This window comes from Vibrio superstes, assembly GCF_003569005.1.
GTDB classification, from domain to species: Bacteria; Pseudomonadota; Gammaproteobacteria; order Enterobacterales; family Vibrionaceae; genus Vibrio; species Vibrio superstes.
Map to the genome: position 1 here is coordinate 1 of NZ_BCUR01000004.1, position 115,343 is coordinate 115,343.

At 45.6% G+C, this 115,343-nt stretch carries 107 protein-coding genes, 4 tRNA genes and 3 rRNA genes (1 of these 114 running past the window's edge); 71 read left to right on the forward strand and 43 right to left on the reverse strand.

What is annotated here, in order from left to right; genetic code table 11:
- Positions 1-266: 266 nt before the first annotated feature.
- Genes hemG through D5I41_RS07940 form a run of 3 tightly spaced genes read right to left on the reverse strand, consistent with a single transcriptional unit; the run spans position 267 to position 2,897 of the window.
- The gene (gene hemG / locus D5I41_RS07930; RefSeq protein ID WP_119009367.1) at positions 267-803 is read right to left on the reverse strand and encodes a menaquinone-dependent protoporphyrinogen IX dehydrogenase; all 537 of its coding nucleotides are present in this window, start codon (positions 801-803) and stop codon (positions 267-269) included.
- Positions 804-814: 11 nt separating this feature from the next.
- Positions 815-2,272 (reverse strand): TrkH family potassium uptake protein, encoded by a 1,458-nt coding sequence (locus D5I41_RS07935; protein WP_119009368.1) that lies wholly within the window; start codon positions 2,270-2,272, stop codon positions 815-817.
- A 7-nt stretch (positions 2,273-2,279) separates the two neighbouring features.
- Positions 2,280-2,897 (reverse strand): YigZ family protein, encoded by a 618-nt coding sequence (locus tag D5I41_RS07940; RefSeq protein WP_119009369.1) that lies wholly within the window; start codon positions 2,895-2,897, stop codon positions 2,280-2,282.
- A 197-nt stretch (positions 2,898-3,094) separates the two neighbouring features.
- Between D5I41_RS07940 and fadB the strand changes: the two genes are divergently transcribed.
- The 3 genes from fadB (at position 3,095) to acuI (ending at position 7,611) form a co-directional block, all read left to right on the forward strand.
- The gene (fadB, locus tag D5I41_RS07945; protein ID WP_119009370.1) at positions 3,095-5,266 is read left to right on the forward strand and encodes a fatty acid oxidation complex subunit alpha FadB; all 2,172 of its coding nucleotides are present in this window, start codon (positions 3,095-3,097) and stop codon (positions 5,264-5,266) included.
- Positions 5,267-5,286: 20 nt separating this feature from the next.
- The gene (gene fadA / locus D5I41_RS07950; protein WP_119009371.1) at positions 5,287-6,450 is read left to right on the forward strand and encodes an acetyl-CoA C-acyltransferase FadA; all 1,164 of its coding nucleotides are present in this window, start codon (positions 5,287-5,289) and stop codon (positions 6,448-6,450) included.
- A 177-nt stretch (positions 6,451-6,627) separates the two neighbouring features.
- The gene (gene acuI / locus D5I41_RS07955; protein ID WP_119009372.1) at positions 6,628-7,611 is read left to right on the forward strand and encodes an acrylyl-CoA reductase (NADPH); all 984 of its coding nucleotides are present in this window, start codon (positions 6,628-6,630) and stop codon (positions 7,609-7,611) included.
- Positions 7,612-7,657: 46 nt separating this feature from the next.
- On the opposite strand, the gene D5I41_RS07960 is transcribed toward acuI, so the two are convergent.
- Positions 7,658-8,599, reverse strand: a complete 942-nt coding sequence (locus tag D5I41_RS07960) for a LysR family transcriptional regulator (RefSeq protein ID WP_119009373.1) — start codon at positions 8,597-8,599, stop codon at positions 7,658-7,660.
- A 297-nt stretch (positions 8,600-8,896) separates the two neighbouring features.
- Here D5I41_RS07960 and tusA point away from each other — a divergent pair, with 297 nt between their 5' ends.
- The gene (gene tusA, locus D5I41_RS07965; RefSeq protein ID WP_017029819.1) at positions 8,897-9,145 is read left to right on the forward strand and encodes a sulfurtransferase TusA; all 249 of its coding nucleotides are present in this window, start codon (positions 8,897-8,899) and stop codon (positions 9,143-9,145) included.
- Between the two features lie 10 nt (positions 9,146-9,155).
- Here the strand turns inward: tusA and D5I41_RS07970 are convergent, their stop codons facing one another.
- Positions 9,156-9,710 (reverse strand): TMEM165/GDT1 family protein, encoded by a 555-nt coding sequence (locus tag D5I41_RS07970; protein ID WP_119011481.1) that lies wholly within the window; start codon positions 9,708-9,710, stop codon positions 9,156-9,158.
- Positions 9,711-10,103: 393 nt separating this feature from the next.
- Between D5I41_RS07970 and D5I41_RS07975 the strand changes: the two genes are divergently transcribed.
- The 4 genes from D5I41_RS07975 to D5I41_RS07990 all read left to right on the forward strand — a co-directional run bounded on the left by D5I41_RS07975 (position 10,104) and on the right by D5I41_RS07990 (position 16,239).
- Positions 10,104-11,591, forward strand: coding sequence for a hypothetical protein (locus D5I41_RS07975; RefSeq protein WP_147094858.1), 1,488 nt, complete (start codon positions 10,104-10,106; stop codon positions 11,589-11,591).
- Positions 11,592-11,831: 240 nt separating this feature from the next.
- Entirely contained in the window at positions 11,832-12,746 is a 915-nt protein-coding gene (gene glyQ / locus D5I41_RS07980; protein ID WP_017632669.1) for a glycine--tRNA ligase subunit alpha, read from the forward strand.
- Positions 12,747-12,748: 2 nt separating this feature from the next.
- Positions 12,749-14,815 carry a glycine--tRNA ligase subunit beta gene (glyS, locus tag D5I41_RS07985; RefSeq protein ID WP_119009375.1) on the forward strand — a complete coding sequence of 689 codons (2,067 nt, stop codon included), beginning with the start codon at positions 12,749-12,751 and terminating at the stop codon, positions 14,813-14,815.
- A 173-nt stretch (positions 14,816-14,988) separates the two neighbouring features.
- Positions 14,989-16,239 (forward strand): valine--pyruvate transaminase, encoded by a 1,251-nt coding sequence (locus tag D5I41_RS07990; protein ID WP_119009376.1) that lies wholly within the window; start codon positions 14,989-14,991, stop codon positions 16,237-16,239.
- 53 nt (positions 16,240-16,292) lie between these two features.
- Here D5I41_RS07990 and D5I41_RS07995 read toward each other — a convergent pair whose 3' ends face one another.
- Together D5I41_RS07995 and D5I41_RS08000 are read right to left on the reverse strand one after the other, a co-directional pair.
- On the reverse strand, positions 16,293-16,649 hold the full coding sequence (locus D5I41_RS07995; protein ID WP_119009377.1) for a group I truncated hemoglobin: 357 nt from the start codon (positions 16,647-16,649) through the stop codon (positions 16,293-16,295).
- 15 nt (positions 16,650-16,664) lie between these two features.
- Positions 16,665-17,186 (reverse strand): hypothetical protein, encoded by a 522-nt coding sequence (locus tag D5I41_RS08000; protein WP_119009378.1) that lies wholly within the window; start codon positions 17,184-17,186, stop codon positions 16,665-16,667.
- A 138-nt stretch (positions 17,187-17,324) separates the two neighbouring features.
- Between D5I41_RS08000 and D5I41_RS08005 the strand changes: the two genes are divergently transcribed.
- A complete protein-coding gene (locus D5I41_RS08005; RefSeq protein ID WP_119009379.1) occupies positions 17,325-19,271 on the forward strand; it encodes a winged helix-turn-helix domain-containing protein in 1,947 nt (648 codons plus the stop codon).
- A gap of 53 nt (positions 19,272-19,324) precedes the next feature.
- Here D5I41_RS08005 and D5I41_RS08010 read toward each other — a convergent pair whose 3' ends face one another.
- The 5 genes from D5I41_RS08010 to dnaA all read right to left on the reverse strand — a co-directional run bounded on the left by D5I41_RS08010 (position 19,325) and on the right by dnaA (position 26,416).
- Positions 19,325-19,777 carry an Hsp20 family protein gene (locus D5I41_RS08010; RefSeq protein WP_102547093.1) on the reverse strand — a complete coding sequence of 151 codons (453 nt, stop codon included), beginning with the start codon at positions 19,775-19,777 and terminating at the stop codon, positions 19,325-19,327.
- 341 nt (positions 19,778-20,118) lie between these two features.
- A complete protein-coding gene (gyrB, locus tag D5I41_RS08015; RefSeq protein WP_119009380.1) occupies positions 20,119-22,536 on the reverse strand; it encodes a DNA topoisomerase (ATP-hydrolyzing) subunit B in 2,418 nt (805 codons plus the stop codon).
- A 273-nt stretch (positions 22,537-22,809) separates the two neighbouring features.
- A complete protein-coding gene (gene recF / locus D5I41_RS08020; protein WP_119009381.1) occupies positions 22,810-23,892 on the reverse strand; it encodes a DNA replication/repair protein RecF in 1,083 nt (360 codons plus the stop codon).
- A gap of 4 nt (positions 23,893-23,896) precedes the next feature.
- The gene (gene dnaN / locus D5I41_RS08025) at positions 23,897-24,997 is read right to left on the reverse strand and encodes a DNA polymerase III subunit beta (RefSeq protein WP_119009382.1); all 1,101 of its coding nucleotides are present in this window, start codon (positions 24,995-24,997) and stop codon (positions 23,897-23,899) included.
- Between the two features lie 15 nt (positions 24,998-25,012).
- Positions 25,013-26,416: a chromosomal replication initiator protein DnaA gene (dnaA, locus tag D5I41_RS08030; RefSeq protein ID WP_119009383.1), complete on the reverse strand. Its 1,404-nt coding sequence runs from the start codon at positions 26,414-26,416 to the stop codon at positions 25,013-25,015.
- 338 nt (positions 26,417-26,754) lie between these two features.
- Here dnaA and D5I41_RS08035 point away from each other — a divergent pair, with 338 nt between their 5' ends.
- The 23 genes from D5I41_RS08035 to glmU all read left to right on the forward strand — a co-directional run bounded on the left by D5I41_RS08035 (position 26,755) and on the right by glmU (position 46,935).
- On the forward strand, positions 26,755-27,513 hold the full coding sequence (locus D5I41_RS08035) for an amino acid ABC transporter substrate-binding protein (protein WP_017029806.1): 759 nt from the start codon (positions 26,755-26,757) through the stop codon (positions 27,511-27,513).
- 96 nt (positions 27,514-27,609) lie between these two features.
- Positions 27,610-28,281, forward strand: coding sequence for an amino acid ABC transporter permease (locus tag D5I41_RS08040; RefSeq protein WP_017029805.1), 672 nt, complete (start codon positions 27,610-27,612; stop codon positions 28,279-28,281).
- Entirely contained in the window at positions 28,278-29,012 is a 735-nt protein-coding gene (locus tag D5I41_RS08045) for an amino acid ABC transporter ATP-binding protein (protein ID WP_119009384.1), read from the forward strand. Before D5I41_RS08040 ends, D5I41_RS08045 begins: the two co-directional genes overlap by 4 nt.
- A gap of 270 nt (positions 29,013-29,282) precedes the next feature.
- A complete protein-coding gene (rpmH, locus tag D5I41_RS08050) occupies positions 29,283-29,420 on the forward strand; it encodes a 50S ribosomal protein L34 (protein WP_004400210.1) in 138 nt (45 codons plus the stop codon).
- A gap of 45 nt (positions 29,421-29,465) precedes the next feature.
- The gene (gene rnpA, locus D5I41_RS08055; protein WP_235868958.1) at positions 29,466-29,789 is read left to right on the forward strand and encodes a ribonuclease P protein component; all 324 of its coding nucleotides are present in this window, start codon (positions 29,466-29,468) and stop codon (positions 29,787-29,789) included.
- The gene (gene yidD, locus D5I41_RS08060; RefSeq protein ID WP_082961323.1) at positions 29,756-30,013 is read left to right on the forward strand and encodes a membrane protein insertion efficiency factor YidD; all 258 of its coding nucleotides are present in this window, start codon (positions 29,756-29,758) and stop codon (positions 30,011-30,013) included. The genes rnpA and yidD overlap by 34 nt, the downstream gene beginning before the upstream one ends.
- Before the next feature lie 2 nt (positions 30,014-30,015).
- The gene (gene yidC, locus D5I41_RS08065; RefSeq protein ID WP_119009386.1) at positions 30,016-31,638 is read left to right on the forward strand and encodes a membrane protein insertase YidC; all 1,623 of its coding nucleotides are present in this window, start codon (positions 30,016-30,018) and stop codon (positions 31,636-31,638) included.
- Between the two features lie 125 nt (positions 31,639-31,763).
- Positions 31,764-33,125, forward strand: a complete 1,362-nt coding sequence (gene mnmE, locus D5I41_RS08070; protein WP_119009387.1) for a tRNA uridine-5-carboxymethylaminomethyl(34) synthesis GTPase MnmE — start codon at positions 31,764-31,766, stop codon at positions 33,123-33,125.
- Positions 33,126-33,133: 8 nt separating this feature from the next.
- A complete protein-coding gene (gene mioC / locus D5I41_RS08075; RefSeq protein WP_162892874.1) occupies positions 33,134-33,568 on the forward strand; it encodes an FMN-binding protein MioC in 435 nt (144 codons plus the stop codon).
- Positions 33,569-34,044: 476 nt separating this feature from the next.
- Positions 34,045-35,943, forward strand: a complete 1,899-nt coding sequence (gene mnmG, locus D5I41_RS08080) for a tRNA uridine-5-carboxymethylaminomethyl(34) synthesis enzyme MnmG (RefSeq protein ID WP_119009389.1) — start codon at positions 34,045-34,047, stop codon at positions 35,941-35,943.
- Positions 35,944-36,573: a 16S rRNA (guanine(527)-N(7))-methyltransferase RsmG gene (rsmG, locus tag D5I41_RS08085; RefSeq protein ID WP_102367658.1), complete on the forward strand. Its 630-nt coding sequence runs from the start codon at positions 35,944-35,946 to the stop codon at positions 36,571-36,573. It abuts the gene before it with no gap.
- Between the two features lie 14 nt (positions 36,574-36,587).
- A complete protein-coding gene (locus D5I41_RS08090; RefSeq protein ID WP_017033069.1) occupies positions 36,588-37,361 on the forward strand; it encodes a ParA family protein in 774 nt (257 codons plus the stop codon).
- A gap of 25 nt (positions 37,362-37,386) precedes the next feature.
- Complete coding sequence (locus tag D5I41_RS08095; protein ID WP_119009390.1) at positions 37,387-38,283, forward strand: ParB/RepB/Spo0J family partition protein; 897 nt, start codon at positions 37,387-37,389, stop codon at positions 38,281-38,283.
- A 149-nt stretch (positions 38,284-38,432) separates the two neighbouring features.
- Positions 38,433-38,822 carry a F0F1 ATP synthase subunit I gene (locus tag D5I41_RS08100; protein ID WP_017029795.1) on the forward strand — a complete coding sequence of 130 codons (390 nt, stop codon included), beginning with the start codon at positions 38,433-38,435 and terminating at the stop codon, positions 38,820-38,822.
- 8 nt (positions 38,823-38,830) lie between these two features.
- Complete coding sequence (atpB, locus tag D5I41_RS08105; protein ID WP_119009391.1) at positions 38,831-39,637, forward strand: F0F1 ATP synthase subunit A; 807 nt, start codon at positions 38,831-38,833, stop codon at positions 39,635-39,637.
- A 43-nt stretch (positions 39,638-39,680) separates the two neighbouring features.
- Positions 39,681-39,938 carry a F0F1 ATP synthase subunit C gene (atpE, locus tag D5I41_RS08110; protein ID WP_017029793.1) on the forward strand — a complete coding sequence of 86 codons (258 nt, stop codon included), beginning with the start codon at positions 39,681-39,683 and terminating at the stop codon, positions 39,936-39,938.
- Between the two features lie 66 nt (positions 39,939-40,004).
- Entirely contained in the window at positions 40,005-40,475 is a 471-nt protein-coding gene (gene atpF, locus D5I41_RS08115) for a F0F1 ATP synthase subunit B (RefSeq protein WP_119009392.1), read from the forward strand.
- A gap of 14 nt (positions 40,476-40,489) precedes the next feature.
- Complete coding sequence (gene atpH / locus D5I41_RS08120) at positions 40,490-41,023, forward strand: F0F1 ATP synthase subunit delta (RefSeq protein WP_119009393.1); 534 nt, start codon at positions 40,490-40,492, stop codon at positions 41,021-41,023.
- Positions 41,024-41,036: 13 nt separating this feature from the next.
- A complete protein-coding gene (atpA, locus tag D5I41_RS08125; RefSeq protein WP_065209332.1) occupies positions 41,037-42,578 on the forward strand; it encodes a F0F1 ATP synthase subunit alpha in 1,542 nt (513 codons plus the stop codon).
- A gap of 44 nt (positions 42,579-42,622) precedes the next feature.
- Positions 42,623-43,489 (forward strand): F0F1 ATP synthase subunit gamma, encoded by an 867-nt coding sequence (atpG, locus tag D5I41_RS08130; protein WP_119009394.1) that lies wholly within the window; start codon positions 42,623-42,625, stop codon positions 43,487-43,489.
- A gap of 34 nt (positions 43,490-43,523) precedes the next feature.
- Positions 43,524-44,927, forward strand: a complete 1,404-nt coding sequence (gene atpD, locus D5I41_RS08135) for a F0F1 ATP synthase subunit beta (RefSeq protein ID WP_119009395.1) — start codon at positions 43,524-43,526, stop codon at positions 44,925-44,927.
- An 18-nt stretch (positions 44,928-44,945) separates the two neighbouring features.
- On the forward strand, positions 44,946-45,368 hold the full coding sequence (locus D5I41_RS08140) for a F0F1 ATP synthase subunit epsilon (RefSeq protein WP_017029787.1): 423 nt from the start codon (positions 44,946-44,948) through the stop codon (positions 45,366-45,368).
- 202 nt (positions 45,369-45,570) lie between these two features.
- Positions 45,571-46,935, forward strand: coding sequence for a bifunctional UDP-N-acetylglucosamine diphosphorylase/glucosamine-1-phosphate N-acetyltransferase GlmU (gene glmU, locus D5I41_RS08145; RefSeq protein ID WP_119009396.1), 1,365 nt, complete (start codon positions 45,571-45,573; stop codon positions 46,933-46,935).
- 77 nt (positions 46,936-47,012) lie between these two features.
- Here glmU and D5I41_RS08150 read toward each other — a convergent pair whose 3' ends face one another.
- Complete coding sequence (locus D5I41_RS08150; protein ID WP_170875148.1) at positions 47,013-47,717, reverse strand: amino acid ABC transporter permease; 705 nt, start codon at positions 47,715-47,717, stop codon at positions 47,013-47,015.
- Between the two features lie 130 nt (positions 47,718-47,847).
- Here D5I41_RS08150 and D5I41_RS08155 point away from each other — a divergent pair, with 130 nt between their 5' ends.
- Positions 47,848-48,624: a transporter substrate-binding domain-containing protein gene (locus D5I41_RS08155; protein ID WP_119009397.1), complete on the forward strand. Its 777-nt coding sequence runs from the start codon at positions 47,848-47,850 to the stop codon at positions 48,622-48,624.
- A gap of 53 nt (positions 48,625-48,677) precedes the next feature.
- On the opposite strand, the gene punC is transcribed toward D5I41_RS08155, so the two are convergent.
- Positions 48,678-49,856, reverse strand: coding sequence for a purine nucleoside transporter PunC (punC, locus tag D5I41_RS08160; RefSeq protein WP_119009398.1), 1,179 nt, complete (start codon positions 49,854-49,856; stop codon positions 48,678-48,680).
- A gap of 106 nt (positions 49,857-49,962) precedes the next feature.
- Between punC and punR the strand changes: the two genes are divergently transcribed.
- The gene (gene punR / locus D5I41_RS08165; protein ID WP_119009399.1) at positions 49,963-50,868 is read left to right on the forward strand and encodes a DNA-binding transcriptional activator PunR; all 906 of its coding nucleotides are present in this window, start codon (positions 49,963-49,965) and stop codon (positions 50,866-50,868) included.
- Between the two features lie 56 nt (positions 50,869-50,924).
- On the opposite strand, the gene ilvA is transcribed toward punR, so the two are convergent.
- From ilvA to ilvG, 5 genes are read right to left on the reverse strand one after another with little or no spacing between them, the layout of a single operon-like run.
- The gene (gene ilvA / locus D5I41_RS08170) at positions 50,925-52,457 is read right to left on the reverse strand and encodes a threonine ammonia-lyase, biosynthetic (protein WP_102359802.1); all 1,533 of its coding nucleotides are present in this window, start codon (positions 52,455-52,457) and stop codon (positions 50,925-50,927) included.
- A 4-nt stretch (positions 52,458-52,461) separates the two neighbouring features.
- Complete coding sequence (gene ilvD, locus D5I41_RS08175; RefSeq protein ID WP_119009400.1) at positions 52,462-54,303, reverse strand: dihydroxy-acid dehydratase; 1,842 nt, start codon at positions 54,301-54,303, stop codon at positions 52,462-52,464.
- Between the two features lie 9 nt (positions 54,304-54,312).
- Entirely contained in the window at positions 54,313-55,257 is a 945-nt protein-coding gene (gene ilvE, locus D5I41_RS08180; protein ID WP_017029779.1) for a branched-chain-amino-acid transaminase, read from the reverse strand.
- Between the two features lie 11 nt (positions 55,258-55,268).
- Positions 55,269-55,553 carry an acetolactate synthase 2 small subunit gene (gene ilvM / locus D5I41_RS08185; protein WP_017029778.1) on the reverse strand — a complete coding sequence of 95 codons (285 nt, stop codon included), beginning with the start codon at positions 55,551-55,553 and terminating at the stop codon, positions 55,269-55,271.
- Positions 55,554-55,565: 12 nt separating this feature from the next.
- Positions 55,566-57,212: an acetolactate synthase 2 catalytic subunit gene (gene ilvG / locus D5I41_RS08190; RefSeq protein WP_017029777.1), complete on the reverse strand. Its 1,647-nt coding sequence runs from the start codon at positions 57,210-57,212 to the stop codon at positions 55,566-55,568.
- Between the two features lie 398 nt (positions 57,213-57,610).
- On the opposite strand from ilvG, the gene D5I41_RS08195 reads away from it, so the two are divergent.
- Complete coding sequence (locus D5I41_RS08195; protein ID WP_119009401.1) at positions 57,611-59,137, forward strand: YifB family Mg chelatase-like AAA ATPase; 1,527 nt, start codon at positions 57,611-57,613, stop codon at positions 59,135-59,137.
- A gap of 162 nt (positions 59,138-59,299) precedes the next feature.
- Positions 59,300-60,175 carry a 1-acylglycerol-3-phosphate O-acyltransferase, YihG family gene (yihG, locus tag D5I41_RS08200; RefSeq protein ID WP_119009402.1) on the forward strand — a complete coding sequence of 292 codons (876 nt, stop codon included), beginning with the start codon at positions 59,300-59,302 and terminating at the stop codon, positions 60,173-60,175.
- Positions 60,176-60,206: 31 nt separating this feature from the next.
- Here yihG and D5I41_RS08205 read toward each other — a convergent pair whose 3' ends face one another.
- The 4 genes from D5I41_RS08205 to D5I41_RS08220 all read right to left on the reverse strand — a co-directional run bounded on the left by D5I41_RS08205 (position 60,207) and on the right by D5I41_RS08220 (position 63,767).
- Positions 60,207-60,809 (reverse strand): thiol:disulfide interchange protein DsbA/DsbL, encoded by a 603-nt coding sequence (locus D5I41_RS08205; RefSeq protein ID WP_017029774.1) that lies wholly within the window; start codon positions 60,807-60,809, stop codon positions 60,207-60,209.
- Between the two features lie 34 nt (positions 60,810-60,843).
- Entirely contained in the window at positions 60,844-61,830 is a 987-nt protein-coding gene (locus D5I41_RS08210) for a serine/threonine protein kinase (protein WP_119009403.1), read from the reverse strand.
- Between the two features lie 72 nt (positions 61,831-61,902).
- Positions 61,903-63,321 (reverse strand): cytochrome c oxidase accessory protein CcoG, encoded by a 1,419-nt coding sequence (ccoG, locus tag D5I41_RS08215; RefSeq protein ID WP_119009404.1) that lies wholly within the window; start codon positions 63,319-63,321, stop codon positions 61,903-61,905.
- A 179-nt stretch (positions 63,322-63,500) separates the two neighbouring features.
- On the reverse strand, positions 63,501-63,767 hold the full coding sequence (locus D5I41_RS08220) for a YihD family protein (protein ID WP_017029771.1): 267 nt from the start codon (positions 63,765-63,767) through the stop codon (positions 63,501-63,503).
- Positions 63,768-64,263: 496 nt separating this feature from the next.
- Between D5I41_RS08220 and D5I41_RS08225 the strand changes: the two genes are divergently transcribed.
- Complete coding sequence (locus D5I41_RS08225) at positions 64,264-65,070, forward strand: sporulation protein (protein WP_017029770.1); 807 nt, start codon at positions 64,264-64,266, stop codon at positions 65,068-65,070.
- Here D5I41_RS08225 and D5I41_RS08230 read toward each other — a convergent pair.
- From D5I41_RS08230 to def, 5 genes are read right to left on the reverse strand one after another with little or no spacing between them, the layout of a single operon-like run.
- A complete protein-coding gene (locus D5I41_RS08230) occupies positions 65,067-66,512 on the reverse strand; it encodes a TrkH family potassium uptake protein (protein WP_119009405.1) in 1,446 nt (481 codons plus the stop codon). The two genes, D5I41_RS08225 and D5I41_RS08230, sit on opposite strands and share 4 nt — an antisense overlap.
- Positions 66,513-66,524: 12 nt before the next feature.
- On the reverse strand, positions 66,525-67,901 hold the full coding sequence (gene trkA / locus D5I41_RS08235) for a Trk system potassium transporter TrkA (protein ID WP_017029768.1): 1,377 nt from the start codon (positions 67,899-67,901) through the stop codon (positions 66,525-66,527).
- A gap of 27 nt (positions 67,902-67,928) precedes the next feature.
- Complete coding sequence (gene rsmB, locus D5I41_RS08240) at positions 67,929-69,218, reverse strand: 16S rRNA (cytosine(967)-C(5))-methyltransferase RsmB (RefSeq protein ID WP_119009406.1); 1,290 nt, start codon at positions 69,216-69,218, stop codon at positions 67,929-67,931.
- 55 nt (positions 69,219-69,273) lie between these two features.
- The gene (gene fmt / locus D5I41_RS08245) at positions 69,274-70,221 is read right to left on the reverse strand and encodes a methionyl-tRNA formyltransferase (RefSeq protein WP_119009407.1); all 948 of its coding nucleotides are present in this window, start codon (positions 70,219-70,221) and stop codon (positions 69,274-69,276) included.
- 16 nt (positions 70,222-70,237) lie between these two features.
- A complete protein-coding gene (gene def, locus D5I41_RS08250; protein WP_119009408.1) occupies positions 70,238-70,747 on the reverse strand; it encodes a peptide deformylase in 510 nt (169 codons plus the stop codon).
- Between the two features lie 109 nt (positions 70,748-70,856).
- On the opposite strand from def, the gene dprA reads away from it, so the two are divergent.
- From dprA to D5I41_RS08265, 3 genes are read left to right on the forward strand one after another with little or no spacing between them, the layout of a single operon-like run.
- The gene (dprA, locus tag D5I41_RS08255; protein ID WP_119009409.1) at positions 70,857-71,987 is read left to right on the forward strand and encodes a DNA-processing protein DprA; all 1,131 of its coding nucleotides are present in this window, start codon (positions 70,857-70,859) and stop codon (positions 71,985-71,987) included.
- A gap of 2 nt (positions 71,988-71,989) precedes the next feature.
- Entirely contained in the window at positions 71,990-72,463 is a 474-nt protein-coding gene (locus D5I41_RS08260) for a DUF494 family protein (RefSeq protein WP_017029763.1), read from the forward strand.
- Positions 72,464-72,470: 7 nt separating this feature from the next.
- Positions 72,471-73,025, forward strand: a complete 555-nt coding sequence (locus tag D5I41_RS08265; protein ID WP_119009410.1) for a DNA topoisomerase family protein — start codon at positions 72,471-72,473, stop codon at positions 73,023-73,025.
- A 65-nt stretch (positions 73,026-73,090) separates the two neighbouring features.
- Here the strand turns inward: D5I41_RS08265 and D5I41_RS08270 are convergent, their stop codons facing one another.
- Together D5I41_RS08270 and purE are read right to left on the reverse strand one after the other, a co-directional pair.
- The gene (locus D5I41_RS08270) at positions 73,091-74,206 is read right to left on the reverse strand and encodes a 5-(carboxyamino)imidazole ribonucleotide synthase (RefSeq protein ID WP_119009411.1); all 1,116 of its coding nucleotides are present in this window, start codon (positions 74,204-74,206) and stop codon (positions 73,091-73,093) included.
- A gap of 4 nt (positions 74,207-74,210) precedes the next feature.
- Positions 74,211-74,696, reverse strand: coding sequence for a 5-(carboxyamino)imidazole ribonucleotide mutase (gene purE / locus D5I41_RS08275; RefSeq protein WP_017029760.1), 486 nt, complete (start codon positions 74,694-74,696; stop codon positions 74,211-74,213).
- 184 nt (positions 74,697-74,880) lie between these two features.
- Between purE and tsaC the strand changes: the two genes are divergently transcribed.
- From tsaC to D5I41_RS08295, 4 genes are all read left to right on the forward strand, one after another.
- Complete coding sequence (tsaC, locus tag D5I41_RS08280; protein WP_162892815.1) at positions 74,881-75,438, forward strand: L-threonylcarbamoyladenylate synthase type 1 TsaC; 558 nt, start codon at positions 74,881-74,883, stop codon at positions 75,436-75,438.
- 3 nt (positions 75,439-75,441) lie between these two features.
- The gene (gene hemF, locus D5I41_RS08285) at positions 75,442-76,347 is read left to right on the forward strand and encodes an oxygen-dependent coproporphyrinogen oxidase (RefSeq protein ID WP_119009412.1); all 906 of its coding nucleotides are present in this window, start codon (positions 75,442-75,444) and stop codon (positions 76,345-76,347) included.
- 77 nt (positions 76,348-76,424) lie between these two features.
- Positions 76,425-77,258, forward strand: a complete 834-nt coding sequence (gene aroE / locus D5I41_RS08290) for a shikimate dehydrogenase (RefSeq protein WP_119009413.1) — start codon at positions 76,425-76,427, stop codon at positions 77,256-77,258.
- Positions 77,259-77,522 (forward strand): DUF1488 family protein, encoded by a 264-nt coding sequence (locus tag D5I41_RS08295; RefSeq protein ID WP_162892816.1) that lies wholly within the window; start codon positions 77,259-77,261, stop codon positions 77,520-77,522.
- On the opposite strand, the gene D5I41_RS08300 is transcribed toward D5I41_RS08295, so the two are convergent.
- Positions 77,515-78,063, reverse strand: coding sequence for a gamma carbonic anhydrase family protein (locus D5I41_RS08300; protein WP_119009414.1), 549 nt, complete (start codon positions 78,061-78,063; stop codon positions 77,515-77,517). The two genes, D5I41_RS08295 and D5I41_RS08300, sit on opposite strands and share 8 nt — an antisense overlap.
- Before the next feature lie 542 nt (positions 78,064-78,605).
- On the opposite strand from D5I41_RS08300, the gene D5I41_RS08310 reads away from it, so the two are divergent.
- The 7 genes from D5I41_RS08310 (at position 78,606) to D5I41_RS08340 (ending at position 84,144) form a co-directional block, all read left to right on the forward strand.
- Positions 78,606-80,158: ribosomal RNA gene (locus tag D5I41_RS08310) — 16S ribosomal RNA — on the forward strand.
- Between the two features lie 69 nt (positions 80,159-80,227).
- A tRNA-Ile gene (locus D5I41_RS08315) sits at positions 80,228-80,304 on the forward strand.
- Between the two features lie 40 nt (positions 80,305-80,344).
- Positions 80,345-80,420, forward strand: a tRNA-Ala gene (locus D5I41_RS08320).
- Positions 80,421-80,754: 334 nt separating this feature from the next.
- Positions 80,755-83,644 (forward strand): 23S ribosomal RNA (locus D5I41_RS08325).
- 93 nt (positions 83,645-83,737) lie between these two features.
- Positions 83,738-83,853 (forward strand): 5S ribosomal RNA (rrf, locus tag D5I41_RS08330).
- Together the 16S, 23S and 5S rRNA genes with 4 tRNA genes alongside form the textbook arrangement of a ribosomal RNA operon.
- Positions 83,854-83,912: 59 nt before the next feature.
- A tRNA-Asp gene (locus tag D5I41_RS08335) sits at positions 83,913-83,989 on the forward strand.
- A gap of 78 nt (positions 83,990-84,067) precedes the next feature.
- Positions 84,068-84,144, forward strand: a tRNA-Trp gene (locus D5I41_RS08340).
- A 540-nt stretch (positions 84,145-84,684) separates the two neighbouring features.
- Here the strand turns inward: D5I41_RS08340 and D5I41_RS08345 are convergent.
- Genes D5I41_RS08345 through hemC form a run of 4 tightly spaced genes read right to left on the reverse strand, consistent with a single transcriptional unit; the run spans position 84,685 to position 88,715 of the window.
- Positions 84,685-85,863, reverse strand: a complete 1,179-nt coding sequence (locus tag D5I41_RS08345) for a heme biosynthesis HemY N-terminal domain-containing protein (protein ID WP_119009416.1) — start codon at positions 85,861-85,863, stop codon at positions 84,685-84,687.
- Positions 85,860-87,029, reverse strand: coding sequence for a uroporphyrinogen-III C-methyltransferase (locus D5I41_RS08350; protein ID WP_119009417.1), 1,170 nt, complete (start codon positions 87,027-87,029; stop codon positions 85,860-85,862). Before D5I41_RS08350 ends, D5I41_RS08345 begins: the two co-directional genes overlap by 4 nt.
- A 1-nt stretch (position 87,030) precedes the next feature.
- Positions 87,031-87,774 carry a uroporphyrinogen-III synthase gene (locus D5I41_RS08355; protein ID WP_186811128.1) on the reverse strand — a complete coding sequence of 248 codons (744 nt, stop codon included), beginning with the start codon at positions 87,772-87,774 and terminating at the stop codon, positions 87,031-87,033.
- A gap of 5 nt (positions 87,775-87,779) precedes the next feature.
- Complete coding sequence (gene hemC / locus D5I41_RS08360; RefSeq protein ID WP_119009418.1) at positions 87,780-88,715, reverse strand: hydroxymethylbilane synthase; 936 nt, start codon at positions 88,713-88,715, stop codon at positions 87,780-87,782.
- Positions 88,716-89,047: 332 nt separating this feature from the next.
- Between hemC and D5I41_RS08365 the strand changes: the two genes are divergently transcribed.
- Positions 89,048-91,570, forward strand: coding sequence for a class I adenylate cyclase (locus D5I41_RS08365; RefSeq protein WP_119009419.1), 2,523 nt, complete (start codon positions 89,048-89,050; stop codon positions 91,568-91,570).
- Between the two features lie 18 nt (positions 91,571-91,588).
- Here the strand turns inward: D5I41_RS08365 and cyaY are convergent, their stop codons facing one another.
- Positions 91,589-91,903 carry an iron donor protein CyaY gene (cyaY, locus tag D5I41_RS08370; protein ID WP_119009420.1) on the reverse strand — a complete coding sequence of 105 codons (315 nt, stop codon included), beginning with the start codon at positions 91,901-91,903 and terminating at the stop codon, positions 91,589-91,591.
- Positions 91,904-91,976: 73 nt separating this feature from the next.
- Between cyaY and lptM the strand changes: the two genes are divergently transcribed.
- The 6 genes from lptM to D5I41_RS08400 are packed head-to-tail and all read left to right on the forward strand — an operon-like array spanning position 91,977 to position 96,561.
- Positions 91,977-92,102, forward strand: a complete 126-nt coding sequence (lptM, locus tag D5I41_RS08375; RefSeq protein ID WP_017033040.1) for an LPS translocon maturation chaperone LptM — start codon at positions 91,977-91,979, stop codon at positions 92,100-92,102.
- Between the two features lie 22 nt (positions 92,103-92,124).
- On the forward strand, positions 92,125-93,378 hold the full coding sequence (gene lysA / locus D5I41_RS08380) for a diaminopimelate decarboxylase (protein WP_119009421.1): 1,254 nt from the start codon (positions 92,125-92,127) through the stop codon (positions 93,376-93,378).
- A gap of 9 nt (positions 93,379-93,387) precedes the next feature.
- Positions 93,388-94,218 (forward strand): diaminopimelate epimerase, encoded by an 831-nt coding sequence (gene dapF / locus D5I41_RS08385; RefSeq protein ID WP_119009422.1) that lies wholly within the window; start codon positions 93,388-93,390, stop codon positions 94,216-94,218.
- Between the two features lie 24 nt (positions 94,219-94,242).
- Positions 94,243-94,944: a DUF484 family protein gene (locus tag D5I41_RS08390; protein ID WP_119009423.1), complete on the forward strand. Its 702-nt coding sequence runs from the start codon at positions 94,243-94,245 to the stop codon at positions 94,942-94,944.
- Positions 94,925-95,845, forward strand: coding sequence for a tyrosine recombinase XerC (gene xerC / locus D5I41_RS08395; RefSeq protein WP_162892817.1), 921 nt, complete (start codon positions 94,925-94,927; stop codon positions 95,843-95,845). The genes D5I41_RS08390 and xerC overlap by 20 nt, the downstream gene beginning before the upstream one ends.
- Positions 95,845-96,561 carry an HAD-IA family hydrolase gene (locus tag D5I41_RS08400; protein ID WP_119009424.1) on the forward strand — a complete coding sequence of 239 codons (717 nt, stop codon included), beginning with the start codon at positions 95,845-95,847 and terminating at the stop codon, positions 96,559-96,561. Before xerC ends, D5I41_RS08400 begins: the two co-directional genes overlap by 1 nt.
- Here D5I41_RS08400 and D5I41_RS08405 read toward each other — a convergent pair.
- From D5I41_RS08405 to D5I41_RS08420, 4 genes are all read right to left on the reverse strand, one after another.
- Positions 96,544-97,134 (reverse strand): tRNA-uridine aminocarboxypropyltransferase, encoded by a 591-nt coding sequence (locus D5I41_RS08405; protein WP_119009425.1) that lies wholly within the window; start codon positions 97,132-97,134, stop codon positions 96,544-96,546. The two genes, D5I41_RS08400 and D5I41_RS08405, sit on opposite strands and share 18 nt — an antisense overlap.
- The gene (locus D5I41_RS08410) at positions 97,131-98,141 is read right to left on the reverse strand and encodes a COG3650 family protein (protein WP_119009426.1); all 1,011 of its coding nucleotides are present in this window, start codon (positions 98,139-98,141) and stop codon (positions 97,131-97,133) included. Before D5I41_RS08410 ends, D5I41_RS08405 begins: the two co-directional genes overlap by 4 nt.
- 34 nt (positions 98,142-98,175) lie before the next feature.
- On the reverse strand, positions 98,176-99,003 hold the full coding sequence (locus D5I41_RS08415) for a Cof-type HAD-IIB family hydrolase (protein WP_119009427.1): 828 nt from the start codon (positions 99,001-99,003) through the stop codon (positions 98,176-98,178).
- Positions 99,004-99,092: 89 nt separating this feature from the next.
- Positions 99,093-100,070, reverse strand: a complete 978-nt coding sequence (locus D5I41_RS08420; protein ID WP_119009428.1) for an alpha/beta fold hydrolase — start codon at positions 100,068-100,070, stop codon at positions 99,093-99,095.
- Between the two features lie 69 nt (positions 100,071-100,139).
- Here D5I41_RS08420 and rhtB point away from each other — a divergent pair, with 69 nt between their 5' ends.
- From rhtB to D5I41_RS08450, 6 genes are all read left to right on the forward strand, one after another.
- Positions 100,140-100,757, forward strand: coding sequence for a homoserine/homoserine lactone efflux protein (gene rhtB, locus D5I41_RS08425; RefSeq protein ID WP_119009429.1), 618 nt, complete (start codon positions 100,140-100,142; stop codon positions 100,755-100,757).
- A gap of 165 nt (positions 100,758-100,922) precedes the next feature.
- Positions 100,923-101,258 (forward strand): metalloregulator ArsR/SmtB family transcription factor, encoded by a 336-nt coding sequence (locus D5I41_RS08430; protein ID WP_017029298.1) that lies wholly within the window; start codon positions 100,923-100,925, stop codon positions 101,256-101,258.
- A gap of 48 nt (positions 101,259-101,306) precedes the next feature.
- Positions 101,307-102,314, forward strand: coding sequence for an ArsJ-associated glyceraldehyde-3-phosphate dehydrogenase (locus D5I41_RS08435; RefSeq protein ID WP_119009430.1), 1,008 nt, complete (start codon positions 101,307-101,309; stop codon positions 102,312-102,314).
- Positions 102,315-102,367: 53 nt separating this feature from the next.
- Positions 102,368-102,865, forward strand: coding sequence for a phosphatase domain-containing putative toxin (locus D5I41_RS08440; protein WP_119009431.1), 498 nt, complete (start codon positions 102,368-102,370; stop codon positions 102,863-102,865).
- A 74-nt stretch (positions 102,866-102,939) separates the two neighbouring features.
- The gene (gene arsJ / locus D5I41_RS08445) at positions 102,940-104,145 is read left to right on the forward strand and encodes an organoarsenical effux MFS transporter ArsJ (protein WP_102380629.1); all 1,206 of its coding nucleotides are present in this window, start codon (positions 102,940-102,942) and stop codon (positions 104,143-104,145) included.
- A gap of 95 nt (positions 104,146-104,240) precedes the next feature.
- Positions 104,241-105,254 (forward strand): acyltransferase, encoded by a 1,014-nt coding sequence (locus D5I41_RS08450; RefSeq protein ID WP_119009432.1) that lies wholly within the window; start codon positions 104,241-104,243, stop codon positions 105,252-105,254.
- A gap of 50 nt (positions 105,255-105,304) precedes the next feature.
- Here D5I41_RS08450 and D5I41_RS08455 read toward each other — a convergent pair whose 3' ends face one another.
- Positions 105,305-105,634: a DUF2500 domain-containing protein gene (locus D5I41_RS08455; RefSeq protein WP_119009433.1), complete on the reverse strand. Its 330-nt coding sequence runs from the start codon at positions 105,632-105,634 to the stop codon at positions 105,305-105,307.
- Between the two features lie 318 nt (positions 105,635-105,952).
- Between D5I41_RS08455 and D5I41_RS08460 the strand changes: the two genes are divergently transcribed.
- From D5I41_RS08460 to D5I41_RS08490, 7 genes are all read left to right on the forward strand, one after another.
- Positions 105,953-106,318 (forward strand): DUF4145 domain-containing protein, encoded by a 366-nt coding sequence (locus tag D5I41_RS08460; protein ID WP_162892818.1) that lies wholly within the window; start codon positions 105,953-105,955, stop codon positions 106,316-106,318.
- An 82-nt stretch (positions 106,319-106,400) separates the two neighbouring features.
- Positions 106,401-106,634 (forward strand): YecH family metal-binding protein, encoded by a 234-nt coding sequence (locus D5I41_RS08465; protein ID WP_017029305.1) that lies wholly within the window; start codon positions 106,401-106,403, stop codon positions 106,632-106,634.
- 594 nt (positions 106,635-107,228) lie between these two features.
- Entirely contained in the window at positions 107,229-108,956 is a 1,728-nt protein-coding gene (locus D5I41_RS08470; protein WP_119009435.1) for a dipeptide ABC transporter ATP-binding protein, read from the forward strand.
- Between the two features lie 79 nt (positions 108,957-109,035).
- Positions 109,036-110,589, forward strand: coding sequence for an ABC transporter substrate-binding protein (locus D5I41_RS08475; protein WP_119009436.1), 1,554 nt, complete (start codon positions 109,036-109,038; stop codon positions 110,587-110,589).
- A 177-nt stretch (positions 110,590-110,766) separates the two neighbouring features.
- A complete protein-coding gene (locus D5I41_RS08480; protein WP_102499022.1) occupies positions 110,767-111,744 on the forward strand; it encodes an ABC transporter permease in 978 nt (325 codons plus the stop codon).
- A gap of 2 nt (positions 111,745-111,746) precedes the next feature.
- A complete protein-coding gene (locus D5I41_RS08485) occupies positions 111,747-112,685 on the forward strand; it encodes an ABC transporter permease (RefSeq protein WP_119009437.1) in 939 nt (312 codons plus the stop codon).
- 172 nt (positions 112,686-112,857) lie between these two features.
- Positions 112,858-113,271, forward strand: coding sequence for a hypothetical protein (locus tag D5I41_RS08490; RefSeq protein WP_119009438.1), 414 nt, complete (start codon positions 112,858-112,860; stop codon positions 113,269-113,271).
- A gap of 48 nt (positions 113,272-113,319) precedes the next feature.
- On the opposite strand, the gene gorA is transcribed toward D5I41_RS08490, so the two are convergent.
- Together gorA and D5I41_RS08500 are read right to left on the reverse strand one after the other, a co-directional pair.
- Positions 113,320-114,675 (reverse strand): glutathione-disulfide reductase, encoded by a 1,356-nt coding sequence (gene gorA / locus D5I41_RS08495; RefSeq protein WP_119009439.1) that lies wholly within the window; start codon positions 114,673-114,675, stop codon positions 113,320-113,322.
- A 47-nt stretch (positions 114,676-114,722) separates the two neighbouring features.
- Positions 114,723-115,343: the 3' portion of a 23S rRNA (adenine(2030)-N(6))-methyltransferase RlmJ gene (locus D5I41_RS08500; protein ID WP_119009440.1), read on the reverse strand. The gene runs 219 nt beyond the window's last position; the window shows 621 of its 840 coding nt (coding positions 220-840); its start codon lies beyond the right edge, outside the window; its stop codon occupies positions 114,723-114,725.

Here is a 115,343-nt window from a genome sequence, read left to right on the forward strand (position 1 = left end):
TTTTCGAGGCTTACCTCTCAAGCGGACGGCCATTCTAGCGATTTGAATCTCAGTGTCAAACACTTTTTTGAATTTATTTTCGAAGAGAAGTTAAACTCAAATGATTCAGCTACTTAGCCTACTGAAACACTGCGAAGCGTTGTCGCCATTGCCGTGTCAGTGGGGCGCATTATAGAGAGCTGAGTCACATTGGCAAGCCTTTTTTAGCGTTTTTTTTTAATTTATTGTTCTTCGGCTATTTTTGCACCACTAGAGGCTAAAAGTGACTATTTTCTATCCATTTCTACCACTTTTTTCGTGAATAAAGAGACCTTTTCCCAGTTGGTATACTCGACCTCTTTACTTGTATCCGTTTCTCCACCCGTCATAGACATAATGAAGCGAATCATAAATTTGTCGAAGAAGTTATAGCGAGGATAACGTAGAGCTCCGGCAAAGACCCCAATTAACGTCGGCTCCCACGGTGATTTCTTTAGAAAGGTTTTAATGTAGGCACTCCCCTCAGGGGTATCTTTACCTTGGTCTTCTTTTCTCGCAGTAAGGTTCACACAGAAGAAAGCCGCATTGACTTGCTCAAGTTGTACTAGGTGCTTTTGAATGAATTGGTACAGTTTCTTGTTCAAGTGCCCATAACGTATTGAAGCACCAATCACTACGCGGTCAAATTTGAGTAAATCCAGCGTATCTATAGAGGCTAGATCAAAAGACTCACATTCAAATCCTTCTAGTTCGCTCTCTATATGAGCTGATATCTTACGAGTCTGTCCATCGCAAGTGGAATACAATAATGCTGCCTTTTTCAATGGTTCTTCCTTTAGCTTTTCCAAAATGCAGGAGTAAATAGGATCAATAGTGTGAAGACCTCTAGTCGACCAAACAACATAGAGACCACTAAGACCCATTTCGCAGAGTCACTTATATCACCGTAATGCAGTGACACCTCACCTAGACCTGGGCCTAGGTTATTTAATGTTGATGCTACCGCTGAGAATGCGGTGAGTTCGTCCATACCTGTTGCAATCAGAGCCAGCATACAGATAACAAAAACCAACGCATATGCAGAGAAGAAACCCCAAACCGCATCAATAACCCTTGATGACAGCGCTTTATTACCCAGCTTGATAGTAAATACGGCTCTAGGGTGAACAAGACGCTTGAGTTCACGAAACCCTTGTAATGTTAATAGCAGTACTCGTATTACCTTCATACCACCACCCGTTGAGCCAGCACAGCCTCCTATAAAAGAAGAGAAGAGCAAAAGCACAGGTAAGAACAATGGCCACTCAGCAAAACCCGTAGTCGTAAATCCAGCAGTTGTGGAGATAGACACACTTTGGAACAAGGCTTGGTCAAAGGCTTCATAGTAAGTGTCGTAGCTATGATGGTTGAGTAGCACTAAGAAGCAAATCGCGAACAATATGATCTGAACTCCAATAAAGGCTCTAAACTCAGGGTCTTTTAAATAGTACTTAGGATGGACACCACCGGAGGCAAACGCAGCAAAGTGCAAAGAGTAGTTACACGCAGAGATAAGCAAGAAGACTACAGTGATCATATTCACCGCGTAGCTATCAAAGTAAGCCATGCTCGCATCGTGGGTAGAGAAGCCACCAATAGCGATGGTTGAAAAACTGTGTCCAACCGCATCAAAGAAAGTCATGCCAGCCATCCAAAAGGCAATGGCACAGGCTACCGTTAAGCTTAAATAGATATACCAAAGTGCCTTAGCCGTTTCAGCAATCCTCGGAGTCATTTTGCTGTCTTTAACAGGTCCCGGTATTTCTGCGCGATAGAGCTGCATGCCACCGATACCTAAGACCGGCAATATAGCCACCGCTAACACGATGATCCCCATACCGCCAAACCACTGTAGGAACTGCCGATAAAAAAGCATTGCTTTGGGCAATTCATCTAACCCAACAAGCACGGTGGCACCGGTAGTGGTTAATGCAGAGAAGGACTCAAAGAAAGCATCGGCAACACTTACGGCTGCATTGTCGATAACAAGAAAAGGAAGGGAGCCTGCGCTGCCGATAACCGTCCAAAACAAAACAACGATAAGAAAGCCATCACGTGCTTTTAAATCTCGCTTGTGATGCCGATTAGGGAACCAGCAGGCAAAGCCACATATCAACAAAATGACAAAGGTCACCACGAAGGGGACACCTGCACCATCACGATAAATTAGAGCGACCCCTGCAGGTGCCAACATAGATACGCTAAACAGCGCAAGTAGCAGGCCTACTATTCGAATAATGGAACGAAACTGCATACTTGGGTTAGCTCATCCTTGAAACTAAGGCTTTCGCCCCTGTTTTATTAGTCATGGTTTGGATAAAGTCACTTTCGTTGAGGACTTCAATCTCCACAATCAGTTTAGCCTTGATATCGTAGGAGGCTGAGATTTCCACTGCCTCATACTGCGCCATAATAGACTGAGTTAATGATATGAGAGAGTAATCAACCTCTACTATTAACTGAGTTGTGATTTTCTTTTCGATTGTCTCTAGTCGTTTGAGGGCTTGTTGAACCCCTCCACCGTAGGCTTTAACCAGCCCACCAGTGCCTAACCGAATACCACCATAGTATCGAGTCACTACTGCAGTAAGCTCGCCCACCCCTGAACCCGTCAACTGAGCCAATATCGGCTTACCTGCAGTACCAGAGGGTTCGCCATCATCGCTGAACCCCCATTTCATTGAATCCTCAGGACGACCAGCAACAAATGCCCAGCAATTGTGTCTCGCGTCATTATGTTTCGCCTTTATTTCGTCTACAAATGCTTTGGCTTGTTCAATAGACGGAGTGTGAGCCAAGTAGGTAATAAACTGACTCTTCTTGATCTCTTCTTCAAAAATCGTCGATTTTGCGGGTACTAGATAAGGAGAGGCATTCATTAGATCTATGTTTTATTTAGGTAATCCTATTAGTTTATCACGAGAACGCATTTCGATTAATAGTGACCGAAGCAACACTTGTTAACAACTTGTTGAACAAATGTATTGAATTTTACTTGGTAACTCGTCAAACTTAACTGGTCTTACCACGATCTTTAGCTCGCCTATAAGGCTGACCCGACTCATGGAGAACACGGATGATCTATCAAGCAGAGACCCTCACGGTCAAACAACATCAAGATGGCATAGCCGAAATATGCTTTAGTGGGGCGAACTCCGTCAATAAGCTCGACCTTAAAACACTAGAATCCCTTGATATTGGCATTAAGTCATTACAACAACTTAAAGACCTCAAGGGTGTGGTTGTTACAAGTGATAAAGAAGCCTTTATTGTTGGAGCTGACATTACCGAGTTTCTTGGGCTTTTTGCCAAGCCAAAAGAAGAGCTAAGTCAGTGGCTACAATTCGCCAACTCCATCTTTAATAACCTTGAAGACTTACCTGTTCCCACCATTTCAGTCATTAAAGGACATGCTCTTGGTGGAGGGTGTGAGGCCATTCTAGCGACAGATTTCCGCTTAGCCGATAAGACAGCCAACATTGGATTACCGGAAACCAAACTAGGGATAATGCCCGGATTTGGTGGAACCGTTCGACTACCGCGCCTGATTGGTGCTGACAGTGCAATGGAAATCATTACCGCTGGCAGTTCAAAGCGAGCGGAGCAATTACTAAAAATAGGCTTAATCGATGCCATTGTAGATACAGACAAACTGTTTGATTCTGCTGTATCGCTTATTCATGACGCCAATCGCGGTGCTATTGACTGGCAGGCTCGTCGCAAACAAAAAACCTCACCACTAGGTCTAGGCAAGCTAGAAGCCATGATGAGCTTTACTACCGCCAAAGGTCTTGTTGCTCAAAAGGCTGGTCCTCACTACCCCGCACCCATGATGGCCGTTAAAACCATTGAAAGTGCCGCGAGGTTTGGTCGCGATGAAGCACTCACTATAGAAAGAGAAAACTTCATAACTCTAACTCAAACAGAGGTCGCAACTTCACTAGTAGGGCTATTCCTAAACGACCAATATATAAAAGGTCTAGCCAAGAAAGCAGCCAAAGCATCGAACACACCTACCGAGCGAGCAGGCGTGCTTGGTGCAGGTATTATGGGTGGCGGTATCGCCTACCAATCCGCACTCAAGGGCGTTCCTGTACTAATGAAGGACATTGCACAGCCCTCTTTAGACCTAGGTTTAGATGAAGCCTCTAAGTTGCTGAATAGTCGTCTACAACGAGGACGTATTAAGGCAGATAAAGTAGCTAAGGTTCTCACCTCTATTACACCTAGCCTTCACTACGCAGGTATTGAACAAGCTGATGTGATTATTGAAGCTGTAGTAGAAAACCCTAAAGTCAAAGCAAGTGTTCTAGCTGAGGTAGAGCAATACGCAGATACTGACGCCGTAATTACCTCTAACACCAGCACCATTCCTATCAACCTCTTGGCCAAATCATTAGAACGCCCAGAAAACTTCTGCGGTATGCACTTCTTTAACCCTGTGCATCGAATGCCTCTAGTGGAAATCATTCGTGGAGAGAAAACCTCTGATGAGACCATTAATCGCGTTGTGGCTTATGCCGCCAAAATGGGTAAATCACCTATCGTGGTCAATGACTGTCCAGGGTTCTTTGTAAACCGTGTCCTATTCCCGTATTTCAATGGGTTTAGTCAGCTAGTCAACGATGGTGCTGACTTTCAGCACGTCGATAAAGTGATGGAACGTCAATTTGGTTGGCCAATGGGACCTGCCTATTTGCTAGACGTAGTTGGACTGGATACCGCGCATCACGCTCAGCAAGTGATGGCCAGTGGATTCCCTGAGCGAATGGCAAAGCAAGGTAATGACGCCATTGATGTTCTATTTGAGCAACAACGTTATGGCCAAAAAAATGGAGCGGGTTTCTACGAATATCAACCTGATAGAAAAGGTAAGCCTAAGAAGTCCTTTAACCCAGACGTTAGTGAGTACTTAGCTACTCTAAACGCACCAAACAAACAGTTCAGTGATGAAGAGGTACTTCATCGTATGATGATTCCTATGATCAACGAGGTGGTGTTGTGTCTTGAGGAGAACATTATTGCCTCGCCGCAAGAAGCGGATATGGCTCTGGTATACGGCTTAGGTTTCCCACCATTTAGAGGGGGTGTATTCCGTTACCTAGACAGCTTAGGAATCAAAAATTACCTGGCGTTATGTGAACAGTATCAATCACTAGGCCCACTGTATAAAGCACCACAACTGCTTTACTCAATGGCCGATTCTGGCGATAGCTTTTACGCAAACCAACAAGCCACCAGCGTGTAATCAATAAGAGGGATTAGAAAATGAAAAATGTCGTAATTGTTGATTGCATTCGTACTCCAATGGGACGCTCTAAAGGTGGCGCATTCCGTCATGTTCGAGCTGAAGATCTGTCTGCTCATCTCATGAAGGGGCTGTTGAAAAGAAACCCAGCGGTTAACCCTGGCGAAATTGAAGATATCTATTGGGGTTGTGTGCAACAAACTCTTGAACAAGGCTTCAATATTGCCAGAAATGCCTCTCTACTTGCGGGTCTTCCTATTGAAATCGGCGCGGTGACAGTAAATAGATTATGTGGTTCTTCCATGCAGGCATTGCACGATGCGAGTCGCTCTATAATGGTGGGTGACGCTGATATTTGCATCATTGGTGGTGTGGAGCATATGGGCCACGTTCCAATGAATCATGGCGTCGATTTCCATGATGGTTTGGGTAAGAGTGTCGCCAAAGCTTCGGGCATGATGGGACTGACCGCTGAAATGCTAGGTAAGCTACACGGTATACCAAGAGAGCAACAGGACGAGTTTGCCGCACGCTCACATGCGCGCGCTCATCAAGCCACCTTAAGCGGTGCATTTAAGTCAGAGATCTATGCCACTGAAGCACACGCGGCGGATGGTTCGCTTATTTCTCTCGACTACGATGAAGTTATTCGTCCCGAAACAACGGTAGAAGGATTATCGCAACTAAGGCCTGTTTTTGACCCTGCACACGGCTCTGTGACTGCAGGATCATCATCAGCCTTGTCTGACGGTGCCTCAGCAATGCTGATAATGAGTGAGGAAAAAGCTAACGAGCTTGGCCTGACTATTCGAGCCAAGGTTAAATCAATGGCCATTGCTGGCTGCGATCCTGCCACAATGGGCTACGGTCCTGTTCCGGCAACCAAGAAAGCCCTAAAGCGTGCGGGGCTTACCATTGACGATATGGATCTAGTGGAACTTAACGAAGCCTTCGCCGCACAGGCTCTTCCGGTAGCCAAAGACCTTGGGCTGCTCGAAGTAATGGACGAAAAGGTGAATCTCAATGGTGGCGCCATTGCCCTTGGGCACCCACTGGGTTGTTCAGGTGCTCGAATATCCACAACATTGATTAATTTAATGGAGAGTAAGGATGCGAAATATGGTTTAGCAACCATGTGTATTGGTTTAGGCCAAGGTATCGCAACTGTATTTGAACGACCATAGCCCTCCCTCTACATGCGGCTCTAACATTGGTTAGAGTCGCACCTCCACTCAGATCATAAATTAACCACAATTAATGCGCAAAATGCATACTTAAAATGATAACAAATCATTTTTTTTATTGGTAAATAGTCTCTAAACTTATCAGCAATCAAGCACGTTAACCCTTTGGAGTTACTAATGTTTAAAGCACTTGTTCTAAACCAAGAAGACAAAAAAACCCTTGCTGCTATCGAGCAGGTTGATGAATCACTATTACCAGAAGGTGATGTAGAAATCGCAGTAGATTACTCATCTCTAAACTACAAAGATGGTCTAGCGATTACGGGTAAGGGCAAAATCATTCGTAACTTCCCTATGGTTCCAGGTATCGATCTCGTCGGTACAGTGACAACTTCTGACGATGCTCGCTACCAAACTGGTGACAAAGTCGTACTCACTGGTTGGGGCGTAGGTGAAAACCATTGGGGTGGCATGTCAGAAAAAGCACGCCTTAAAGGGGATTGGCTGGTACCGCTAGTAGACGGTTTATCTGGTCAGCAAGCAATGAGTATTGGTACTGCGGGTTTCACCGCAATGCTTTGTGTACAAGCTATCGTTGATGGTGGTGTAAAGCCTGAAGACGGTGAAATTTTAGTAACCGGCGCTAGCGGTGGTGTAGGCAGCGTAGCCGTAACCCTACTAAACCAACTTGGGTATTCAGTGGCAGCAGTAACTGGCCGTGCATCTCAAAATGGTGACCTGCTGAAAAGCCTAGGTGCTTCTCGCATCGTTGAGCGCTCTGAATTTGCAGAACCTGCGAAACCACTAGAACGTCAAGTATGGGCTGCAGCGGTAGATACTGTAGGTAGCAATATGCTGGCTAAAGTACTAGCACAGACTAACTACAACGGCGTTGTAGCAGCATGTGGTCTTGCAGGAGGATTCGACCTTCCGACCTCAGTGATGCCATTTATCTTGCGTAACGTGCGCTTGCAAGGTGTTGACTCTGTAATGTGCCCAAGAGAAAAACGCATTCAAGCTTGGGAGCGTTTAGTGGAACTGCTTCCTGCATCATACTTTGAGCAAGCCACTAAGCTCATTAATCTTGAAGATGCTATTCAAGCAGCCAATGACATCACCAATGGCCAAATCACTGGTCGTGTTGTGATTAAAGTAAGTTAGATTGCTGGGGGCAGCATTCTATAAGCCAGCGAAGAGATTCGCTGGCTTACTCCAACCCTAAATCCATAACCCTCTTTTCAATTAACCTTCCACATTCATTCTTTAGTATCCCTCGCAACCACCTTTGCGCCGGAGATGTATCGCATCTCGAATGCCAGATAAGAGAATAATCAAAGGGAGTAAATTCAAATGGTAGGGGCTTTATCACTAAGTTATGTCTTTCTGATACCAGATAAGCCAAATCGGCAGGAACGGTAATCACCAAAGGTAAGCGATCAACAATCGCTAGTGCTGCTTCTAAATGATATGCGCGCATGATCAAATTCATTGAGCCATGAGGCTGCAAACTGTCATCAATCAGAGATTTAACACCATCACTAATCGCTATCATGGCGTGAGGCAATGTCAAAAAGTCATCGATACTCAAAGGCTTATCCACTAACGGATGATGCGTTGATAGTAAACAAGTAACGCCCACTTTACCGAGTACTTCTCTACGCAAAGGCACCATTTCTGAAACGGCTCGGCAGATAGCCATGTCCGCTCTTTCTGCAGTTAATTGATGATAGATGTTGTCATGCTGTAGTGGCTGAAAGTCCAAGGAGATATTTGGCGCTTCTTCATAGATCTTAGGTAGCGCAAACGGCAGTATGGTTTGCATTGCATAGTCAGTGGTAGCGACCACAAAGCGTTGCGTGCACTGTGAGGGATCAAAGTCTGTGGGAGTGAGTAGATCCCTTATAGCTTCTAGCGGAAACTGAATCTGTTCGTTTACTAATAATGCTTTTTCTGTGGCTATGAGGTTTTGTCCATTGCGAGTAAACAGTGGATCATTTAACAGCTCTCTTAGTCGTCCCAACACACGACTCATTGCCGACTGGCTGAGATTAAGCCGAAGGGCTGCTCGACTCACACTTCCCTCTTCTACCAAAACCCTTAACGCGATCAATAGATTAAGATCTCTGCGATAAATATCTTCTAGTTCCATGTAACCTCAAACACCAACAAAGCTTATTGTTTTATAGTATCAGTTAAGTGAATTCGTGTTTACAAATAACCAACTTGGGTAGGATACTGAATTTTAGACAAAAAAATCCCGCATCGGAGTGCGGGGAAGCCCAAGAAAAAGGGATAGTGTCGGAATATCTGTTCAACTCAACTGTTATCAAGTTGTTAAATCTAAGTTAAATTAACAATACACCCTAAGCTGAAGATTGCCAAGTTGATATTGAATATTTTTTATACTCGAGTATGATCGCGGTCTCATTTTTTGGGAGAGGAAGCTATGTCGTTTAATCCAGAAGTTGCAAATCACATCCTAGAGGCAGAGGGTTTACGCTGCCCAGAGCCCGTTATGATGGTTAGAAAGACCATTCGTAATATGCAAGATGGCGAAGTATTGCTAGTTAAAGCGGACGACCCTTCTACAGTGCGCGATATTCCAAGCTTCTGTCGCTTCATGGATCATCAGTTAATCGCTGAAAAGACCGACGCAGCCCCATTTGAATATCTAATAAAAAAAGGGCTGGCTTAATCTTGCCTCTTTAGTAAATGGCTGCGCTTACCGCAAGTATTGCAAACAGTGCAGCAGTTACCTTTCTGATCATTGCCAGTGGCAAGCGCTCTGCCGACAACTTACCAATAAGTACCACAGGTACATTTGCCAACAACATACCTAGTGTGGTTCCCAGCACCACCAGCATTAATGCATCCGCATATTGTGCACCAAGAATAGAGGTGGCGATTTGCGTTTTATCACCTATTTCTGCGATGAAAAATGCAATAAAACTAGCCACAAAGGGGCCTCTTCCTGATATCGACTCATCTTCATCTAACTTATCTGGAATCAACACCCACAAAGCCATTGCGATAAAACTAATCACCACAGCCCATCTCAATACTTGTGGACTGAGTAGATCTGAAACTAAGACGCCTAACCAAGCAGCAACGGCATGATTGGCAATCGTTGCCAAGAATATGGCGGCAATTATAGGAACTGGCTTTCGATAGCGACTGGCCAACAATAGCGACAAAAGTTGAGTTTTATCACCAATTTCCGCCAAGGCAACGGTAGTGATAGAGATAGCTAAAACGCTCAAAGGATTCTCGATAGGCGGGGGAAATACAAACCAATAGACAAGCTTCACTCCCCCACCATGGTTCATGAATCTTGTCTAAGGTCTTGCTAAACACTAGGTCTCGAACGCCATGATGATTTTGCATCAATTATGTTGACGGACGAACCGGACAAAAGAGTTGTCGCGGTAAGCTACTCCCCAAAGACGGCGCGATTTTAATAATCCAATATAAAAAAAGCAACCCTAAACTACGCTCAATGAGTGTGGCTTGAACACCCTATTTCTGCGCAAACCGCCCCTCCCTTCATCAGCATTGTGATTTAATACCTTGGAGGAGTTTTTAGTTATTTCTCTTCATGACAACCAAAACTCTTCTACCCTTGATAATACGCTCAACAGATTTCAAGGATGATTATGAGTTGCAAGCCGTTATTACCCCTGTTCATGATGCTCTCATTGAGTGCTTGTGATGATGACAATACGATAGATGATCTCGTCGAGGATTCATCTTTGGATGTATTCACGCCTGATAGCATTAATGTTGAACCCCAATCTATATCCGTACTAACCAACCGAGCTCGACAAGCCTCTGCTGCTTACAATTCAAAAGATCATCACTTCGTTATTGTTTGGAATGAGGTGCACTATGAAACAACACCAGAGTCTGAAACGATAGAATTACGTAGAGTAAATTACGATGGCAGTATCGGTGAAAGTATTGTCTTAGATAACGTCGATGATGGTACTGACCTTGCTGATGCAGCCATCAGTTATAACTCAAACGACAACACTTTCTTGGTGGCATGGGAAAAACCCATGCCCAATGGAAATGACGAATACTCTGACAAACTACAGCTTGCCCTACTTGATGGGCAAGGGAGTATTATCAACAAATCCCTGCTGGATATTGGGTGTCGACATGGTGACGCCAGCATTGCTTACAACTCCGCGGAGAACAAATGGTTGATGGCATGGAAACATAGAGGGGATGGCATAGAGTTTTGCTCTCCAGATCCATCACCTGAGGGTATCTATGTACAATATATAAAATCAGATGGCTCCTTGGAGAACTCAGCAACCTTGATCAGGGGAGAGTTCGATGCACAAGCCCTAGGTGAGCCTGAAACGGATAATTTGACAGGCTCTCAGCTAGAGTACAATTCAGAGGATAATCAATTTTTAGTGGCTTGGCAGCATACCTACCAGACCGCAGAGTCCGATTCTCCCACTTTGATGAGTTTTTTCTACGGCCTAGAAGCTCAAATAATTAATGCTGATCTTAGTTCTGTTGACGACATCATCATCATCGATAGTGACGGTGGTGAAAATATAAACATAGAGGAAAATGAAGGGCGAACCTTTGATACACCAGAAGAGCTATCATTAGCCTATAACCCCGAAGTAAACGTATATGGTATCAGTTACAGAACTAACGATATGACCACGTTTGACATTGATGGGAAAAGCATTAGCCAAATTAATGCCCGTATTTTATCTGCCAACGGCGAACTGAGTGAAAGAATTGTCTTAGCCCAAACAGTTGAAAATAGTATTGTCTATGACGACACAGCTGTCGATGAGCCCAGCATAGCCTACAACCCCTCTACTACAGACTTCTTCCTCACCTGGCAGCAATCTCTCGCATCAGAAATACTCTCAAGTTATGACTACGATATTTACTCTAGCCATCTAGAAAGTGATGGCACTTTCACTCCTCCAGTAGCTCTATCTAACCAGGCTGGTATAAACGAAATGAAAGCAGATGACATCCATGAAGACATTGTATGTAACATCTATGTTTGTTTGGTGCTTTGGCAAGAAATAGGGAATCTTGAAGTAACACGAGGTGATGACGACTACACCCGATCCATTAACTTTAAGTTTCTTGATAATCTAAACTAGAGAACAACATATACTGTCATTAAGAGCCTAGTATGAGACTCTTAATGGCAGGTATTGCATAGAGACTTTGCTTTTATTACCCACTCCCAACACATTTAATTATTCTGTAATCCCCTTTTTTACCCTCCAGCCCTGCTTCCTTAGGGGTACTGTGCATTTTTTCGCTACTACCAACCCTAATAACTGGGTATAATTCAAAGTTATTTCCTTTTCAGACAAAAGAATCGCGCGAACCTGACTATGCAAAAATACGATATCAAAACCTTCCAGGGAATGATCCTCGCGCTGCAGGATTATTGGGCTCAAAACGGTTGTACCATTGTTCAACCTTTGGATATGGAAGTAGGTGCTGGCACCTCTCACCCAATGACGTGTCTACGTGCACTTGGCCCAGAGCCAATGTCTACGGCATACGTTCAACCTTCACGCCGACCAACTGATGGTCGTTACGGTGAAAACCCGAACCGCCTGCAGCACTACTATCAATTCCAAGTAGCTCTTAAACCTTCTCCAGATAATATTCAGGAGTTGTACTTAGGCTCTCTTGAAGTGCTTGGTGTCGACCCACTAGTTCACGATATTCGCTTCGTAGAAGATAACTGGGAAAACCCAACTTTGGGTGCCTGGGGTCTTGGTTGGGAAGTATGGCTAAACGGCATGGAAGTCACTCAGTTTACTTACTTCCAACAAGTAGGTGGCCTTGAGTGTAAGCCTGTTACTGGTGAAATCACTTACGGTATCGAGCGCCTAGCAATGTACATCCAAGAAGTAGACTCTGTTTACGACCTAGTATGGAACGTTGCCCCAGATGGTTCGAACGTGACTTACGGTGATATCTTCCACCAAAACGAGGTTGAGCAATCAACATACAACTTCGAGCACGCAGACGTAGATTTCCTATTCACCTTCTTCGACCAGTGCGAAAAAGAGTGTAAAGAACTACTTGAGCTTGAGAAGCCTCTTCCGCTTCCAGCTTACGAGCGTATTCTAAAAGCAGGTCACGCATTCAACATCCTTGATGCACGCAAGGCTATCTCTGTAACAGAGCGTCAACGTTACATCCTTCGTATCCGCAACCTGACTAAATCAGTTGCAGAGGCGTACTACGCGTCACGTGAAGCGCTTGGCTTCCCTATGTGTAAGAAGGATAAATAATCATGGCGAAGAATTTTCTAATTGAACTAGGTACGGAAGAGCTTCCACCAACGGCACTTCGTTCTCTAGCAGAAGCATTTGCTTCTAACTTTGAAGCAGGTCTTAAAACTGCAGAGCTTTCTCACGAAGACATCAAGTGGTACGCGGCACCTCGCCGTCTAGCACTTAAAGTAACAGCACTGGCTGAAGGCCAAGCAGACAAAGTCGTTGAAAAACGTGGTCCTGCTGTTTCTGTAGCATTCGACGCTGAAGGCAACGCGACTAAAGCTGCACAAGGTTGGGCTCGTGGTAACGGTATTACCGTTGAGCAAGCTGACCGCCTGAAAACAGATAAAGGTGAATGGCTTCTTTTCAAACAAGAAGTGGCTGGCAAACCAGTTCAAGACTTGGTGATCGACATTGCAGCTAAAGCACTTGCTGGCCTGCCAATTCCTAAAGCGATGCGCTGGGGTAACTCAGACATTCAATTTATCCGTCCAGTGAAAACACTGACAGTACTGCTAGGTGATGAGCTAATTGAAGGCGAAATCCTAGGCGTAGCCTCTGCTCGTACTATCCGTGGCCACCGCTTTATGGGCGAACAAGAATTTACTATCGATTCTGCTGATCAATACCCTGCACTTCTTGAAGAGCGCGGTAAGGTCATGGCCGATTACGAAGCACGTAAGGCTATCATCCTTGCAGATGCTCAAAAGGCAGCAGAAGCCGTTGGCGGTATTGCAGACCTAGAAGATGACCTGGTTGAAGAAGTGACCTCTTTGGTTGAATGGCCAGTTGTCCTAACGGCTAAGTTTGAGCAAGAATTCCTAAAAGTACCCTCTGAAGCCTTGGTTTACACCATGAAAGGCGACCAGAAGTATTTCCCTGTCTATGATGCAGATAAGAATCTTCTACCAAACTTCATCTTCGTTTCGAATATCGAATCTAAAGAACCTCGCCACGTTATCGAAGGTAACGAGAAAGTTGTACGTCCACGTCTTGCTGATGCTGAGTTCTTCTTCAACACAGACCGTAAGCGTCCGCTGATCGACCGTTTGCCTGAATTAGACCAAGCTATCTTCCAGAAACAACTTGGTACTATCAAAGACAAAACAGACCGCATCACTGAGCTTGCTGGCTACATCGCTGAGCAAATCGATGCTGACGTTGAAAAATCTAAGCGTGCTGGCCTGCTGGCTAAGTGTGACCTAATGACATCTATGGTATTCGAGTTTACCGATACTCAAGGTGTTATGGGCATGCACTACGCGACCCATGACGGTGAAGACGAGCAAGTAGCATTAGCCCTTTACGAACAGTACATGCCTCGTTTTGCTGGCGATGATCTACCAAGCACTGGTATCTCATCTGCTGTTGCAATGGCAGACAAGCTAGACACTATCGTTGGTATCTTCGGCATTGGTCAGGCTCCAAAGGGTTCTGATCCATTTGCCCTACGTCGCGCATCATTAGGTGTGTTGCGTATTCTTGTTGAAAACGGCTACAACCTGGATCTAGTCGACCTAATCGCAAAAGCGAAAGAGCTACTGGGCGACAAGCTAACCAATGAAAATGTTGAGAAGGACGTTATCGACTTTATGTTGGGTCGCTTCCGTGCTTGGTATCAAGACGCTGGCTTCAGCATCGATATCATCCAAGCAGTACTAGCGCGCCGTCCAACTAAACCTGCTGATTTTGACCGCCGTGTTAAGGCTGTTTCTCACTTCCGTGAATTAGAAGCAGCAGAAGCCTTGGCCGCAGCGAACAAACGCGTGGGTAATATCCTGGCCAAGTTTGATGGTGAATTAGCTGCCGAGATCGATCTCGCACTGCTCACCGAAGACGCAGAGAAAGTACTGGCTGAAAACGTTGAAGTCATGACAGAAGCTCTTGAGCCTGCTTTTGCTACAGGTAACTACCAAGACGCATTGAGTAAGCTGGCTGACCTTCGCGAGCCTGTAGATACCTTCTTTGACAACGTCATGGTTATGGCAGATGACGAGGCTCTGAAAAAGAACCGTCTAACTCTACTGAACAACCTACGTAACTTGTTCCTAGAAATTGCAGATATCTCCCTTCTGCAAAAATAATCACTTCATAATGAAGTGATTGAATAAAGAATAGAAACCCAGCTTTTTTGAGCTGGGTTTTTCTTTTTGTGCCTCTAATTTTTGCTTTGTCTCTTGAGCACTATCGGGTATGTTCAAGGCATGGCAAATCGCTCTATCTATCATTGCCCATTTAAATTCAGGTACAGAACACAATGCAATTTTCTAAGTTTGGTGAAAAATTCAATCGATACTCTGGTATTACTCGTTTAATGGATGACTTAAACGACGGCTTAAGAACACCGGGAGCCATAATGCTTGGCGGCGGGAACCCTGCTGCAATTCCAGAAATGCTCGATTACTTTTCACAAACAAGCTCAGAAATGCTCGCCAATGGTGAATTAGTTGCTGCAATGGCAAACTATGATGGACCACAAGGGAAAGATGCATTCATAAAGTCCTTAGCTAAACTGCTTCGACAGACTTATGGATGGGATATTAGCGAAAAAAACATTAGCCTAAGTAACGGAAGTCAAAGTGGCTTTTTCTACCTATTCAACCTTTTTGCAGGTAAACAGCCCGATAACAGTCATAAAAAAATACTGCTACCACTGGCACCAGAATATATAGGTTATGGTGATGCCGGTATTGATGACGATATCTTCATTTCTTATCACCCTGAGATAGAGTTGCTCGATAATGGCTTATTTAAGTACCATGTCGATTTTGAGCAGTTAACGGTGGATGAATCGGTTGCTGCAATCTGTGCGTCACGACCAACCAATCCAACCGGTAATGTACTGACCGATGAAGAGATCCATAAACTGGATCAACTAGCACGAGCTAATAACATTCCGTTGATTATCGATAATGCGTATGGTTTCCCATTCCCAAATATCATCTTTGAAGAGATCACGCCATTCTGGAATGAAAACACCATCCTATGTATGAGTTTATCGAAACTGGGCTTGCCTGGTGTTCGTTGTGGCATTGTTATAGCTAACGAAGAGACAACGCAAGCACTTACTAACATGAACGGGATTATAGGGTTAGCCCCTGGCAGCATTGGCCCTAGTATTGCCAATCACATGATAGAAAAAGGCGATTTATTACATTTAAGCTCAAATGTTATTAAGCCCTTTTATGCACAAAAATCGCAAAGAGCAATAGAGCTACTGCAACAAGCGATCACCGATACCCGATTTAGAATTCATAAACCTGAGGGCGCTATTTTCTTGTGGCTGTGGTTTGATGAATTGCCGATCACGACCATGGAATTATACAATCGCCTCAAAGCTCGTGGCGTTCTGATTGTTCCTGGAGAATACTTCTTTATCGGACAAGATGATGAATGGACTCATGCCCACCAATGCCTAAGAATGAATTATGTGCAGAATGACGACGATATGAAAAAGGGTATTCAAATCATTGCTGAGGAAGTCAAAAAGGCTTATCAAGGCGCATAATACGCCATATAAAAGCGACGATGACCGATAAGCGCCATCGTCGTTTACTATCCTCAAACCAATATGACATCAGAGCGCATGCTATAAAGAACAAAGAGCACTTCTTCTTGCTCTCTCTGCCCCACATTATTTTTATTCATGGCCTCAAGAGCGTCATCTAACACGGCAATAAATTCAACAGCAGAAATATTCATGCCTTTATGTACAGCGAGCATGTCTTTTCCCTTATACAGGTTAGGACCTCCAGTACCCGTAATAAAGAACTCCGCCACCGACGTCTTTAATCGCGATAAGTCAGAATCAGCAAATCGAGTGCTGATCGCCTTATTGGCAAGATGAAGGTCTACAATATCACTGGAGATTTGAGTAATAGACTCTGAGCCTCCCAATCTTTCATACAATGTCGACATAACACTATTCCTTCATTATTTATTCTTGATGGGCACCATAATGTGAGCATAAGGCGTGTCCTTCCACATTACATAAGGCCCTCCATTAAAGGGGTCATCACTCACCCCTTTCAGAAGCTCTTTTGGCACAACAATCATTAAATGTGGCCCCTCTTTCACCCATACATCACCATTGTCAGGATCCGTAGCTGCTGGGTTGGAGTTACTCACATACGCATCACCTTGCATCATGTATGAAATGCCTATTCGGTCGGTTTCAAAGGGCTGACCGGTAGCTGCGGCCTCAAGTAATTTGGACCATACCGCATCGTTACACATCGGGTGTATATCACCGGGCACAACAGGGATGCCTGGAACACAATGCCAATGAGGGCTCCCCTCACGCAAAACTGAGCCATCGGTATCAAGGATAGTCGCTTTTGAGCTAAGGTCGCTATGTGCGGCACTTTCTGCACGCTGAACCTTTTCATCTGCAGCACTGCTAGTAAAGCCAATCAAATAACTTCCTAGCACTATGCCTATTAGCAATTTACTCATAAAAAATCCTTACGTTTCATCTATGTAAGACACTTACAAGGATAAAACGTGATAGCGACTATAATTATGAGGATTTAATGAGATTTGCATGAAGTCGCGTGAATAAGAAACCCTACAACCTTCACCTAGGCATTTACTATGGATACAGCTGTCATTGAAAAAACTCGAGCCAGAGAGCTAGAGTTTTTGGCTCAAAGTATGCAGTTCTATGGCCCTGATGTGATTGGCTTATATGGCATTGCTGGTGTGGGAAAAAGCACACTTCTTAACCAATTCGCGACGCTCTATCCTAGTCGCTGTTTTAAAATCAACTGCCAACAAATAGAGCCAACCCCAAGAGCCTTTTTGCAATGTCTTCAGCAGATAACTGTGAGTGATGAAGCAAGTTTAAGCTCTATCTCTTCGGCTCTCGATGCGGCAACAACGTCAACTCCGCCCGTGTTGTTACTCGATCAATTTGAGTCTATAAACTTGATCGAATCTTGGTTAAGACAAGAATGCATGCCAGCTCTTTTAGGAAGGATAAGGCTTATATTTTGTGGTCGATTACTGCCTGCTAACCAGTGGATCATCAACCCAAGCCCAGAGCTAAACTACCTCAGCTTAAAACTTGAGTGCTTATCCTTTAACGATTCTATTCGCTTCCTACAAGCTCAGGGACATTCAGTCAGTGCCGCATTGGGAATCAACCAATTTGCTAATGGTCATCCCCTTGCGCTGAGGTTGGCCAGTAACGCGGTATTGGAACGACCCCAACGCCAATTGAGCGAACAACCTCCCAATAATATTATTCATTCATTGGTGCGTTTTTTTATTGAAGACATTCACGATCCTGAGTTACAGCAGGCATTACTTGCCTGCTCGGTGATCAGGCGAATGACTGAGCCTTTACTCAAGGCCATGCTGCTTTGTACTCATTCACAAGCCAATAAGCTGTATGAGGATTTAGCACAGATCGATTTTGTAGAGGTCAATGAAGATGGCTTGAGTTTGCATGAGGTATTGAAAAAGACATTAAGCTCGGATCTGAAGTCCCGCTCGCCACAACAATTTAGTGTTTTTCGCCAAAGAGCGAGCCAGCAGATTCGTACCGAGCTAGAGAGTGCGAGCCTGGGCCAGATGTGGCGCTATACGGCCGATATTATCTATCTGGTAGAAAACAGTGTCATTCGTAACGCCTTCTTTCCTCCCAACGATCAGCGCAAATATAGTATTGAGCCCGCTTGCGAAGCCGATAAGCAGTCTGTGATGGCTATCATTACAAATCATGAGCCACAACAGGCAATATCCATCTACGAATATTGGTGGCAAAAACATATCAATGCCTTTCATTGTGTTAAGGATACACAAGGAAAAATAGCTGGATTCTACTGCTTACTGAAAACGACGGAAATCCTGACCCACCAGCTAGATGAAGATCCTATAACCAAGGCCTGGGTTACCCACTTAAACGAGACTGAAGCGCCAGACGGCAACAATACAGAGCACATTTTTATTCGTCGTTGGTTATCCCTAGATAAAGGAGAATCATTAAGTGGCGTACAAGCCGCATGCTGGCTCGACATAAAACGAATCTATCTGGAAATGAGGCCTCAACTTAAACGCGTCTATCTCACTCTGCAAGATCTGCAGCCCTATGCTCCAGCGGCACTTGAGCTAGGTTTTCAAGTTCTTGATATAGAAGTCGATATTGACGGTATCCCCTATTACTCAGCCATGCTAGATATGGGAGAAGAATCCGTTATTGGCTGGGTATCTAAGCGGCTTCTTCATGAGCTCAGCGGTCAGGAGCCCATCATCACCCGCCCATCATGGTTTGATGTTGATGCAAGGCAGATCCGAACAAGCCACTCGCAAATCGATCTAACACCACTGGAGTTTAATACGTTGTCTCTATTAATCTCACATCAGGAAGAGGTGGTATCGCGTAAGTTGTTGCTAAAAGAGGTTTGGGGAATTGAGCATAATGGTTCAAGTAATGTGGTGGATACCATTATACGCTCTTTAAGAAGGAAGCTAGGCAGCAACTCAACGCACATTCAATCTGTAAGAGGTACTGGATACCGGTTTAATGTTGATGCATGAGCAATAAAAAAGAGCGCCTTAGGCGCTCTTTCACTACTTTATTATGTTGCTCACTACTCTGCCGAGTCAGTGTTGCTCTCGATAAGTTTGCTACCGTTAATAGCTATCTTACGAGGCTTCATTGCTTCTGGAATTTCTCTTTGCAGATCAATATGTAGCAAACCATTTTCCATTGTCGCACCAACCACTTTGACGTAGTCAGCCAATTGGAACTTACGCTCAAAATCACGTTCAGCAATACCTTGGTAAATGTACTTTTTACCTTCTTCAGCTTGACGCTCGCCACGCACGATTAGTACGTTTTCTTTTTGAGTAATATCCAATTGATCGTCAGCAAAGCCAGCCACTGCCATAGTAATACGATAGTTGTTTTCATCTTGCTGTTCGATATTGTATGGAGGGTATCCCGCAGAAGCGTTCTTAGTTGATGACGCTTCCATCATGTTAAACAGACGGTCAAAGCCAATCGCATTGCGGTACAAAGGAGTGAAATCTACAGTTCTCATAATACTATCCTATTCATTAGCAATAGCCTTAACTCAGAGTGGCGAGTTAAGGGTGTTGTCTCCATTCCATCTAGGACATGGGTTCAACAGGTTTAAGTTGTGTGCTTTTCTCTGTCCTTCCTCTCATGAGCGAAGCGAGTTAAGCGGTTCAGAAGACCCATCAGGCATCCTCTTCACAACTAGATATAGGGATGAGCAAAATCTGTTTCAAGGGATTATTTTGAATAAAATTTAAATCAATTTATTTTTCAAAAGCTTACAGAAACAAAAAAGCACCACAATCTCTTGTAGTGCTTTTCTAATACTTTCAAACTTTAGCGTTTTGAAACAGTGCCTGTTTTCTAAACGTCTAGGTTTGCTACTTTAAGGGCATTGTCTTCGATGAAGCGACGACGAGGCTCTACGTGATCACCCATTAGAGTAGTGAACAACTGGTCTGCACCCACTGCATCTTCGATAGTCACCTGCATCATGCGACGAGTATCAGGGTCCATTGTGGTTTCCCAAAGCTGATCTGGGTTCATCTCACCTAGACCTTTGTAACGCTGTAGTGAAAGACCACGACGAGACTCTTTAGATAGCCACTCTAGTACTTCTAGGAAGGTGGTTACTTGCGCTGTACGCTCACCACGTTTCACATAAGCACCCTCTTCAAGCAGGCCTTCTAGCGCTTCAGAAAGTGTAGCCAGCTTGTTGTATTCTTTCGTCGCAAGTAGCTCTAGGCTAACCACATACTCGTAGTGAACACCGTGAGTACGAACCACAACCTTAGGCAAAGAAATATTCAGCTCTTGGTGTTTTTCAACTTCTAAGCTGTATTGGCTAGCACCCACTTCTTTTGCATTAAGTTGAGCTACTAAACGCTCACCCCAAGCAGTGACTGTCGCTTCATTTTGACACTCTTCAGCAGTAAGACGAGGGACATAGATAAACTCTTCCACCAGCGATTTTGGCAATTGACGAGCCATACGTTCAACGAGCTTGGTTGCTTGGTTAAACTGAATCACTAGAGCCTCTAGAGGCTCACCCGAAAGAGCAGGAGCTTCAGGGTTCACGTACACAGCTGCGTTATCAAGAGCCAGCGCCGTTTGGTACTGAGTCATTGCGTCTTCATCTTTAATGTACTGCTCTTGCTTACCCTTCTTCACTTTGTAAAGTGGTGGCTGAGCGATGTAGATGTAACCACGCTCAATTAGCTCAGGCATTTGACGGTAGAAAAATGTCAGCAGTAGAGTACGGATGTGAGAACCATCCACATCGGCATCGGTCATGATAATGATGTTGTGGTAACGCAGTTTATCTGGGTTATATTCATCACGGCCAATACCACAACCAAGAGCGGTAATCAGAGTCGCTACTTCTTGAGAAGAAAGCATCTTATCAAAACGTGCCTTCTCAACGTTTAGGATCTTACCTTTAAGTGGCAAGATAGCTTGGTTCTTACGGTTACGTCCCTGCTTGGCTGAACCGCCAGCAGAGTCCCCTTCCACTATGTATAGTTCAGAAAGCGCAGGGTCTTTCTCTTGGCAATCAGCAAGCTTACCAGGCAGACCCGCTAGATCTAGAGCACCTTTGCGACGAGTCATTTCTCTAGCTTTACGAGCAGCATCACGAGCACGAGCAGCATCAATGATCTTGCTACATACTATTTTTGCTTCATTTGGGTTTTCAACAAGGAACTCTGAAAGCTTCTCACCCATAGCGGATTCAACAGCCGACTTCACTTCAGAAGAAACCAACTTATCTTTAGTCTGGCTAGAGAACTTAGGATCCGGCACTTTCACCGAAATAACCGCAGTTAAACCTTCACGAGCATCATCACCAGAAGTGGATGTCTTCTCTTTCTTCGAGAAGCCTTCTTTATCCATGAAAGAGTTTAATGTACGTGTTAATGCTGAGCGGAAGCCCGCTAGGTGAGTACCACCATCGCGCTGTGGAATGTTATTGGTAAAACAGTAAATGTTTTCTTGATAACCATCATTCCATTGCATTGCGACTTCAACCGTAATGCCATCTTCACGTTCAAAATCAAAATGGAAAATCTTTTGAATGATCGGTGTTTTGTTGGTATTCAGGTGATTTACAAACGCTTGAATACCACCTTCAAACATGAAGTGATCTGATTTATCTTCTTCACGCTCATCAACCAATCGTATAGAAACGCCTGAGTTCAAGAACGAAAGCTCACGCAGTCGCTTAGCTAGGATGTCGTAGTGGAACTCAATATTATTGAATGTACCTTCACTTGGCCAAAAACGGATTTCTGTACCCGTTTGATCAGTGTCGCCCACTACCGCTAGTGGCGCTTCTGGCTCACCATGGTGATAGGTTTGGCTGTGAACATGACCGCCACGCTGAATAGTCAGAGTAACTTGCTTAGACAATGCGTTTACAACTGAAACACCTACACCGTGAAGACCGCCTGATACCTTGTAAGAGTTATCGTCAAACTTACCACCAGCGTGCAGAACGGTCATGATCACCTCTGCTGCAGACACTTGTTCTTCTTCGTGTAGTTCAGTCGGAATACCACGACCATCGTCTCGAACAGAAACAGAGTCGTCGTCATGGATGGTAACTATGATGTCGTTACAGTGACCTGCCAACGCTTCATCAATAGAGTTATCCACTACCTCGAATACCATGTGGTGAAGACCTGTTCCGTCGTCTGTGTCACCTATGTACATACCTGGACGCTTACGAACCGCATCTAGGCCTTTTAGTACTTTAATACTCGATGAATCGTAATTTTCTGCCATGAGTTACTCTCTATTTGGGTCTATGTATCATCCATGTTACGGCCAAACCAAAGTGACGCTTTGGTGAGCTCGCAAATACCGATAATAGCCATCTATATTGAATATGTTCTACTACGCTAGGAATCTAAAATCTCTAGCCGTTAAAGTAGCATTGTAAGACCTAAACCTATTATTTGAGGGGCTTTCATCCCTCATTGGCTTAAATCTCGATTTTTCGTCAAATTTGTTTAATTTGCTCAGCTACAACAAAGGGGTCGACGCATAATCTAACCCTTATTCTACTAGCTCTATTTTGCCACGTTCCACATGAAACATCTTGCTATTTTCGCTGTTCATTTCAGCAATTTGGCTTTTTGTAATAGAGCTTACAAATACTTGTGCTCCAGTTTCCTTTAAGCACTCCGCTAAGCGTGCTCTTCGTTGACTATCAAGCTCTGATGCAAAGTCATCGATGAGGTATATGCACTGTTTTTCAGTCAACTTTGTTAGGTGCTGGCCTTGGGCTACTCGCAATGCACATACCAGTAGTTTTAGTTGCCCTCGAGACAGGATATCTTCTACTGGTGTACCGTTGACCCTAATTTTTAGGTCAGCCTTATTTGGTCCACTAAAAGTATAGCCAAGGTGCTGATCTCTCTCGAAATTTCTTTCCAATAATTCGGCATAATCCGCTCCTTTCTCCCAACCTTGGTAAAAAGAGATAGAAACATCAAACTCTGAGAGAAAATCCTTACACAGTGGCTCAGCCACTTCTTTCAGTTGCGTCACATACTGGGCACGCCAAGTGGAGATCATTTCCGCCAGCTTTGCCAGTTCCTGATCCCAATAACTCAACTCTCGATAACTGCGGGCAGTTTTGAGTAAGGCATTGCGCTGCTTGTTGAGGCGCTTTATTCGCCCCCATACTTCATAAAACTGAGGCTCACAGTGAAAGACTCCCCAGTCAATAAAAGCGCGGCGGTGCTTAGGTCCATCGGTAAGTAAATCAAAGCCTTCTGGATGAATCAGCTGCAAAGGTAACACCTTGGCAAGCTCAGCCAGCTTTTGGCCTGTTTCACCAGAGATCTTCACCTCTGTACTGCCATCACGACGCTTGTTGATACCAATAGGGAGTTCAAATTTCTGTGGGTTCTGTAATCTGCCATGAACAAACAAGTCACTGCAGTCGTGCTGAATAATACGACCGGTAATCGAGCTCTTAAATGAACGACCGTGTCCAAGTAGATAGATGGCTTCTAGCAAGCTGGTTTTACCGCTGCCGTTAGCCCCTATAAGAAAATTAAAGCCTGGCGATGGGCTAACATCGCAGGCTTCAATATTTCGGAACTGTTTAATAACAAGACGAGTAAGAGGCATACCGTTATAGACGGATCGGCATTACCACGTATTGAGCGCTTGAGTCTTCAGCGTTCTCAATCAAGGCACTCGCATTCGCATCAGACATAGAAAGGGAAACCTTCTCACAGCGTACTGCGTTTAATACATCCAATACATAGCTAACGTTGAAGCCAATCTCTAGGTCATCACCTTGATAATCAACATCAACCACCTCTTGCGCTTCTTCTTGCTCAGGGTTGTTGGCCGTGATCTGCATAGTGCCACTAGAAAGATTTACTCGTACACCACGGAATTTCTCATTGGAAAGAATAGCGGCGCGAGAGAATGCCTGACGTAAGTCTTCGCAATCCGCAATCACAGTCTTGGTGGTGTTTTGTGGCATTACTCGACGGTAGTCAGGAAAACGTCCATCGACCAGCTTAGAGGTGAACACAAAGTTAGCGACACTTGCCCGAATGTTTGAAGAACCAATCAACAAGGTGACAAGCTCATCCGGCTGATCAAGGATCTTCATCAGCTCAAGAACACCCTTACGAGGAATAATCACTTGCTGCTGAGGGTGACTGTCAGAGAGTGTTGTTTCAGACACCGCCATACGGTGACCATCGGTGGCCACAGAGCGCAACGTACTGCCATCGATATCAAACAACATACCATTGAGGTAGTAGCGCACATCTTGGTTAGCCATAGAAAATTGTGTCTTCTCTATTAGCGCCCTTAGGTTGCCTTGAGTCAGAGTCAGCTCTGTATCAGACTGCCAATCTTCAATGTTTGGAAAATCTATCGCAGGTAGCGTCGCTAAAGAAAAGCGGCTTCGACCTGAGCGAACGACCACGCGCTCTGCATCAAGTGAAAGGGTAATATCCGCATTATCAGGAAGACCACGACAAATATCAAAGAACTTACGTGAAGGAACAGTAATGCTTCCTGGCTCAAAGTCATTCTCTAACTGAACCTGACTGATCAGCTCAACCTCAAGGTCTGTTGCCGTCATAGATAAGAAGCCGTTTTCAACCTTGAGTAATACATTGCCCAAAATAGGTAAAGCAGGACGACCTGCTAGCGCACCAGAAACCTGTTGCAAGGGCTTGATCAGAAGCTGACGATTAATAGTGAATTTCATTCTATTAATTACCTATTACGATGAAAGTGTACGAATTAAATTAGAGTAGTCTTCTTTGATGTCATGACTCTCTTCACGAAGCTGTTCAATCTTACGGCATGCATGCAGTACCGTAGTATGGTCACGACCACCAAACGCATCACCAATTTCAGGTAAGCTGTGGTTGGTCAACTCTTTTGCTAGTGCCATCGCTAATTGGCGCGGACGAGCAACAGAACGAGAGCGACGCTTGGACAAGAGGTCTGCAACCTTAATCTTGTAGTATTCCGCGACGGTCTTTTGAATATTATCGATGGTGACGAGTTTCTCTTGAAGTGCCAGCAAATCACGCAACGCTTCACGAACAAAATCGATAGTGATAGGACGACCAGTGAAATTCGCATTCGCGATCACACGGTTCAATGCCCCTTCAAGCTCACGAACATTTGAACGCAGGCGTTTAGCAATAAAGAATGCCACTTCATCCGCTAAATGAATCTGATGGTCTTCAGCCTTCTTCATCAAGATAGCGACTCGAGTTTCAAGCTCCGGTGGTTCAATCGCAACCGTCAAGCCCCAGCCAAAACGAGACTTAAGACGGTCTTCTACCCCGTTAATCTCTTTAGGATAACGATCCGAGGTAAGGATAATTTGTTGGTTGCCTTCTAACAGCGCATTAAAGGTATGGAAGAACTCTTCTTGTGAACGCTCTTTGTTCGCAAAGAACTGAATGTCATCGATAAGCAAGGCATCGACACTTCGGTAATAACGCTTAAATTCTTCTATCGCATTGTTTTGCAGAGCTTTAACCATATCTTGCACAAAACGCTCAGAGTGCATGTACACCACTTTTGCATTCGGCTTGTTATCAACAATGGCATTACCTACAGCATGCAAAAGATGAGTCTTACCCAAACCCGTTCCACCGTACAGGAACAAGGGGTTGTAGGCAGCGCCTGGGTTATCAGACACTTGGCGTGCAGCCGCTAGACCCAATTGGTTCGATTTACCCTCAACGAAGTTATTGAAGCGATGCTTCACATTTACGTTTGAACGGTAGGTAATGTCAGAAACATCACTATCGTTATCCCAAGTTTTATGCACAGGCTTACGACGTGCCAATTGTGCAGGAGCAGAAAACTCAGCAGCGACGTCAGCGGCCGACTTTCTGGCGGCCGGTCGCGGCGCTGATACCGGTTTACTGCCCACCTCAAATCTGAGGCTAGGGATATCGTTATCGCAGAATTCTTGCAGGTGGCGATTAATGCTATTGATGTACTTATCGCGAACCCAATCCAAAACGAATCGATTTGGGGCAAATAAGGTCAGTGTATTACCACTTAGCTCAGCTTGAAGTGGTCGTACCCACATACTGAATTCGGTTGCAGGAAGCTCTTCCTGAAGTTGCTGCAAACATTGAGTCCAAAGCGAAGATGACACATCGACCCCACAATACGGATTGAAAAAAATAGAAGGACCGTAATTTTACCCCCAGATTATCAAGATCGCTAGCAAATGATCGAAGATCCAGTGCATAAGATCGAAGTTATTCACAATTAATCTGAAAATATTGCAAAGATCTACATGATTACCCACAGAGCTATACCAAAAGCGCACGATCCTCAACCTGAGTTCTAAGTTATCCCCACACTTTTTCACATTTTTATACCCGTAAAAAAGCCCTAATAACCATTATGTTATTATTAATAACTTTTCGTTATTAGCCTAAGCTGAGCTTAGCTGTAATATTTCGCAGCATAAACACAAGGAGTAGTAGTATGAAAAACTGGTTAAAAGGCTTGGTATGCGCAACCGCACTAATTGCGAGTTTAGGACAAGCAGCTTATGCTGCAACAGAAGTAAAAGTGGGCATGTCAGGACGCTACTTCCCGTTTACTTTTGTTGAGAAAGACAAGCTTCAAGGCTTTGAAGTTGATATTTGGGACGAAATCGCTCGTCGTAATGACTACGATGTGAAATACGTTACCTCAAACTTCTCAGGTCTATTTGGCATGCTAGAAACAGGTCGCATTGACACTATTTCAAACCAAATTACCGCAACTGAAGCGCGTAAAGCGAAATACCTATTTTCAGATGCGTATGTAGTAGATGGCGCACAAATTACCGTGCGTAAAGGCAACGATGAAATCCAAGGCGTTGAAGACCTAGAAGGTAAAACCGTTGCTGTTAACCTAGGTTCTAACTTTGAGCAATTGCTGCGTAACTACGACAAAGACAACAAGATCAACATCAAGACCTATGATACTGGTATTGAACATGATGTAGCGCTAGGTCGTGCTGATGCATTTGTAATGGATCGCCTATCGGCTCTAGAGCTGATCAAAAAAACGGGTTTACCACTACAATTAGCGGGTGAACCATTTGAAACTATTGAAAATGCTATGCCATTCGTTAACAACGAGAATGGTCAAAAGCTACAGAAAGAAGTGAACGGTGCTCTAGACGCTATGCGTGAAGACGGCACTCTAGCTGAGATTTCAAATAAATGGTTTGGCGCTGATATCACTCAAAAATAGTGTAACCATATATTTAGCTCAGCCTGATAAGGCTTGGAGCCCACTATTTCTGCGGAGATAGTGGGCTTTGCTTTTTAAACGAAGAGATGTAACAAGATGGGATTTGATTTTAACTACATGCTGGAACTGCTACCGATACTGTTTAAGTATCTAGGCACGACTATGGAGATGGCAATTTGGGGCGGTATCTTTGCCTTGATTTTAGCCCTCATCCTAGCCAACATTCGAGTATTTAAGGTCCCAGTGCTGGACCAGCTCAGCCAGCTGTACATCAGCTTCTTTCGCGGTACGCCACTGTTAGTACAGCTATTCCTACTTTATTACGGACTGCCACAGGTATTCCCGATAATGGTGGGCATAGATGCCTTTAGCGCTGCCGTTATTGGCCTTACATTGCACTTTGCAGCCTACATGGCAGAGAGTATTCGAGCGGCCATCATTGGTATTGATCGCAGCCAAATGGAAGCTAGTCTCTCTATCGGCATGACCACACGTCAGGCAATGCAAAGAGTCATTCTTCCACAGGCGACACGCGTCGCCCTGCCCTCTTTAATGAACTATTTCATTGATATGATCAAATCCACCTCTCTAGCATTTACTTTAGGCGTGGCTGAAATCATGGCCAAAGCGCAAATGGAGGCATCATCTAGCTTCCGGTTCTTTGAAGCTTTTCTGGCAGTGGCACTTATCTATTGGGGTGTGGTTATCATCCTAACGCGCGTACAAATCTGGGCAGAGAATCGATTGAATAAGGCGTACCAAAGATGATTCAACTTAAAAATATTCATAAGCGCTTTGGTGATAGTGAGATCCTCAAAGGTATCGACATCGATATCAATAAAGGGGAAATCATCGTGATTATTGGCTCTAGTGGCACAGGTAAATCTACCCTATTGCGCTGCGTTAACTTCCTTGAGCAAGCAGAGCAAGGCGAGATCAGTATCGATGATACCTACGTTAACTGTGAAAAATACAGTAAAGCAGAAGAACTAGCTTTAAGACGTAAAACAGGCTTTGTATTTCAAAACTACGCACTGTTTGCGCACATGACAGCTCGCCAGAACATTGCCGAGGGCCTAATTACGGTTCATGGCTGGAAAAAAGATAAGGCATTAGAGCGCGCGCAGCAGATATTGGATGACATCGGCTTACAAGATAAAGGCGATAGCTACCCAGCGGCTCTATCCGGTGGTCAGCAGCAGCGAGTAGGTATTGGTCGAGCAATGGCACTGCAACCAGAACTGCTGTTATTCGATGAACCAACCTCGGCACTTGATCCTGAATGGGTCGGTGAGGTATTGAATTTAATGAAAAAATTGGCAAATCAGCATCAAACCATGCTGGTGGTCACCCACGAAATGCAATTTGCTCGTGAAGTCGCTGACCGAGTGATCTTCATGGCTGAAGGCAACATTGTAGAGCAGGGAAAACCTGAGGATATCTTTGGTAACCCACAGGATCCTCGCTTGAAAAAGTTCCTAAATCAAGTTGGGATCTAATAAGATCCTTGTGATTTGGATTTTTACACGTATAATCCGTCGACCGGAATTTCAGGCACGAGAATCTTAATCTGGTTTCAATAGAAGCTGAGATATTATAGATAACTTGTTTTTGAGCTAAACCAATCATTGACTATTTTAAAGACAGTGATTACAATTCCGCCTCTTTGTTGAGAGACGTCGGTATCCCTCTTATATATGAGAGAGAAATACAGCCCACGTCGGGTTTAACAAGAACCTAAAAACTACTGATCAGTAAAGGTAATAACCATGTCTAAACGCACTTTTCAACCTTCAGTTCTAAAGCGTAAACGTACTCACGGCTTCCGTGCTCGTATGGCTACTAAGAACGGTCGTAAAGTAATTAATGCACGTCGTGCTAAAGGCCGTGCGCGCCTTTCAAAATAATTCGCGATTATTTTGACTAAGTACGCGTTCAATCGGGAGTTACGTCTGTTAACTCCCGAGCATTATCAAAATGTCTTCGAAAAGGCTCATAGAGCTGGCTCCCCTCATTTCACAATCATCGCTCGTAAAAACTCTCTTACTCATCCAAGACTTGGATTAGCAGTACCTAAAAAGCAAATTAAAACTGCCCCTGCCCGTAATAGGTTCAAGAGAATCGCACGAGAAAGCTTCCGTCTTAATCAGCACAAACTTGCTAACAAAGATTTCGTTGTTATTGCAAAGAAAAGTGCCCAAGATTTAAGCAATGATGATATGTTTAAACTCTTCGATAAACTATGGCAAAGACTTTCTCGCCCTTCGCGTGGATAGCGATAGGTATAGTTTACCTATATAGAGTTGGTATTAGTCCGTTCATCGGACCACGTTGTCGTTTCACCCCAACCTGCTCCGAGTACGCAATCTTGGCATTAAAAAGCCACGGATTTGTAAAAGGGTGTTGGTTATCGGGCAAACGTCTATTAAAATGCCACCCTTTGAATGATGGCGGATACGACCCTGTACCACCTAAAAACACAACAAACAGAGATAAATAACGATGGGTTCTCAACGTAATATCCTGTTTATCGCATTGGCTATGGTTTCATTTTTGCTATTTCAACAATGGCAAGAATACAAAAACCCAACAGCTCCTGCGACTAACCAGGCACAATCTAGTAGCAGCTCTTTGCCAGCGCCTTCAATGGCTGACGACATGGATCCTGCTCCAGAAGCAAACCATACGGCAAGTATTGTTTCCGTAGCAACAGACGTTCTCACTCTATCTATCGATGCTGTCGGTGGTGATGTGGTGTCTGCTTCATTAAATGAATACGCTGAAGAATTTGAGTCTAAAGAGCGTTTCGTTCTTCTAGATAAAAAAGGCAACGAGCAATACATTGCTCAAAGTGGCCTGATCGGCCCGCAGGGTATCGATCTAAGCAGCACTTCTCGTCCTAACTACAAAGTAAGCGCAGACAGCTTCACTTTAGCAGAAGGTCAAGATGAGTTGCGTGTACCAATGACTTACACAGCGAATGGCATTGATTACACTAAAACCTTCATCCTTAAGCGCGGTAGCTATGCAGTTGATGTGGTTTACGATGTAGCGAACAACTCTGGTGCAAATGCAACCGTTGGTATGTACGCTCACCTTCGTCAAAACCTGCAAGATGCTGGTGGTAGCCTAACAATGCCTACTTACCGTGGCGGTGCATACTCTACTGAGTCTACACGCTACAAAAAGTACAGCTTTAGCGACATGCAAGATCGTAACCTTCAACAAAACCTGCCTAACGGCGAGGGTTGGGTTGCAATGCTTGAGCACTATTTCGCTTCAGCTTGGGTTCCACGTGATGCTCAGGGCGCAAGCCTTTACACTCGCGTAGTGGGTAACCTAGGTGACATCGGTGTTCGTCTTCCTAACAAGACAATCGCAAACGGTGAAACTGGTGAAATGAAGGCAACTCTGTGGGTTGGTCCTAAACTTCAAAATGAAATGGCTGCAGTTGCACCTAACCTAGAGCTAGTAGTTGACTACGGCTGGTTATGGTTCATTGCTAAACCACTTCACTGGTTGTTGTCTATGATCCAAAGTGTTGTTATCAACTGGGGTCTAGCGATTATCGTACTTACCTTCATCGTTCGTGGTGCTATGTACCCACTAACGAGAGCTCAGTACACCTCTATGGCTAAAATGCGTATGCTGCAACCAAAACTAACAGCAATGCGTGAGCGTATCGGCGATGACCGTCAACGCATGAGCCAAGAGATGATGGAGCTATATAAGAAAGAGAAAGTTAACCCACTGGGTGGCTGTCTACCTCTTATCCTACAGATGCCTATCTTCATCTCTCTATACTGGGCATTGATGGAATCTGTTGAACTGCGTCACTCACCGTTCTTCGGTTGGATCACTGACCTTTCAGCACAAGACCCGTACTACATCCTTCCTCTATTGATGGGTGCAAGTATGTTCATGATTCAGAAGATGAGCCCGACAACGGTAACGGATCCAATGCAGCAGAAGATCATGACCTTTATGCCGGTTATGTTTACCTTCTTCTTCCTATGGTTCCCATCAGGTCTAGTTCTATACTGGTTGGTATCGAACATCGTTACGCTGATTCAGCAAACGTTGATCTATAAAGGTCTAGAGAAAAAAGGCTTACACTCTAAATAGAGCTTAAGTTAGCCAATGTTTATAAGAGAAGGCGACCTTAGGGTCGCCTTTTTATTTTCTATGAATTGAGCAACTTACTGTAGTTTAAGTATACAATTTACCTAATTATTCCAATTGAGACGAACATGACTAACGATACTATTGTGGCTCAAGCCACAGCGCCAGGACGTGGCGGAGTAGGCATAATTCGAGTTTCAGGCCCACAGGCCAACCAAGTCGCACAATTAGTCGTAGGGCGAGAGCTTCAGCCTAGACGAGCTGAATACCTACCTTTTGTGGATGATGCCGGAGTGCAGCTGGACCAAGGCATCGCACTGTACTTCCCAAACCCTAACTCCTTCACTGGCGAAGATGTATTAGAGCTTCAGGGCCACGGTGGCCCAGTTGTAATGGATATGCTGATTAAGCGCATCCTATCGATCTCAGGCATTCGTCCTGCGCGTCCAGGCGAGTTCTCTGAGCGTGCATTTCTCAATGACAAGATGGATTTAACCCAGGCAGAAGCCATTGCTGATCTGATTGATGCCAGCTCAGAAGAAGCAGCCAAATCCGCGCTACAATCACTTCAAGGTGAGTTCTCAAAGCGCATCACCACTTTAGTTGAGTCGTTGATTCATCTACGTATCTATGTGGAAGCGGCCATTGACTTTCCTGAAGAGGAAATCGACTTTCTAGCCGATGGTAAAGTGAGCACTGACTTACAAGCTATCATCAACAACTTAGAAGCCGTGCGCGCAGAAGCCAATCAAGGTGCAATCATACGCGAAGGCATGAAAGTGGTCATTGCTGGTCGCCCAAATGCAGGCAAATCAAGCTTGCTCAATGCCCTTTCTGGCAAAGAGTCTGCCATTGTTACTGATATCGCAGGCACCACACGTGACGTACTCAGAGAGCACATTCATATTGACGGTATGCCACTGCATATCATAGATACTGCAGGCCTTCGTGAGGCCTCTGACGAAGTTGAGAAGATAGGTATTGAGCGTGCTTGGGAAGAGATACAACAAGCCGACCGTGTATTGTTTATGGTTGATGGCACCACTACGGATGCTACGAACCCTCAAGAAATCTGGCCTGAGTTTGTAGATAAATTGCCGAACAATATGGGAATGACCGTCATTCGCAATAAGGTTGACCAAACCCAAGAGACACTGGGTATTTGTCATGTGAACGACCCTACCCTTATTCGTTTAAGCGCAAAGACAGGCCAAGGTATCGATGCCCTACGTAACCATCTAAAAGAGTGCATGGGATTCTCAGGAAACACCGAAGGTGGCTTTATGGCGCGCCGCAGACACCTTGACGCCCTAGATAAGGCAGCAGAGCATCTGTCTATTGGCCAGCAGCAATTAGAGGGCTTTATGGCAGGTGAAATCCTGGCGGAAGAGCTCAGGATCACTCAACAATATCTCAATGAGATCACTGGAGAGTTCAGTTCCGACGATCTTCTCGGTCGCATCTTCTCATCATTCTGTATAGGAAAATAAACATGTCCATGATTCATTTGATCACAGGTAGCACCTTAGGTGGGGCAGAATACGTTGCCGATCATCTTAATGATTTACTGCAAGAGATGGGTAAAGATACCGAGATACACAACCAGCCAAATCTCGATGAAATTCCCGCTAAAGGGATTTGGTTAATCGTCACCTCGACCCACGGTGCAGGTGATTATCCAGAAAATATTCAGCCGTTTATTGAGCAACTTCAGCAAACGCCACCCAACACTCAGGATCTCAACTATGCGATTATCGCTATTGGTGATTCAAGCTATGACACCTTCTGCGGTGCAGGATTGCATTGCCAAGAGCTACTTGAGGATATTGGTGCTACCCCATTATCGGAGTGCCTAACCATCGATGTACTGCGCCATCCCGTTCCAGAAGAGGCCGCTGAAGAGTGGTTCGAAGACCACAAACACCTGTTTTAAGCCTGATTTACTCGCTTGAAGATAACTAGGCCGATGCGCATTTTTGCTCATCGGCTTTTTTTTACTGGTTTGTTTGCTCACAAAATGACCGCTATTTAACCCCCAGCTCTGTGGATAACTACATAGGTATTCAGTGATCAACCTATAGTTATCCCAATAACAACTTGTAGTGATCCACCCACCTGTGCATAACCCCCTATTTTGATCCCAGCTAATACAGAACTAGATCCGGTAGAGATCACAACAAGTGATCCTACCAAAGCTGTTGATCTTGTTGATCAAATAGTAGTTATCCACAATAGATCTGTTGCTTAATAATAGATCTAATAAAAGATCTATATAAAGATCTTATATATATTTAGCAGAGCGTAAATTGTGTAAAACATTAAAAGCAATTTTCTAATGATCAGAAAGAAGGTAGAATACGCCTCCTTTTTGTTCACTCATTTCACGATAGCGATATCCGAGGCCAACTCATGCTTTATCACGAAAAATTTGATGTCATCATCGTTGGTGGTGGTCATGCTGGTACTGAAGCTGCATTGTCTGCAGCAAGAACGGGCCAAAAGACACTTTTGTTGACCCATAATATTGATACTTTGGGGCAGATGTCTTGCAACCCAGCCATTGGCGGTATTGGTAAGGGCCATCTCGTGAAAGAGGTTGATGCTATGGGTGGATTAATGGCCAGGGCCATTGATCACGCAGGCATTCAATTTAGAACACTGAACGCTTCAAAGGGTCCTGCTGTGCGCGCTACTCGCGCTCAAGCCGATCGCGCCCTGTACAAAGCGTTTGTACGATCAGAATTAGAAAACACCCCTAATCTAACGTTGTTTCAACAATCAGTGGATGACTTGATCGTTGAAAACGATCAAGTTAAGGGTGTTATTACTCAGATGGGCCTCAAATTCGAAGCCAAAGCTGTTGTGCTAACGGTTGGTACCTTTTTAGGTGGCAAGATCCATATTGGAATGGAAAGCGCCTCAGGAGGCCGTACAGGCGATCCTTCTTCGATCGCTCTCGCGCAGCGTTTACGTGATCTTCCGTTTAGAGTTGATCGACTAAAAACAGGTACTCCACCGAGGATCGATGCTCGTAGTGTTGATTTTAGCCAGCTTGAAGTGCAGCACGGAGACAATCCGACCCCTGTATTTTCGTTCATGGGTAACCGCAGCCAGCAGCCACCTCAGGTACCGTGTTACATTACGCATACCAACGAAGCTACTCATGAAGTGATTCGCAACAACCTAGATCGCAGCCCAATGTATGCCGGCGTGATCGAAGGTATTGGACCAAGATACTGCCCATCTATTGAAGATAAAGTGATGAGATTTGCTGACAAAAATAGTCACCAAATATTCATCGAGCCAGAAGGTTTAACCACGCACGAACTCTATCCAAACGGCATCTCAACAAGTTTGCCATTTGATGTACAAGTTCAGATCGTTCGTTCAATGAAGGGTTTTGAAAATGCTCATATTGTTCGTCCTGGTTACGCTATCGAATACGACTTCTTTGACCCTAGAGACCTAAAACACACCTATGAAACCAAGTTTATTCAAGGTTTGTTCTTAGCGGGCCAAATTAACGGTACTACAGGCTACGAAGAAGCGGCAGCACAAGGCTTGATGGCGGGTCTTAATGCGAGTCTGTACTCTCAAGAAAAAGAAGGTTGGTCGCCTCGACGTGATCAAGCATACATGGGTGTGCTTATCGATGACTTGTCTACCATGGGCACTAAGGAACCGTATCGTATGTTTACGTCAAGAGCGGAATACCGTTTGTTGCTTCGAGAAGACAATGCCGATATTCGCTTAACCGAAAAAGCACACGAGCTTGGATTGGTTTCTGAAGAACGTTGGGCTCGATTCAATCAGAAAATGGAAAACATGCAGCTTGAACGTCAACGTCTTGCCAGCACGTGGATCAATCCTAAGTCTGAGGGCGTAGATCAACTGAATGCTGTATTAAAAACTCCACTGACACGAGAAGCGAGTGGAGAGGATCTTTTGCGTAGACCTGAGCTGACTTATCAACAGCTTACTGAGTTAGAAGGCTTTGGCCCTGCCCTTGAAGATCAACAAGCTTCTGAGCAAGTTGAGATCCAAGTGAAATACGAGGGCTACATTCAGCGCCAGCAAGACGAGATCGCCAAGTCGATGCGTCATGAGAACACTCAATTGCCAACAGATATCGATTTCTCTTTGGTCTCTGGCTTGTCCAATGAAGTGGTAGCAAAACTGACGGATACCAGACCAGAAACGATAGGCATCGCCTCTCGAATCTCAGGAATCACACCAGCAGCTATTTCTATCCTGTTGGTTTATCTAAAGAAGCAAGGCCTGCTTAAGAAAGGTGAGGAAGTCGCATAAATGAGCTTACATCAACAACTTCAGCAACTGATCGCTAAAACCGATCTGACCGTTTCTGATAAGCAACTGGATCAATTGGTTGGCTACGTCGAGCTCCTCAACAAATGGAACAAGGCCTATAACCTAACCTCAGTTCGTAACCCTAGCGACATGCTAGTGAAGCACATTATGGACAGCATAGTGGTATCACCGCACCTTGATGGGAAGCGGTTTATCGATGTGGGTACGGGGCCTGGATTACCGGGCATTCCGTTGTCAATTATGAACCCGGACTGTGAATTTTTCTTGCTTGATAGCTTAGGCAAGCGTATACGTTTTATTAAACAAGTTGTGCATGAGCTAAAGATTGAGAATGTGACTCCAGTTTTAAGCCGTGTAGAGGAATTTCAACCAGAGGTTAAGTTTGATGCGGTGTTGAGCCGAGCATTTGCTTCTATGACCGATATGGTAAATTGGTGCCGTCACTTGCCAAAAGAAGGCTCCGGCGTCTTTTACGCCCTCAAAGGACAAGCTTCACAGGAAGAGATAGAGCAACTTCCTGAATGGTGTAGCGTGATCCAGGTCAAACCTTTGATAGTGCCTGAGCTTGAAGGTGAACGACATCTTGTAATCTTAACAGACCGAGTTTAGGGAAGAGAGCCAACGTGGGAAGAATTATATCAATTGCCAATCAGAAAGGTGGCGTAGGTAAAACAACGACCTGCGTGAATCTAGCTGCTTCTATGGCCGCGACCAAGCGCAGCGTTTTGGTTATCGATCTCGATCCCCAGGGCAACGCGACGATGGCGAGTGGCGTCGACAAATATCAAGTTGAAACAACCGCTTATGATCTGTTGGTTGAAGAAACCCCTTTCGCTGAGGTTGTGACTCGTTCAACGACGGGTGGCTATGACCTCATTGCGGCGAACGGTGACGTGACCGCCGCTGAGATTAAACTAATGGAAGTGTTTGCTCGTGAAGTAAGGCTAAAGAATGCCTTGTCGGGTGTGCGCGATCAGTATGATTTTATCTTCATCGACTGCCCTCCTTCGCTCAACCTTCTGACGATTAACGCTATGGCCGCCTCTGATTCGGTTTTGGTTCCAATGCAATGTGAATACTTTGCTTTGGAAGGACTGACGGCGCTAATGGATACCATCAGCAAGCTAGCTGCAGTCGTTAACGAGAATTTGAAGATTGAAGGCCTATTACGCACCATGTTTGATCCACGAAACCGTTTATCAAACGAGGTTTCGGATCAGCTGAAGCAGCACTTTGGCACCAAAGTGTACCGTACTGTCATTCCAAGAAACGTACGCTTAGCTGAGGCACCAAGTCATGGTAAACCAGCAATGTATTACGATAAGCAGTCTGCAGGTGCTAAAGCCTACCTTGCGTTGGCGGGTGAGATGCTTCGTCGTGAAGAAGTTGCTGTATAAAAAATATTTCTAAGGAAAAATGTCAATGTCCAAGCGTGGCTTAGGTAAAGGATTAGATGCACTGTTATCTACCAGTGCAATGGCAAGGGAAAAAAACACGCCATCGGCAGCGCAACAATCGGTTTCTCACTCTGACAGCGGTGATATGCAAGATATCGCTGTTGAGCGTTTACAGCCAGGTGTCTATCAGCCAAGAACAGAGATGGATGAGGAAGCTCTTGCTGAGCTAAGCGCCTCTATTCGCTCTCAAGGCATTATTCAGCCTATTGTTGTCCGTCAAGTAGACACTGACAAATATGAAATTATCGCGGGTGAGCGTCGCTGGCGTGCTGCCAAGCTTGCTGGACTGACCCTGGTTCCTTGTGTGGTCAAGCGAGTGCAAGATAAAGCTGCTATCGCTATGGCCCTTATCGAGAACATCCAGCGTGAAAACCTCAATGCGGTCGAAGAAGCTCATGCTTTGGAAAGCCTGCGTACTAAATTTGAACTTTCACACCAACAAATAGCCGAAGTCATCGGTAAATCTAGAGCGGCAGTAAGCAACCTATTACGTCTTAATCAGCTAGAAAGTGAAGTAAAGAGCCTAGTTTCAAATGGTCTACTCGACATGGGGCATGCTAGAGCCCTGTTAGCCGTTGACGGTGAGCAACAAGTTGAACTGGCACAGCATGCAGTAAAAAAGCAACTTACGGTTCGCCAAACAGAGCAATTAGTAAAAAAATCGCTTCAGCCACCGGCCAAGGTTGACGAAAAAAGCATCGATCAGGACGCTGTTTTGTTGTCAGAAAAATTGTCACAAAAATTAGGAAACGACGTTTCTTTGATCCGGGGCAAAAATGGTAAGGCTAAATTGACGATTAGTATTGATGCACCTCACAAATTAGAGCAGTTAATCGCCAAGCTAGAGCGCATCGTGGGATAATTGATCCTGTTCAATTTACGTGCAATTAGGTTCACAATTACTTGTGTTTTTCGTGAATATTTGCGCATAATGCGTGACGTTGAATACAAAATTCGAAATTTTCGCTTGATTTTAACAAAAGCGGGAATTGTTTTTCGAGGAAAGAATACATGGTAACTGCGCTTACTAAACCTGGGCGAGAGCTTGCAAAGCGATTGCTGCTGATTGAGTTTAGCGTAGTTATGTTAGTGGCAACTGGGGTCAGCATTACTGTAAATCCTAGTTGGGGGCTATCGGCACTGATTGGTGGTGGCATATTTGTCATTGCGAATGCAGTGTTTTCTTTATTCGCGTTTCTGTATGCGGGCGCAAGGGCGACAAAACTCGTTACCTTTTCGTTCTATACAGGTGAAGCGCTTAAGATACTCCTGACTATAGTTTTGTTTTCCGTTGCCTACGTGTATATGGAGTTGGAACTTGTTCCTCTCAAGCTAACCTATTTGCTGGTCTTACTTATTAATATGTTTGCTCCAGTGTTTTTTATTAACAAAAGAAAATAGGAAAAGTTATGGCTACGCCTGGTGAAGCGTTGACATCTTCCAGTTATATTGCCCATCACTTACAAAATCTATCTTTAGTAAAGTTAGGTCTTGTGGAGGAAGGCAGTTTTTGGAATGTGCATATCGATAGCCTGTTCTTTTCTGTGTTAACTGGTGTGTTATTCCTTTGGGTATTTCGTTCAGTAGCTAAGAAAGCAACAACTGGTGTACCAAGCCGATTACAATGTGCTGTTGAAATGGTAGTGGAATTCGTTGGTGAGAACGTAAAAGACACTTTCCATGGACGCAATCCATTGATTGCACCATTGGCCTTAACAATATTCGTGTGGATTATTTTAATGAACTTGATGGACCTTGTGCCTATCGATTTCTTACCATATCCAGCCGAGCTAATGGGTATCCCTTATCTTAAGGTGGTTCCTACAGCTGACGTGAGTATTACTATGGCTATGGCACTTGGCGTATTTGCTCTGATGATTTACTACAGCATCAAAGTTAAAGGCGTCGGTGGCTTTGCTAAAGAATTAGCTCTGCATCCTTTTAACCATCCAATCATGATTCCATTCAACTTGTTGTTGGAAGTGGTATCACTACTGGCAAAGCCTGTCTCTTTAGGCATGCGTTTGTTCGGTAACATGTTTGCTGGTGAGGTTGTATTCATTCTTTGTGCTGCAATGCTCCCTTGGTACTTACAATGGGTAGGTTCTCTACCTTGGGCTATCTTCCATATTTTGGTTATTTTGATCCAAGCCTTTGTATTTATGATGTTAACCATCGTATATCTATCAATGGCTCATGAAGATAGTGATCACTAAATTTATAAACGTAAACTCTAAAATTAATATTGGAGAATTTTAAATGGAAACTGTTCTAAGTTTTTCTGCTGTTGCTGTAGCGATCATCGTCGGTCTGTGTTCAGTGGGTACTGCTATTGGCTTCGCAATTCTAGGTGGTAAATTCCTAGAAGGTGCAGCACGTCAACCTGAAATGGCGCCAATGCTTCAAGTTAAGATGTTCATCATCGCGGGTCTTCTAGATGCGATCCCAATGATTGGTATCGTAATCGCACTACTATTCACATTTGCTAACCCATTTGTTGGTCAACTAGCTGGTTAAGCCATAATTTGAGACAGATTCGTTTGTCACAAGTTAATTGTTAGTCAACTTATAGGAGTAGCTGTTGTGGAAATGAACGCAACAATGCTGGGTCAAGCTATCTCGTTTGCTATGTTTGTCTGGTTCTGCATGAAATATGTATGGCCACCAATCATTGAAGCAATCGAAGAACGTCAGAAGAAAATTGCTGACGGTCTTTCTGCTGCTGAACGCGCAGAAAAGAATTTGAACCTAGCACAAGCCAACGCTTCTGAGCAATTGAAAGAAGCGAAGCGCACAGCAACTGAGATCATTGATTCAGCGAATAAACGTAAAGCTCAAATTATTGATGAAGCACGTGAAGATGCACAGGCAGAACGCCAAAAAATCCTCACGCAAGCTGAAGCAGAAGTTGAAGCTGATCGTAGCCGCGCTCGAGATGAACTGCGCAAACAAGTTGCTACTCTGGCTATTGCTGGTGCCGAGAAAATTTTGGAGCGCTCAATCGATAAAGATGCGCAAAAAGATATTCTTGAAAACATTACTGCAAAACTTTAACAGAAGGGGCGCATATGTCTGATTTGGTAACAATCGCACGCCCCTATGCTAAAGCAGCATTCGAATTTGCGGTGGATAAAGACGCATTAGACCAATGGGGTCAAATGTTGGCTTTTGCCGCCGAAGTGACAAAGCACCATGAAGTTTCTGATTTACTGGATGGCTCATTAACAGCCAGCAAACTATCTGAACTTTTCATTGCGATTTGTGGCGAACAGCTTGATGAACATGGCCAAAACCTAATTAAGGTAATGGCAGGTAATGGTCGATTAAAGGCTCTACCTTATGTTCTTGCTGAGTTCTTAGCTCTTCGAAGAGAGCACGACAAGTTTATTGAAGTAGACGTTATTTCTGCTTCAGACCTGTCGAAGCAACAGCAAGACGACATGATAAGCAAGTTAGAGCAACGCTTTGACCGCAAAGTGAAGCTGAATTGCAGTATAGATGAGACCCTACTTGGTGGGGTTATTATTCGAGCCGGAGACCTAGTCATTGATAACTCAGCGCGAGGTCGTTTGAACCGCCTGAGCGATGCATTGCAGTCTTAATGGGGATTGGAGCATGCAACTTAATTCCACGGAAATAAGCGATCTAATTAAACAACGTATCGAGTCTTTCGAAGTTGTTAATGAAGCTCGCAACGAAGGCACTATCGTTTCGGTAAGCGATGGTATCATTCGTATCCACGGCCTTGCAGAAGTAATGCAAGGCGAAATGATTGAATTACCGGGTGGCCGTTACGCGCTAGCACTTAACCTCGAGCGTGACTCGGTTGGTGCGGTAGTAATGGGCCCATTTGCTGACCTACAGGAAGGCATGAAAGTAACAGGTACTGGTCGTATCCTTGAAGTACCAGTAGGCCCAGAACTACTAGGTCGTGTTGTAAACACGCTTGGTGAGCCTATTGATGGTAAAGGTCCGATCGATGCGAAACTAACTTCTCCTGTAGAAGTAATCGCACCGGGCGTTATCGACCGTAAGTCGGTAGACCAACCTGTACAAACTGGTTATAAGTCAGTTGACTCAATGATCCCTATCGGTCGTGGTCAGCGTGAACTTATCATCGGTGACCGTCAGACTGGTAAAACAGCGATGGCAATCGATGCCATCATTAACCAGAAAGATTCTGGTATTTTCTCCATTTATGTAGCAATCGGTCAGAAAGCTTCAACTATCGCGAACGTTGTTCGTAAGCTTGAAGAATCTGGTGCACTAGCAAACACTATTGTTGTTGTTGCTTCTGCGTCTGAGTCTGCTGCACTGCAATACCTAGCGCCTTACGCTGGTTGTGCAATGGGTGAATACTTCCGCGATCGCGGCGAAGACGCACTAATCATCTACGATGATTTGTCTAAGCAAGCGGTAGCGTACCGTCAAATCTCTCTACTACTGAAACGTCCACCGGGTCGTGAAGCATTCCCTGGTGACGTATTCTACCTCCACTCCCGTCTACTAGAGCGTGCTGCTCGCGTAAACGAAGAGTATGTAGAGCGTTTCACTAAGGGTGAAGTAAAAGGTAAGACCGGTTCTTTGACTGCTCTTCCTATTATCGAAACCCAAGCAGGTGACGTATCAGCATTCGTACCTACTAACGTAATCTCGATTACTGATGGCCAGATCTTCCTTCAAACTGAACTATTCAACGCAGGCGTACGTCCAGCTGTTGACCCAGGTATCTCGGTATCTCGTGTAGGTGGTTCAGCGCAGACTAAGATCATCAAGAAACTGTCTGGTGGTATTCGTACCGCATTGGCTCAATACCGCGAACTAGCAGCATTTGCTCAGTTCTCTTCAGACCTTGATGAAACGACTAAGAAGCAACTTGATCACGGTGCAAAAGTGACAGAACTGATGAAACAGAAGCAATACGCTCCTATGTCAGTTTTCGACCAAGCACTAGTTATCTTTTCTGCTGAGCGCGGCTTCCTAAACGATGTAGAACTTAACAAAGTTCTAGATTTTGAAGCTGCTCTACTGTCGTACGCTCATGGTCAATACGCTGATCTAGCGGAAGAGATCAACCAAACGGGTGCTTACAGTGACGAGATTGAAGCTCAGCTTCAGAAGATCGTAACTGACTTTAAAGCAACCCAAACCTGGTAATTGGTTGGTGACTTGAAAGAGTCACCTACTAACGGAGAGTAACGATGGCCGGCGCAAAAGAAATACGTAATAAAATCGGTAGTGTTAAAAGCACACAGAAGATTACGAAAGCTATGCAAATGGTGGCAGCTTCAAAAATGCGTCGCTCGCAAGATGCGATGGGAGCTTCCCGACCATATGCAGAAACAATGCGTAAGGTGATCGGTCATTTGGCTAGCGGTAGCCTAGAGTACAAACATCCGTACTTAGAGGAACGCGAAGCCAAGCGTGTTGGTTACATCATAGTTTCTACCGACCGTGGTTTGTGTGGCGGCTTGAACATTAACTTGTTCAAAAGAGCTGTTCTAGATATGCAAACCTGGAAGGAAAGTGGTGCTGACGTTGACGTTGCCGTTATCGGCACGAAAGCAACAGCATTCTTTAACAACAGTGGCGCACAAGTGTCTGCTCAAGTTTCTGGTCTAGGCGATGAGCCAAGCCTTGAAGACTTGATCGGTTCTGTAGGCGTAATGTTGAAGAAATATGATGAAGGTGAGTTGGATCGCCTTTTCATAGTGTTCAACAAGTTTGTAAACACTATGATTCAAGAACCAACGATCGATCAATTACTGCCTTTACCTAAATCAGACAGCGAAGAGATGCAACGCGAGCATCAGTGGGACTACATTTACGAGCCAGAGCCAAAACCTCTACTTGATGCACTTCTGATTCGTTATATCGAATCAAGCGTGTACCAAGGCGTGGTTGAGAACCTAGCTTGTGAACAGGCCGCTCGAATGATGGCGATGCAAGCAGCTACGGATAACGCAACTAACCTGATTGAAGATCTAGAGCTTGTGTATAACAAAGCTCGTCAGGCTGCGATTACCCAAGAGCTATCAGAAATTTGTTCTGGTGCCGCTGCGGTTTAGTTTTAGGACAACGAATTAGTTTAGAGGATTAACAATGGCTACAGGTAAGATCGTAGAGATCATCGGTGCAGTAGTCGACGTAGAGTTCCCACAAGGCGAAGTACCACGTGTATACGACGCACTAAACGTAGTTGACGCTCCAGAACGTCTAGTTCTTGAAGTTCAGCAACAGTTAGGCGGTGGCGTAGTTCGTACTATCGTAATGGGTAGCTCAGACGGTTTACGTCGTGGACTAGATGTTACAAATACTGGTGCTCCAATTACAGTTCCAGTAGGTACTAAAACTCTTGGTCGTATCATGAACGTTCTTGGTGACGCGATTGATGAATGTGGTGATATCGGTGCTGAAGAGCATTACGAAATTCACCGACCAGCACCTAGCTACGAAGATCAGTCGAACGCGACAGAACTTCTAGAGACTGGTGTAAAAGTAATCGACTTGGTTTGCCCATTCGCTAAGGGTGGTAAAATCGGTCTATTCGGTGGTGCAGGTGTAGGTAAGACCGTTAACATGATGGAACTTATCAACAACATCGCACTTCAGCACTCAGGCCTATCTGTATTTGCGGGTGTAGGTGAGCGTACTCGTGAGGGTAACGACTTCTACTACGAAATGCAGGAAGCGGGTGTTGTAAACATCGAAAACCCTGAAGAATCTAAAGTAGCAATGGTTTACGGTCAGATGAACGAGCCACCGGGAAACCGTCTGCGCGTTGCACTGACAGGTCTAACTATGGCGGAGCGTTTCCGTGATGAAGGCCGTGACGTACTATTCTTCGTAGATAACATCTATCGTTATACCCTAGCGGGTACAGAGGTATCGGCACTTCTAGGTCGTATGCCATCTGCGGTAGGTTACCAGCCAACTCTTGCAGAAGAGATGGGTGTTCTACAGGAGCGTATCACGTCAACGAAGACTGGTTCTATCACATCTGTTCAGGCGGTATACGTACCTGCGGATGACTTGACGGATCCATCTCCAGCAACAACGTTTGCTCACTTGGATGCAACGGTTGTACTTAGCCGTAACATCGCCGCTATGGGTCTATACCCTGCGATTGACCCACTGGATTCTACATCTCGTATGCTTGATCCATTGGTTGTTGGTCAAGAGCACTACGATGTGGCTTCTGGTGTTCAGACTACGCTACAGCGCTATAAAGAGCTAAAAGATATCATCGCAATCCTAGGTATGGATGAGCTTTCTGAAGAAGATAAGCAAGTGGTATCTCGCGCACGTAAGATTGAGAAGTTCCTTACTCAGCCTTACCACGTAGCGGAAGTATTTACTGGTGACCCAGGCGTTTACGTACCTCTTAAAGAGACTCTACGTGGATTTAAAGGCCTACTAGCTGGTGACTACGATGACATTCCAGAGCAAGCATTCATGTACTGCGGTAGCATTGATCAAGCTCTAGAGAACGCTAAGAAGCTATAAGTCTGATTAGGAGGCAATATGGCAGCAATAACCTTTCACCTTGACGTGGTAAGCGCAGAGAAAAAACTTTTTTCTGGTCGCGTAGAGACGTTCCAGGTGTCCGGTAGCGAAGGTGAGCTTGGTATTTTCCATGGCCACACCCCGCTGTTGACCGCTATTACTCCTGGTATGGTTCGCATCGTTAAGCAACACGGCCACGAAGAGTTCATTTATGTCTCTGGTGGTATCGTTGAAGTTCAGCCTGGTACAGCTACTGTACTGGCTGATACGGCAATCCGTGGTGAAGATATCGATGCTTCCAAAGCAGAAGAAGCCAAACGCAAAGCTGAGGAGACTATTCATAATCAGCACGGCGATATGGACTTTGCTCAGGCAGCCAGTGAATTGGCTAAAGCGATTGCTCAGGTACGAGTTGCAGAACTCACCAGAAAGCGTCGCTAATAACATTAGCCATAGCGTAACGACAAAGGTGACCTTAGGGTCACCTTTTTGTTTAAGTGCTTAAACAAAAATCATGGGTTAATATATAGCTCAGTGACTTCTGGATGTTGCGCGAAAGGCGCGTGTCATCCTGAGGTCACTTATTTATATAATAATGAGTTAAACCAATAAAAAATTAACGATCAGTTTCAAGGAATAAGTGATGAACAATTTCAGTGCCGTTATTCTGGCTGCGGGTAAAGGTACTCGCATGTACTCAAAGAAGCCAAAAGTGCTGCATACACTGGCAGGAAAACCAATGGCTAAGCATGTTATCGATACATGTGTGGGTTTGGGCGCAAACAACATTCATTTGGTGTTTGGCCATGGCAGTGACCAGATGAAGGCAACTCTTGCTAACGAACCTGTAAATTGGGTTGAGCAAAAAGAGCAATTGGGTACAGGACACGCTGTTGATCAAGCATCACCACACTTTTCTGATGATGAGAAAGTCATGGTGTTGTACGGCGATGTACCACTTATCACTAGTGAAACTGTAGAAGCACTGCTTGATGGACAACCAGAAGGCGGTGTAGGTCTGTTAACTGTAGTTTTAGATAATCCTATGGGATACGGTCGTATCGTCCGTGAGAATGGCTCTGTGGTTGCTATCGTTGAACAAAAAGATGCAACCGAAGATCAGAAAGCCATTTGTGAGATTAACACCGGTGTTTTAGTTGCTGATGGCAAAGACTTGAAGCGTTGGTTGTCGAATCTTAGCAATGATAATGCTCAGGGTGAATACTATCTGACAGACATCATTGCTGCTGCGCACAGTGACGGTAAGCAGATTCAAGCGGTTCATCCTGCAAGTGCGATTGAAGTTGAAGGCGTTAATGATCGCCGTCAACTGGCTCGTCTTGAGCGCGCATTCCAACAGATGCAAGCGGATAAACTGCTAGAGCAAGGCGTTATGCTTCGTGATCCTAGTCGTTTTGACCTACGTGGTACTCTGCAGTGCGGTATGGATGTAGAGATCGATGCCAATGTAATTATCGAAGGCAGTGTGACCATTGGTGACAATGTTGTGATCGGTGCAGGTTGTGTGCTGAAGGACTGTGAAATCGACGATAACACCCTAATTCGCCCTTACTCTGTCATCGAAGGTGCAACAGTAGGTGAAGAGTGTACCGTTGGTCCATTTACGCGTCTTCGTCCTGGTGCTGAGATGCGCAATGACTCGCACGTAGGTAACTTCGTAGAAGTGAAAAATGCGCGTCTTGGTGAAGGATCTAAGGCGAACCATCTGACGTACTTGGGTGATGCAGAAATTGGCCAGCGCACCAACATTGGCGCAGGTACCATTACCTGTAACTACGATGGCGCAAATAAGTTCAAAACCATTATAGGCGATGACGTGTTTGTTGGCTCTGACAGCCAGCTGATTGCTCCTGTGGCTATTGCTGACGGTGCAACCGTAGGTGCTGGCTCAACAGTGACCAAAGATGTTGGCGAGAATGAGCTTATTATCTCTCGTGCTAAAGAGCGTCGCATTGCTAACTGGCAACGCCCAACGAAGAAGAAATAATCCGTTTATTCTTTTTTCTGGATGAAGAAAACCCCGCTCATGGCGGGGTTTATTGTTTCTAGAGGAGCTGGTGGCTGTTAGTGACTAGGGATAGCGTAGCGTTTTTCTAGCCAGCGAACGCCTTGTGATACCGCCAGAATCAAGATCAAATACTCCAGCACCAGGAAGGTATAGATCTCCAAAGGTAAGTACTCATTAACCACCAGTTCATTGGCGCGCCTAGTAAGATCGCTTAAACCAATAACACTCACTAGTGATGACATCTTGAGTATGTAAACAAACTGATTGCCTAGCGGTGGCAGAATTTGACGCAACGCTTGAGGGAAGATAACCAGTCGCATGGTCTTCCAATAGCTCAGACCTAGCGCATGAGCCGCTTCATGTTGACCACGATGAATCGCCTGAATCCCACCTCTAAATACCTCTGCCATAAAGGCACTTTCCGCTATCGACAACGCAATAACGCCGGCCCAATAGTGATCAAGAGAAATATCCATCAGGGTAGGGAGGCCGTAGTAAACCCACAGCAGTAACACCAATACCGGAATAGAGCGGATTGACTCCACATATACCCGGTTAATGCCTCTCACATAAGGGCTTTTCGAGAGCGCTGGCATAGCGACAAGAAAACCAATCAGCATGGCAAAAAACATACTGATTAACGAGATGCTGATAGTGGCACTAAAACCGTCGGTCAGAAACTTGAGGTTTGTCATTCCTTGTTCGGTGGAGGGGTTAAGCACATACCAGCCCCACTCATAATCTGAACAACCTGTGAGCATCAAACAGCAGAGCACCACAGTCAGAGTATTAAATTTCAAAATATGCCCATCCTTAAGCACACAATCGCGTATAACCTGTTATGGTAACAATAACATCAAACAAACGTTACTGCTTTTAAAAGGATTTATGATGAAGAAGTTACTTTTGGCGTTGGGCCTTTCTATTTTGTCGCTGTCACCAGCAATGGCCGAAACCAGCCGATTACAAGAGATCTTAAACAAGGGAGTGTTGAGGGTAGGCACAACCGGTGATTGGAACCCAATGACCATGAAAAACCCAGCAGACAACAGCTACCGTGGCTTTGATATTGATGTGACCACGGAGCTGGCAAAAGATTTGGGTGTCAAGGTTGAGTATGTAGCCACTGACTGGAAAACACTGGTCAACGGCATAACAGCCAACAAGTATGATATTACCGGTAGCGCATCATTGAATATGTCTCGCGCCAAAGTGGCGGGTTACAGCCAGCCATATTTCTACTTGGCATTCGTACCTGTGGTTCCGAAAAAAGACTTAGATAAGTATTCTGATTGGACTGATTTCAACAAGCCTGACATCAAGGTTGCGGCAACGCTGGGTACAGTACAAGAAAAGATGGTGAAAGAATTCTTCCCTGAAGCGCAACACATCGTTATTGAAGCGCCAGCTCGTGATTTTCAAGAGTTATTGGCACGAAGAGCAAATGTATCCGTGACCTCAAATGTTGAAGCCGCAACGCTGGTGGAGAAGTTTAAACAATTGGCTGTAGTTCCGGTGGCAGAGCCAAAGAACCCAACACCTATCTCTATGCTACTACCACAAAACGACCAGGTATGGATTAACTATGTTAACCATTGGGTTGAATTGAAAACGACCCAAGGATTTTTTGACAAAACCGCTAAGAAGTGGGGCTTAACCAGCCTGTAGTGGATTGATTTTTAATAAACAATGGGAGCGATGATTCGCTCCCTTTTTTGATCTTATTGAGCTGTTGCTTCAACTAAATCATTCTTTTGACGTGTCAGCAGGATTCCGGCAGCCAAGCCTACAAGACAGAAGATCATAGTCCAGCCAGTCGCAACGAGTGCTTGCTGTGCAAAGAACGCCACCAGCATGCTTGCCATACTACTAACACAGATCTGTATGCTGTTTTGCAGTCCAGCCGCCGTTGCTGGGCTGTTTTGCGCACTCGATAGCGCACGGTTAACCACGATTGGGTAAAGCGCTCCATTGGCCACGGCTACAAAACAAAATGGCAAAAGAACCGGCCAGATAGAGGTCAAGGTGCTTTGGCTCGCAACGAATACTGCGACAACAGCCACCATAAACAACATTAGAAGTACAGGTAATACCTTGCTGTCACCATAGCGCTCTACAGATTTCTTCCCGGCATAGCCACCCACCATAAAGGCGATCGTTTGAGGTATAAAGCTCATACCAATGTCTTTTGCCGAATAACCCAGCTGAGTCATGATCTCTGGCATACCGGTTAAGTAGGCAAAGAATACCGCAGAGGTCATTGAGAATATGATGACATTGCCGATAAAGGTGCGGTTTTTGGTAAGTGAAACCAGATCAGATTTAAAAGAAACGCTCTTAACTGGTTTAGCTTCTTTTGGCTGTCTCGCGGTAACGAATAGCAATACTGCACCAATCATTGCTAACACAACGAAGATACTTTCCCAGCCTAATGTGGTGTTTAGCAACACACCTAGCTGAGGAGCGAGTGCCGGTGATAAAGCCACCAGAGGCATAATAGAAGCGAAGATTCGCTGGCGGTCGTCGGCACTGTAGCGCTGAATCACCATGGCTTGCCAAATAACCGTTGGTGCACACACACCAATCGCCTGGATAAATCTAAATACCAACAGCTGAGAAACGGTGAAGCTTAAGCTGATACCGATAGAGGCAACGGTAAAGATCGCTAGGCCTAACGCAAGAGTGCTTCGTAGGCCAAATCGGTCAGAGAGAATACCCCATGCCAATTGGCCAACTGCTAGACCAACCAAAAAGATACTCAAAGACAGGGCAATAGGCTCAGGGCCTGTTGCAAAGTCGGCTTGCAGAGTTTGGAATGCAGGCAGGTACATATCGGTAGCGATAAAACCAAGCATAGAGAGTAGGGCTAGGTAACCCATTTGTAGTTTGCTGACGGACATTAGAAACCATTTCAGAGAATTAATTTGTTGTCGGGCATTCTAAATTGGCTTAAACAACAAATTAAGCGCTAAAATATGTAGTTATCTATCAAAAAATTTGAAAGCTATGTTATCTCAGAAGAACTTCGAACTATTAGATGTAGTCGCTCGTCTTGGCAGTTTTTCCGCGGCGGCTGAGTATCTGCATAAGGTGCCATCAGCGGTGAGCTATTCGGTGAGGCAAATAGAGCTTGAGCTTGATGTGCTGTTGTTTCGGCGCTTGCCTCGCAGAGTTGAGTTAACACCAGCAGGGGAGACTTTCCTAGAACAAGTACGATCTATGTTGCGTCAAATTGAAGAGGCTAAAGCGCAGGCCAAGCGCACTGCGCAAGGCTGGCAGCAAACCCTGAAGATCACGCTTGATAACATAGTGAAACTGGATAACCTGCAACACCTTATCGATGATTTTTATAAGCAGTTTGATTTTGCTGAACTGCAGATCAACATGGAGGTATTTAATGGTTCGTGGGAAGCCATAGCTCAACAGCGTGCGGATATTGTTCTTGGAGCAACCTCAGCCATTCCAGTGAGTGGCGATTTCGGTATCAAGGATATGGGGAAAATGAATTGGGTATTCGTGTGCTCTCCACTGCATCCCCTGACCCAGAAAACCAGTCTTAAAGTTGAAGATGTGGCAGCTTTTCCTAGTGTAAGCCTTGATGATACGTCTAGGGTGCTCCCTAAGCGGCACCAGACGCTGTTTACTAATCAAAGGCGGCTTCTTACGCCTAATTGGCATACCGCCATAAGATGCGTTAAAGAGGGCGTTGGTGTTGGGTTTATGCCTGAGCACATTGCCAAGGCCTTAGTCAGTAACAAGGAGCTCGTTACGCTTAGTATTGATTTTCAGGCTCCGCCGAGTGAGTGCTGCATGGTGTGGCGAAAAGACAGCAGTAATAAGCTGATTGAGTGGATGCTTAATTATCTGGGTGATGAGGATAAACTTCATCAAGACTGGATAAAGAGCGAATAAAAAAGCAGCCTGTAGGCTGCTTTGGTCATCGAGTTGCTGCAGGCCTTAGTTAACTGTTAGCTAAGAAAGAAGCGGTAGGATGGATTATCCGACTCGTCTTTATAGCCATAGCCTAGCTCTTCTAAGTGACTTGAGAAGCGTTCAATATCATCTTCTGTCAGCTCAAATCCACACAGTACACGGCCGTAATCGGCACCGTGGTTACGGTAGTTGAATAGGCTGATATTCCAATGAGTACCTAACGTACTTAAGAACTTAACTAGTGCGCCTGGGTACTCCGGGAACTCAAAGCTGTATAAGCGCTCTTGCAGTGGTTTTTTCGGCTTACCACCGACCATATAACGCACGTGCAATTTCGCCATCTCATCATCGGACAAATCAACAACCGGGTATCCACCCTCTTGCAGATCGGCGATGATGCTATCAAGTTCAGCCTGCCCTTCAAGTAAGCGAACACCGACAAAGATATTCGCTTGCTCGTCATCGTTATAGCGGTAGTTAAACTCAGTCACCGCGCGACCACCGATCAAGTTACAAAACTCAAAGAAAGCACCTTGACGCTCAGGGATAGTCACCGCCAGTAAGCCCTCACGCTTTTCGCCCAATTCACAGCGCTCTGAAACATAACGCAAACCATGGAAGTTGGTGTTTGCACCAGACAAAACCGTGGCAAGCTTGTTGTTCTTCAGCTCATTTTTCTCTGCGAATTTCTTCAACCCAGCCAGTGCTAACGCACCTGAAGGCTCGGCAATAGCGCGAGTATCCTCGAAGATATCTTTAACTGCGGCACAGATTTCATCACTAGACACCGTAATGTGCCCGTCGATATTCTCGTTACAAAGACGGAAGGTTTCGCTACCGATCTGCTTAACAGCCACACCATCGGCGAACATGCTTACTTGATCTAGGGTAACGGGTTGTCCAGCGTCTAATGCCGCTTTCAAACACGCAGAATCTTCCGGCTCAACCGCAATGACCTTGATGTTTGGCATTAGTTGCTTAACCAATACCGATACACCCGCTGCTAAACCGCCTCCACCAACAGGAACAAAGATGTAATCCAAGTGGCCGTTTTGCTGGATCATCTCCATGCCAATCGTGCCCTGTCCTGCAATCACTAGTGGGTGATCAAAGGGAGGCACAAAGGTATAGCCGTGCAGCTCAGAAAGACGCACAGCCTCAGCCTTAGCCTCATCAAAGTTACTGCCATGCAGTACAACCGTGCCGCCGAAAGCTCGAACGGCGTCGACCTTGATATCGGGCGTCGTTTTTGGCATTACGATAGTGGTATTGATGCCAAGCTTAGTGCCAGAGTACGCCATACCTTGAGCATGGTTTCCTGCCGATGCCGCGATGACGCCTGCCTGCTTTTGCTCTTCTGTTAGGCTAGCGACCATGTTGTAGGCGCCGCGCAATTTGAAAGAGTGAACCGGCTGGCGATCTTCTCGTTTTATCTGAATATCATTGTGTAATCGCTCCGATAAACGAGGCATATCTTGCAACTGAGTTACCGTTGCTACCTCATAGATCGGTGCACGCAGAATTTGGCGCAGATAATCTGCGCCAGACAGTGGGGTAGTAAGACTCATAGTCTTACTCCTCAAACTTAGACTTATCTCTTACCGCGCCTTTGTCTGCACTGGTTGCCATGCTTGCATAGGCTTTAAGAGCAAACGAAACAGAGCGCTCACGAGACACTGGTTTCCAGCCAAGCTTATCTTGAGCTTCACGGCGATCAGCCAGTTCTGCTTCAGAAACAAGTAGCTCGATGGTGCGGTTAGGGATATCGATAGCAACTTGGTCGCCTGATTTTACTAGACCAATAATGCCACCAGCGGCCGCTTCTGGAGAAGCGTGACCAATAGACAGACCCGCAGTACCACCAGAGAAGCGACCATCGGTAAGCAGAGCACATTCTTTGCCAAGACCCATAGACTTAAGGTAAGTCGTTGGGTACAGCATTTCTTGCATGCCTGGACCACCTTTAGGGCCTTCGTAGCGAATAACGACCACATCACCAGACTTCACTTTGCCACCCAGGATTCCGTCTACGGCATCTTCTTGGCTCTCAAACACAACAGCAGGACCTGTGAATTTAAGAATGCTTTCATCTACGCCAGCTGTTTTTACGATACAGCCATCCATCGCGATGTTGCCCTTAAGAACGGCTAGGCCACCGTCTTGGCTATACGCATTTTCTTTGCTACGGATACAGCCTGCTTCGCGGTCGTCATCCAGAGATTCCCAGCGACAGTCTTGAGAGAAGGCTTTAGTGGTACGAATGCCTGCAGGGCCTGCACGGAAGAAGGATTTCACATCCTCAGATTCCGTTTGCATGATGTCGTATTGAGCAAGCTGCTCATCCATTGAAAGGTTAAGAACAGTGCGCGCTTCGTTGTTTAGCAAGCCAGCACGGTTTAATTCACCTAAGATGGCCATTACGCCACCAGCACGGTGCACATCTTCCATATGATAAAGCGGAGTTGATGGCGCGACTTTACATAGGTTTGGTACGCGGCGAGACATCGCATCGATATCTTCCATGGTAAAGTCGACGTCACCTTCTTGAGCTGCAGCGATCAGGTGCAATACGGTGTTGGTTGAGCCGCCCATGGCAATATCTAGAGCTACGGCGTTTTCAAATGCTTTCTTAGAAGCAATATTGCGAGGCAGTGCCGACTCATCGTCCTGCTCGTAGTAGCGCTTGGTCAGTTCTACAATACGTTTACCGGCATTGATGAAGAGGCTTTCACGGTCTGCGTGGGTAGCTAGCATAGAGCCGTTACCCGGCTGAGAAAGACCTAGCGCTTCAGTTAGGCAGTTCATAGAGTTTGCGGTGAACATACCAGAACAAGAGCCACATGTTGGACATGCGCTACGTTCAACTTGCTCGCTTTGCTCGTCAGATACCGTTGGATCGGCACTTTGCATCATGGCATCAACAAGGTCTAGCTTGATTAGCTGATCTGAAAGCTTGGTTTTACCCGCTTCCATTGGGCCACCGGAGACAAAGATAACAGGGATGTTTAGGCGCATTGACGCCATTAGCATTCCCGGAGTGATTTTGTCACAGTTCGAGATACACACCATGGCATCAGCACAGTGTGCATTCACCATGTACTCTACCGAGTCTGCAATGAGCTCGCGTGAGGGTAGAGAGTACAGCATGCCGCCGTGACCCATAGCGATACCATCATCAACAGCGATGGTATTAAATTCTTTGGCGATACCACCGGCTTTCTCAATCTCACCAGCAACCAATTGACCCATGTCTTTAAGGTGAACGTGTCCTGGTACGAACTGAGTAAATGAGTTTACGACAGCAATAATCGGCTTACCGAAATCTTCGTCTTTCACTCCAGTTGCGCGCCATAGAGCGCGTGCGCCAGCCATGTTTCGGCCGTGAGTAGTCGTTGCGCTACGATAGATTGGCATAATTCTTCCTTATTTCTCTGCGTCAGCTGGGTAAACGTAGTCTAACCAGCCCCACTTATCTTCAGTTGTGCCATTAAATAGGCCAAAGTATGTTTCTTGTAGATCTTTGGTGATTGGACCGCGCTTACCTTCGCCTACGACAATTTGATCGACCGAGCGAACTGGAACGATCTCAGCGGCGGTGCCAGTCATGAAGATCTCATCAGCTAGATACAAGGCTTCGCGAGCAATGTTCGATTCAACAATCTCGTAGCCTTTATCGCGCGCCAGAACCATGATGGAATCACGAGTGATACCCGGCAGGATTGCTGCTGTTGCTGGTGGAGTGATGATAACGCCATCTTTAACCACAAAGATGTTCTCGCCAGCGCCTTCAGATAGGTAACCATCAACACTTAGCGCGATACCTTCATCGTAACCATGACGGCGAGCTTCACCCCCAACAAGTAGAGATGATAGGTAGTTACCGCCAGCTTTAGCCGCGGTCGGGATAGTGTTTGGTGCTGCACGATTCCAGCTAGAGATCATAGCATCAACGCCATTTTCCAGTGCTTCTTCGCCTAGGTATGAACCCCAAGGGAAGGCTGCGATGATCAGTTCCATCTCTGAATCCACAGGAGGACAAACACCTAGACCAACATTACCCACAAAACCCAGTGGGCGAATGTAGGCACTTTCTAGTTTGTTTACGCGAATGGTTTCGCGAGTGGCTTCCATGATTTCTTCAATCGTGTAAGGGATTGGGAAGCGATAAATTTTTGCTGAGTTCTTAAGGCGCTTTGCGTGTTCTGGATGACGGAAAACAATTGGGCCTTTAGGTGTGTTGTAACAACGAACACCTTCGAATACTGAAGTACCGTAATGCATTGCATGAGTGAGCACGTGTACGTTGGCTTCTGCCCACGGAACCATTTCACCGTTAAACCAAATAAAATCTGCTGTCTTTGTAGCCATTGCTGCTTTCCTTATGCGCTCACTTTGTGCTGTAAATTGTTGTTAGGGAGTTCGTTGTTGTCGATCTTGATGACATCTACGCTAATCACATCCCATAGTTTTTCAATCTGATTGGTTAAAAATGTGATGGGACGTTCACTGTCGACAATGATCTCCACACTGGCGATCTTGCTCTGATGATTCTGTGTGCCAGCAACCTGACGAACGGTAAAACCACGATGACGGACAACGCGCAATACACGCTCCAACAACACTGGCTTATCATCCGCTTTAATATCTAGTAAGTATCTTTCCATGGTTGCCTCTATTTATGTGTTCTCTAGCATGTCTTCATTGGATGCACCTGGTGGTACCAATGGCCATACGTTTTCTTCTTCATCAATTAAAACGTGCAGTAGATAAGCGGTTTTGCTTTCTAGCATTTCTTTCAATGCAGGCTCTACTTCTTCTTTCTTGGTGATGGTTTTTCCTGGAATATCAAATGCTTTGGCTAGCATGATAAAGTCAGGGTTATCATCAAGGATGGTTTCGCTATGGCGGCCATCGAAGAACAAGGATTGCCACTGGCGAACCATGCCTAAGCGTTGGTTGTTGATTAAGACCATTTTTACAGGGATCTGGCGGCGTTTCAGAGTGCCAAGCTCTTGCACATTCATCATGAACGAGCCATCACCAGAGATGAGAATTGATTGATCATCAGGTCTCGCTACTGCAGCACCCATGGCTGCAGGCAAACCAAAGCCCATAGTGCCTAGACCTGCTGATGAGATAAAGTTCTGAGGGTCGCGAGGCTGAATATGCTGCGCTGCCCACATTTGATGCTGGCCAACATCGGTAGATACCATTGAGCTATCTGGCATCATGTCCGACAGTTGCTTCATCAATAGTGGAGCAAAGATCAAATCACCTGGGTGGTCATAGCGCCATTTGAATCCGCTACGTAGGCTCTCACAGTGATGAACCCAAGGCGTAATATCATTTTCTAGGTGAAGTTGCGGCAAGATTTCACGCATATCACCACGCAAGATAGCGTTGGCATGACGGAGTTTGTTGAACTCTGCTTTATCGATATCTAGATGGATAATCTTGGCATGCGGTGCAAAGGTATCCAATTTACCTGTCACTCGGTCATCAAAGCGCGCACCCACAACGATTAATAGGTCGGCCTCTTGTACGATAAGGTTAGCCGCTTTTGTGCCGTGCATACCCAGCATACCCAAGTAATGTGGGTCATGGCGCTCGATAGTCCCCAATCCTTTTAGGGTACTTACCGATGGCATCGGGTTATCAGATAGAAATTGGCGAACGGTATCAGTCGCTTTAGCCAATTGAACACCGCCACCCACATACAACACTGGACGACGACTCTCACGCAGTAGCGCTTGGGCTAGGCGATAGTCTTCAGGCTGAGGTACAGGCATCATTGGCTGTTGGAATGCAGGAAATTCGGTATCTGGAGCTTGCGCTAGCTGAACGTCTTTTGCGATATCAACGATGACAGGTCCTGGGCGCCCAGCTTTTGCTACTTCAAACGCCTCGGCGAGTGTTGGAGCAAGGTCGTTGATATCAGTAACTAGATAGCTATGTTTGGTGCAAGAGAGAGACATACCAATCACATCCATTTCTTGGAATGCATCGGTACCGATATGAGAACTAGCCACCTGTCCGGTGATAGCAACAACGGGAACAGAATCAAGGAAGGCATCAGCAAGACCTGTTACTAGGTTGGTTGCGCCAGGTCCTGAAGTCGCCATACACACAGCAACATCTTGTGTTGAGCGAGACATACCGATAGCCGCCATTGCTGCACCTTGCTCATGTCGGCAGAGGATATGCTCAACGCCACCATCGTACAGTGCGTCGTAGATTGGCATGATTGCTCCGCCAGGATAGCCAAAGATGGTCTTAATACCTTGCTGGCGAAGTGCTTCTACTACTAATTGTGCACCCGTCATTGGTCTTCTCCCTGTAATGAGGCAAATTGCTGCCTAGTTGTGTTCTCAGTCTTACTGCACATCTTGTGCTCCATTTTCCAATCGTTGTCTCAATGAGACCTTTAAAACTAAAAAAAGCCCCCGAACTTTTCAGTGCGAGGGCTTGTAAATCTTGCTGTGCTAATTTGCGCCTACTCGCCCTCGCGCGGTGAGAATAATCACCACGACAATCAGGTTCACCAGAGAAAGTAGTCGAAGAGTAGGTTGCATAATTCCCAAATAAAGTTGCACAGTGCTTATGCCATTAGTGGTATCACAATTTCTTGCGGCCTGACAAGGAAAAACTCATTCTTTTTTCACTTCCTCACAACAAGTGTACGGTCTAAACCCTATGTGTAGAGCTTAAAATTGGGTGCAATATGGGATTGGCGATAGTACATAGCCGAGCAAGCTTAGGGGTGTCCGCACCCCCTGTCACGGTTGAGGTTCACATAGGTCCGGGTATGCCTGGATTTCAGCTGGTGGGGTTGGCCGAGACCAGTGTTAAAGAGTCTAAGGACAGAGTGCGAAGTGCAATTCTGAACTCTAAGTTTTTATTTCCGAGTCGTAAAATTACCGTTAATTTAGCACCAGCGGATTTGCCTAAAGATGGCGGCCGTTTTGACCTTCCTATTGCTATTGGCATCTTGGTAGCAAGTGAACAGATCCCATTAAACAGGCTGGGCGATACCGAGCTGCTAGGCGAGTTAGCGCTGTCTGGGGACCTGCGCCCCGTCAAAGGAGTTATCTCTGCGGCAATAGCAAGCAATGGTGATGGGCGAACCCTAATCACGCCTCATCAAAATGCTAAGCAGGTGCGCTTGGTTGATGAAGATAGCAACTTATCCGCTCGTAGCTTGCTGCAAGTGGCGGCTTACTTGGCTTCTCAGCAACAGTTGGAATTGGAACCTGAACCAGAAACGACCCTTAACTCTCAGTCTGATATGGATATGCAGGACATCATAGGGCAGCAACAAGGAAAGCGGGCTTTAGAAATAGCGGCTGCCGGACAGCACAACCTGCTTTTTATTGGCCCTCCAGGTACAGGTAAAACCATGCTTGCCTCACGCTTACCCGATCTCATACCACCGATGAGCAAGCAAGAGGCGTTGGAAGTGGCGAGCGTAGCCTCGCTAGTGGGGTCTGACTTAGACAGTAGCACATGGCGAAAGCGTCCCTTTCGAGCGCCGCACCACTCGAGCTCTATGGTGGCGTTAGTGGGAGGAGGCTCCTACCCAAAACCTGGGGAGATCTCTTTAGCCCACAACGGTATTCTGTTCTTAGACGAGCTTGTTGAGTTTGAAAAGCGAGTGCTTGATGCCCTTCGTGAGCCCTTAGAGGCGGGGCAGGTAGCCATTTCTCGCGCCTCAGGGAAAACGAGCTTTCCTGCACAGTTTCAGCTTATTGGCGCGCTAAACCCCAGCCCCTCAGGGTTTTATCAAGGCAGTCAGTGCCAACACACGCCTCAGGCCATACTCAAATACTTAGGTCGTATATCGGGTCCATTTTTAGACCGCTTTGATATGTCTGTAGAGATCCCTTTGCTGCCACTGGGTACTTTGAGTGAGGGTGGAGATAGAGGTGAGTCCACCTCAGACTGTCGCCAAAGGGTGGCTATCGCTAGAGAGGCAATGCTGGTGCGTGCAAATAAGCCGAACGCCTTATTAACCAATAAAGAGATAGAGCGCCACTGTTCGCTAGCAAAAGAAGATACCGAGTTTCTGGAGTTTGCGATTGCTCGTTTAGGTTTATCTATTCGTGCTTATCATCGGATTATTCGGGTGGCGCGTACCATTGCAGACCTAGATCAGTTGCAGAGTATTCAAAAACATCACTTGAGTGAGGCCTTGGGCTATCGCTCTATGGATAGATTGTTGCGATCGCTACACCAACAAATCGCGGGGTGAAATCAATTGCTTATGCTTTATTTACTAATGGGTTGTGTTCTTTTGGTAATGTTTGGAGATAAAAAACAAATCCGACCTCAACACCAGTTATTTAAATCAATGGCATAGCTAGTATAATTAGTCATCACTTTAGTTCTGGTATTTGATTTTAGTTTCACGGTTATGCTCGGTTATCTCATTTTTGTCATCAATGCCGGCTTGGTCATCTTCAATACCGCTCTCAGCTCCATTGCCATCTGCATACTTGCGCTGATCCGAGCTTTGGTGCCTATCTCTTTGATAGAGCAATTCTCCTCCCGTTATGCCAATAAGGTGATGTGGCTATGGGCTACGGTTAATGCCCTGATCTTATCTTTGTCAAACAAGGTAGATTGGCAAGTTGAAGGCGTCGATGGACTGAATTACCACGGCTGGTATTTGATGCTCAGCAATCATCGCAGCTGGACTGATATTGTGGTTCTGTGTTGCGTGTTTAAAGATCGTATTCCCATGCCTAAGTTTTTTCTTAAACAACAGCTCCTCTATGTGCCGTTCTTGGGTATGGCTTGCTGGGCGTTAGATATGCCTTTTATGCGCCGTTATTCCCGAGAATACTTGCTTAGTCATCCAGAAAAACGAGGCAAGGACCTAGAAACTACTCGTCGTTCGTGTGAGAGATTTCAGCATATACCCACTACTGTGGTTAATTATGTTGAGGGGACTCGATATCGCAGCACCAGTCACAATCAAAGCCAATACAAGCATCTATTACTGCCTAAGGCTGGTGGTATTGCTTATACCCTAGCGGCCATGGGAGAGCAGTTTGATAACATTATCGATGTCACCCTTGCTTACCCTGATAATGTTGAAAACCCATTTAAGGATATGTTGATGGGAAAAATGCAGCGCATAGTCGTAAAGGTAAACGTCTTGCCGGTTGATGATCGGGTGCTAGGGGACTACTTTGGCGATAAACAGTTTAAGAAGCAGTTTCAGCTGTGGCTGGGGAACTTGTGGAATAAGAAAGATAAAGAGTTAGACAAGTTATACCGCGAATAAAAAAAGGGGAGCGATGCGCTCCCCTTAATGATTACTTAAGCGTTAATAGGTAATTTACCAAGTCTGTTAGGTCTTTGGTTGATTTAATACCACCCATCTCAACTAGGTACTTGTTGTTCACTACAATTGCTGGAACGCCACGTAAACCACTGTCTTTAAAGTTCTTATCAAAGCGACGAACCATAGAATCTACCGCAAAGCCCTTATACGCAGAATCAAACTTCTTCGCATCAATGCCTTCGTCTAGGAAGATTTGACGAAGCTCATCTTCGTTGCGAGGTGCTGCGTTCAAGTCATGAATACGGCTGAACATAACGGGCACCATTTGGTCTTCTACCTTCAGTGCTACCATAGTCGCATAGGCTTTACTCATAGGTAGGCCCATGTTACCACCCATGAAAGAAACATGAGATTTTTGGAATTTAGCATTTGCAGGCAATGACGCCTTTAGAGACTTCATGATCGGCTCAAACTGATGGCAGTGTGGGCAATAGAAAGAGAAGAACTCATTTACTGTTGGAGTTGATGATGCTGGTAGATCAAGAACCTTGTAGTGTTGGCCTTCGCTAAACTGTGCTGCGTGCGCAGATAGGGTTAAAAACATGGTTGCCACCAAGGCAATCAACTTCTTCATTTGGATACTCCTTCAATAAATAATCTGTTGGGTTTTACCAACTAGGTGTAAGAGACAATGGAGGCTCTTGCAGCACTGCCAATTGCTCTTTAATCGCCAATACCTGACCTTCCCAGTATTTTGCATCATTAAACCATGGGAATGCCACAGGGAAAGCGGGATCTTGCCATCTTTTTGCTAACCAAGACATGTAATGTATTAGACGTAGACCGCGCAAAGGTTCGATCAGTTTCAATTGGTTTGCATCAAAATCGCAAAATTCTTGGTAACCCTCTAAAACAATATCCAACTGGATCAGTTTCTCATGTCGGTCACCGTTCAGCAGCATCCATAAATCTTGTATTGCAGGTCCGTTTCTTGCGTCATCGAGGTCCACAAACATAGGGCCATCACGCCATAGGATATTTCCTGGATGGCAGTCACCATGTAAACGGATAGGCGTATAGTCTGTTTGCCATTGCTCTTCGATAGCAGTGATCAATAACTGCATATCTTGAAAGAATGCGGATTCTATATGTGCTGGGATAAACTGGCTTTGTTTAAGTATATCGCGAGATTGATAGAGGTACTCCTCTAGACTAATTGTCGGCCGATGCTTAAACGTAGGTAACCCTTCACTGACTTTATGAATACGCCCTAAGAATCGACCTACCATTTCGAGTTGGTCATAGTTGTCGACTTCAAACTGACGACCGCCAACACTTTCAAATAGAGTGAATAGATAGCCTTCATGATGATGAAGAGTTTTTCCATCAATGATCACTGGTGGGGCAATAGGTATCTCATGGTCAAGCAGTGACAGGGTAAAATCGTGCTCTTCTTGGATCTGTTGCTCGCTCCAGCGTTGCGGGCGGTAAAATTTCACCACATAGCGCTTCTTTTCTTCGTCGACAAACTGATACACCCGATTCTCATAGCTATTGAGTGCTAAAAAGCCGGATTCGGCGCGAACTCCGATACTGGCCAATGCATACCACATAAAATCAGGGGTCAGAGAATCAAAATTGAATAAAGGGTTCATAGTAGAGGCGTCAGCGACCAATAAAAAAGAGGGTTATACCGCAGTATAACCCTCTGATTACATTAATTCTTGTTAAAGCTGTTTGATGAAGCGACTTTCAACTTCAATGGAGAAGCCGTGCTGGTCCTCTAGCTCAAATTGAATCGTCGTGACCGAAGAACTCAGTTGTTCAGGGTCCATACCAAGACTGATTGGCAGGTTAAACACTTCACCAGGAGAAACATTGATGGTTTGACGCCCATACCATTCAACATCAGTCAGCCCTGAAACATCAAGATTATAGCTTTGAGTTTGTTGGGTTTTATTGATGATCTTTAGGGTATAGGTGTTTTCTATAAAGCCATCGCTGTTGGTTCGATAGAGTTGAGTACGATCCCTGATAACACTCAGTCCGGCGGGCTCTACAGAAGCGATCTGCATAACGAAAAATCCGAGCATCAAAATCATCACCAAACCGTAGCCAATGAGTTTTGGTCTCATGATCTTGGTGTGCGTACCTTCCAGTTTATGTTCTGTGGTGTAGCTGATCAGCCCTTTTGGATAGTTCATGCGATCCATGGTGACATCACAAGCATCGATACAAGCGCCACAGTTGATACATTCGTATTGCAGGCCATCTCGAATATCAATGCCTGTTGGGCACACCTGAACACATAAGTTGCAATCGATACAATCACCTAGACCAAGGTCGCTCGGATTGGCTTTGCGAGCACGAGGGCCCCTGTCTTCACCGCGTTTTTTGTCATATCCAACAATAAAGGTATCTTTGTCGAACATCGCTGATTGGAATCGTGCGTAGGGGCACATATGAATGCAGACAATAGAGCGCATCCATCCTGCATTGGCATAGGTACACACTGCAAAGAACAATACCCAAAAGTAAGTCCAGAAAGTGGCATTGAGAGTGAAAAAATCAAACCACAACTCATTGGTAGGAACGAAGTAGCCAACGAAGGTGAGGCCTGTGAGCAGTGCGATCGTGAACCAAGCAAGATGCTTCAGTGTTTTGCGAAGCGCTAGAGCCGCAGTAAGCGGTTGGGAGTCTTGTTTTTTCCGTTTATTTGCCGCACCTTCTAGCTTCTCTTCAAACCAGATATACATGAAGGTCCAAACGGTTTGCGGACACAAATATCCGCACCACACCCTACCTAAAAAGGTGGTAATGAAAAAAAGTCCAAACGCCGCAATCATAAATAACAGGGCAAGCAGGGTGAGGTCTTGTGGATAGAGAGTAGTGCCAAAGAAGTTGAACTGCTGCTGCCCTATATCCAACAGAATAGCTTGTCGCTCTCCGTATGGGATCCAAGGGACTAATGCGAACAGTAGCAATAAGAACCAAGCCCCATAGCGACGCAGCTTTTGAAATACGCCCTTGCTTGCTCTCACATAAATGCGATTACTTGGATTAAATCTATCCCCTTGGCTTTTATGTGCCTTTGGGTTGAATTCCTTTGCCGTGACATCTTTGATGTCGATACGATCCTTGCTCATTTTACTTTTCCAACCTAAACCTTGGGCGCAGTATATCGAACAATATGAAAATTAATTGTTACATGAGTTACAGAATAGATAGGGACTGATGAACTTTCAGGGTAAGAGGTTGGGCGTACAAGGATTGAGTTGAAGGGGTTAGATGGGTCAACAAAACAGTTTGCTGACCCAGAAGGCCGTTAGTCAATAATGCCACGAGCGCGAAGAAGCGCTGTTTTGAAGTCGTCTTCTTTGTCTTTAGCTAGACCTGGGATCTCTTCTTCTTGTTCACTGTTACGCATCTTAAGATGGTAGATAAGCACGTCATCAGTTAGGTCTTCTAGTTTACCTTCGTAGCTTGCTTCGCTTGCAAGCTTCAGTATGAACTCAACTAGATTAAGGTCTGGATCTTTTGTCCACTCAGGGTGTAGCAATTCAATTAATTCGTTTACGCGATGGCACTTCATGGTCTTCTCCATAGAACTCGAGATGTGTGCATAACTTAACAAAAAGGCTATAAAAAAGATAAGAAAAAAGCGCATCTGAAGATTTCAAATGCGCTTTTTAGTACAGCGAGTAAGACGTTAAAAACAGGTTTCGCGGTATTGAATGAAACTTAGCTTTTTTGGTCCTCATCGGACTTCTGCTTTTTAGACGGTACAGGCGCAAAATAACTTCTACGCTGTGCCACTCGACTGCTAGGTCGAGCAAACCTGACGGTTGTTGGAAACATACTTCACCAAATAGTCAGGCATATCCTTTGCCGTTAATACAGATACTCAACGAGTATCAATGATATATCGTACCAGATAACCTTAGTCGCTGAACAATAAATGTTCTATTTTTTAATGGGATGAATTGCAGTGTTTTGTTGAACTGAGATCAAAAAGAGCACAAATGGTTTTGGTTATAGAGCGTTTTTGAGCCAGTATAAATAGAGTTGTATTGTTTGAGAGGTCAAGCATGTCATTTTTTAAGAAAACACTGGCTAGCTTAGGTATTGGTTCAGCCAAGGTTGATTCTGTACTGCAGCAAGAAACCTTGATTCCGGGTGATCCTGTAAGGGTTGTCATCCATGTTTATGGTGGTGCTACTGAGCAGCATATTGATCACATAGACTTAAAACTGTGTTGTCGTTACATCACCGAAAGAGAAGAACGACAGCCGCATAGCGAAGGTGCGCTCAAGCGTCGCGTGCCGCAAAATTACGTGTTGGATAAATGGGAGCTTCCATACTCATTTACGATTCATCCATCAGAGGAGCGTACTTTTGAGATCGAGCTTACTGTTCCGTTTAATACCCCACTGACGATTGGTGACTCTAAGGTGTGGCTGGAAACGGCTCTAGATATCGACCTTGCCATCGATCCTACCGATAAAGATATGCTGACGGTTCGTCCCGACCCTGTCATGGATAAGATCTTCTCTGAACTTGAGGAATTGGGGCTGCGCATTCGTCAGGTTGAGTGTGAGGCGGCAAAGGGGTTTGAAATGCCCTTTGTACAAGAATTTGAGTTTGTGCCAACCACGGGTTTATTCCACGGCACCTGGCGTGAAGTGGAAATTATTGCCTACCGTGACGAACAACACCTGCAATTGTGGTTCGAGATAGACCGACAGAAGAAGGGTTTTGATGGGCTTCTATCAAACCTGCTAGGCTCATCTGAGCTTAATTGCTACCTGTCGCTGTCCAATGAATTGACCAGTGAACAGGCAGCGCAGCAGGTAGTGGATTACTTAACGGACTTGTTTAAAGCCAAGCAGGGCTAGCGTCTCCAAAATGCCGGCAAGAACAGTACCAGTATCGTCAGTATTTCTAGGCGGCCGAGTAGCATACCAAAGCTTAGAAGCCACTTTGCAGCATCGGGCAGTGATGAGAAGTTCCCGGTTGGGCCAATCACTGAGCCCATGCCGGGGCCTACATTCGCTACGGCGGTAATCGCTCCAGAGAGACTAGTTATGGCATCAAGGCCCATTGCACTTAAGCCTGCTGCAACGATAAGTACGGTTGCGAAAAAGGTAAGACTAAAAGCAACAATAGAGCGAATGATATCGTCGTTAACGCGGCGTTTGTTATAGCGCTGCACGAATACACCCGATGGGTGAATCAGCTTCATCATCTGTATTTTAAGCAGGGTAAGGGCTATCTGGAAACGAAATACCTTGATACCACCTGCTGTTGAGCCAGAGCAGGCACCCATCATCAGTAGAAACGCAAACAGTACCGTGGTTAACGTGCCCCAAGCAGTAAAGTCCTCTAAGCCAAATCCTGTGGTTGTCAGCACCGACACCACATTGAACATAGAAACCCTAAGGGCATCACTAACTTGATAGTGATCTCGTATGACCAACCATGCCGTAATAGCTAAACTGGCCACCATAAACAGCTTAAAGAAACCAATGACTTGAGCATCTTTGGTCAAGGCTGAGAGCGATTGCTTTCTATAGGCCGCTACAAATAACAAAAATGGTAACCCACCCAGAAACATAAACAGGGTTGAGAACCATTGTGTCTGATGAGAGAAGTGGTTCATCGAAGCGTCCGATGTTGAGTACCCACCCGTAGAAATAGTGGTAAAGGCATGATTGATCGCCTCAAAAGGCGTCATCCCAGTTGCCACATAACTGCCGAAACAGGCGAGGGTGAGGGTTAGGTAAACCACTACTATGTTTTTGGCGACGCTTTTGACTCTTGGTGAGCTTTTATCAGACCAGTCTGAAGATTCGGTCTGGAATAAGCGCATACCCCCAACGTTGAGCATTGGCAGAATCGCCACCCCCATAACAATAAAGCCAATACCACCTAGCCATTGCAGTAGTGAGCGCCACAGTAAGATGCTATGGGACATATCATCAAGACCACTGAGCACGGTTGAACCTGTGGTGGTAATCCCCGACATAGTTTCAAAGTAGGCATCAGTGAAGCTGATATGATTGATGAAGACAAACGGTAGGGCGGCAAAGATAGTACTTACCACCCATACGAGTGTCGTGACCAAGAAAACGTCTCTGACATTGAGTTTGAACTGTTTAGTACGCCCGAAACTTAAGCAAATAAATGAGACCAAGTGGGTGATGGCTACCGCTTGGGCAAATTCAACAAAGCCACTTCCGGGATTGAATATCGCCAGAATAGTCGGTGGATACATGAACAGGGCTAGTTTTGATAACACTAGCCCAAGAACAAACAGTATCGGTCGTACGTTTACCATTGGTGGGTTGGCCTACAAGAAGAAAGGGCTTGGTTGGAATAAGGTTTCAACGTCCGGCACGTACTTTTTATCTACCAGGAACATCACTACGTGATCATCTTGCTCAATCATGGTTCTGTCGTGTGCAATTAACACCTCTTCGCCACGCACTATAGCGCCAATGGTGGTACCTGGTGGTAGCTTAAGATCACCCACGGCTCTGCCTACTACCTTGGATGTGTTTTCATCACCATGAGCGATGGCCTCGATAGCTTCTGCAGCGCCTCGACGCAAAGAAGATACGTTGACGATATCGGCTCTACGAACATGGGTAAGTAGCGCTGAAATGGTCGCTTGCTGAGGAGAAATAGCCACGTCAATATCGCCACCCTGCACAAGGTCAACATAGGCGCCACGTTGAATCAAAACCATAACCTTTCTAGCGTTGAGGCTTTTTGCCAGCATCGCTGACATGATGTTGGTCTCATCTTCATTGGTCAGAGCGATGAACACGTCCATCTCTTCAATGTTTTCTTCGTAAAGCAGTTCTTTGTCTGCCGCATCACCACACAGCACAATGGTGTTGTCTAGCTCTTCGGAGAGCATTTCAGCACGCTCAAGGCTGCGCTCAATCAGCTTTACTGAGTAATTCCGTTCAAGACGTTTAGCCAGTCCTGCGCCAATATTACCGCCACCGACGATCATGATTTTGCGGTATTGTTTTTCCAGTCGCTGCAGTTCACTCATTACGGAGCGGATATCATTACTCGCGGCGACAAAGAACACCTCATCATCGGCCTCAATGATGGTGGTGCCCTGAGGTCTAATGGCTCGCCCTTGACGGAAAATAGCCGCCACGCGCGTATCTATATGTGGCATGTGCTCACGCAAAGCCGAAATGGCATTACCCACGAGTGGACCACCATAAAAGGCCTTAACTGCCACCAAACTGACCTTCTCTTCAGCAAAGCTAACCACCTGCAACGCCCCAGGATACTGAATAAGGCGTTCAATATAGCCAGTAACTAGCTCTTCGGGTGCAATCAGATGATCTACAGGAATAGCGCCAGATTTGAATAGAGAGTCTTTCTCTGCTAAATATTCAGGTGAACGAATACGAGCGATTCTGTTAGGCGTATTGAATAAGGTAAAAGCCACTTGGCATGCAGCCATGTTGGTTTCATCGGCATTAGTGACCGCCACCAACATGTCCGCATCTTGCGCACCTGCTTCTCTTAGGGTGTCAGGGTGACTTGCTGCACCATTGACCACTCGCAGATCATACTTATCCTGTAGCTCTCTCAGGCGGCGACTATTGGTATCCACGATAGTGATATCGTTGTTTTCGCCAACTAGATTCTCTGCAAGAGTGCCGCCTACCTGACCAGCACCCAAGATTATGATTTTCATCGATTATTTCCCTATATACAGCAGGACTTAGTTTAATTTAGTTCGCTTTTGCAGAACCGCATAATAGAAGCCGTCCATATTGTGCTCTCCAGGCAAAATTTGTCGACCTGGGTTGCTTGGATCGCTGTCGATGAGCTCGGCATCATCTGTGCGGGCTAAGAATGCCAGTACTTGCTCCTTGTTTTCAATCGGAGCGATAGAACATGTTGCGTAAACTAAGGTTCCGCCTTGCTTCAATTGTTGCCACATAGCGTCCAAAATTTCACTTTGTAGCTGAGACAATGCAGGCAAGTCATCGGCGCGTCTGAGCCATTTGATATCTGGATGACGACGGATAACACCTATCGCTGAGCACGGTGCATCGAGAAGGATGCGGTCGAACTTCTCGCCTGTCCACCACTCTTCTGGGTAGCGAGCATCAGCACAAAGTACTTTTGCTTCAAGGCCTAAACGGTCGAGGTTTTGATAAACGCGATCAAGACGTTGTTCGTCAGCATCAATTGCTACAACTTGGCTATCCGTTGTGTTCTCAAGGATATGAGCCGTTTTACCACCAGGGGCCGCACAGCAATCAAGAATCAACTCACCATCTTTTGGTTGCAGATATTCCAGTGACAGTTGCGCTGCGGCGTCTTGCACTGATACCCAGCCTTGATCGAACCCAGGAAGCTTGCTCACATCGCATGCTTTTAGCAGGCGTAATGCATGGCGAGCTTGAGGGTGAGTTTCGGCCTCAATCTCTTCATCTTCTAGCAGTTTTAGATACTCATCACGAGTATGGTGCTTGCTGTTCACACGTAGCCACATAGGTGCCTTAGTGTTGTTGGCTTCAACAATCGACTCCCAATCGTTCGGGTATGCTTCGCGAAGAAGTTTCAATAACCAGCTTGGGTGTCCGTATTTTCCTGCATCATGCTTAACCGATAACTCATCCAGTTTCTGTTGATTGCGCTGGTAGTTTCGAAGTACGGCATTGACCAAGCCTTTAAGCTTGTGTCCCTTTAGCGACTGGCATGCTTCAACGGTTTCAGCCACTGCTGCATGATCTGCCGTACGCATAAAACTCAGTTGGTAGATACCCACCAACATTAAATGGTGGAACACACGCTGCTTACCTTTTAGAGGTTTTTCCATCAGTTCATTAACTATGGTCTCTAATCTTGGTAGGTAGCGCAGACAGCCGTAACAAATCTCTTGCAGAAGCGCGTGGTCACGAGGCTTTAGGTTGAATTGTGCTGCAGGTAAAGCGCTGGAAAGCGAGTACCCTTTGTCTACAACTTGGAACAGCACTGTGGCTGCGGCGGCGCGTACATTCATAGGTATTTCCTAACAAGAGTAAGGCTTGAGAACCTCAAGCCTTAGTAGTAGTTGTTTAATCTAGCTGGGTTCCTAGTGGGAACCAATCTGCTCGAGAGTTGAGTACGTCACCAACGGACATAGCTTTCTTGCCTGGAACCTGAATTTGTTCCAAAACTAAGCTGCCATTTCCGGTCGCTATATGAATACCCGTTTTATCTGCTTTGATTATGGTGCCAGCGACTTCAGAGCTAGGCGTAGCATTAACACTGGCCTTCCACACCTTGATATTTTTGTCGCCAATCGAGAAGTAGCTCATCGGCCAAGGGTTGAACGCGCGGACTTCACGCTCTAGCACGACAGCCTCTTTAGTCCAATCTAGCTGTGCTTCTTCTTTGCTGAGTTTCTTAGCATAGTTTGATAGGGCATCATCTTGCTTGACAGGAACGGCGGTGCCTTCGGCAATAGAAGAAAGGCACTCAACAAGTGCAACAGGGCCCAGTTTAGCCAGTTTGTGATAAAGGGCAGCACTGGTGTCTTCTGGCTCGATAGGCAGGGTAGCAATATGCAGCATGTCGCCAGTATCTAACCCAACATCCATCTGCATGATGGTAACGCCAGTCTCTGCATCTCCGGCCCAAATTGAGCGTTGAATTGGAGCTGCACCGCGCCAGCGAGGAAGGATTGAACCGTGAACATTAATACAGCCTAGCTTTGGAGTATCCAGAACCTGCTTTGGTAACAGTAGCCCATAAGCCACCACAACCATGATGTCTGCATCAAGGTCTGCCAACTGCTGTTTAGCTTTATCAGACTTGAAGTTTTCTGGCTGATAAACTGGGATATTGTGTTCGATAGCGAGGTTTTTAACAGGGCTTGCTGTTAGCTTTTTGCCTCGGCCAGCAGGTTTATCTGGTGTTGAATAAACCGCGATAACCTCATGCTCCGAAGATAACAACGCCGACAAATGGTCGGCGGCGAAATCTGGAGTACCTGCAAATACGATCTTTAGTGCTTTGCTCAATGCAAACTCCTAGTTACTAGTTTTTCTCGTTGTAGCGCTTAATTTTTTCTAGCTTGTCTTTAATGCGCTTGCGTTTTAGCGGAGAGAGATAATCAACAAAAAGTTTACCCGCCAAGTGGTCAAGCTCATGCTGCACACAGATGGCAAGCAGGTCATCAGCGTCAAAAGTGAATTCTTCACCCTCTCTGTTCAGAGCCTTCACCGAAATTTCTGCTGCGCGAGAAACAAGCGCACGTGCACCTGGAACAGAAAGGCAGCCTTCTTCGATGCCGTCTTCGCCACGTTTCTCAGTGATCTCTGGATTGATAAGAATCAAAGGCTCGTCGCGAGTCTCAGAAAGGTCAATAACCACGATCTGTTTATGCACGTCTACTTGCGTAGAAGCTAGGCCAATGCCCTCTTCTGCGTACATAGTCTCAATCATGTCATCGATGTGAGTTTGTAGTTCTGGCGTAAAGTCTACAACCGGCTTAGCGACGGTGCGTAGACGATCATCTGGAAAGGTTAGTACATGTAATAAAGACATAATCACTCAAAAAAGTTGAACTGCGCCGAAAGAATCTCAGCCATTTGTGACAATTTTAGTCATTTTGGTCTTCAAATAACAGCACCAATCCACTTCGATGAGATTCTCTATGACAGAACAACAGATAACAGCATGGCTTACGCTCTGTATGACGCCTCGTTTAAGTGGAGTTAGGCTGCAGAAAATCCTTGAGTTTCTTTCCCCCAAGCAGCTGTTATCTCTGTCAAAGAAGGAGCTATTTTCTCTTAAGTTTACTGAGCCTCAGGTACGATTTTTAACGGCCACATCGAATCAAAGTGTCGACAAATGCCTAGAGTGGGCAGATAAAGATGGTAATCATTTACTCATTGCTGAAGACAAAGAAACGTATCCGCCTTTGTTGAAGGAAATCCCCAGCTTTCCTCCGGTGCTGTTTGTTCAAGGGGAGGTGACCACACTGTGCTCGACCCAAGTAGGTATCGTTGGTAGCCGAAATAGTTCTCAAGATGGCCTATACATTACTCGCCAATTTTCTTCGGAACTGACCAGTATTGGAGTGACGATCACCAGTGGCTTAGCCTTAGGGGTGGATGGTCACGCGCATCAGGCGTGTTTAGAGCAGAACGGAAAAACAATTGCCGTATTAGGGAGTGGCTTTGATTTTTTATATCCAAAGCAACACAAGTTGTTAGCACAGCGAATCAAGGCGAATGGTGCGCTTGTTTCTGAGTTTCCGCCCTTTTATCCACCGAGAGCGTATAACTTTCCAAGGCGTAATCGAATCATCAGCGGGTTGTCCGTTGGGGTGCTGGTGGTTGAGGCAGCGCAAAAAAGTGGATCTTTAATAACGGCGCGTTTTGCTTTAGAGCAAGGGCGTGATGTTTACGCAGTTCCGGGCTCGGTGCTCAACCCCAATGCTGCGGGGTGCAATCAATTGCTTCGTGACGGAGCGATTTTAGTGAGAGATGTACAAGATATTGTTCATGAAATTAATGGCTTAGTTAACTGGTCTTCTACAATACAACAAGAGGCTGCTTTATCTTTGTCGCCGTCAGTCGAAAAGGGAGAAGAAAGAGAGCAAATGGAGACAGGAAATCAGCCAATACTGGAACTGTTAGGAGAGAGACCAGTGGCAGTTGATTTTTTAGCAGAAAGGACCCATTTACCCGTAAATCAGGTTATGATGCAGTTATTAGAGCTGGAGCTTCAAGGTATAGTGGCTTCAGTCGTTGGTGGTTACATTAGATTAAGGGGGAGCTGACTATGATGGATATTCTTATGTATCTGTTTGAGACGTACATTCATAGCGAGAGTGATTTGAACGTCAATCAAGATGAGCTTGAGCAAGAGCTCCTTCGTGCTGGCTTTCGCCAAGATGAAGTGTACAAAGCGCTAAATTGGTTGGAAGACTTAGCGGCCTTGCAAAGTGAAGACTCAAGTCAAAACATTGCGACCAGCTCAGCGACGTCAATTCGCATCTACTCAGACCAAGAACAGCAAAGAATAGACACTCGCTGTCGAGGCTTTATCTTGTTTTTAGAGCAAATAGGCGTATTAAGCGCAGAATTGCGTGAGATGGTGATAGACCGAGTGATGGGACTAGAAACCACCGACTTGCAATTGGATGACCTGAAATGGATCATCTTGATGGTGCTGTTTAACGTACCCGGCAATGAAAATGCTTACACAACGATGGAAGAGCTACTCTACTCGACAGATCACGGCATTTTGCATTAATCCAACTATGAATAAGATCAACAACCAACTGTTTTCTTCTGAAGGGCATGCTCTAGAACAGCACTGCCCAAACTGCGGTAACCCTTTACAGATGCGCCATGGTAAACATGGTGCGTTTCTTGGTTGCACTCAATATCCTGCTTGTGACTATATAAAGCCTTTGCATCAAGCGTCAGGGCAGATACTAAAACCTCTTGGTGTGCCTTGTCCGGATTGTGGCGATGAGCTTGTGCTAAGACAGGGTCGCTATGGCATGTTTATCGGCTGCTCGAGTTATCCTGAGTGTCACTATATTGGCAGTATGGATGAGCCCGAAGACCACAGTGTTGAGTCTTTTTCTTGCCCAGAGTGCAATAAAGGGCATTTGATAGAGAGGAAGTCGCGATTTGGCAAGGCATTCTATGCCTGTGACCAATATCCTAAGTGCCAATTCTCTATTAACAATGAACCCAAACAAGGAACATGCCAAGAGTGCGGCTTCAAGCTACTGGTGGTTAAGAAGAGCGGTGAGAAAAGCAGTTTGCTGTGTGCAAGCCGCAAGTGCCAAGTAAAACAGCAATAGAGTCGCACTAAGAAACAATAAAAAAGGAGGCGTTAGCCTCCTTAGTTTTTTAAGTTCTGTTCAGATTACTTCTGATGCAGTGCTGGAAAGGCATCGGCGTCAAGCCACTGAGCAATAGATTGTAGCTGTTGCTCTAAGTCTGCTTGGTCATTGCCACACACGTTAATGTGTCCCATCTTACGACCAGGACGCTTTTCTTTGCCATACCAATGAATGTGAGCTTGGCTCATGCTGAGTAACTCTTCGGCAAGAGTATCTTCACCTAGAATATTTATCATTGCCGTAGGGCGAAGTGCTTTAGTGCTTCCTAGAGGAAGGCCACATACAGCGCGCATATGGTTTTCAAACTGACAAGTCTCAGCGCCTTGTTGTGTCCAGTGACCAGAGTTGTGAACGCGTGGTGCGATCTCATTGACCATCAATTGACCCTGAACGTCAAAAAACTCTAACGCCAACACGCCAACATAATCTAGACATTCCGCTACAGCAGTAAACATCTGTTTTGCTTGAGCTTGAAGCTCTGGCTCGTCGATGGCAGTAGAAAGGCTCAATACACCATTGGTGTGTACATTCTCAGCTAGCGGGTATACCGCAATCTCACCATGCTTGTTTCTAGCACCGATCAAAGACACTTCACGATCAAACCCAACAAACTCTTCAGCAATAATGGCCTGCGCTTCAGAAGAGGCTATACACTCCTCCATTTCAGCCCATACTGCTTGAGCCGTCGAGCGGTCTTTTAAACGCCATTGACCCTTTCCATCGTATCCACCTAGCGTGCTCTTAAGCACCATAGGTAAACCAACGTAGTCGATAGCGTTTTCAAAGTCTTGTCGGGTGCGAATAAGAGAGTACTTAGCATTCGCGACTCCAGCCTTATCTAGCAGCGCTTTTTCGATACGGCGGTCGCCACCGGTTTTAATGGCTTCTGCACTTGGCAGTAATTTGCCACTGGCTTGGCAAGCATCCAGTACTGGATGTGGAACATGCTCAAACTCTGCAGTGATGACATCAGCCTGTTCGATAGCAGCTTGTAACCCGCTACCTAACTTAGTTTGAGTGATAGGTTCAACAATAGATTCGCTGTTGACATCAAAAGCTATGGTCTTGATATTCAGTGGGGCGGCAGCCAGCGCCATCATGCGAGCTAACTGTCCGGCACCTAAAACTAAAACTTGCACGGTATTAATCCTCCGCTGGGTTCGGATTAGCAAGTACTGTATCGGTTTGTTCCTTGCGGAAAGCTTCTACTTTTGCCATTACTTCAGGAACGTGAGTACCAATGATCTGTGCCGCTAGAATACCTGAATTTGCTGCACCCGCTTCACCGATAGCCAGTGTACCTACCGCAATGCCTTTTGGCATTTGAACGATAGACAGCAAAGAGTCCATGCCTTTTAGAGCACGAGATTGAACCGGAACACCTAGAACAGGAAGGCTAGTAAATGCTGCACACATACCAGGAAGGTGAGCTGCACCGCCCGCGCCTGCAATAATGACTTTAATGCCGCGATCTTTTGCGCTATTTGCATAGTCCGCTAGTAGTTGTGGAGTACGGTGAGCTGAAACCACTTTAGTTTCGTAACTAACACCGAATTGGTCGAGCATCTCAGCGGCTAACTTCATCGTTGGCCAATCTGACTTAGAACCCATGATAATACCGACTTGCATGTAACGACTCCTAATTTAACTAGTTGAGCTTTGAATACCAATTTTGCGCGCATTATACGGTTATTTTTTGAATAGGAAAACGTTTGCGTCGGTTTGTTTTGCCGATTTACAGGAAATGCTTACCAGCTAGGAATAGAATTTGTAAACTAAGTAGAAAGATAGTGTAGAAAAGGACACTCAAGGAATGATGGTAATTGATCAAGCAGTTGATGCTCTGAAGCAAGGAAAGGTAATTGCATACCCCACTGAGGCTGTATTTGGAGTTGGATGCGATCCAGACGATGAGAAAGCGCTAGAAGCACTTATCGAACTAAAGCAAAGAGACCCAAGCAAGGGACTAATCCTGATTGCAGCAAGCTTTGATCAGCTGTTGCCTTACGTTGATGTAAGTGCGTTATCTACAGAGCAATTAGATACGGTATTTAAAAGCTGGCCGGGACCTGTGACTTGGGTGATGCCCATCAGTAAAAAAGTCCATGAGTTGGTTCATGGGCAGTTTGATAGTGTTGCAGTAAGAGTAACAGACCATGAGATGGTGCAGCAGCTTTGCTTAGAATTTGGCAAACCCATTACCTCCACAAGTGCCAACCTATCCGGTTTGCCACCCTGCCTGACTGTTGATGAGGTTGAAAGCCAGTTAGGGTCTGAAGATGTGTTTATCTTGCAAGGCGCTGTGGGCAACCGAAATAAACCCTCAGAAATAAAAGACGCACGATCTCTACAAGTATTAAGACAAGGATAAATGATGGCACAGGTCGACAAGGAAGCGGTAAAGCGCTTTCTACTACAGCTACAAGATACTATTTGTACTGAACTGGAAGCTGCGGATGGAGAGGCCACCTTTATAGAGGATGCATGGACTCGAGAACAAGGCGGAGGCGGTCGTACGCGTGTTCTAAAAGGCGGAGCGACTATTGAGCAAGGTGGAGTGAACTTTTCGCATGTCTTTGGAGATAAAATGCCAGGCTCAGCTACTGCACATCGACCAGAGCTCGCTGGACGCAAGTTTGAAGCCATGGGTGTTTCTCTGGTTATTCATCCCAACAATCCATTTATTCCCACTTCACATGCCAATGTGCGCTTCTTTATTGCAGAGAAAGAGGGCAGCGAACCTATTTGGTGGTTTGGTGGCGGGTTTGATTTAACGCCTTTCTATCCCTTTGAAGAAGACTGCCAGCACTGGCATGACACAGCAAAGCAGTTATGCGCCCCCTTCGGTGATGATGTATACGCAGAACATAAAAAATGGTGTGATGATTACTTCTTCTTGCCTCATCGCAATGAGACACGTGGTGTAGGAGGTTTGTTCTTTGATGATCTCAATCAGTGGGGCTTTGAAAAAAGCTTTGCTTATATGCGTGCGGTCGGCGAAGGCTTCACTAAAGGCTACTTGCCTATTATAGAGAAGCGAAAAGAGACGCCATTTACAGACCAGCATCGCCAGTTCCAACTGTATCGACGTGGTCGCTATGTAGAGTTCAACCTTGTCTATGACAGAGGCACCCTGTTCGGTTTACAGAGTAAGGGAAGAACGGAATCTATCTTGATGTCTATGCCACCATTAGCACGATGGGAGTATAACTATCAGGTAGAAGAGGATTCGCATGAAGCTCTGCTGTATAACGAGTACTTATCACCAAGAGAGTGGTAGTGCTTTTTCTTCGTCGTTATCAGTGATAGGTTCATAGCCAGTCGTTTTAATCAGTAGTAATTCAATCAGGTAGGAAGATGAATCAGTCAATTGATCAGTATGTTGTTTTTGGGAACCCAATAAAGCAGAGCAAATCTCCCTTTATTCATACGCTGTTCGCGAGGCAGACTAACCAAAGCATCCACTATGCAACGCAATATGCTGAGGTTGGAGAGTTTACTCAGGCCGCGAAGACCTTTTTTATTGAAGGTGGTAAAGGGTGCAATGTGACAGCCCCTTTTAAGCATGACGCATACGAGTTTGCAGATCGATTAACTGAGCGGGCTAAACTAGCTGGTGCAGTGAATACATTGAAGAAGCTAGATGATGGCGAAATTATTGGTGATAACACCGATGGTGAAGGACTTGTGCAAGACCTGCTTCAGTATCAAGTGGTATTGAAAGGCGCTCGTATTTTGATTATTGGTGCTGGTGGTGCAGTAAGAGGTGTGCTCAAGCAACTACTTGATCAAAAGCCAGCACAACTCGTCATCACAAATAGAACCTATAGCAAAGCGCAGTTGATGGTGGAGCAATTCAAACAGTACGGCCCAATTGAAGCGTTGCCAATTGAAGAAGTAGAAGAAAGCTTCGATGTGGTTATCAACTCTACCTCAGCAGGCCTAACCAAGGAATTACCTGAGATTTCTGCAACTATATTTTCATCTAATACAGTGAGCTATGACATGGTTTATGGCTCCGGTACTACGGTATTTAATCAGTGGGCTAAAGATAATGGTGCAGTGAAGGCTTATGACGGGCTAGGGATGCTAGTTGGACAAGCAGCTGAGAGCTTTGTGTTGTGGAGAGGTATTCGCCCAGGGGCGAAACAAGTGCTGCGTGAACTTCGTAAAAATCTAGAGGGCTCGTAATTGAATCAATCAATAATCTTTACTGATCAGCAAAGCTGGGATGAGAATAGAAAAGCAGTGGTGTTTATAGGTCAGCAATCTGGAAACCTGATTGAGTGCTTAGTCTCTGCTGATTATTTAGGAAATCTCTGTCAATTACAGATTGATGATGAAGCAATGGCTTTAAAGGTGTTCTCTGAATATCGCTTTGATCTGGAAGACCTAGCGGAAGAGCTGATCGAAGCGGAAGAGTTCAATCAGCTCGGGCAAATAGAAATTAATTAATATCGTGTACTTCGTTCAGGTAATCATTTTTGTTCTGTACGTAGTTATCAGCGGATTTAGAAAGAAAGGCTGCTTCTTGTTCTGTTAGGGGTCTTACCTGTTTTACTGGGCGCCCTACATAAAGGTAGCCACTTTCTAATGTCTTATTCGGTGGTACTAAGCTACCCGCTCCAATAAACACATTGCTCTCTATTACTGCGCCATCAAGAATGGTGGTGCTCATACCGACCAAGACTCTATCTTTAATAGTGCATCCGTGTAGCATCACCAAATGCCCAATTGTCACCTCATCACCAATGATGAGAGGGTATCCCTCAGGGTTATTCGCGTTTTTGTGAGTAACATGCAGTACAGAACCATCTTGAATGTTGGTGCGCTGACCAATGTGTATATGGTTAACGTCTCCTCTAGCTGCGACTTGTGGCCAAATACTAGAATCCGTACCAATCTTAACGTCGCCAACAACAACTGCAGAGTCATCGATATAAACGCCAGGCTCAATAGAAGGCTTTATTCCTTTGTAGCTACGTAAAGAACTCATAGTTAAACTCCATCAAAACTGTATAAATATTGTTATCAAACTATCAAAAAAAGGCCCTTCTGGCCAATAGATGAACATACGGTACAAAAAGCTGAAATTCTTTGGAAAAAACGCTTGCCAATGTGACGAGCATCTCTATAATGCGCCCCACTGACACGGCAACAGCGACAACGCTTTGCAGTGATTTAGTAGGCAAATTAGCCGAACCATTTGAGTTTAACTTCTCTTCGAAAATAAATTCAAAAAAGTGTTTGACACTCTGGTTCAAAACGCTAGAATGGCCGTCCACTTGAGAGGCAAGCCTCGATAGTAAGCTCTTTAACAATTTAGACCTATCAATCTGTGTGGGCACTCGTTGATGATAATCGAAAAGATTTATCAATGAACTGAGTGACCAATACAATGATTTTTAATCATTGGCACAGTCAATTCATTATCGTTCTGTTGGAACGATAATAGCTTTAAAATTACTTCTTACTTTCGAGTAAGGAACAGTTTTGAAGTCAGTATTCATTGAGCCGGTCGCAAGACCAAAAAAACTTTAATTGAAGAGTTTGATCATGGCTCAGATTGAACGCTGGCGGCAGGCCTAACACATGCAAGTCGAGCGGAAACGATGATTCTGAACCTTCGGGGGACGAATTAGGCGTCGAGCGGCGGACGGGTGAGTAATGCCTGGGAAATTGCCCTGATGTGGGGGATAACCATTGGAAACGATGGCTAATACCGCATAACGTCTACGGACCAAAGAGGGGGACCTTCGGGCCTCTCGCTTCAGGATATGCCCAGGTGGGATTAGCTAGTTGGTGAGGTAATGGCTCACCAAGGCGACGATCCCTAGCTGGTCTGAGAGGATGATCAGCCACACTGGAACTGAGACACGGTCCAGACTCCTACGGGAGGCAGCAGTGGGGAATATTGCACAATGGGCGCAAGCCTGATGCAGCCATGCCGCGTGTATGAAGAAGGCCTTCGGGTTGTAAAGTACTTTCAGTCGTGAGGAAGGCGTTGGAGTTAATAGCTTCAGCGTTTGACGTTAGCGACAGAAGAAGCACCGGCTAACTCCGTGCCAGCAGCCGCGGTAATACGGAGGGTGCGAGCGTTAATCGGAATTACTGGGCGTAAAGCGCATGCAGGTGGTTTGTTAAGTCAGATGTGAAAGCCCGGGGCTCAACCTCGGAACCGCATTTGAAACTGGCAGGCTAGAGTACTGTAGAGGGGGGTAGAATTTCAGGTGTAGCGGTGAAATGCGTAGAGATCTGAAGGAATACCAGTGGCGAAGGCGGCCCCCTGGACAGATACTGACACTCAGATGCGAAAGCGTGGGGAGCAAACAGGATTAGATACCCTGGTAGTCCACGCCGTAAACGATGTCTACTTGGAGGTTGTGGCCTTGAGCCGTGGCTTTCGGAGCTAACGCGTTAAGTAGACCGCCTGGGGAGTACGGTCGCAAGATTAAAACTCAAATGAATTGACGGGGGCCCGCACAAGCGGTGGAGCATGTGGTTTAATTCGATGCAACGCGAAGAACCTTACCTACTCTTGACATCCAGAGAATTCGCTAGAGATAGCTTAGTGCCTTCGGGAACTCTGAGACAGGTGCTGCATGGCTGTCGTCAGCTCGTGTTGTGAAATGTTGGGTTAAGTCCCGCAACGAGCGCAACCCTTATCCTTGTTTGCCAGCACGTAATGGTGGGAACTCCAGGGAGACTGCCGGTGATAAACCGGAGGAAGGTGGGGACGACGTCAAGTCATCATGGCCCTTACGAGTAGGGCTACACACGTGCTACAATGGCGCATACAGAGGGCGGCCAACCAGCGATGGTGAGCGAATCCCAAAAAGTGCGTCGTAGTCCGGATTGGAGTCTGCAACTCGACTCCATGAAGTCGGAATCGCTAGTAATCGTGAATCAGAATGTCACGGTGAATACGTTCCCGGGCCTTGTACACACCGCCCGTCACACCATGGGAGTGGGCTGCAAAAGAAGTGGGTAGTTTAACCTTCGGGAGGACGCTCACCACTTTGTGGTTCATGACTGGGGTGAAGTCGTAACAAGGTAGCCCTAGGGGAACCTGGGGCTGGATCACCTCCTTATACGATGATTACTCACGATGAGTGTCCACACAGATTGATATGGTTTAAAAAAGTTAAGAGTTTAATGTTGGGTCTGTAGCTCAGCTGGTTAGAGCGCTCGCCTGATAAGCGGGAGGTCGGTGGTTCAAGTCCACTCAGACCCACCAATTTCTTTCCCAAAAGAGGTTGGATAAAACATTAAGTTTTGGGGCTATAGCTCAGCTGGGAGAGCGCCTGCCTTGCACGCAGGAGGTCTGCGGTTCGATCCCGCATAGCTCCACCATCTTTAAGCGTATTTGCTTAAGTACTCTTAAAAATGGTTTTTTCCTTTATAGGAAACAAACTTGCTCTTTAACAATTTGGAAAGCTGACGAATAGTATTTGATTAATACTATTCAAATTTAAAAGTTCTCAAATCCTAGTGTCTATTTATAGATGTTAGGTACCAACACACATTCAAGTGTTCTTGGGAATGTATCCTTGCCAGGATGCATTCAAATTTGAGTCCGGCAAAATCGAATGTTATCTCGCTCATAATAAAGAGATAACGCACCTTGGAAACGTCATACTACGTTGTAGCAAACGTATTGCGTAAGCAAGACCCTTTGGGGTTGTATGGTTAAGTGACTAAGCGTACACGGTGGATGCCTTGGCAGTCAGAGGCGATGAAAGACGTAATAACTTGCGATAAGCCCAGATTAGGTAGTAATAACCATTTGAGTCTGGGATTTCTGAATGGGGAAACCCACGTGCATAAGCACGTATCGTTATGTGAATACATAGCATAACGAGGCAAACTCGGGGAACTGAAACATCTAAGTACCCGAAGGAAGAGAAATCAACCGAGATTCCGAAAGTAGCGGCGAGCGAAATTGGATTAGCCCTTAAGCTTTTAATGCGTCAGGTGAAGAGTCTGGAAAGTCTCGCAGTAAAGGGTGATAGCCCCGTAACCGACAACGCATTTTAAGTGAAAACGAGTAAGGCGGGACACGTGATATCCTGTTTGAACATGGGGGGACCATCCTCCAAGGCTAAATACTACTGACTGACCGATAGTGAACCAGTACCGTGAGGGAAAGGCGAAAAGAACCCCTGTGAGGGGAGTGAAATAGAACCTGAAACCGTGTACGTACAAGCAGTAGGAGCGCCTCGAAGCGTGACTGCGTACCTTTTGTATAATGGGTCAGCGACTTAATTTTAGTAGCAAGGTTAACCGTATAGGGGAGCCGTAGGGAAACCGAGTCTTAACTGGGCGTCGAGTTGCTAGAATTAGACCCGAAACCAGGTGATCTAGCCATGGGCAGGTTGAAGGTTGAGTAACATCAACTGGAGGACCGAACCGACTAATGTTGAAAAATTAGCGGATGACTTGTGGCTAGGGGTGAAAGGCCAATCAAACCTGGAGATAGCTGGTTCTCCCCGAAAGCTATTTAGGTAGCGCCTCGGACGAATACCAATGGGGGTAGAGCACTGTTAAGGCTAGGGGGTCATCCCGACTTACCAACCCTTTGCAAACTCCGAATACCATTGAGTACTATCCGGGAGACACACGGCGGGTGCTAACGTCCGTCGTGGAGAGGGAAACAACCCAGACCGCCAGCTAAGGTCCCAAAGTATAGCTAAGTGGGAAACGATGTGGGAAGGCTCAGACAGCCAGGATGTTGGCTTAGAAGCAGCCATCATTTAAAGAAAGCGTAATAGCTCACTGGTCGAGTCGGCCTGCGCGGAAGATGTAACGGGGCTAAGCTATACACCGAAGCTGCGGCTGCATACTTTTGTATGCGGGGTAGGGGAGCGTTCTGTAAGCGGTTGAAGGTGGTCTGTAAGGGCTGCTGGACGTATCAGAAGTGCGAATGCTGACATGAGTAACGATAAAGGGGGTGAAAAACCCCCTCGCCGGAAGACCAAGGGTTCCTGTCCAACGTTAATCGGGGCAGGGTAAGTCGACCCCTAAGGCGAGGCCGAAAGGCGTAGTCGATGGGAAACGGGTTAATATTCCCGTACTTCTTATAATTGCGATGGGGGGACGGAGAAGGCTAGGTGGGCCTGGCGATGGTTGTCCAGGTTCAAGTATGTAGGCGGAAAGTTTAGGTAAATCCGGACTTTCTTAACGCTGAGATACGATGTCGAGCTGCTACGTGCAGTGAAGTCATTGATGCCATGCTTCCAGGAAAAGCCTCTAAGCTTCAGATTATAAGAAATCGTACCCCAAACCGACACAGGTGGTCGGGTAGAGAATACCAAGGCGCTTGAGAGAACTCGGGTGAAGGAACTAGGCAAAATGGTACCGTAACTTCGGGAGAAGGTACGCTCTTGGCGGTGAAGTCCCTTGCGGATGGAGCTACTAGGAGTCGCAGATACCAGGTGGCTGCAACTGTTTATTAAAAACACAGCACTGTGCAAAATCGTAAGATGACGTATACGGTGTGACGCCTGCCCGGTGCCGGAAGGTTAATTGATGGGGTTAGACTTCGGTCGAAGCTCTTGATCGAAGCCCCGGTAAACGGCGGCCGTAACTATAACGGTCCTAAGGTAGCGAAATTCCTTGTCGGGTAAGTTCCGACCTGCACGAATGGCGTAATGATGGCCACGCTGTCTCCACCCGAGACTCAGTGAAATTGAAATCGCTGTGAAGATGCAGTGTACCCGCGGCTAGACGGAAAGACCCCGTGAACCTTTACTACAGCTTGGCACTGAACATTGACCCTACATGTGTAGGATAGGTGGGAGGCTTTGAAGACGGTACGCTAGTATCGTTGGAGCCGTCCTTGAAATACCACCCTTGTATGCTTGATGTTCTAACGTCGGTCCCTTATCGGGATTGCGGACAGTGCCTGGTGGGTAGTTTGACTGGGGCGGTCTCCTCCCAAAGAGTAACGGAGGAGCACGAAGGTGGGCTAAACACGGTTGGACATCGTGTGGTTAGTGCAATGGCATAAGCCCGCTTGACTGCGAGAATGACAATTCGAGCAGGTGCGAAAGCAGGTCATAGTGATCCGGTGGTTCTGAATGGAAGGGCCATCGCTCAACGGATAAAAGGTACTCCGGGGATAACAGGCTGATACCGCCCAAGAGTTCATATCGACGGCGGTGTTTGGCACCTCGATGTCGGCTCATCACATCCTGGGGCTGAAGTCGGTCCCAAGGGTATGGCTGTTCGCCATTTAAAGTGGTACGCGAGCTGGGTTTAGAACGTCGTGAGACAGTTCGGTCCCTATCTGCCGTGGGCGTTGGAAGATTGAAGGGGGCTGCTCCTAGTACGAGAGGACCGGAGTGGACGAACCTCTGGTGTTCGGGTTGTCATGCCAATGGCATTGCCCGGTAGCTAAGTTCGGAATCGATAACCGCTGAAAGCATCTAAGCGGGAAGCGAGCCCTGAGATGAGTCTTCCCTGGCACTTTAAGTGTCCTAAAGGGTTGTTCGAGACTAGAACGTTGATAGGCAGGGTGTGTAAGTGCTGCGAGGCATTGAGCTAACCTGTACTAATTGCCCGTGAGGCTTAACCATACAACACCCAAGGGGTTTTGTGGACTCAAAGTAAGAACAGATTGAATGTGTATACGAACTTTTAAATATTAGCTTTCCGAATTTTAAAATTTGCTTGGCGACCATAGCATTGTGGACCCACCTGATTCCATGCCGAACTCAGAAGTGAAACACAATAGCGCCGATGGTAGTGTGGGGTTTCCCCATGTGAGAGTAGGACATCGCCAGGCTTTAAATTAAGTCCCTTTGAAGCAGTTAGTAAGACTTTAAAGAGATAAAAATTAGGTGCGGAGTGGTAGTTCAGTTGGTTAGAATACCGGCCTGTCACGCCGGGGGTCGCGGGTTCGAGTCCCGTCCACTCCGCCACTTATTTTAGAGAACCTCGCTTTGCGAGGTTTTTCTGAATCTGAAGTTTGGAAAAAACCAGACTCAGATCACGGTTTTAGGGGTGTAGCTCCAATTGGCAGAGCAGCGGATTCCAAATCCGCGTGTTGGGAGTTCGAATCTCTCCACCCCTGCCATAATTAAGGCTCTAGCAGCAATGCTAGGGCCTTTTTTGCGTTTGGAAAACAGTAAACACTTCTAGAAATACCCAATGATAGGATTAATCATGCCTTCGAATCTCCGGAGTGCCGGCTCAGTCCACCCCTGCCATATCGAAGGCCTTATACCAATCGTACTAAATAACGGGTCATCCTAGCTTGTTAAAATACTCGATGACTGCGTTAGAATTTTTGATTGTAGAATAACTACTTATCAAAAAGTTCTGCCTTGTTATCCAGCGTTTTTCCTACGCTATTTCTGACCACTTACTTACTGTGATTGGTATTACACAGACAAAATATAGAGAATTATCTTACTTGAGTCGTGGCAGTGAGTTCCTATTTAAACAGACTTCGTAAATCGAAATAGGCTATCTCTAATAGATATTTTGAGGCGAGCATTAGTGTGAATAGAGATGTTGCCATCTTACTGGATGTACACATCCTTTCTAGCTGATAGCCGAAAAAAAGCCGCTGATAAACAGCGGCTCCAATCAAACATCAATAAGCTGAATCGACTTACTTACTCAATAACAGCAGTGCTTTTTGTGAGACTTCATTAGCGGCATTGGTGTAGTTCTGTTTGTGCAATGCGTTGGCAAGTTGCCCATAATCAATAGCATTAGGTCGGATCTTCAACGCTGACTCAAAGTAAGCCTGCGCATCACTCCAGTTGCCTTCGTTCATCAGTATCTGACCAATAACACTTTGTAGGTCGCCATTGTCCTTAAACTTCTTCTCTAGCCCCTTAAGGTGGCTCAATACAGGGTACCAATCGGTGATATGTAAGGTTGGAAACACATTCAGTAGTTCAGCCTTAGGTGACTTCTGGGTCGCTTCTTTCAGCACGGTGATCGCCGTTGAGTCTGCTCCGCGATTAATCAGTTCACTGGCAAAGGTCACGATGATCTTACTTTCAGACTTCATGTTTTTGCCTAAATGGTCCCAGTAGCGGACGATACCATCAACACCTTGTTGATTAGATAACTCTGAGATACGCCCCGCATGTGCTTGTACTGAAAGCTTGTGGTATTCGTCTTTATCTACCCCTTTCGCTTTCTTCAATATTGGAAGCAGATCCAATAAAGGCTGCCAGCAATCCAGTTGGATATAGCAGGTTTTTAGCAGGTTGAGCAGACGAGGGTTATCGGGGTAATCATGCCTTAGGCTTGATAGAACATCAAAGGCACTTGCAAAGTCACCCGCGGCCATCGCTTGCTTGCCCTTGGTTAGACCTATAGCAAGATCTGCGCCTTGTTGTTTTGAAGCTAATTCAAAGTATTTATCTCGCTTGTCGTCTTTGCCTAGCTCGTGAGCAGCCTCAGCAGCGACCAGATAACACAGCAATGGCATATCGTGCGAGTTAGACCAGCGAGTTACCTTTTTCTCTGCACTCTGCCAATCACCTTCAATCAACTTGATAATGCCTTCATTGGTCAGCCTACGAGCTTTTTTGAGCTTACGGTTACTAAACCAATTCCAGGTGGCGCTAGATGCTCGTATTGAACGCTTGATTAAGAACTCAGTAAAGAACAAGGCAATCAGAGCGCCGATAACGAAGATGACTAATGTGGTGACACTCATCTCAATAGTGTATTCAGCCAAAGAGATCAGTACATAGCCTTGTTGGCCTGAGAATTGGGTTCCTACGAAAAGACCAATCCCTAGCGCGATGAAAACAAACAGTATACGAATCATTTGTTTTCCTCCGTGACAATAGTCGTCACCTCTCTACGTAAGCGTTCACGAATAATATCTGCGATGAGCTGATTGGTTTCTAGCTTAGCGGGGTACTCTAGGTCTACTTTAACCTTTGATAACTTATCCAATGCACTCTCAAACTCGTTAACGGATTGTGCATCTTGATCTAAATAGGTTTGGCTCCACTCAAGTGCAACAAGCAGACTCTTGCGATAGATCTCCTCTTGTTCTGAGTAGGTTGCTTTGATCGCGGTTTCCAACTTAGCTTTAATGTTCTCTCTCAAGTAGAAATGCTGTTGAGGAGACAGAAGTGGCACAGCGCTACCATCGCGAACTCTAAAGGTGATGAAGTGCTCTGCGAAGTTCTCTAAAGATGTCGATAGGTTGGTTTTCCAGTCCTGAATATCGCTAGAGACATGCTTTTTCGCTTCTTCTGCAGCTTCCGGTAGGATGGCATTGGCCAGTGGTAACTTATCGACTTGCTCTTGAAGAGCGATCAATTGCAGCGCGACGCCATCTTTGTCTAACAGAGGCAAGCTACGCAATTCAGTAATATCATTGGCCATTGCTTGGCGTAGCGGCACCAGACTTGGATCATTAAGTGTCGCGATGCGCTGATCGGCTGCTTCCATTAGTTTGGTTGCAGTAACAAGATCGTGCTCTAAAAACAGCTTTCTTCCCGCGAGTTTAACTAAGTAGTCCGCTTCTGCGAGCAGCCAGTCATTGGGACGGCGCCCTTTGACGTCAGAGATCGCTAGTTGCAGGCTCTCTATGCTTTTTTGTTGCTGACCAATCAATACTTCTGTTCTATTTACCGCTTCGCCGGCTGTCTGAGCCGCTGATTGCTGCGTCTCTTGAAGTTGCGCATTGATTGTCTGTTGGGCTGTTTTTAGTTGACCAGAGACAGCTGAGAGCTGCTGTTGAAGAAGTTGGTTCTGTTGATTGAAGTAATAAAAACCTGCGCCAGCGGTAAGTAGGGAGATAACAACCGCCGCAATAGCGAGTCGTTTTGCTGGCTTGTTCGGTTCGTTCTCTTCACTTTTCTTTGCAGCATTGGGTTTCTTAGCGCTTGGTGCGGTTGCTTTCTTTTGGGCAGGCGAAGCTGGAACGGGTTCACTCTTGTTAACTTTGTTGTCGTCATCGAGTTTTTTATCGTCAGTCATTTTATTTTCCTATGTAATTCGCCTGAATGCTGTCAATGATGGCTTGATTGGATGCACCCTTGATATTGTGAACTTTAGTAAAGCCTAATTGTGAGGCTAATTTAGCGACTCTTTCACTGGGAACCATCAACTGTAAAGAGTGTAACCAATTTTTAGATTGGGTAGGTATTTGTTGTGCAAAGAATTTTAATTGTTCGAAGCTGGTAACAATCAGAGTGTCTACCCCATCGAATTGCCATTGTATAACTCGGCTCTCACCATCAAAGTTTAGCCATTGACGCTGATAACTCTCAACATAGACCACATCCGCTCCAGTTTGTTGCAAGCTTTGGTAAAGCATTTCCCGCCCACTTTCACCCCTCAGTATGCTTATCTTTTTACCTTTTAGATCATAGGAAGCCAAAAGCTCTAATAACCCCTCGGTGTCTTCCGACTTGGGTGAACTGACGCTGAGATGAGTGCATGAACGTAAATAAGCCGCTGTTTTACTGCCAACCGCAAGGTACTGAGTTGATATCGGCCAGTTCTGGCTTTGCTTAGCTAAGATTTCGTTGGTGTAGTGAACGGCTGGTTGGCTGACGGCGATAATCACCTCTGAGTGAGATAGATGCTCTAAGATATGAGGCTGAGGCTGGGATTGCTGAAATGAAACAACGGGGCAGTAGTTTGCTACCACCCCTATATTGCATAAGGCATCACATAGTTCTTTGGCCGAAGGTTGAGGTCGAACTATAAGTGCCTTCATTGGAATTAGGCCTGATTGTACACTTCGCTAAGAATTTCTTTTGCCCCCGAGGCAAGCAGTTCCTGTGCTAGCTCTTCACCCATAGCGATTGCTTGCGAGCGCTCACCTCGAATTTCAGCTCTGATAATCTCAGTACCGTCTGGCTTACCCACTAAACCTCGAAGGTAGAGTTGATTGTCTGGAGTAATCACGCAGTAACTACCGATAGGTACCTGACAACCACCTTCTAGGGCGAGGTTCATCGCGCGCTCAGCGGAAACGCGATCAGAGGTATCGGTATGGTTTAGAGGTTTAATGAGCTCTCGAACACGCTCGTCATCAAGGCGACACTCTATGCCTACTGCTCCTTGCCCTACAGCAGGAAGAGAAGATTCAGGCTCAATATAACTTTGAATACGCTCTACCATTTCTAAGCGCTTTAGCCCAGCTGCGGCTAAGATAATGGCGTCGTATTGCCCGTCATCTAGCTTGCCCAAGCGAGTGCCTACGTTACCTCTTAATTCTTTGATGACAAGATCAGGTCTCGATGCGCTAATTTGACACTGGCGACGAAGGCTACACGTACCAACGATAGCGCCTTGAGGCAACTCATCAACGGATTGGTAAGTATTGGAAACGAAAGCGTCTCTAGGGTCTTCTCGCTCACAGATAACCGCCAAGCCTAACCCCTCAGGGAAATCGACAGGAACGTCCTTCATTGAATGAACGGCAATATCGGCGCGCTTCTCTAGCATGGCTACTTCAAGCTCTTTAACAAACAAGCCCTTTCCGCCTACTTTAGCTAGCGGCGTATCAAGGATGATGTCGCCTTTGGTTACCATAGTCACCAGTTCAACATTTAGGTCAGGGTGAATCTCTTCTAAGCGAGATTTAACGTAGTGAGCTTGCCACAATGCAAGTGGGCTTTTGCGAGTCGCAATTCGAAGAGTTTGTTTTGACATAATAAAGGCAACAAAATGAGAGATAGCCTGATTCTATCACTGCTAGATATAAATTTTCAGCGGGTAGAGATAGGCTTAATGGTGCTAACTCACATAATGTTAAGTTTTATATGCATATGTGATGCTAATCACGCCGTTTAGGTAATACTGATCGCATTTGTGTGACCTTTATAATCTTTGAGTTATTCTGCCAACTTAGCTGTCATTGAAAGGTGGCAACGGGTGATTTTCTTTACCTAATAACTAAAAAGTGTTAGATTGGTCACGTTTTGTAGGGTTTTAGTTTAAAATTAAAGCGTCCTTACTTTTATTTCTTTGTTTGGGAAGTTGACTTGCAAGCATATACTCGCACATTAATCGCTAGGCTCGATTCGCTGAATGAACAGCGTAAACATCGTGCACTAGACATGATGGATGCTCAAGGTAAGCAAGTTTTTTCACTCATTCCGCTTTTGCTTCATTACAACCATCCTGCTTTGCCTGGGTATATCTCTAATGATGTCCCACAAGGCGTCTTCGATTTTTCTGCTGATCTTGAACAACGCCAATTTCTCGACAGTTGTGCTCGTTCAACAGGGGAAGAGATCTCAGCTCCTACCAATATCGATATTCTAGCTCTGTACACCATGGGAAGTACTTCTTCCATTGGCCAGAGCCTGACCAGCGATCTTGATATTTGGGTATGTATCTCCCCAGAGATGCCAGCAGAAAAGCGAAGTGTACTGGCCAACAAGTGTCTCAGAATTACAGCCTGGGCACAGCAACAGGGTATCGAAGCAAACTTTTTCTTGATGGACGATCAGCGATTTAAGCAGTCCAACAAGAGTGAAGCGATGACAGGGGATAACTGTGGCTCTTCTCAGCATATGCTGCTTTTGGATGAGTTCTATCGTTCAGCTATGCGTATGGCAGGTCAACGCCTGTTGTGGAGCATCGTGCCTCCTGAAATGGAAGAGTGCTACGAGCAGTACGTATTAGAGTTATGCAACAGTGGAGAGATCGACTGCAATGAATGGCTTGATTTTGGGCAGCTTAACAAGATCCCAGCAGAAGAATATTTCGGCTCTAGCCTTTGGCAATTGTTCAAAAGCATAGATTCGCCTTATAAATCAGTGCTGAAAGCCATTCTGCTTGAGGCCTATTCATGGGAATACCCGCAGACTCAGCTTTTAAGTATTGATACCAAACGTAGATTCTTTGCACACGAGCCCGACCTTTACGGTATGGATGCTTACTATGCGATGCTAGAAAAGGTAACTCGATACTTGCAAAGAATCGGTGACCAAGCCCGTCTTGATCTTGTGCGTCGTTGTTTCTATTTGAAAACCCACGAGAAATTATCGCAACAGCCTAAACTAGGCTCGGTCTCTTGGCGTCGTAAGGCGATGCAGCAGCTGACCTTGAGCTGGGGTTGGAACGAGCGAGATATTTTTGAACTTGATACGCGTCGTGACTGGAAGGTTGAGCGTGTTAAGGGTGTGCATCACAATCTGCTTGATGCCTTGATGGAAAGTTACCGTAATCTGATCCAGTTTGCGCGTCGAAACGACATCACCTCGGTAATTAGCCCGCAGGATATCTCTATTCTTGCGCGTAAGCTTTACGCTGCCTTTGAGGTGTTGCCGGGCAAGGTTACCTTGCTTAACCAGCAAATATCTCCTGATCTACATGAGCCAGATTTAAGCTTTATTCAGGTGGAAGAAGGGCGCAGTAATGCTGAAGGATGGTATTTATACAAACAACCTTTAACGCCAGAGCGCATTATTGGTCAATCGCCAATTGAGCATCACACATCGCTAAGTAAGCTAGTTGCATGGTCATTCTTTAATGGATTGATCACTGAATCGACACGTTTGCATTCTGTCGTTCGCAGCGCTGATATCGACATTGATAAGCTATATCAGATGGTGAGTGACCTAAGAAATACCTTCTCACTGCGTAAACGTCGTCCTACTATGGAGGCGCTTGCAAGCCCTTGTGAGATAAGCCAGTTGGCAATGTTCATCAACCTTGAGAATGATCCAACTGAAAAGCTAAGTCCACGCCAAGCTAAAAAAGACTGTCGCAACGTAAACTTATTCTCTTGTGGTACAGATGCAACGAGTATGATTGGCAGTGTTGATTTGGTGTATCGAAATTCATGGCATGAAGTGCGTACTCTGCACTTTCGTGGTGAAACCAGTATTCTTGATGCCCTTAAAACGATTTTAGGTAAGATGCACCAAGATGCTCTGCATCCTGAATCTGTGGATGTGTTTAGCTACAGTAAAAACTTCCGCGGTTTGATGCGTAATACGGTTTACCAACTCCTTGCTGAATGTATTGAGCTAAGGCTCAAGCCTGTTGAGCAAGAGAAGCGCCGCCGCTTTAAGGCTATTGGCGTTGGCAGCAAAATGTATGGTTTGTTCTTTGAGCGCCGTGGTGTTTCTGTGCAGACGCTAGAAAATTCTGTAGAGTTTTATCAAAGCATCTCAACCAATAAGCTTACCGGTTCGCCGTTGGATAAACTGGACAAAGAAAGAGACTTCTCGCTTCCTGACGTTATTGATGGGTTTGCTAGTGAGGGGCTCATTCAGTTCTTCTTCGAAGACACCGAAGATGGTTTCAATATCTACGTGTTGGATGATAACAATGACGCTGAGGCCTATCATAGATACAGCCATGATAAGAACGAAGTGGTGAGTGAAGTGAATAACTTCTACACCAATGGCTTAAATCGCGCCGGTGCGAAGGCAAACTTTAATCTGCCTCAATACTATCAAATTATTCATCAGCACGATCAAGATAGCTTCATCGTGCCGTATCGTAGTGATAGCCAACTCCACTCCACCCCATCTGCTGTGGTGGGCATCTAGTGACTGACAGGCTGGGTTTTATACCCAGTCTATCTCTTCGCCCGCTTGCTTTTCACACTCTGCTTTAACCAACTCCATTAGCTCAAAGCCTGTCTTAGAGCAGATCCAGGCACCCTCTTGCATAGAAAAATGATATCCGCCCGATTTAGAGGCTAACCAGATCTCACGCATGGGCTCTTGCTTATTGATGATGATTTGAGTGCGGTCTTCAAACTCTAATGTCATCACATTGCCTGATGTTTCAAAATCGATATCAGCGCCAGAATCTTCTATCGCTTGCTCAATATTTGTTAGTTGCTCATCAGCCAATTGGTGAAACTCACTGTCCTTCATGCATAGTTCCTATTGCTTTTCTTAATGGTGGTGCGATTATAGAGGCAAGGTCAAATATATCACCAACATCATCATGAAAAAAATTATCTCGCTATTGTGTTTGGGTTCGACACTACTTTTGGCCGGCTGTGGTCAAACAGGCCCTTTGTATATGCCGAACGATGCAGGTCAAGAAACACCTGAGCAGCCCGCGCAGTAGTTATTGAAGAAAGGAAAAAATCTTGGATTATTTTAATTATCAGGAAGATGGTCAGCTTTGGGCTGAAGGGGTTCCCCTAGCCCAGGTTGCACAACAATTTGGTACTCCAACTTATGTATATTCTCGCGCAACCTTAGAGCGTCATTGGAATGCCTTCGATCAGTCCGTTGGTGATTTTCCTCACTTGGTTTGTTATGCAGTTAAAGCCAACTCTAATCTGGGCGTATTGAATGCGTTGGCAAGATTGGGTTCAGGCTTTGATATTGTGTCACTAGGTGAGCTTGAGCGTGTTGTTGCCGCCGGCGGTGATCCATCGAAAGTGGTGTTTTCGGGCGTAGGTAAAACGGCTGAAGAGATCAAGCGAGCGCTTGAGCTTAATATCAAATGCTTCAATGTAGAGTCAGAGCCTGAACTGGAACGAATCAATCAGGTGGCAGGGGAGTGTGGCACACAAGCACCCGTTTCTTTGCGTATTAATCCTGACGTTGATGCTAAGACCCACCCATACATCTCAACGGGTCTACGTGACAACAAGTTTGGTATCGCTTTTGATCAAGCACCGCGTGTGTATCAGTTGGCTCAGCAGATGCCTAATCTGAATGTTGTCGGTATTGATTGCCACATCGGTTCTCAGTTAACCGACCTCGACCCTTTTATCGATGCAGTCGATCGCCTTCTTGGTTTGATTGATAACCTAAAAGCACAGGGCATCAATATTAAGCATCTCGATGTAGGTGGTGGTTTGGGCGTGGTTTATCGTGATGAAATGCCTCCTCAGCCTTCGGACTACGCGAAAGCATTACTGGCTCGTTTACATAACCATCCTAATATCGAATTGATTTTTGAGCCGGGTCGAGCGATCGCTGCTAACGCAGGTGTGCTACTGACTAAGATTGAGTTCCTGAAGCATACTGAACACAAAAACTTCGCTATCATTGATGCAGCAATGAACGATCTTATGCGTCCAGCGCTATATCAAGCGTGGCAAGATATTGTGCCTTTGCTACCAAGAGAAGGTGAGCCTACGACTTATGACCTAGTTGGCCCTGTGTGTGAAACAGGAGACTTCTTAGGTAAAGATCGTAACCTTGTGCTAGAACAAGGCGATCTCTTGGCAGTGCGCTCTGCTGGGGCTTATGGGTTTACTATGTCCTCAAACTATAACTCTCGCCCACGTGTTGCTGAGGTTATGGTGGACGGCGATAAGCTACACCTCATTCGTCAGCGTGAGAGCGTTGAAAGTTTATGGCAACTAGAAAGCACATTACCGGAGTAATTGAACAGAATGCATTTCCATTTCTCTAAAATGCACGGACTAGGCAACGACTTTATGGTCGTTGACTGCATTACTCAAAATATATTCTTTTCGCCAGAGTTGATTCGACGCCTTGCTGATCGCCATACGGGTGTGGGCTTCGATCAATTGTTGGTGGTTGAAGCGCCATATGATCCAGAAACAGACTTTCACTATCGCATTTTTAACTCTGACGGCTCAGAGGTAGAGCAGTGTGGTAATGGAGCGCGCTGTTTTGCACGCTTTGTGGCGATGAAAGGCTTAACCAATAAATACAGCATTCGTGTGAGTACCAAGAAAGGAAAAATGGTCCTTAAGCTTACAGAAGGCGACTTGGTTAGAGTGAACATGGGCGTTCCTGAGCTTGAACCAAGCAAGATCCCATTCAAAGCTAAGCAAAAAGAGAAAACCTACATATTAAGAGTGGGTCAACATACCCTATTTTGTGGCTCTGTCAGTATGGGTAATCCTCATGTGGTCACGGTTGTCGATGATGTCGCAATAGCGAAGGTTGAAGAATTAGGGCCACTGCTTGAGTCGCATGAACGCTTCCCTGAGCGAGTTAACGCTGGGTTTATGCAAATTGTAGATAGAAACAATATCGCTCTTAGAGTCTATGAGCGCGGTGCTGGTGAAACTCAAGCTTGTGGAAGCGGTGCTTGTGCGGCCGTTGCGGTTGGTATTTTGCAAGGCGCATTAGACGAATCTGTGGAGGTTCAACTCACGGGCGGTAAGCTAACGGTCGAATGGGCAGGCCCAGGCGAACCGTTATACATGACGGGCAGCGCTACGCATGTATTTGATGGACAGATTAGCTGTTAATTGTTTGCTGAATAAGGATTAGTTTTGGACTCAACGGTAAAAGCGTTTCTTACCGCAACAGATGTAGAGCAGTTCTTGATAGATAACCCTGACTTCTTTGAAGGAAGGGAATATCTCGTCGATTCATTAAGCATCCCTCACCAACAAGAGGGTGCAGTTTCTCTATTTGAGCTGCAACTGAGGCGTCAGCGTCAGCAGATGCAGACGATTGAGTCTGAGAAAGATGAGTTGTTGGCTTTAGTGGGTCGCAACGATCGAATTTTTCGCCATTTTATAGAATTAGAACGGCGCTCATTAATGGCGAACTCCGGTGAGAAGGTGATCAGCGCTATTGAGCACAAGGCTCGCGAGATGGATCTCAAAGTCGTGGTGGGTGTCGTTGGGCACGTTAGCTCGCAAATGAATATCAGCAAAGAAAACTGGTCTCGTTTTAAGGCTAAAAACATCGCAGATAGAGGCGCTTATCTGGGACGACTTAAGCGTAGTGATCGTGAATTGATTTTCTCTAAAGGAACCCCTGTATCTGAACTGGGCTCCTATGCGGTTATTTCATTTGAGCATCCTTACTTAGAAGGGTTTCTATGCTTTTGTAGTGAAGATGGTGGGCGCTTTCAGCCAAGTCAAGATACTCTATACTTGAGTCATCTAGCTATGGTTATAGCACACCAACTTTATCATCTAGAGTGGCAGAAGGTTCAAACGCTACATGCCCAATCCTACACCTAAAGCCTTTCAGGCTTGGATCGATTCGTTCATTGCTTATCTTCACAATGAGAGAGGAATGAGCGAACACACCCAAAGCAATTATCAACGACAGCTATCCATCATTGCAGAGCAGCTAGTAAGCTTTGGTGTTGAAGAGTGGCAGCATGTCGATATTGCGTGGGTAAGGCAGATTGCCGCCAAGGGCGCTCGAGAGGGATTAAAGCCGAATAGCTTAGCGACAAGGCTCTCTTGTTTGCGCAGCTTTTTGGACTATCTAGTGCTTAAAGGTGAGCTAACTGCTAATCCAGCCAAGGGCGTTAGCACACCAAGAAATCATAAACGACTGCCTAAAAATCTCGATGTTGATGAAACCGGACAGCTGTTGGATATCGATATGGATGATCCACTGGCCATACGAGATAGAGCCATTATGGAGCTGATGTACGGTACCGGAATGCGTCTATCTGAGCTAATTCAGCTTAATATCAGAGATGTGCAAGGCGATCGTGGTGAGATTCGCGTTATTGGTAAGGGCGATAAAGAGCGCATTGTTCCCTTTAGCGGTGAGGCGATGCGTTGGGTTCAACTATGGCTAAAAGAGCGTCCAGCGCTGCTTAAAGCAGAAGATGAAGCCTTGTTTATCTCTAAGAGGGGGACTCGTATTTCGCATAGAAATGTGCAAAAGCGTCTGTCTGAATGGGGTATCAAGCAAGGGGTGTCTAGCCATGTCACCCCCCATAAACTAAGACACTCCTTTGCCACTCACATTTTAGAATCGAGCGGAAACCTGCGTGCGGTGCAGGAGATGCTGGGTCATGAGAGTCTATCCACTACGCAAGTGTATACGCACTTGGATTTTCAACATCTAGCTCAAGCCTATGACAAGGCTCACCCTAGAGCGAAAAAGAAATCGGAGTCTTAATGCGTTTTTTTAGAAGCCTAGATCCTGTGTATGCAATGACCTTCGATCTTGATGACACATTGTATGATAATCATCCGGTAATTAGGCGTCTAGAACGAGACCTGCGCAGTTGGTTGATCGATACTTTTCCTAGCCTAGGACAATTTACTGACGACCATTGGCGAGCCTTAAAGCGACAAGCTCTGCAAAGCAATGAACGTTGCCGCAATGATGTGACCATTGCCAGAGAGACTCAGCTTAGCTATGCCTTCGCTAGTATCGGTATTATTGGTGATAGCCAGACACAAGCGATTCAAGACACCATGCATCAGGTGACGCTATTGCGTAACCGTGTGCAGATCCCTGAAGAAACACACAGCACCCTAAAAGCTATCGCAGCTAAACTTCCTCTGGTTGCTATCACCAATGGCAATGTGGATCTTAAGCGTATTGGCCTACAAGGATATTTTAGTCACATTCTAAAAGCTGGCCCCGATGGTGACGCTAAGCCTAGCGGCGACATGTTTCTGCGAGCCACAGAGTTACTCGATATTCCAGCGCCCTCCATTTTGCATGTAGGCGATCATCTCGTAAGTGATGTTCTCGGTGCTAAGGCTGCAGGGTTTCAGGCTGCTTGGTTCAATGATACCGCCAAAGGTATCGAATCACAGATGAAGACCAAGGTGATGCCTGATGTAGAGATCAATCGAATCGAGCAATTACTTCACTTTATTTAAGCTAAGGGCGTGCCCGCTTCGATCCGCTTGAAAGACTTGAAGATACAGCTGCAAGAAGTGGTTTAATTCATTAGCCTGTTCGTTTAAACCCTCCAACTTCATTAGCTCAGACCCCACCTCACAGGTACATAGGTTTCCATCGCTCTGATTTCTTCTCAAGCTATAGTTTGAATTACTAGAAGGCAGAAGGTGATATTGAGAAAGCGCTTGTAGCCAAGGGCTCTGCCGCCACATTTTCTTTGCTTCTTGCCAGGTCGCATCTAGTACTATGTATAGCCTAGGCTCATTGTCCGCGGTGTTCTGCTCTATGGCCTGGCTTTGATCACTTGGAAATAGCAGTATAGGGTTTGGATGTTGCTCTATCAGTGCCAATAAATTTGCTGGTGGCTCTTTTCTACTCCATTCAAACTGTTGAACCCCAGGCAAGCTCCAAAGCAGTATCTTTCCTGTATTGGTTTCTCTTTTCAGCTCGTTAGGGTGGCACAGCAGAGCCACCTGAATGGAATCATCAAACTGTGGTAATTGCTCGCAGAGGCAGTTGTGGGTAAACCCGCAGTTGGAACAAGGCATCATAGAGCTTTCTTGAGGCTCAACCCACCATTGGTTAATGGGTAAGTCGCACCGTTGATGGTTTCATGCTCTGTCGTGAGGGTATTGCCCTGTAGCTCAAACTCACGCGTCGCAATGATTTTTTGCCCTTGATAGGTAACCGATGTGACTTGTAGCAATCCACTTTCTAGGGTTTGCCAGTAGCCGCTTTCGACCACATCATCACTGCCATCGGTGTAAGAATAGCGAGTCTCTGCCTGATGGTCTGGACGTAATGACAGGGTCAGGTTGGTCGAGCCATCAATGGATTGAGAATATTCTCCGACAGACAGGTCGGTAGATTCGTTTGAGTCGGTGCTACATCCAACGTAGGTTTCATCTTTTGCCGTTAGCTTTGCGCTCCAACCGTAGATGGAATCGCTCATAGTATCGCGACATACCTTATTGTTAATCTCGAGCGTTCCCTGAGTATGATCGTAGCGTGTTCCGGTAGTCTCTTGCTCTAGGTTTACCACTGGCAGAACCAGCGTATCTTTACCTAATTGAGTAAGGGTGATTGCGTTATTTGTGATTTCTGCAGACCAAGAAGGCTCATTGCCGAAGGCACGTGCATCGCGAGTCGGTTGCTCACAACGATTAGGGTTTTCGGCCGTTATGATATTGAATTCAGTGACCACAAACTGGCTACCAAACTCTTCTGCGAAGCCGGTGGTTGCTGGCTCAAAATAACCAAACACCTCTGCATACATCGGTTGGTAGGGCTCAGTTGTCATTGATTCGGCAATATTGCGAACGGGCTCAGGAAGATCGATCCAGTAGGTGGCATTGCTATTACAAGGTTGGATGGTACGAGATTCGTGGCCAACAATAACCTGCCCTCTTAGAAGAACACGGGCAGGTGCTTGTTTGTTTGGGGCGAGCTCAACGGAAGTGAGGGCCTCGTCTGGATTAATTGACGATTGAGGCTCGGTGCTACTGCAACCGAGCAAAACTAGAGAGCTAACAATAGAAAATAGTGCGCATTTTTTCATTATCTAGCCTGCTGTAAGGCGATGAATTTAATGCCTATCTTAGCAGGTGTTCAACCAGATAGTGAGCCACAGCGTCATCTTCATGGCTACCAATAACTTCATTATCCGGTAGTGCAGCTTTCACCTTAGGGTGAGAAGTTTGCATTACTTTGCCCATGCCGGCCATAGACAGCATTTCTGCGTCATTCATACCGTCACCAAAAGCGATACAGTGTGAGAGCTCCTTGCCGAGAGTCTTTGCCACGGCTTGCAATGCATGTCCTTTCGATACGTTGCCTTGCATTACCTCTAAACACCAAGGCGTAGAGAAAGCTATGTTCAACTCATCGCCAAACTTTTGGTTCAGCTTATCTTCAAATGATGCAAGGTGATCGTGACTCTTGTGTGTAAAGAAGATCTTAGCGATGCCGTCTTGTGGTGCGTTGCTGTCATCAAAGACGTCAAAAGAGAATCCAGATAGCTTGCTGAAAGAGAGCAGCTGCTCATCGGTTTGATTGACCCACCACTTCTCATCTTGGTAAATGTGCACGATGATGTCAGGGTCTTGGCGAATGATATTGACAATGTCCTGTACGAGTTCAGGATTAACATCTTGGCTGTACATTAGGTTGTCGTCGATGTCATGAACGCGAGCACCGTTGGAGGTGATCATGTACGCCGGAATTCCTGCGGTTTCACGAATGTAAGCCACATCAACATGATGGCGACCGGTCGCGAAAATAAAGGTATAACCTTGCTCGTGTAATTGCTTTAGCGTCTGCTTAGTAAATTCAGATAGCTGGTGGTCGGGGGCCAAAAGTGTGCCATCCAAATCGGAAGCGACAATGGAAATGTGTTTAAAAGCAGTGTTGTTCAAGGTCATACCCTTTCTCTTATTTTCAGAAGCAGGTTCATATTACGATAATAATAGAGGAAGAAAGAGGGTAAACCTGTGTTTCCTCTTTTCCTTTTTTACTGCTCAAAGAAGCCCAATATGGCGTCGAGAGCTTGGTTTCTTGGCGAATCTTTTTCTACTAGAATCTCGTGCTTTGCGTCAGCAACAGGCACCAAAATAGCATCTTGACGTGCTCGGCTAAGCTGAGCAATAAACTGGTTTTGTGCTTTATTGTCGACAACGGTATCTAACGCTGGCTGAACTAACAGCAATGGGATATTGACCTCTTGTGCATGCTTAACGCATTGCTCGGCTCCAAGAATAGCCTGCCATACCCATTGTGATGTTGGCCCTCCCATTTGGATCTCTTTTACTGAATCGAACAGATCGGCTGACCATTCAAACCTAATTTTGCAGTGACTCAGGGTGTTACCCTCAAAGGGTGTTCTTTGGTAGCTGGTTTGCCCCGGAGCATAATGGGGATGTTTCTTCCAGCGGATTAAGGTTTTGCAAAGAGGCTTAGCAATAGCTCGCAAAGGAGAAGGCATATTGATGCCAAACATTGGGGCGCAAAGGGCAATAGCATGAAAAGGCTGAGAATGATGAGTTTGAATATAGCGCGTTGAGACGGCGCCACCCATCGAATGGGCCAGAATAAAACGGCGACTATAGCGATTAAAATCAAACTGCTTAACGACAACATCTAGGTCATCAATGTAGTCTTGGAAGTCTTCCACATGACCCATATCATGATCATCTAGCAGTCGCTCAGACATACCTTGACCTCGGTGATCAAAGGAATAGATATCAAAGCCTTGCTTGAATAAATCGTAAAACAGTTCTTGATAACGATAAGCGCTTTCTGTGCGACCGTTTACCATCAATATTGCCTTGCTATGAGCAGGAGAGGTAAGGCTTATCCAATACAGTTTTTTATTATCTTTACCCTCGACGTATCCCTGCTGCCGGTTGTTCCAAAAGCTGCTTATCGGATATTTCATCTGATACTCATAGTCGTGTTCTTGAGTACAGATATCAATCGCGTTATTTGACATTGCATTTGTTCCCTGTTCACGTTACAAACAGCATAACATCCTAGAATGACAGTGAATATAGGTACCAATATGGAGTTAAAAATTTGGTTGGCATACGTTGCCACCGCCATCATTTTCAGCCTAGCGCCAGGCTCAGGCACGGTAAACTCTATCGCCAATGGTATTAACTTTGGTATGCGAAAGTCGTTGTCAGCGATTATTGGCCTTCAATTAGGGTTGGCGTTTCATATTATCTTGGTCGGTGCAGGTATTGGTGCGCTGGTGGCTAAGTCGGCGGTTGCGTTCAGCGTGATTAAGTGGGTTGGGGTTGCCTATCTTATCTGGCTTGGTATTCAGAAGTGGCGTGATAGTAAGGGCTTTAAGGTCGTAGAAAGTCACGAGCAGGTCTCAAGTACGACCTTGCTGAAGCAGGCGATCTTTATCAATCTCACTAACCCAAAATCGATAGTGTTCTTGGTGGCGCTGTTTCCTCAGTTCATCAACCCTAGCATGCCTCAGATGCCACAGTTGTTGATTCTAGGCGCGACTACGATTGTGATTGATGGTGTGGTCATGCTTGGTTATACCGGATTGGCGGCACAGATGGGGCGCTTTATTCGCTCTGATAAAATCATTGGTAAGTTGAATAAGGTGTTTGGTTCTATGTTTGTCGGCTGTGGGATGCTACTTGCGGCAGCGAAAAGCTAACTCAATAGCTGCGCTATTTTTAAACACTGACTGAGTGGATTGGTATCGCTAAGAGAAGCGGTATTTAATTGTGAAGATTTGATGACATCGGTAAGTTTTACTTGCAGGTGTCTTTTTTTTGACTAACATATACGGATATTCATATATGGTTATTTGGTTGTGCTTATGTTGCCTCATCAATTCTTTAAACTGCTCTCAGACGAAACACGATTGCGAAGCCTGCTGCTGATTGCGCGCGAAGGGGCGCTATGTGTCTGTGAACTAACGCAGGCGTTACAAGAAAGCCAACCTAAGATCTCTCGTCACTTAGCTCAGATGCGCCAGTCTGGCATTTTGGTTGATGAACGACGCGGTCAGTGGGTTTACTACCATGTATCAACAGAACTTCCCGGATGGGCTCAAAAAATAGTGGATGGCTTAAGAGACTCCAACTGTTTGAAAGAGCAATACCAGCAAGACATACAAAGATTAGTACACATAGGCGATATGTCCTGTGCGTAAGCGTAAATTTCAATAACCTCACTCTGCATGAGAAGAAAGGAAAAAAAGATGACTATTAAGATCGGTATCAATGGTTTTGGTCGTATTGGCCGTTTGGCTTTAAGAGCTTCATTCGACTGGCCTGAGGTTGAGTTTGTTCAGATCAATGATGTAGCGGGTGATACAAAGACACTTGCTCATCTACTGGAGTTTGATTCAGTGCAAGGTCGCTGGCACCACGAAGTGTCTGTAGATGGCAGCAATATGATTATCGATGGTCAATCGGTGAAGACGACACAAGAGCGCGATATAGACGCAATTGACTGGTCTGGCTGTGATGTTGTGATTGAAGCGACGGGTGTGCATCGCAAGACTTCATTCCTAAATAAATACCTAGACCAAGGTGTTAAACGAGTCGTCGTTTCGGCACCAGTTAAAGAAGAAGGCATTGCTAACATCGTTGTCGGCGTGAACGATGAAATCTTTGACCCAGCTATCCACAAGATCGTGACTGCAGCATCATGTACTACTAACTGTATTGCTCCTGTCGTTAAGGTAATTCATGAGAAGTTGGGCATTGAGCAGGCGGCATTTACCACTATTCACGATCTAACAAATACTCAAACCATCCTTGATGCTCCGCACAAAGACCTACGTCGTGCTCGTGCATGTGGTATGAGCCTTATTCCAACAACCACGGGTTCAGCAACGGCAATCGTTGAAATCTTCCCTGAGTTGAAAGACAAGATCAATGGCCACGCAGTGCGTGTTCCACTAGCGAACGCTTCGCTAACGGACATCATTTTTGACGTTAAGCGCGATACCACAGTAGAAGAAGTTAACGCTCTACTGAAAGAAGCATCAGAGAATGAACTCAAAGGCATTCTTGGTTTTGAAGATCGCCCACTGGTTTCTATCGATTACAAGGGTGACCAACGCTCTACTATCGTTGATGGTCTGTCTACTATGCTCGTCGGCTCTCGTATGCTGAAGATCTATGCTTGGTACGACAATGAAATGGGCTACGCAACACGTACCGCTGAGCTTGTACGCACTGTTGGTCTAGCAGACAAATAAATTATTCGTTTAAAGGGCATGCATCAGCATGCCTTCGTTTTGAGGAAAAATTAATGACGCATCCTACTTGGGAACTTTCTATTGATCACGGCGCAGCTTTAGTACTAACGCCTTGTCCAGGCACCAAAGAGCTAGGTCTTGATGAATCTCTAGCTCAACTCAAAGAGCAAGGTGTTGTGGCAATTGTTACTGCAATCAACAGTGAAGAGATGGCGGGCAAAAACGTCGGTGAGCTAGGCGAAAAAGCAAAAGCTTTAGGTCTAAAGTGGTTCCACCTTCCTATTGAAGATGACTGCGCTCCAGAAGCTGATTTTGCACAGCAGTGGAAAGCGGTAAGCCCAGAGCTTCACGAGATTGTTAAGCAAGGCGGAAAAATCGCAATGCATTGCATGGGTGGCTCAGGTCGCACCGGTTTATTGGCTGCGAACCTTCTACTTGAATTGGATTGGCCGTTGCCGAAGATTGTGACTGAGGTTAAGGCTCTTCGCCCTGGTGCATTCAGCAAGCCTGTGCAAATCAACTATGTTGAAGCACTTGCACAAAATCGCTAATTAACAAGACAGATACTAGCGTGTCTTTGCTAGAGGCACGCTGATACCCAATGAGATTCTCTCGGACCACTCCTATGTTATCGACTCTAGATAAAAGCGTTCGCCAGTACATGCTGGTGACATTTAACTACTGGAACTTTACCCTGACAGATGGCGCCCTGCGTATGTTGGTGGTGTTGTATTTCTATGACCTTGGATACAGCAGTTTAGCTATTGCGTCTCTCTTTTTGTTCTATGAGTTCTTTGGAGTGGTGACCAACCTTGTTGGTGGTTGGTTAGGGGCAAGGCTTGGCCTGAATCGCACCATGAATGTGGGATTGGCGATGCAGATTTTTGCCTTGGCTATGCTAGCGGTGCCTCAAGTATGGCTGACCATTCCGTGGGTGATGGCCGCTCAGGCTCTCTCTGGTATCGCCAAAGATCTCAATAAGATGAGTGCTAAGAGCGCAATCAAGACCCTTGTTCCCGATGAAAGACAAGGCGCGCTATACAAGTGGGTCGCGATTCTGACGGGATCAAAGAATGCCCTCAAGGGTGCCGGCTTCTTCTTGGGTGGTGTGTTGCTATCAACACTGGGCTTCCAAGGCTCTGTGCTGGCTATGGCTGCGGTTCTATTCTTTGTTTTGGTGGGCAGTCTTGTTTGGCTAGAAAGCGATATGGGCAAAGCCAAAAGCAAGCCTAAATTCAAGCACTTGTTCTCAAAATCTGAAAGCATCAATGTGCTTTCAGCTGCGCGTATGTTCTTGTTTGGCGCTAGAGATGTATGGTTTGTGGTCGCACTACCTATCTATCTTGGCAGTGTCTTTGGCTGGAATCACTCTATGGTTGGTGGATTCCTTGCACTTTGGGTTATAGCTTATGGCTTTGTGCAGGGGTTTGCTCCTCGTATTACCGGTAAGGCGCAAGGAAAAGTGCCAGACGGAAAGGCGGCGCTTCTATGGGCGATATTGTTAACCGTAGTGACAGGTGCAATCGCTTATGGGGTACAGATAGGTTGGCAGCCAGAGTTGGTTATCGTGGTTGGCCTTCTTATCTTCGGTGCTATCTTTGCGGTTAACTCTTCTCTTCACTCTTATCTTATCGTCAGCTATGCCAAGGGTGATGGGGTGTCGATGGATGTAGGCTTTTATTATATGGCCAATGCTATGGGGCGTCTGATAGGTACAGTTCTATCTGGATGGGTCTTCCAAATGGCTGGCTTAGCTGCCTGTCTCTGGGTCTCATTTGCCTTCTTGTTACTGGCGAGCATTATCTCGATTAAGCTACCTCGACACGCATAATTGCTTTAAAAAACAACAAAAAAGCTGGCAGGGTTTCCTTGGCCAGCTTTTTTATTGCTATGATGGCAGTAGCATAAATAAAGGAATAGGTTCTAATGAGACAAAGGGTACTGTTTTTCGATCTCGCTCGATGCGTGGCGGCTATTGCCGTGATCGCGATACACGTGTTGGCTCCATATCGACATCAGTACGGCGTGATTTCATTTGATGAGTGGTTTACTGCAATCAGCATAAACAGTATCAGTCGTTGGGCCGTTCCCGTCTTTATTCTCATCTCTGGCGCTTTGATGTTGAGCGATCGTAGGCCTTTTGATTTCCAGTATTATGTGAAGCGGCGCCTCGGTAAGGTACTGGTTCCCTTCATTATTTGGTCTATTTTCTACGCCTATCTTTCTGGGTGGAGCGCCAGTGGTTTTGATGCCAATAACGCGCAGAAGGTATTGCTTGAGGGATTAGACCATGCGACTTATTACCATTTAGGCTTCTTTTACTACTTCATCCCTCTTTATTTTGTGATTCCTTTCTTACAGATATTTGTTCGTCGCTACGATGACAAGGCTTTGTATGCTCTGACGGGACTGTGGTTATTTACCACGGCGCTATTCCTATTCCGTATCGATGGAGTATGGAGTAGCCAAATGTGGCTCTATTCTGGTTTGTTGCCATTAGGCTATATCCTGTACCAAAAAATCCCATTGACCAAGACCAATGTGAGTCTCTTTGTACTGCTTGGTGTGGCGGCATTTGCTGCAACTATCTATCAGGTGGTGCACCTAAGTATGGAGGCAGATAAGTATGCCTTTGGTCGCTGGTTATCTTATAAAACACTGAATACCGTGTTAGCTGCCAGCATGGTGTTTATGGTATGTCGTTATTTTGGCGAGGGGCTTTCAGCAGGAGCAAACAAAGTCGTCGGCTTTATCAGTACGCACAGTCTGGGCATCTACATTTTGCACCCTATCTTCCTTTGGCCAATGAAAGAGTTTGGCTGGTACCAAGGGCATCCAGGATGGGTAATACCGCTTTGGATTGTGATAAGTGGCGGGGCGTCGCTATTTGCGAGTTGGTTGGTCTCTCGTTCAAGCAAAACAGCTTGGTTATTGCCTTAAGATAAAGATGAGCTTAACTCGATGTTTACTGTGTTGAGCTCGAATTGATGTTATCTCTTGATCGAAAAATGCATGAACTTATCACCCTGGTAGGTTAATTCGCCTTGGTGACCAGGCAGTAGTGCGTGGTAATAGTGGATGCCAACTTGAAACTCACGCTTTGGACCAAAGCGTCCTTTTTGAACGTAGATCCAATATTCCTTATCTTCTTCACCAGGCTGCGCATCTGGTAAATCTACAGCTTGCTTATCAATGATGGTGACCTTGGCTTTTTGTTCGATAGCACCAATCCCTTGCACATGTTTACTGAACACATATTTGAATGCGACAGCGGCAGTGGCAACAAGAATTGCAACCAGAAAGAGCAGAGATGTTGGCATAGGGTCATCCTTGAGATCTATTGGTGGAAAAGTGTAGCCTTCAGTGACTTTATACATGCACAATTAATGATATTGCGTGATCTAGATGCAAGAGATGTCGCAAAAATGGCGCTTGGATCACATAACATTGCTGAACCGGAATGGGCCATAAAGGTCTGATTTATAGGGAGACGAGTGGTTTAATCCTGCTAAACTTGATTTAGGTTCAATAATTAACCGACTTGCTCGATTTTAATGACAAAATAGTAAAAAATGGCTAAGAGAAGATTCATGGACGGAGTCTTCTACATAAGCAGACGTTTGGACGGGAGTATGGATATGTCCGATATTGATCAAGTGGTAACACGCACAAGGCGTATAGAAGGGCTTTTACGGACGCGCTTTCACGCGAGCGGCCGAGGCCTACATCAACTCATCACAGACAGTGAAGAGCGCTTGCCTCATGATGTTATTGCGAAACTGCGCTATGTCGCCACTATCCGCAATAAGATGCTTCATGAAGACGGCTTTAAATTAGAAGATCGTAAACAATTTCTTCAGGCATGTAATGAATGTGAGAAAGAGCTGACTCCACGTAGTGGGCGCTTTATTTGGGGCGTTGCTATTGCATTGATGACCCTTATTACATTAGCAGCTGCTTTATTCTATTACGCGAACTGGGCGGAATTTAGCGTACATCTATAAATGACAGGATGTACTTTGACTTGTAACAATGTCTTTCTTTTCTCACTCGGTAAAGTCTGATTTTAAAATTTAGGAGTTCAGTATGTCCGTACATGCACATAAAATATTAAATCAGCTTCGAGAACAACCAATGTCGAAAGCAGAATTGCGCCAGTGGGTTGCATCTGAATTTGGTGAGCAGACTCAATTTCGTACTTGCAGCAAAGAAGGCTTCGATTTTGATTCTATTTTAGATTTTTTTGTATCTAGAGAGAAAATTCTTCTAGATAACGATAAATTCAGAGTGAACGAGCCGAATATCTGCTCTCATAACTGATTTAAGTGAAGTATTTTACGACTTTTTTAAGGCTCCTGTGACGGAGCCTTTTTTGTTCATAATTCTGTAACATCTAAAGTGGCGTCAACTTTACTATCGTGCTGCTTATGTGCGCTCAATTGGTGTTTAATGTGCTTTTTGTGTGATTTTAGTGGTGTTTATGGTTGTGTGACGGTGCTTTGTTGCGCTTTTATGCTTAATCGTTTTTTGACTTATCTAAGCATAAAAATGCGTGCATTTCATTGTTAAACCCCTCTTTTGTATGGCCTTATATTTACAATCCCTTTGCTGATAAGGTGTAAGCGTTGCTTTTATCAATCCCCCCTGTCTCTGCGTGACTTTTTATTCACTAAGATCGGTTGCTCATGCATCGGTTCATCTTTTATTCAGCTATAAAGCCAACTTTTATCCTTTAAATGTTGCTTTTGTGTGTCTTTTTTGCCAAATTGTGCATCGAACACAATATTTATCGTTGTGTTTTGGACGAAGACGCCGATAAAAGGCGCAGACTGGATATCAAATCAGTCACGTTCATTTCGAATGGATTCAATTTGCAGACAAGGCAGAAAACTGTCCAGCAGTAGAGGTCTGGTAATGTCGTTATTAGAAGTAAAAAATCTTCGCATTGAGTACCCGTCAAGACACGGTGTTCACGCAGCAGTAAAATCTCTTTCTTTCAATATTGAGCGTGGCGAAATCGTCGGCGTTGTTGGTGAGTCTGGCGCGGGTAAATCCACAGTCGGTAATGCCGTTATTGATCTTTTAAGCCCTCCAGGTGTGATTGCTGGTGGCGAAGTTTTCCTTGATGGAGAAAAAGTCTCTGGTTTATCTCCAGAGCAAATGCGTCAGGTGCGCGGTTCAAAGATTGGGTTTATCTTTCAGGACCCAATGACGTCATTGAACCCCTTGTTTACCGTTGAGCAGCAGCTTAAAGAAACCATTCATGCCAATATGAAGGTTTCTGATGAAGAGGCATATAAACGCTCTTTGGACCTGATGAACAAAGTGGGTATTCCACAGCCTGAAAACCGTTTGAAACAGTATCCGCATCAGTTCTCTGGTGGTATGCGCCAGCGTGTTGTTATTGCAATAGCGCTTGCGGGTGAGCCGGATCTTATCATTGCGGATGAGCCAACCACGGCGTTGGACGTATCAATTCAAGACCAAATCCTAACCCTGATTCGTGACCTATGTATTCAGCAAAATGTGGGCTGTATGCTAGTAACTCACGATATGGGGGTTGTATCAAACGTCACTGATCGCGTAGCAGTAATGTATCGCGGTGACCTGGTTGAATTCGGACCAACAAGCAAAGTATTGGGCGCGCCTGACCATCCATATACGCGCAGTCTAATCTCTGCTGTACCTCGTTCTGATGTGAAGCTAGATCGATTCCCATTGGTTAGTTACATCGAAGAAGCTGCAGAGCATCAGCCTTTGGATGTGAAGAATCACTGGTTGGGCCAAAGTCAAGACGAGCGTGAATACACAGGTCCATTGCTGAATGTCGAGAACGTAGACCTACGCTTCATTACCAAAGACTCTTTATTTGAAAGCCGCAGAGAATACGTGCAGGCATCAAATAATGTCAGCTTTGAAGTATTTGAAGGGGAAACCTTTGGTTTGGTCGGTGAGTCTGGTTCAGGTAAATCCACCATAGCGCGTGTTATTGCCGGTCTATATGCACCAGATGCAGGTAAGGTTACCTTTGAAGGTATCGACCTTACTGGCCTGAAGAGCGAAAAAGAGCGCCGCCCAATGCGTCGTCAGATGCAGATGGTGTTCCAAAACCCTTATACATCAATGAATCCGCGTATGAAGATCTTTGACATCATCGCAGAGCCTATTCGCTTCCATAAACTGACAGCAAACGAGAATGAAACTCGTCAGATCGTTCACGATCTGCTGGACCATGTAGGTCTAGGTCGCATGGCGGCAGTGAAATACCCACACGAATTCTCAGGTGGTCAGCGTCAGCGTATTTCAATTGCGCGCGCTTTGGCGACACGCCCTCGTTTATTAATTTGTGATGAGCCAACATCAGCACTGGACGTTTCAGTGCAGGCTCAGATTCTGAACCTTCTGAAAGACCTTCAGGATGAGTTGAATCTCACCATGCTATTTATCAGTCACGATTTGCCGGTTATTCGTCAGATGTGTGACCGTATTGGCGTGATGCAAAAAGGTACTCTGTTAGAGGTTGCACCGACTGAACAGCTGTTCAAGTCTCCTCAACACGAGTACAGCCAACATTTAATTTCATTGATGCCAGAGTTCAAGGGCTTGCGCGAAGGCATTGCTGAAGAGAAAGAATTAGCTTAGGAAACTAAGCAATAAGCTCACTGAGCAAAATACACTGCAAACACAATAGGGATTCCATCCCGCATGAAGGAGATATGCAATGAAAACCATTAAGACCAAATTGGCTGTAGCACTTGCAGCCGCTGGCCTTGCTTTTGGCGCTGCCGCTGCCGACATCAAAGTTGCTTACGATGCTGACCCAGTATCTCTAGATCCACAAGAGCAACTATCTGGTGGTACGCTTCAACTTTCTCACATGATATTTGACCCATTGGTACGTTATAAGCAGGATCTGTCGTTTGAACCTCGCTTGGCAACGAAGTGGGAGCGCGTAAATGATACAACAATGCGTTTTACTCTGCGTGAAGGCGTTAAATTCCACTCAGGCAACACACTGACTGCTGATGATGTAGTGTGGACTTTCGACCGCTTGAAAAACTCTCCAGATTTTAAAGCAATCTTCGCACCGTTTGAGAAGGTTGTTAAAGTTGATGAAAACACGTTTGACCTTGTATCCAAAGGCGCTTTCCCGCTAGTTCTACAAACAGCGACCTACATTTTCCCAATGGATAGCAAGTTCTACTCAGGTAAAACTGAAGACGGTAAAGACAAGTCTGAGATCGTGAAGCACGGTAACTCTTTTGCTTCTACTAATGTTTCAGGTACAGGTCCATTCATCGTTACAGCTCGTGAGCAAGGCGTGAAGGTAGACTTCAAACGCTTTGACGGCTACTGGGATACAGAGTCAAAAGGTAACGTTGAAAATCTAACGCTAGTGCCAATCAAAGAAGACGCAACTCGTGTTGCTGCTCTGCTTTCTGGCGGCGTAGACATGATTGCTCCAGTTTCTCCAAACGACCATCAGCGCGTTGAATCAGCAAAAGATATTGACCTAGTGACTCTACCAGGTACACGCCTAATTTCGTTCCAAATGAACCAAGAGAGTAACCCTGCGCTTAAAGACGTTCGTGTTCGTCAAGCTATCGTATACGCAATCAACAATGATGGTATTGCGAAGAAGATCATGAAAGGCTTTGCAACGACAGCTGGCCAGCAAGGTCCTGAAGGTTACGCGGGTTATGACGCAGACCTTAAGCCTCGCTACGATCTGAAGAAAGCGAAAGAGCTAATGAAAGAAGCGGGCTACGAAGATGGCTTCTCTCTCACTATGATCGCACCAAACAACCGTTACGTGAACGATGCGAAAATCGCTCAAGCAGCAGCTGCAATGCTAGCTAAAATCGACATTCGTGTTGATCTGAAGACTATGCCTAAAGCGCAATACTGGCCTGAGTTTGATAAGTGTGCAGCAGATATGCTAATGATTGGCTGGCACGCAGATACTGAAGATTCAGCGAACTTCTCTGAATTCCTAACTATGACTCGTAACGAAGAGACAGGTAAAGGTCAGTACAACTGCGGTCACTACTCGAACCCTGAAATGGACAAGCTAGTTGAAGCGGCTAACGTAGAAACTGACCCAGCGAAGCGTGCACAAATGCTACAACAAGTAGAGAAGACTCTTTACGATGACGCTGCATATGTTCCTCTACACTGGCAGAACCTAGCGTGGGGCGCAAAGTCTAACGTTGAGATTAAACCAATCGTAAACGCAATGAACTTCCCTTACTTTGGCGATCTAGTTGTTAAGTAACAAGTAGCAATACGAATAAAGGCACCCATTAGAAATAATCGGTGTGCCTCTGTTGCCTACGAGCAACGCTTTTAAAAGCGCAGTAATGCGGTTTTCGGTGCCTGGCCTTGTTTCAGTCGGGTCAGGTACCATTTTTAAGGCTGAAAAATTGATAGATTGGAAAAAAGGGGCAAAGGAATGTTTTCGTTTCTAGTCAAGCGCCTATATCAGGCACTGGTAGTGATGTTTGTGATCAGTTTGGTGGCGTTTGCTATCCAAGATAATCTTGGTGATCCCTTACGTGAATTAGTTGGTCAGTCGGTATCTGAATCGGAGCGTCAAGCACTGCGTGATGACCTTGGTCTGAACGACCCGTTTGTCACTAAATATACCCGTTTTATCACTGCAGCAGTGCAGGGTGATTTAGGTACTTCATATTTCTTTAAGCGTCCAGCTGTGGACGTTATCTTGGACAAGCTGGTTGCGACTCTAGAGCTCGTATTCGGTGCCACACTCATTATTGTTGTGCTGTCGATTCCGCTTGGCGTTTATTCCGCTATAAATCCTAAAAGTTTCTTTACCAAGGTCGTCATGGCGATGAGCTCGGTGGGTATTTCTATACCCGTATTCCTAACAGCAATCATGCTGATGTACATCTTCTCCATAACCTTAGGGTGGTTGCCTTCCTACGGTCGAGGCGAAACAGCGAACGTACTTGGGTGGCAGTCTGGCTTCTTCACTGTAGATGGCATTAAACACTTAATATTGCCGTGTGTTTCACTGGCTTCTATTATGCTTCCACTATTCATTCGTCTAGTGCGCTCTGAAATGCTTGAAGTGCTTAGCTCGGAATACATCAAATTTGGTAAGGCAAAAGGCCTACCATTGAAGAAAATTCATTATCAACATGCGCTTAAAAATACCCTTTTACCGGTATTAACGGTAGGTGGCGTACAGATTGGTACTATGGTGGCATACACCATTCTTACCGAGACTGTATTCCAATGGCCAGGCACAGGGTTCTTGTTCCTTGAGGCGATCAACCGTGTAGATACACCGTTAATCACAGCTTACGTAATCTTCGTAGGTCTGATTTTCGTGGTAACCAACACCATCGTTGACTTGCTATACGGCCTAATCAACCCAACCGTGAACATTACTGGTAAAGGAGCATAATCATGGAACAGACAACACAAGCTCCAGGCCGCTGGGAGCGTTTTAAAAACTCGGATATCGTTTACTATTTCTTGCGTGACAAAGTCGCTATGTTCAGTGCTTTCGTCTTCGCTTGCTTCTTAGTATCAGCACTAGCAGCACCGATTATTGCTCCGTCAGACCCTTATGACTTGATGTCTATCGATATCATGGATTCAGAACTTCCTCCTTCATGGATGGAGGGCGGTGAGTCCAACTTTGTATTGGGTACTGATGAGCAAGGTCGTGATATTTTCTCAACTATCTTGTATGGCTCAAGGCTGTCACTGACTATCGGTTTCCTAGCAGTAGGCCTACAGCTGATTCTGGGTATCGTTATCGGTCTATCAGCAGGTTACTTCGGCGGCCGTATTGATAGCTTCCTGATGCGCTTTGCCGATATTCAGCTTTCGTTCTCAACCATGATGGTCGCGATTATTGTTTCTGCCATCTTTAAGGCGAGCTTTGGCAGTGCCTTCTACAGCGAATATGCAGTAGTGATGCTGGTCGTGATCATTGGTGTGGCTGAATGGCCACAGTATGCGCGTACCATTCGTGCTTCGGTACTGGCAGAGAAGAAGAAAGAATACGTAGAAGCGGCGCGCGTGATGGGCTTTAAAGCGCCACGCATTATGTTCCGTCATATTCTTCCTAACTGTCTATCACCAATCTTGGTTATCTCAACGGTACAGATTGCGAATGCAATCATGTCGGAGGCGGCACTGTCGTTCCTTGGCCTAGGTCTTCCGGTTGACCAACCCTCTCTGGGCGCATTGATCAGTACTGGCTTTAACTACATCTTCTCTGGTGCATGGTGGATTACAGCCTTCCCAGGTATCGTTCTAGTAACCTTGGTATTGGTTATCAACCTGTTGGGTGACTGGTTACGTGATGTATTTAACCCGAAACTGTATAAGGGTTAATTAACCCCTTTCGATAAAAACCCAAACGCCTGATGAGAATTCGTCAGGCGTTTTTTATTGCGGTAGAACAATGCAATACGCAACAGCTTGCTAATTATTGGCGAATAACCCTACTCTCAACTAGTCTTTCGGAAGTGATTGTTTTTAAACTAATTAGAGGGTTATAAGCAAAATGACGCGAATAAAGTTACCCCTAGTGTGTTCAGTGTTTATTTGGCTAGTTGCGTCTGCGAATGTCCAGGCTGGCAATTATTTGTGCTCCGCTACTCAAGAGTCTTTTGATAAGCCAGCATTGCTAGGAGAGGAGTGCCCAATAGGTGTGTCGTTGTGGGGAAAAACCAAGCCACAATACAACAAGTCGACCTTTTGGATACAGTGTGGCTTTTTTCCTGAAGAGCTTACCCTAGATCAGGTGAATCAGATTTACCCTAACGTTTCTGCCTCTATCTGGAATAAAGCTGAATCAAAGGGGCGACGCTGCTTAATTGGGCCTTATGATGATTTCGAACAAGTGAATCTTGAAGTCACACAACTTAGAACCATCGAAGGGTTTGAAAAGTCCTTTATCCGTGAAGTCGAAAAATAAAAAAAGGATGGCCCAAGCCATCCTTTTTAATATTGCCGCAGTTGGCAATTATCTCATGGTAACGAACTCTTCCGAGCCTGTTGGGTGGATAGCCACTACAGAATCGAAGTCTGCCTTAGTTGCGCCCATCTTCATCGCCACAGCGAAGCCCTGAATCATCTCATCAACAGTAAAGCCGATACCGTGCAGACCCACCACTTTTTCGTTGTCACCGGCACAGACTAGCTTCATCTTACATGGTTGACGATGCTTGGTGACTGCTGTGTACATAGCAGTGAAACCAGAGGTGTAAACCTTCACGTTATCTTCGCCGTATTGCTCAATAGCTTCTTGCTCAGTCAGCCCAATAGTGCCAATTGGTGGGTGGCTGAAGACGACGGTTGGAACTAGGTCGTAGTCCATTTTCGCGTCAGTCTTGTTGTTAAACAGACGCTCAGATAATTGGCGACCCGCTTTAACCGCAACAGGAGTTAGCTCAATACCGCCTTCCATGATGTCGCCAACACAGTAGATACCCTTAACGTTAGTTTCTTGGTACTCATCAACCTTGATGTAGCCACGGTCGTTGGTTGCAACGCCGGTATTGCTAAGGTTGATAGCATCAGTAGCAGGGTGGCGACCGATAGCCCAGATTAGCTCATCCACATTGTGGGTGTTGCCGTTCTCTAGGTGCAGGGTTAGGCTGCCGTCCGCTTCTTTTACCACTTCTTTTGGTACAGAGTGAGTATGTAGCGTTGGGCCTTCTGCTGCCATTACCTCGGTCAGTGTCTCGATGATCATTGGATCGAAGCTACGTAGCGGAGACTCTTTACGCACAAACAGGTCTGTTTGTGTGCCAAGCGCGCTCAGCACGCCTGCGATCTCAACGGCAATGTAGCCAGCGCCAACTACAGCAACACGCTTAGGTTGTGCTTCTAGGTCGAAGAAACCATTAGAGTCGATGCCATGTTCAGCGCCAGGGATGTTAGGGATAGTTGGGCGACCGCCCACTGCAATTAGGATGTGATCAGCAGTGTATAGCTCACCATCAACCTCAACCGTTTTTTCATCAACGAACTTTGCAAAGCCCTTGATCACATTAACCTTGTTGTTACCAAGAACGCGGTCATATGACTGATGGATACGGCCAATATACGCTTGGCGGTTTTCAACAAGCTTTGACCAGTGAAAGTCTTTCAGGTCTACATCAAAGCCGTAGTCCTCTGCGTAAAGGTTAATAGCTTCGGCAACTTGCGCGCCATGCCACATCACTTTCTTTGGCACACAGCCAACGTTTACACAGGTGCCACCAAGGTCTTTCGCTTCGATAAGAGCGACCTTAGCGCCATACATAGATGCGCGATTAGCTGATGCAATACCGCCACTACCGCCACCAATACAGATGTAGTCAAAATGAGTTGCCATTGAGTTCTCCAAAATCCTTGTAGTCTTTTTAGTTATATTGGGTGAATTTATTCGGGTACAACCCATTCAACCTTAAAATGTCCTGTTGCGGGTGCAATCGCTTGTTTTAATACAGGCAAGATGGCTTGCATCTGGCTTTCAAGCTTCCAAGGCGGATTGACAATGATCATGCCTGACGCCGTCATGCCTCTTTCATTGGTATCTGGCGATACACCCATTTCGATTTGTAATATCTTGCGAATGCCAAGGCCTTGTAAACCCTTCAACATATCGTCGATATCATAGCGATTGACTACAGGGTACCAGATTGCGTAAATACCTGTTGCCCAACGCTTATAACTTTGTGCGATAGCTTGTACGACATCGCGATATTCTTTAGCCAGTTCGTATGGAGGATCAATAAGCACTAATCCACGACGCTCTTTTGGCGGTAAGCTACCCTTTAAGCGAGCGAAGCCATCTTCTTTAAAGATCTTAACTTGGCGGTCACGGTGAAATTCCTGCTCTAGCAGGGGAAAGTCGCTAGGATGCAACTCCGTTAATAGCATGCGGTCACCACGACGAAGTTGAGCTCGAGCAACGCGTGGAGAGCCTGGATAGTATCTCAGCTCATCACCTTCATTGAGGGTGCGAATTGAGTCAAGATAGCTCTCTAGTTCTTCAGGCAA

Excerpts from the sequence above, each read along its gene's own strand:
- D5I41_RS08345 (WP_119009416.1), bottom strand. The coding sequence starts at position 85,863 with ATGATTCGTATACTGTTTGTTTTCATCGCGCTAGGGATTGGTCTTTTC.
- ilvE (WP_017029779.1), bottom strand. The coding sequence starts at position 55,257 with ATGGCTACAAAGACAGCAGATTTTATTTGGTTTAACGGTGAAATGGTT.
- rsmB (WP_119009406.1), bottom strand. The coding sequence starts at position 69,218 with ATGAATGTACGCGCCGCCGCAGCCACAGTGCTGTTCCAAGTTGTAGAC.
- mioC (WP_162892874.1), top strand. The coding sequence starts at position 33,134 with ATGATTCATTTGATCACAGGTAGCACCTTAGGTGGGGCAGAATACGTT.
- D5I41_RS08265 (WP_119009410.1), top strand. The coding sequence starts at position 72,471 with ATGAATAAGATCAACAACCAACTGTTTTCTTCTGAAGGGCATGCTCTA.
- rsmG (WP_102367658.1), top strand. The coding sequence starts at position 35,944 with ATGAGCTTACATCAACAACTTCAGCAACTGATCGCTAAAACCGATCTG.
- D5I41_RS08225 (WP_017029770.1), top strand. The coding sequence starts at position 64,264 with ATGTCATTTTTTAAGAAAACACTGGCTAGCTTAGGTATTGGTTCAGCC.
- punR (WP_119009399.1), top strand. The coding sequence starts at position 49,963 with ATGTTATCTCAGAAGAACTTCGAACTATTAGATGTAGTCGCTCGTCTT.
- D5I41_RS07975 (WP_147094858.1), top strand. The coding sequence starts at position 10,104 with ATGAGTTGCAAGCCGTTATTACCCCTGTTCATGATGCTCTCATTGAGT.
- D5I41_RS08005 (WP_119009379.1), top strand. The coding sequence starts at position 17,325 with ATGGATACAGCTGTCATTGAAAAAACTCGAGCCAGAGAGCTAGAGTTT.
- recF (WP_119009381.1), bottom strand. The coding sequence starts at position 23,892 with ATGCCTCTTACTCGTCTTGTTATTAAACAGTTCCGAAATATTGAAGCC.
- atpA (WP_065209332.1), top strand. The coding sequence starts at position 41,037 with ATGCAACTTAATTCCACGGAAATAAGCGATCTAATTAAACAACGTATC.
- D5I41_RS08490 (WP_119009438.1), top strand. The coding sequence starts at position 112,858 with ATGACGCGAATAAAGTTACCCCTAGTGTGTTCAGTGTTTATTTGGCTA.
- D5I41_RS08140 (WP_017029787.1), top strand. The coding sequence starts at position 44,946 with ATGGCAGCAATAACCTTTCACCTTGACGTGGTAAGCGCAGAGAAAAAA.
- punC (WP_119009398.1), bottom strand. The coding sequence starts at position 49,856 with ATGTCCGTCAGCAAACTACAAATGGGTTACCTAGCCCTACTCTCTATG.
- atpD (WP_119009395.1), top strand. The coding sequence starts at position 43,524 with ATGGCTACAGGTAAGATCGTAGAGATCATCGGTGCAGTAGTCGACGTA.
- D5I41_RS08260 (WP_017029763.1), top strand. The coding sequence starts at position 71,990 with ATGATGGATATTCTTATGTATCTGTTTGAGACGTACATTCATAGCGAG.
- D5I41_RS08150 (WP_170875148.1), bottom strand. The coding sequence starts at position 47,717 with ATGCTCACAGGTTGTTCAGATTATGAGTGGGGCTGGTATGTGCTTAAC.
- D5I41_RS07960 (WP_119009373.1), bottom strand. The coding sequence starts at position 8,599 with ATGGAACTAGAAGATATTTATCGCAGAGATCTTAATCTATTGATCGCG.
- D5I41_RS07995 (WP_119009377.1), bottom strand. The coding sequence starts at position 16,649 with ATGTCGACATTGTATGAAAGATTGGGAGGCTCAGAGTCTATTACTCAA.
- dapF (WP_119009422.1), top strand. The coding sequence starts at position 93,388 with ATGCATTTCCATTTCTCTAAAATGCACGGACTAGGCAACGACTTTATG.
- ilvG (WP_017029777.1), bottom strand. The coding sequence starts at position 57,212 with ATGACGGGTGCACAATTAGTAGTAGAAGCACTTCGCCAGCAAGGTATT.
- D5I41_RS08040 (WP_017029805.1), top strand. The coding sequence starts at position 27,610 with ATGGGATTTGATTTTAACTACATGCTGGAACTGCTACCGATACTGTTT.
- mnmG (WP_119009389.1), top strand. The coding sequence starts at position 34,045 with ATGCTTTATCACGAAAAATTTGATGTCATCATCGTTGGTGGTGGTCAT.
- atpH (WP_119009393.1), top strand. The coding sequence starts at position 40,490 with ATGTCTGATTTGGTAACAATCGCACGCCCCTATGCTAAAGCAGCATTC.
- yidD (WP_082961323.1), top strand. The coding sequence starts at position 29,756 with ATGGCAAAGACTTTCTCGCCCTTCGCGTGGATAGCGATAGGTATAGTT.
- D5I41_RS08350 (WP_119009417.1), bottom strand. The coding sequence starts at position 87,029 with ATGACTGACGATAAAAAACTCGATGACGACAACAAAGTTAACAAGAGT.
- D5I41_RS08000 (WP_119009378.1), bottom strand. The coding sequence starts at position 17,186 with ATGAGTAAATTGCTAATAGGCATAGTGCTAGGAAGTTATTTGATTGGC.
- D5I41_RS08470 (WP_119009435.1), top strand. The coding sequence starts at position 107,229 with ATGTCGTTATTAGAAGTAAAAAATCTTCGCATTGAGTACCCGTCAAGA.
- D5I41_RS08220 (WP_017029771.1), bottom strand. The coding sequence starts at position 63,767 with ATGAAGTGCCATCGCGTAAACGAATTAATTGAATTGCTACACCCTGAG.
- aroE (WP_119009413.1), top strand. The coding sequence starts at position 76,425 with ATGAATCAGTCAATTGATCAGTATGTTGTTTTTGGGAACCCAATAAAG.
- rhtB (WP_119009429.1), top strand. The coding sequence starts at position 100,140 with ATGGAGTTAAAAATTTGGTTGGCATACGTTGCCACCGCCATCATTTTC.
- D5I41_RS08415 (WP_119009427.1), bottom strand. The coding sequence starts at position 99,003 with ATGACCTTGAACAACACTGCTTTTAAACACATTTCCATTGTCGCTTCC.
- D5I41_RS07990 (WP_119009376.1), top strand. The coding sequence starts at position 14,989 with ATGCAATTTTCTAAGTTTGGTGAAAAATTCAATCGATACTCTGGTATT.
- arsJ (WP_102380629.1), top strand. The coding sequence starts at position 102,940 with ATGTTATCGACTCTAGATAAAAGCGTTCGCCAGTACATGCTGGTGACA.
- ilvM (WP_017029778.1), bottom strand. The coding sequence starts at position 55,553 with ATGGAAAGATACTTACTAGATATTAAAGCGGATGATAAGCCAGTGTTG.
- yihG (WP_119009402.1), top strand. The coding sequence starts at position 59,300 with ATGCTCGGTTATCTCATTTTTGTCATCAATGCCGGCTTGGTCATCTTC.
- atpB (WP_119009391.1), top strand. The coding sequence starts at position 38,831 with ATGGCTACGCCTGGTGAAGCGTTGACATCTTCCAGTTATATTGCCCAT.
- fadB (WP_119009370.1), top strand. The coding sequence starts at position 3,095 with ATGATCTATCAAGCAGAGACCCTCACGGTCAAACAACATCAAGATGGC.
- trkA (WP_017029768.1), bottom strand. The coding sequence starts at position 67,901 with ATGAAAATCATAATCTTGGGTGCTGGTCAGGTAGGCGGCACTCTTGCA.
- D5I41_RS08355 (WP_186811128.1), bottom strand. The coding sequence starts at position 87,774 with ATGAAGGCACTTATAGTTCGACCTCAACCTTCGGCCAAAGAACTATGT.
- ccoG (WP_119009404.1), bottom strand. The coding sequence starts at position 63,321 with ATGAGCAAGGATCGTATCGACATCAAAGATGTCACGGCAAAGGAATTC.
- ilvA (WP_102359802.1), bottom strand. The coding sequence starts at position 52,457 with ATGAGTCTTACTACCCCACTGTCTGGCGCAGATTATCTGCGCCAAATT.
- D5I41_RS08465 (WP_017029305.1), top strand. The coding sequence starts at position 106,401 with ATGTCCGTACATGCACATAAAATATTAAATCAGCTTCGAGAACAACCA.
- mnmE (WP_119009387.1), top strand. The coding sequence starts at position 31,764 with ATGACTAACGATACTATTGTGGCTCAAGCCACAGCGCCAGGACGTGGC.
- D5I41_RS08010 (WP_102547093.1), bottom strand. The coding sequence starts at position 19,777 with ATGAGAACTGTAGATTTCACTCCTTTGTACCGCAATGCGATTGGCTTT.
- glmU (WP_119009396.1), top strand. The coding sequence starts at position 45,571 with ATGAACAATTTCAGTGCCGTTATTCTGGCTGCGGGTAAAGGTACTCGC.
- D5I41_RS08440 (WP_119009431.1), top strand. The coding sequence starts at position 102,368 with ATGACGCATCCTACTTGGGAACTTTCTATTGATCACGGCGCAGCTTTA.
- def (WP_119009408.1), bottom strand. The coding sequence starts at position 70,747 with ATGTCTTTATTACATGTACTAACCTTTCCAGATGATCGTCTACGCACC.
- D5I41_RS08485 (WP_119009437.1), top strand. The coding sequence starts at position 111,747 with ATGGAACAGACAACACAAGCTCCAGGCCGCTGGGAGCGTTTTAAAAAC.
- D5I41_RS08400 (WP_119009424.1), top strand. The coding sequence starts at position 95,845 with ATGCGTTTTTTTAGAAGCCTAGATCCTGTGTATGCAATGACCTTCGAT.
- D5I41_RS08300 (WP_119009414.1), bottom strand. The coding sequence starts at position 78,063 with ATGAGTTCTTTACGTAGCTACAAAGGAATAAAGCCTTCTATTGAGCCT.
- D5I41_RS08405 (WP_119009425.1), bottom strand. The coding sequence starts at position 97,134 with ATGATGCCTTGTTCCAACTGCGGGTTTACCCACAACTGCCTCTGCGAG.
- D5I41_RS08210 (WP_119009403.1), bottom strand. The coding sequence starts at position 61,830 with ATGAACCCTTTATTCAATTTTGATTCTCTGACCCCTGATTTTATGTGG.
- D5I41_RS08230 (WP_119009405.1), bottom strand. The coding sequence starts at position 66,512 with ATGGTAAACGTACGACCGATACTGTTTGTTCTTGGGCTAGTGTTATCA.
- dprA (WP_119009409.1), top strand. The coding sequence starts at position 70,857 with ATGACAGAACAACAGATAACAGCATGGCTTACGCTCTGTATGACGCCT.
- D5I41_RS08460 (WP_162892818.1), top strand. The coding sequence starts at position 105,953 with ATGTCCGATATTGATCAAGTGGTAACACGCACAAGGCGTATAGAAGGG.
- D5I41_RS08475 (WP_119009436.1), top strand. The coding sequence starts at position 109,036 with ATGAAAACCATTAAGACCAAATTGGCTGTAGCACTTGCAGCCGCTGGC.
- purE (WP_017029760.1), bottom strand. The coding sequence starts at position 74,696 with ATGCAAGTCGGTATTATCATGGGTTCTAAGTCAGATTGGCCAACGATG.
- glyQ (WP_017632669.1), top strand. The coding sequence starts at position 11,832 with ATGCAAAAATACGATATCAAAACCTTCCAGGGAATGATCCTCGCGCTG.
- glyS (WP_119009375.1), top strand. The coding sequence starts at position 12,749 with ATGGCGAAGAATTTTCTAATTGAACTAGGTACGGAAGAGCTTCCACCA.
- hemC (WP_119009418.1), bottom strand. The coding sequence starts at position 88,715 with ATGTCAAAACAAACTCTTCGAATTGCGACTCGCAAAAGCCCACTTGCA.
- fadA (WP_119009371.1), top strand. The coding sequence starts at position 5,287 with ATGAAAAATGTCGTAATTGTTGATTGCATTCGTACTCCAATGGGACGC.
- ilvD (WP_119009400.1), bottom strand. The coding sequence starts at position 54,303 with ATGCCAATCTATCGTAGCGCAACGACTACTCACGGCCGAAACATGGCT.
- D5I41_RS08155 (WP_119009397.1), top strand. The coding sequence starts at position 47,848 with ATGAAGAAGTTACTTTTGGCGTTGGGCCTTTCTATTTTGTCGCTGTCA.
- D5I41_RS08455 (WP_119009433.1), bottom strand. The coding sequence starts at position 105,634 with ATGCCAACATCTCTGCTCTTTCTGGTTGCAATTCTTGTTGCCACTGCC.
- D5I41_RS08435 (WP_119009430.1), top strand. The coding sequence starts at position 101,307 with ATGACTATTAAGATCGGTATCAATGGTTTTGGTCGTATTGGCCGTTTG.
- hemF (WP_119009412.1), top strand. The coding sequence starts at position 75,442 with ATGGCACAGGTCGACAAGGAAGCGGTAAAGCGCTTTCTACTACAGCTA.
- cyaY (WP_119009420.1), bottom strand. The coding sequence starts at position 91,903 with ATGAAGGACAGTGAGTTTCACCAATTGGCTGATGAGCAACTAACAAAT.
- acuI (WP_119009372.1), top strand. The coding sequence starts at position 6,628 with ATGTTTAAAGCACTTGTTCTAAACCAAGAAGACAAAAAAACCCTTGCT.
- xerC (WP_162892817.1), top strand. The coding sequence starts at position 94,925 with ATGCCCAATCCTACACCTAAAGCCTTTCAGGCTTGGATCGATTCGTTC.
- D5I41_RS08205 (WP_017029774.1), bottom strand. The coding sequence starts at position 60,809 with ATGAAGAAGTTGATTGCCTTGGTGGCAACCATGTTTTTAACCCTATCT.
- rpmH (WP_004400210.1), top strand. The coding sequence starts at position 29,283 with ATGTCTAAACGCACTTTTCAACCTTCAGTTCTAAAGCGTAAACGTACT.
- D5I41_RS08410 (WP_119009426.1), bottom strand. The coding sequence starts at position 98,141 with ATGAAAAAATGCGCACTATTTTCTATTGTTAGCTCTCTAGTTTTGCTC.
- yidC (WP_119009386.1), top strand. The coding sequence starts at position 30,016 with ATGGGTTCTCAACGTAATATCCTGTTTATCGCATTGGCTATGGTTTCA.
- D5I41_RS08450 (WP_119009432.1), top strand. The coding sequence starts at position 104,241 with ATGAGACAAAGGGTACTGTTTTTCGATCTCGCTCGATGCGTGGCGGCT.
- tusA (WP_017029819.1), top strand. The coding sequence starts at position 8,897 with ATGTCGTTTAATCCAGAAGTTGCAAATCACATCCTAGAGGCAGAGGGT.
- gorA (WP_119009439.1), bottom strand. The coding sequence starts at position 114,675 with ATGGCAACTCATTTTGACTACATCTGTATTGGTGGCGGTAGTGGCGGT.
- D5I41_RS08045 (WP_119009384.1), top strand. The coding sequence starts at position 28,278 with ATGATTCAACTTAAAAATATTCATAAGCGCTTTGGTGATAGTGAGATC.
- D5I41_RS08480 (WP_102499022.1), top strand. The coding sequence starts at position 110,767 with ATGTTTTCGTTTCTAGTCAAGCGCCTATATCAGGCACTGGTAGTGATG.
- tsaC (WP_162892815.1), top strand. The coding sequence starts at position 74,881 with ATGATGGTAATTGATCAAGCAGTTGATGCTCTGAAGCAAGGAAAGGTA.
- D5I41_RS08420 (WP_119009428.1), bottom strand. The coding sequence starts at position 100,070 with ATGTCAAATAACGCGATTGATATCTGTACTCAAGAACACGACTATGAG.
- D5I41_RS07935 (WP_119009368.1), bottom strand. The coding sequence starts at position 2,272 with ATGCAGTTTCGTTCCATTATTCGAATAGTAGGCCTGCTACTTGCGCTG.
- D5I41_RS08100 (WP_017029795.1), top strand. The coding sequence starts at position 38,433 with ATGGTAACTGCGCTTACTAAACCTGGGCGAGAGCTTGCAAAGCGATTG.
- D5I41_RS08430 (WP_017029298.1), top strand. The coding sequence starts at position 100,923 with ATGTTGCCTCATCAATTCTTTAAACTGCTCTCAGACGAAACACGATTG.
- D5I41_RS07940 (WP_119009369.1), bottom strand. The coding sequence starts at position 2,897 with ATGAATGCCTCTCCTTATCTAGTACCCGCAAAATCGACGATTTTTGAA.
- D5I41_RS08095 (WP_119009390.1), top strand. The coding sequence starts at position 37,387 with ATGTCCAAGCGTGGCTTAGGTAAAGGATTAGATGCACTGTTATCTACC.
- D5I41_RS08035 (WP_017029806.1), top strand. The coding sequence starts at position 26,755 with ATGAAAAACTGGTTAAAAGGCTTGGTATGCGCAACCGCACTAATTGCG.
- atpE (WP_017029793.1), top strand. The coding sequence starts at position 39,681 with ATGGAAACTGTTCTAAGTTTTTCTGCTGTTGCTGTAGCGATCATCGTC.
- dnaN (WP_119009382.1), bottom strand. The coding sequence starts at position 24,997 with ATGAAATTCACTATTAATCGTCAGCTTCTGATCAAGCCCTTGCAACAG.
- lptM (WP_017033040.1), top strand. The coding sequence starts at position 91,977 with ATGAAAAAAATTATCTCGCTATTGTGTTTGGGTTCGACACTACTTTTG.
- atpG (WP_119009394.1), top strand. The coding sequence starts at position 42,623 with ATGGCCGGCGCAAAAGAAATACGTAATAAAATCGGTAGTGTTAAAAGC.
- gyrB (WP_119009380.1), bottom strand. The coding sequence starts at position 22,536 with ATGGCAGAAAATTACGATTCATCGAGTATTAAAGTACTAAAAGGCCTA.
- D5I41_RS08195 (WP_119009401.1), top strand. The coding sequence starts at position 57,611 with ATGGGATTGGCGATAGTACATAGCCGAGCAAGCTTAGGGGTGTCCGCA.